98 protein-coding genes and 1 pseudogene (2 of these 99 cut by a window edge) are annotated in these 115,343 nt (G+C 49.6%); 47 read left to right on the forward strand and 52 right to left on the reverse strand.

All coding sequences use genetic code 11. From position 1 onward, the window contains the following. The 3 genes from ACXAGC_RS01985 to ACXAGC_RS01995 form a co-directional block, all read right to left on the reverse strand. Positions 1–654: the start of an FHA domain-containing protein gene (locus ACXAGC_RS01985; RefSeq protein ID WP_474841958.1), read on the reverse strand. The gene continues 1,629 nt to the left of window position 1, outside the view; 654 of the gene's 2,283 nt are visible here — the first part of the coding sequence; the start codon lies at positions 652–654; its stop codon lies beyond the left edge, outside the window. A gap of 153 nt (positions 655–807) precedes the next feature. After that, entirely contained in the window at positions 808–1,134 is a 327-nt protein-coding gene (locus tag ACXAGC_RS01990) for a hypothetical protein (RefSeq protein WP_474841960.1), read from the reverse strand. Then, complete coding sequence (locus tag ACXAGC_RS01995) at positions 1,128–2,570, reverse strand: S8 family peptidase (RefSeq protein ID WP_474841962.1); 1,443 nt, start codon at positions 2,568–2,570, stop codon at positions 1,128–1,130. The genes ACXAGC_RS01990 and ACXAGC_RS01995 overlap by 7 nt, the downstream gene beginning before the upstream one ends. 419 nt (positions 2,571–2,989) lie before the next feature. Between ACXAGC_RS01995 and ACXAGC_RS02000 the strand changes: the two genes are divergently transcribed. Next, complete coding sequence (locus ACXAGC_RS02000; protein ID WP_474841964.1) at positions 2,990–4,495, forward strand: DUF1593 domain-containing protein; 1,506 nt, start codon at positions 2,990–2,992, stop codon at positions 4,493–4,495. 22 nt (positions 4,496–4,517) lie between these two features. On the opposite strand, the gene ACXAGC_RS02005 is transcribed toward ACXAGC_RS02000, so the two are convergent. Next, the gene (locus tag ACXAGC_RS02005) at positions 4,518–5,678 is read right to left on the reverse strand and encodes an ROK family protein (protein ID WP_474841966.1); all 1,161 of its coding nucleotides are present in this window, start codon (positions 5,676–5,678) and stop codon (positions 4,518–4,520) included. Between the two features lie 245 nt (positions 5,679–5,923). On the opposite strand from ACXAGC_RS02005, the gene ACXAGC_RS02010 reads away from it, so the two are divergent. Continuing rightward, positions 5,924–6,844, forward strand: coding sequence for a carbon-nitrogen hydrolase family protein (locus ACXAGC_RS02010; protein ID WP_474841968.1), 921 nt, complete (start codon positions 5,924–5,926; stop codon positions 6,842–6,844). Between the two features lie 22 nt (positions 6,845–6,866). Here the strand turns inward: ACXAGC_RS02010 and ACXAGC_RS02015 are convergent, their stop codons facing one another. The 4 genes from ACXAGC_RS02015 to ACXAGC_RS02030 all read right to left on the reverse strand — a co-directional run bounded on the left by ACXAGC_RS02015 (position 6,867) and on the right by ACXAGC_RS02030 (position 12,638). Further along, the gene (locus tag ACXAGC_RS02015; protein ID WP_349590424.1) at positions 6,867–8,612 is read right to left on the reverse strand and encodes a P-loop ATPase, Sll1717 family; all 1,746 of its coding nucleotides are present in this window, start codon (positions 8,610–8,612) and stop codon (positions 6,867–6,869) included. A 292-nt stretch (positions 8,613–8,904) separates the two neighbouring features. Further along, positions 8,905–10,737, reverse strand: coding sequence for a glutamine--fructose-6-phosphate transaminase (isomerizing) (gene glmS / locus ACXAGC_RS02020; RefSeq protein WP_474841970.1), 1,833 nt, complete (start codon positions 10,735–10,737; stop codon positions 8,905–8,907). Between the two features lie 2 nt (positions 10,738–10,739). After that, positions 10,740–11,525 carry a DeoR/GlpR family DNA-binding transcription regulator gene (locus ACXAGC_RS02025; RefSeq protein WP_474841972.1) on the reverse strand — a complete coding sequence of 262 codons (786 nt, stop codon included), beginning with the start codon at positions 11,523–11,525 and terminating at the stop codon, positions 10,740–10,742. 66 nt (positions 11,526–11,591) lie between these two features. Beyond that, positions 11,592–12,638 (reverse strand): Gfo/Idh/MocA family oxidoreductase, encoded by a 1,047-nt coding sequence (locus tag ACXAGC_RS02030; RefSeq protein ID WP_474841974.1) that lies wholly within the window; start codon positions 12,636–12,638, stop codon positions 11,592–11,594. Positions 12,639–12,861: 223 nt separating this feature from the next. Here ACXAGC_RS02030 and ACXAGC_RS02035 point away from each other — a divergent pair, with 223 nt between their 5' ends. After that, complete coding sequence (locus tag ACXAGC_RS02035) at positions 12,862–13,344, forward strand: acyl-CoA thioesterase (protein WP_119503009.1); 483 nt, start codon at positions 12,862–12,864, stop codon at positions 13,342–13,344. 58 nt (positions 13,345–13,402) lie between these two features. On the opposite strand, the gene ACXAGC_RS02040 is transcribed toward ACXAGC_RS02035, so the two are convergent. Continuing rightward, positions 13,403–14,158 (reverse strand): hypothetical protein, encoded by a 756-nt coding sequence (locus ACXAGC_RS02040; protein WP_474841976.1) that lies wholly within the window; start codon positions 14,156–14,158, stop codon positions 13,403–13,405. 136 nt (positions 14,159–14,294) lie between these two features. On the opposite strand from ACXAGC_RS02040, the gene ACXAGC_RS02045 reads away from it, so the two are divergent. Continuing rightward, on the forward strand, positions 14,295–15,413 hold the full coding sequence (locus ACXAGC_RS02045) for a sensor histidine kinase (protein ID WP_474841978.1): 1,119 nt from the start codon (positions 14,295–14,297) through the stop codon (positions 15,411–15,413). Next, positions 15,410–16,054, forward strand: a complete 645-nt coding sequence (locus ACXAGC_RS02050) for a response regulator (RefSeq protein ID WP_474841980.1) — start codon at positions 15,410–15,412, stop codon at positions 16,052–16,054. The genes ACXAGC_RS02045 and ACXAGC_RS02050 overlap by 4 nt, the downstream gene beginning before the upstream one ends. Positions 16,055–16,090: 36 nt before the next feature. Here the strand turns inward: ACXAGC_RS02050 and glmU are convergent, their stop codons facing one another. After that, positions 16,091–17,449: a bifunctional UDP-N-acetylglucosamine diphosphorylase/glucosamine-1-phosphate N-acetyltransferase GlmU gene (glmU, locus tag ACXAGC_RS02055; RefSeq protein ID WP_474841982.1), complete on the reverse strand. Its 1,359-nt coding sequence runs from the start codon at positions 17,447–17,449 to the stop codon at positions 16,091–16,093. A 234-nt stretch (positions 17,450–17,683) separates the two neighbouring features. Between glmU and ACXAGC_RS02060 the strand changes: the two genes are divergently transcribed. Further along, positions 17,684–19,105: a sensor domain-containing diguanylate cyclase gene (locus tag ACXAGC_RS02060; RefSeq protein WP_474841984.1), complete on the forward strand. Its 1,422-nt coding sequence runs from the start codon at positions 17,684–17,686 to the stop codon at positions 19,103–19,105. Between the two features lie 16 nt (positions 19,106–19,121). On the opposite strand, the gene ACXAGC_RS02065 is transcribed toward ACXAGC_RS02060, so the two are convergent. The 7 genes from ACXAGC_RS02065 to ACXAGC_RS02095 form a co-directional block, all read right to left on the reverse strand. Next, complete coding sequence (locus tag ACXAGC_RS02065; protein WP_474841986.1) at positions 19,122–20,024, reverse strand: DMT family transporter; 903 nt, start codon at positions 20,022–20,024, stop codon at positions 19,122–19,124. Between the two features lie 3 nt (positions 20,025–20,027). Beyond that, entirely contained in the window at positions 20,028–20,498 is a 471-nt protein-coding gene (locus ACXAGC_RS02070; protein ID WP_474841988.1) for a methylated-DNA--[protein]-cysteine S-methyltransferase, read from the reverse strand. Continuing rightward, positions 20,491–21,918: an Ada metal-binding domain-containing protein gene (locus ACXAGC_RS02075; RefSeq protein ID WP_474841990.1), complete on the reverse strand. Its 1,428-nt coding sequence runs from the start codon at positions 21,916–21,918 to the stop codon at positions 20,491–20,493. The genes ACXAGC_RS02070 and ACXAGC_RS02075 overlap by 8 nt, the downstream gene beginning before the upstream one ends. A 112-nt stretch (positions 21,919–22,030) precedes the next feature. Then, entirely contained in the window at positions 22,031–22,447 is a 417-nt protein-coding gene (locus ACXAGC_RS02080; protein ID WP_474841992.1) for a group I truncated hemoglobin, read from the reverse strand. After that, positions 22,441–23,277, reverse strand: coding sequence for a DUF3034 family protein (locus ACXAGC_RS02085; RefSeq protein WP_474841994.1), 837 nt, complete (start codon positions 23,275–23,277; stop codon positions 22,441–22,443). The genes ACXAGC_RS02080 and ACXAGC_RS02085 overlap by 7 nt, the downstream gene beginning before the upstream one ends. Then, entirely contained in the window at positions 23,274–25,607 is a 2,334-nt protein-coding gene (locus ACXAGC_RS02090; protein WP_474841996.1) for a putative bifunctional diguanylate cyclase/phosphodiesterase, read from the reverse strand. The genes ACXAGC_RS02085 and ACXAGC_RS02090 overlap by 4 nt, the downstream gene beginning before the upstream one ends. Continuing rightward, complete coding sequence (locus tag ACXAGC_RS02095) at positions 25,607–26,245, reverse strand: methylamine utilization protein (protein WP_474841998.1); 639 nt, start codon at positions 26,243–26,245, stop codon at positions 25,607–25,609. The genes ACXAGC_RS02090 and ACXAGC_RS02095 overlap by 1 nt, the downstream gene beginning before the upstream one ends. 224 nt (positions 26,246–26,469) lie before the next feature. Between ACXAGC_RS02095 and ACXAGC_RS02100 the strand changes: the two genes are divergently transcribed. Next, the gene (locus ACXAGC_RS02100; RefSeq protein ID WP_474842389.1) at positions 26,470–27,618 is read left to right on the forward strand and encodes a serine hydrolase domain-containing protein; all 1,149 of its coding nucleotides are present in this window, start codon (positions 26,470–26,472) and stop codon (positions 27,616–27,618) included. Between the two features lie 83 nt (positions 27,619–27,701). Here the strand turns inward: ACXAGC_RS02100 and speA are convergent, their stop codons facing one another. Further along, entirely contained in the window at positions 27,702–29,618 is a 1,917-nt protein-coding gene (speA, locus tag ACXAGC_RS02105; protein ID WP_474842000.1) for a biosynthetic arginine decarboxylase, read from the reverse strand. A 342-nt stretch (positions 29,619–29,960) separates the two neighbouring features. On the opposite strand from speA, the gene glpK reads away from it, so the two are divergent. From glpK to ACXAGC_RS02120, 3 genes are all read left to right on the forward strand, one after another. Next, the gene (glpK, locus tag ACXAGC_RS02110; RefSeq protein WP_474842002.1) at positions 29,961–31,487 is read left to right on the forward strand and encodes a glycerol kinase GlpK; all 1,527 of its coding nucleotides are present in this window, start codon (positions 29,961–29,963) and stop codon (positions 31,485–31,487) included. Between the two features lie 108 nt (positions 31,488–31,595). After that, positions 31,596–33,194 (forward strand): M28 family metallopeptidase, encoded by a 1,599-nt coding sequence (locus tag ACXAGC_RS02115; RefSeq protein ID WP_474842004.1) that lies wholly within the window; start codon positions 31,596–31,598, stop codon positions 33,192–33,194. 373 nt (positions 33,195–33,567) lie between these two features. Continuing rightward, positions 33,568–35,967, forward strand: a complete 2,400-nt coding sequence (locus ACXAGC_RS02120; protein ID WP_474842006.1) for a TonB-dependent receptor domain-containing protein — start codon at positions 33,568–33,570, stop codon at positions 35,965–35,967. A gap of 61 nt (positions 35,968–36,028) precedes the next feature. On the opposite strand, the gene ACXAGC_RS02125 is transcribed toward ACXAGC_RS02120, so the two are convergent. Continuing rightward, the gene (locus ACXAGC_RS02125; protein ID WP_474842008.1) at positions 36,029–36,661 is read right to left on the reverse strand and encodes a nitroreductase family protein; all 633 of its coding nucleotides are present in this window, start codon (positions 36,659–36,661) and stop codon (positions 36,029–36,031) included. Positions 36,662–36,857: 196 nt separating this feature from the next. On the opposite strand from ACXAGC_RS02125, the gene ACXAGC_RS02130 reads away from it, so the two are divergent. From ACXAGC_RS02130 to ACXAGC_RS02140, 3 genes are read left to right on the forward strand one after another with little or no spacing between them, the layout of a single operon-like run. Beyond that, complete coding sequence (locus ACXAGC_RS02130) at positions 36,858–37,694, forward strand: arylamine N-acetyltransferase family protein (protein ID WP_474842010.1); 837 nt, start codon at positions 36,858–36,860, stop codon at positions 37,692–37,694. Then, on the forward strand, positions 37,694–38,617 hold the full coding sequence (locus tag ACXAGC_RS02135) for a DMT family transporter (protein WP_474842012.1): 924 nt from the start codon (positions 37,694–37,696) through the stop codon (positions 38,615–38,617). Before ACXAGC_RS02130 ends, ACXAGC_RS02135 begins: the two co-directional genes overlap by 1 nt. Continuing rightward, positions 38,586–39,194, forward strand: coding sequence for a Crp/Fnr family transcriptional regulator (locus ACXAGC_RS02140; protein ID WP_474842014.1), 609 nt, complete (start codon positions 38,586–38,588; stop codon positions 39,192–39,194). Before ACXAGC_RS02135 ends, ACXAGC_RS02140 begins: the two co-directional genes overlap by 32 nt. Positions 39,195–39,268: 74 nt before the next feature. On the opposite strand, the gene ACXAGC_RS02145 is transcribed toward ACXAGC_RS02140, so the two are convergent. From ACXAGC_RS02145 to ppiC, 6 genes are all read right to left on the reverse strand, one after another. Further along, a complete protein-coding gene (locus ACXAGC_RS02145) occupies positions 39,269–40,453 on the reverse strand; it encodes an FAD-dependent oxidoreductase (protein ID WP_474842016.1) in 1,185 nt (394 codons plus the stop codon). 232 nt (positions 40,454–40,685) lie between these two features. Beyond that, on the reverse strand, positions 40,686–41,372 hold the full coding sequence (locus ACXAGC_RS02150) for a hypothetical protein (protein ID WP_474842018.1): 687 nt from the start codon (positions 41,370–41,372) through the stop codon (positions 40,686–40,688). 499 nt (positions 41,373–41,871) lie between these two features. After that, positions 41,872–43,260, reverse strand: a complete 1,389-nt coding sequence (locus ACXAGC_RS02155; protein ID WP_119503052.1) for an NAD(P)(+) transhydrogenase (Re/Si-specific) subunit beta — start codon at positions 43,258–43,260, stop codon at positions 41,872–41,874. Between the two features lie 12 nt (positions 43,261–43,272). Next, positions 43,273–43,557: an NAD(P) transhydrogenase subunit alpha part 2 gene (locus ACXAGC_RS02160; RefSeq protein WP_119503053.1), complete on the reverse strand. Its 285-nt coding sequence runs from the start codon at positions 43,555–43,557 to the stop codon at positions 43,273–43,275. Between the two features lie 2 nt (positions 43,558–43,559). Then, positions 43,560–44,711, reverse strand: a complete 1,152-nt coding sequence (locus ACXAGC_RS02165) for an NAD(P) transhydrogenase subunit alpha (RefSeq protein ID WP_474842021.1) — start codon at positions 44,709–44,711, stop codon at positions 43,560–43,562. Positions 44,712–45,289: 578 nt separating this feature from the next. After that, positions 45,290–45,568: a peptidylprolyl isomerase PpiC gene (ppiC, locus tag ACXAGC_RS02170; protein WP_070123477.1), complete on the reverse strand. Its 279-nt coding sequence runs from the start codon at positions 45,566–45,568 to the stop codon at positions 45,290–45,292. Positions 45,569–45,732: 164 nt separating this feature from the next. Here ppiC and ACXAGC_RS02175 point away from each other — a divergent pair, with 164 nt between their 5' ends. Together ACXAGC_RS02175 and ACXAGC_RS02180 are read left to right on the forward strand one after the other, a co-directional pair. Beyond that, a complete protein-coding gene (locus ACXAGC_RS02175) occupies positions 45,733–46,557 on the forward strand; it encodes a phosphate/phosphite/phosphonate ABC transporter substrate-binding protein (protein ID WP_474842023.1) in 825 nt (274 codons plus the stop codon). Positions 46,558–46,562: 5 nt separating this feature from the next. Then, positions 46,563–48,209, forward strand: a complete 1,647-nt coding sequence (locus ACXAGC_RS02180) for a sensor histidine kinase (protein WP_474842025.1) — start codon at positions 46,563–46,565, stop codon at positions 48,207–48,209. Positions 48,210–48,323: 114 nt separating this feature from the next. On the opposite strand, the gene ACXAGC_RS02185 is transcribed toward ACXAGC_RS02180, so the two are convergent. The 4 genes from ACXAGC_RS02185 to ACXAGC_RS02200 form a co-directional block, all read right to left on the reverse strand. Next, entirely contained in the window at positions 48,324–51,896 is a 3,573-nt protein-coding gene (locus ACXAGC_RS02185) for an FG-GAP-like repeat-containing protein (protein ID WP_474842027.1), read from the reverse strand. A gap of 164 nt (positions 51,897–52,060) precedes the next feature. Continuing rightward, complete coding sequence (locus ACXAGC_RS02190; protein WP_474842029.1) at positions 52,061–52,741, reverse strand: HAD family hydrolase; 681 nt, start codon at positions 52,739–52,741, stop codon at positions 52,061–52,063. A 15-nt stretch (positions 52,742–52,756) separates the two neighbouring features. Then, entirely contained in the window at positions 52,757–54,784 is a 2,028-nt protein-coding gene (locus ACXAGC_RS02195; protein ID WP_474842031.1) for a phosphocholine-specific phospholipase C, read from the reverse strand. 92 nt (positions 54,785–54,876) lie between these two features. Continuing rightward, positions 54,877–57,213: a TonB-dependent receptor gene (locus ACXAGC_RS02200; RefSeq protein WP_474842033.1), complete on the reverse strand. Its 2,337-nt coding sequence runs from the start codon at positions 57,211–57,213 to the stop codon at positions 54,877–54,879. A gap of 200 nt (positions 57,214–57,413) precedes the next feature. Between ACXAGC_RS02200 and ACXAGC_RS02205 the strand changes: the two genes are divergently transcribed. Then, positions 57,414–58,169 (forward strand): DeoR/GlpR family DNA-binding transcription regulator, encoded by a 756-nt coding sequence (locus tag ACXAGC_RS02205; protein WP_474842035.1) that lies wholly within the window; start codon positions 57,414–57,416, stop codon positions 58,167–58,169. Between the two features lie 73 nt (positions 58,170–58,242). Continuing rightward, positions 58,243–59,553 carry a DUF5690 family protein gene (locus ACXAGC_RS02210; RefSeq protein ID WP_474842037.1) on the forward strand — a complete coding sequence of 437 codons (1,311 nt, stop codon included), beginning with the start codon at positions 58,243–58,245 and terminating at the stop codon, positions 59,551–59,553. Between the two features lie 21 nt (positions 59,554–59,574). On the opposite strand, the gene ACXAGC_RS02215 is transcribed toward ACXAGC_RS02210, so the two are convergent. Next, a complete protein-coding gene (locus ACXAGC_RS02215; protein ID WP_474842039.1) occupies positions 59,575–62,307 on the reverse strand; it encodes a TonB-dependent receptor domain-containing protein in 2,733 nt (910 codons plus the stop codon). Positions 62,308–62,589: 282 nt separating this feature from the next. On the opposite strand from ACXAGC_RS02215, the gene ACXAGC_RS02220 reads away from it, so the two are divergent. After that, complete coding sequence (locus ACXAGC_RS02220; RefSeq protein ID WP_474842041.1) at positions 62,590–63,078, forward strand: tyrosine-type recombinase/integrase; 489 nt, start codon at positions 62,590–62,592, stop codon at positions 63,076–63,078. Positions 63,079–63,115: 37 nt separating this feature from the next. Beyond that, positions 63,116–64,075: a hypothetical protein gene (locus ACXAGC_RS02225; protein WP_474842043.1), complete on the forward strand. Its 960-nt coding sequence runs from the start codon at positions 63,116–63,118 to the stop codon at positions 64,073–64,075. Between the two features lie 385 nt (positions 64,076–64,460). On the opposite strand, the gene ACXAGC_RS02230 is transcribed toward ACXAGC_RS02225, so the two are convergent. From ACXAGC_RS02230 to ACXAGC_RS02245, 4 genes are all read right to left on the reverse strand, one after another. Continuing rightward, positions 64,461–65,120, reverse strand: a complete 660-nt coding sequence (locus ACXAGC_RS02230; protein ID WP_474842045.1) for a hypothetical protein — start codon at positions 65,118–65,120, stop codon at positions 64,461–64,463. Between the two features lie 214 nt (positions 65,121–65,334). Next, positions 65,335–66,981 carry a chaperonin GroEL gene (gene groL / locus ACXAGC_RS02235; RefSeq protein WP_474842047.1) on the reverse strand — a complete coding sequence of 549 codons (1,647 nt, stop codon included), beginning with the start codon at positions 66,979–66,981 and terminating at the stop codon, positions 65,335–65,337. Positions 66,982–67,022: 41 nt separating this feature from the next. After that, complete coding sequence (locus ACXAGC_RS02240) at positions 67,023–67,313, reverse strand: co-chaperone GroES (protein ID WP_349590566.1); 291 nt, start codon at positions 67,311–67,313, stop codon at positions 67,023–67,025. A 262-nt stretch (positions 67,314–67,575) separates the two neighbouring features. Further along, on the reverse strand, positions 67,576–68,091 hold the full coding sequence (locus ACXAGC_RS02245) for an FxsA family protein (RefSeq protein WP_474842050.1): 516 nt from the start codon (positions 68,089–68,091) through the stop codon (positions 67,576–67,578). Between the two features lie 296 nt (positions 68,092–68,387). On the opposite strand from ACXAGC_RS02245, the gene ACXAGC_RS02250 reads away from it, so the two are divergent. Next, positions 68,388–70,205 carry a protein-disulfide reductase DsbD gene (locus ACXAGC_RS02250; protein WP_474842052.1) on the forward strand — a complete coding sequence of 606 codons (1,818 nt, stop codon included), beginning with the start codon at positions 68,388–68,390 and terminating at the stop codon, positions 70,203–70,205. Between the two features lie 77 nt (positions 70,206–70,282). Here ACXAGC_RS02250 and ACXAGC_RS02255 read toward each other — a convergent pair. Then, positions 70,283–70,621 (reverse strand): annotated as a pseudogene (locus tag ACXAGC_RS02255) (TonB-dependent receptor); the annotation flags it as partial. A gap of 411 nt (positions 70,622–71,032) precedes the next feature. Between ACXAGC_RS02255 and aroQ the strand changes: the two are divergent. The 6 genes from aroQ to ACXAGC_RS02285 all read left to right on the forward strand — a co-directional run bounded on the left by aroQ (position 71,033) and on the right by ACXAGC_RS02285 (position 75,862). Further along, complete coding sequence (aroQ, locus tag ACXAGC_RS02260) at positions 71,033–71,464, forward strand: type II 3-dehydroquinate dehydratase (protein WP_474842054.1); 432 nt, start codon at positions 71,033–71,035, stop codon at positions 71,462–71,464. Between the two features lie 20 nt (positions 71,465–71,484). Continuing rightward, the gene (accB, locus tag ACXAGC_RS02265; protein WP_119503064.1) at positions 71,485–71,946 is read left to right on the forward strand and encodes an acetyl-CoA carboxylase biotin carboxyl carrier protein; all 462 of its coding nucleotides are present in this window, start codon (positions 71,485–71,487) and stop codon (positions 71,944–71,946) included. Between the two features lie 13 nt (positions 71,947–71,959). Beyond that, entirely contained in the window at positions 71,960–73,303 is a 1,344-nt protein-coding gene (accC, locus tag ACXAGC_RS02270; protein ID WP_474842057.1) for an acetyl-CoA carboxylase biotin carboxylase subunit, read from the forward strand. Between the two features lie 126 nt (positions 73,304–73,429). Beyond that, the gene (locus ACXAGC_RS02275) at positions 73,430–73,927 is read left to right on the forward strand and encodes a DUF3750 domain-containing protein (protein ID WP_474842391.1); all 498 of its coding nucleotides are present in this window, start codon (positions 73,430–73,432) and stop codon (positions 73,925–73,927) included. A 129-nt stretch (positions 73,928–74,056) separates the two neighbouring features. Then, entirely contained in the window at positions 74,057–74,611 is a 555-nt protein-coding gene (locus ACXAGC_RS02280) for an outer membrane beta-barrel protein (RefSeq protein WP_474842059.1), read from the forward strand. 330 nt (positions 74,612–74,941) lie between these two features. Further along, positions 74,942–75,862 (forward strand): hypothetical protein, encoded by a 921-nt coding sequence (locus ACXAGC_RS02285; protein ID WP_474842061.1) that lies wholly within the window; start codon positions 74,942–74,944, stop codon positions 75,860–75,862. Positions 75,863–75,978: 116 nt separating this feature from the next. Here ACXAGC_RS02285 and ACXAGC_RS02290 read toward each other — a convergent pair whose 3' ends face one another. Continuing rightward, positions 75,979–78,102, reverse strand: a complete 2,124-nt coding sequence (locus ACXAGC_RS02290; RefSeq protein ID WP_474842063.1) for an exonuclease domain-containing protein — start codon at positions 78,100–78,102, stop codon at positions 75,979–75,981. Between the two features lie 151 nt (positions 78,103–78,253). Here ACXAGC_RS02290 and ACXAGC_RS02295 point away from each other — a divergent pair, with 151 nt between their 5' ends. The 3 genes from ACXAGC_RS02295 to ACXAGC_RS02305 all read left to right on the forward strand — a co-directional run bounded on the left by ACXAGC_RS02295 (position 78,254) and on the right by ACXAGC_RS02305 (position 79,580). Further along, positions 78,254–78,445, forward strand: a complete 192-nt coding sequence (locus ACXAGC_RS02295; RefSeq protein WP_119503069.1) for a zinc ribbon domain-containing protein — start codon at positions 78,254–78,256, stop codon at positions 78,443–78,445. A gap of 1 nt (position 78,446) precedes the next feature. Beyond that, positions 78,447–79,103, forward strand: a complete 657-nt coding sequence (locus tag ACXAGC_RS02300) for a flavin reductase family protein (protein ID WP_474842065.1) — start codon at positions 78,447–78,449, stop codon at positions 79,101–79,103. Between the two features lie 183 nt (positions 79,104–79,286). Next, positions 79,287–79,580, forward strand: coding sequence for a high-potential iron-sulfur protein (locus tag ACXAGC_RS02305; protein WP_119503070.1), 294 nt, complete (start codon positions 79,287–79,289; stop codon positions 79,578–79,580). A 21-nt stretch (positions 79,581–79,601) separates the two neighbouring features. On the opposite strand, the gene ACXAGC_RS02310 is transcribed toward ACXAGC_RS02305, so the two are convergent. The 11 genes from ACXAGC_RS02310 to ACXAGC_RS02360 all read right to left on the reverse strand — a co-directional run bounded on the left by ACXAGC_RS02310 (position 79,602) and on the right by ACXAGC_RS02360 (position 90,063). Then, on the reverse strand, positions 79,602–79,940 hold the full coding sequence (locus ACXAGC_RS02310; protein WP_303572383.1) for a DUF3325 domain-containing protein: 339 nt from the start codon (positions 79,938–79,940) through the stop codon (positions 79,602–79,604). Next, positions 79,937–81,559 carry a PepSY-associated TM helix domain-containing protein gene (locus ACXAGC_RS02315; protein ID WP_474842068.1) on the reverse strand — a complete coding sequence of 541 codons (1,623 nt, stop codon included), beginning with the start codon at positions 81,557–81,559 and terminating at the stop codon, positions 79,937–79,939. Before ACXAGC_RS02315 ends, ACXAGC_RS02310 begins: the two co-directional genes overlap by 4 nt. A 13-nt stretch (positions 81,560–81,572) precedes the next feature. Further along, on the reverse strand, positions 81,573–81,869 hold the full coding sequence (locus tag ACXAGC_RS02320) for a hypothetical protein (protein WP_474842070.1): 297 nt from the start codon (positions 81,867–81,869) through the stop codon (positions 81,573–81,575). Next, positions 81,869–83,239 (reverse strand): tetratricopeptide repeat protein, encoded by a 1,371-nt coding sequence (locus ACXAGC_RS02325; RefSeq protein ID WP_474842072.1) that lies wholly within the window; start codon positions 83,237–83,239, stop codon positions 81,869–81,871. The genes ACXAGC_RS02320 and ACXAGC_RS02325 overlap by 1 nt, the downstream gene beginning before the upstream one ends. Continuing rightward, positions 83,239–83,862 carry an energy transducer TonB gene (locus ACXAGC_RS02330; RefSeq protein WP_474842074.1) on the reverse strand — a complete coding sequence of 208 codons (624 nt, stop codon included), beginning with the start codon at positions 83,860–83,862 and terminating at the stop codon, positions 83,239–83,241. The genes ACXAGC_RS02325 and ACXAGC_RS02330 overlap by 1 nt, the downstream gene beginning before the upstream one ends. Positions 83,863–83,871: 9 nt before the next feature. Then, complete coding sequence (locus ACXAGC_RS02335) at positions 83,872–84,279, reverse strand: ExbD/TolR family protein (protein WP_119503075.1); 408 nt, start codon at positions 84,277–84,279, stop codon at positions 83,872–83,874. Then, a complete protein-coding gene (locus ACXAGC_RS02340) occupies positions 84,272–84,655 on the reverse strand; it encodes a MotA/TolQ/ExbB proton channel family protein (RefSeq protein WP_474842076.1) in 384 nt (127 codons plus the stop codon). Before ACXAGC_RS02340 ends, ACXAGC_RS02335 begins: the two co-directional genes overlap by 8 nt. Next, the gene (locus ACXAGC_RS02345; protein ID WP_474842078.1) at positions 84,655–85,983 is read right to left on the reverse strand and encodes a MotA/TolQ/ExbB proton channel family protein; all 1,329 of its coding nucleotides are present in this window, start codon (positions 85,981–85,983) and stop codon (positions 84,655–84,657) included. The genes ACXAGC_RS02340 and ACXAGC_RS02345 overlap by 1 nt, the downstream gene beginning before the upstream one ends. Before the next feature lies 1 nt (position 85,984). Next, a complete protein-coding gene (locus ACXAGC_RS02350) occupies positions 85,985–86,797 on the reverse strand; it encodes a DUF3450 family protein (RefSeq protein WP_474842080.1) in 813 nt (270 codons plus the stop codon). A 60-nt stretch (positions 86,798–86,857) separates the two neighbouring features. Beyond that, positions 86,858–89,074 carry a FepA family TonB-dependent siderophore receptor gene (locus ACXAGC_RS02355; RefSeq protein ID WP_474842082.1) on the reverse strand — a complete coding sequence of 739 codons (2,217 nt, stop codon included), beginning with the start codon at positions 89,072–89,074 and terminating at the stop codon, positions 86,858–86,860. Between the two features lie 194 nt (positions 89,075–89,268). Next, positions 89,269–90,063: a substrate-binding periplasmic protein gene (locus ACXAGC_RS02360; RefSeq protein ID WP_474842084.1), complete on the reverse strand. Its 795-nt coding sequence runs from the start codon at positions 90,061–90,063 to the stop codon at positions 89,269–89,271. 183 nt (positions 90,064–90,246) lie between these two features. Here ACXAGC_RS02360 and prmA point away from each other — a divergent pair, with 183 nt between their 5' ends. From prmA to envZ, 11 genes are all read left to right on the forward strand, one after another. Further along, entirely contained in the window at positions 90,247–91,128 is an 882-nt protein-coding gene (gene prmA / locus ACXAGC_RS02365) for a 50S ribosomal protein L11 methyltransferase (RefSeq protein ID WP_474842086.1), read from the forward strand. A gap of 224 nt (positions 91,129–91,352) precedes the next feature. After that, positions 91,353–92,351 carry a tRNA dihydrouridine synthase DusB gene (dusB, locus tag ACXAGC_RS02370; RefSeq protein WP_474842087.1) on the forward strand — a complete coding sequence of 333 codons (999 nt, stop codon included), beginning with the start codon at positions 91,353–91,355 and terminating at the stop codon, positions 92,349–92,351. A 31-nt stretch (positions 92,352–92,382) separates the two neighbouring features. Continuing rightward, positions 92,383–92,676, forward strand: coding sequence for a DNA-binding transcriptional regulator Fis (gene fis / locus ACXAGC_RS02375; protein ID WP_018982332.1), 294 nt, complete (start codon positions 92,383–92,385; stop codon positions 92,674–92,676). Positions 92,677–92,765: 89 nt separating this feature from the next. Further along, a complete protein-coding gene (purH, locus tag ACXAGC_RS02380; RefSeq protein ID WP_474842089.1) occupies positions 92,766–94,361 on the forward strand; it encodes a bifunctional phosphoribosylaminoimidazolecarboxamide formyltransferase/IMP cyclohydrolase in 1,596 nt (531 codons plus the stop codon). Positions 94,362–94,515: 154 nt separating this feature from the next. Further along, entirely contained in the window at positions 94,516–95,328 is an 813-nt protein-coding gene (locus ACXAGC_RS02385) for a class I SAM-dependent methyltransferase (RefSeq protein WP_474842393.1), read from the forward strand. Between the two features lie 19 nt (positions 95,329–95,347). Then, positions 95,348–96,643: a phosphoribosylamine--glycine ligase gene (gene purD / locus ACXAGC_RS02390; RefSeq protein ID WP_474842091.1), complete on the forward strand. Its 1,296-nt coding sequence runs from the start codon at positions 95,348–95,350 to the stop codon at positions 96,641–96,643. 194 nt (positions 96,644–96,837) lie between these two features. Beyond that, positions 96,838–97,230 carry a phosphate-starvation-inducible PsiE family protein gene (locus tag ACXAGC_RS02395; RefSeq protein ID WP_119503086.1) on the forward strand — a complete coding sequence of 131 codons (393 nt, stop codon included), beginning with the start codon at positions 96,838–96,840 and terminating at the stop codon, positions 97,228–97,230. A 148-nt stretch (positions 97,231–97,378) separates the two neighbouring features. Continuing rightward, positions 97,379–98,281: a phosphoribulokinase gene (locus ACXAGC_RS02400; protein ID WP_119503087.1), complete on the forward strand. Its 903-nt coding sequence runs from the start codon at positions 97,379–97,381 to the stop codon at positions 98,279–98,281. Positions 98,282–98,442: 161 nt separating this feature from the next. Then, positions 98,443–99,690, forward strand: coding sequence for an ArsB/NhaD family transporter (locus ACXAGC_RS02405; RefSeq protein WP_474842094.1), 1,248 nt, complete (start codon positions 98,443–98,445; stop codon positions 99,688–99,690). Positions 99,691–99,872: 182 nt separating this feature from the next. After that, positions 99,873–100,595 (forward strand): osmolarity response regulator transcription factor OmpR, encoded by a 723-nt coding sequence (ompR, locus tag ACXAGC_RS02410; protein WP_119503088.1) that lies wholly within the window; start codon positions 99,873–99,875, stop codon positions 100,593–100,595. A gap of 15 nt (positions 100,596–100,610) precedes the next feature. Further along, complete coding sequence (gene envZ, locus ACXAGC_RS02415) at positions 100,611–101,927, forward strand: two-component system sensor histidine kinase EnvZ (RefSeq protein ID WP_474842096.1); 1,317 nt, start codon at positions 100,611–100,613, stop codon at positions 101,925–101,927. A gap of 20 nt (positions 101,928–101,947) precedes the next feature. Here envZ and ACXAGC_RS02420 read toward each other — a convergent pair whose 3' ends face one another. Both ACXAGC_RS02420 and ACXAGC_RS02425 read right to left on the reverse strand, forming a co-directional pair. Next, a complete protein-coding gene (locus ACXAGC_RS02420) occupies positions 101,948–103,114 on the reverse strand; it encodes an MFS transporter (RefSeq protein ID WP_303572398.1) in 1,167 nt (388 codons plus the stop codon). Between the two features lie 15 nt (positions 103,115–103,129). Continuing rightward, complete coding sequence (locus tag ACXAGC_RS02425; protein ID WP_474842396.1) at positions 103,130–104,467, reverse strand: Na+/H+ antiporter NhaC family protein; 1,338 nt, start codon at positions 104,465–104,467, stop codon at positions 103,130–103,132. Between the two features lie 205 nt (positions 104,468–104,672). On the opposite strand from ACXAGC_RS02425, the gene ACXAGC_RS02430 reads away from it, so the two are divergent. Continuing rightward, the gene (locus ACXAGC_RS02430) at positions 104,673–105,110 is read left to right on the forward strand and encodes a hypothetical protein (RefSeq protein ID WP_474842099.1); all 438 of its coding nucleotides are present in this window, start codon (positions 104,673–104,675) and stop codon (positions 105,108–105,110) included. 82 nt (positions 105,111–105,192) lie between these two features. On the opposite strand, the gene ACXAGC_RS02435 is transcribed toward ACXAGC_RS02430, so the two are convergent. The 3 genes from ACXAGC_RS02435 to hslR form a co-directional block, all read right to left on the reverse strand. Next, entirely contained in the window at positions 105,193–106,755 is a 1,563-nt protein-coding gene (locus tag ACXAGC_RS02435) for a phosphoenolpyruvate carboxykinase (RefSeq protein WP_474842101.1), read from the reverse strand. Positions 106,756–107,171: 416 nt separating this feature from the next. After that, positions 107,172–108,071, reverse strand: coding sequence for an Hsp33 family molecular chaperone HslO (gene hslO, locus ACXAGC_RS02440; protein WP_303572402.1), 900 nt, complete (start codon positions 108,069–108,071; stop codon positions 107,172–107,174). A 23-nt stretch (positions 108,072–108,094) separates the two neighbouring features. After that, the gene (gene hslR / locus ACXAGC_RS02445; protein WP_474842103.1) at positions 108,095–108,499 is read right to left on the reverse strand and encodes a ribosome-associated heat shock protein Hsp15; all 405 of its coding nucleotides are present in this window, start codon (positions 108,497–108,499) and stop codon (positions 108,095–108,097) included. A gap of 113 nt (positions 108,500–108,612) precedes the next feature. Here hslR and gspC point away from each other — a divergent pair, with 113 nt between their 5' ends. The 6 genes in view from gspC to gspH are tightly spaced (at most 21 nt apart) and all read left to right on the forward strand, a layout consistent with a single transcriptional unit that may run on beyond the window. Beyond that, positions 108,613–109,560 (forward strand): type II secretion system protein GspC, encoded by a 948-nt coding sequence (gene gspC / locus ACXAGC_RS02450; RefSeq protein WP_474842105.1) that lies wholly within the window; start codon positions 108,613–108,615, stop codon positions 109,558–109,560. A 21-nt stretch (positions 109,561–109,581) separates the two neighbouring features. Beyond that, positions 109,582–111,618, forward strand: coding sequence for a type II secretion system secretin GspD (gene gspD / locus ACXAGC_RS02455; protein WP_474842107.1), 2,037 nt, complete (start codon positions 109,582–109,584; stop codon positions 111,616–111,618). A gap of 2 nt (positions 111,619–111,620) precedes the next feature. Then, on the forward strand, positions 111,621–113,183 hold the full coding sequence (gene gspE / locus ACXAGC_RS02460; protein ID WP_474842109.1) for a type II secretion system ATPase GspE: 1,563 nt from the start codon (positions 111,621–111,623) through the stop codon (positions 113,181–113,183). Between the two features lie 3 nt (positions 113,184–113,186). Further along, complete coding sequence (gene gspF, locus ACXAGC_RS02465; protein WP_474842111.1) at positions 113,187–114,407, forward strand: type II secretion system inner membrane protein GspF; 1,221 nt, start codon at positions 113,187–113,189, stop codon at positions 114,405–114,407. An 8-nt stretch (positions 114,408–114,415) separates the two neighbouring features. After that, the gene (gene gspG / locus ACXAGC_RS02470) at positions 114,416–114,841 is read left to right on the forward strand and encodes a type II secretion system major pseudopilin GspG (RefSeq protein ID WP_442858472.1); all 426 of its coding nucleotides are present in this window, start codon (positions 114,416–114,418) and stop codon (positions 114,839–114,841) included. Between the two features lie 11 nt (positions 114,842–114,852). Next, a protein-coding gene (gspH, locus tag ACXAGC_RS02475) for a type II secretion system minor pseudopilin GspH (RefSeq protein ID WP_474842113.1) crosses the window boundary here: on the forward strand, positions 114,853–115,343 show its 5' portion. It continues 148 nt past the right edge of the window; 491 of the gene's 639 nt are visible here — the first part of the coding sequence; its start codon is at positions 114,853–114,855; the stop codon falls past the right edge of the window.

Genomic DNA, 115,343 nt, shown 5'->3' on the forward strand with positions numbered 1-115,343 from the left:
TTTGAGGTAGGTATCGACTTGCACCACTTCTGCCGGGGTGAATTTGGCCATGTGCAGGTTATAGTGGAACCGACGAGGAATGGCCGCCAGCTTCTCAGTCATTACAGCACCCAGATCCTGTGCCAATAGGGCTGCATTTTCGGTTAGCCAGTTTGAAAAGCAGACACCGTCACAGTTTTTTTGTGCTTCAGTAAAACGCCCGTCAGTTTCAAAACCGTCCAGGTGGGTACCGGTTTCTAAATCGAGTAATCGCCCGCTCAGGTAAAACTGCCATTTGTTCACAGCGGCCCCTGGCTGCTCGTTGGCCCGGATCTGATAAAGCAAAGCCAGATTCACTTCTTTTCCCGAATCCCGGGCAATTTGCTGAATTCTCTTATCGGTGAGTGCAGAACAGTCATCCTGGATACAGTTGGGTAACCGCAGGCTCTCTTTGGTGATCACGTCGAAATCTGCAGAAGACAGCGCATTAACCAGCCGGCTACTTAAGGTATGGTGCACCGGCAGGAGTTCCGGTGAAGAGGCGTAATCGGGTTCGGGCAGAACAACAATTTGCCAGCGTTCTGCAGCAAATGAAGGAAATGCGCATGCAGCCACACAACAAAGCATTGCCAGACGCTGCCAGTTAAAGCGGAAAGGTTTACTACGAAAATTCATTATTTTTATTGCTGCCATGCACTTTGATTGTACTACTCTACCAATGAAGACAGCAGCTCCTGCCACTGCCTACAATTTCACCATTTTTTACCAGGAATAGATTAAGATCAATCTGATATTCCATCTTTATCCCTCAAGACCTTCAAATCGTACCTAACGCGGATAAAATTTATCTTTCTGTATTCGTTCGATATCGTCGCGACGACTCAATGCAACAAATTCCATATTATCAATTTTTAGCAACATCTGATCGGTGGCCTCGTATTCCAGTAAGACCTCAATATCGTTATCTTCCAGCCACTTTTTCAGTTTTACTTTATCAGACTGCAGCGTCATGGTGATGATGGCACTGATTTCGCTGTGTTTGCCCAGTTCGTCGCAGACATCCGGAAACCTTTCACAGGCTTCGCCCTCTGGATTACGGCACCCTGAGAGAAGAACACAAAGTATTAACAGCGGAGTAAAAAGTAATCTTACCATTGTATTTTTCCTTCCTCAGGTTTGCAGTCGCCACGAGTATCTTCAATAGTGATGCCATCAATAACCTTGCGACATGATTTTTCGGGTGCAGGTGACGGGCCCGGTTTTGGTTTTGCAGGTTTCGGTGTGGGTTGAGGATTGCTCCCACGTTGACTGGCCGCCAGGTATTCCAGAGCAGCGGGCAAATACAGTGACGACGTTTGCAGCTTGTTTCTCGGGTCAACAAAACGTTTGCCGTGGCTTAACGCTGCAGATAAATCAGCTACGCTGGCAGACGGGTATGTAGAACGTAATAAGGCCACTGCACCGGCGACCTGTGGGGCAGCCATGGACGTACCGGATGTAGTGGTATATTTACCATTAAGAGTTGAGGAGGTTATTTTACCGCCCGGTGCTACTAAATCGATGTCACGATAGCTGTTAGAAAAACCGGAGATCCGGCCATCAGGTTCGGTAGAGCCAACGGTCACGGCTGATGATATGCACCCGGGACTCGCTACCCCATCGGTACGGCCTTCGTTACCAGCGGCGATAACCGTAACAACGCCTTTTTGCGCCAGTAAATCAATGTATCGTTTAACCGGCTGATCATCACAGGTTGACGGAAAATAGCCGCCGCCCAGGCTCATATTCACTGCGGCTATGTGGTAGTCGTCAGCGTGTTCATACACCCACTCCAGTGCCTGCATAATATCGGAATCCAGTGCCCCCATGCGTTGCCCCACTACCGAAAACACATTTACCGAAAGAAGGTCTGCATTTTGTGCCACGCCATTAAACTGTGCATTTGCTCCGGCCACAATGCCCGCAACATGAGTACCGTGAAAACATCCTTCGTTACCCCGGCACGCTGCCCCCGCCTCAACACCCGAAGCTTTCTTTTTTCCTCCGGGACAGGAGCCATAATGAGAAAAGCATGCACCATCAATGACGCGGTTTTGCAAGAAGGGATGCGTGTACTCTACGCCTGAGTCAATGATAGCGACCGAGAAACCACTCCCCTGCCGACTTTGGTTACTGGCGGCATTCAGTCCGATGGTGCGGCTACTATTAATGAGTGTGGCGGGATTAAATTTATCCACGTATACGCCGGCGACGAGATTCGACTGTTGCAGGCGACTGAATTCTGCGGCATCCACTTCCTTGGCCATGGCAGCAACATGTTTGTACTTCACAATATCATTGAAATTAACCCAGCCCATGTCGTCGGCAAGTTCCTCTTGCACCTTTTCTATATGGTCGGCCAGATTCAGCCAGCCACCAGATGCAGCTGCCCCACCACGGCTACTTTGCTGACTTTTTAATACCACAATGACCGGCTGCTTTTGCTGATTCCCCTGCCAATGCTCTATTTTCACTTTATCCGCAGCCAGAGCAGGAAAGCTTAAGGCTCCTGCCACAGTCGCTGCGATGAAAGAATACAAATATTTCCACATAGTGTTTCCCTTCGGCTTCAACCCGATATTATAAATTCAATGAGTCTATATAAATATTAGAGTGGTTTTATTAGCTCTCAGGCACTAAGTCCTTACCAGAATTTAGACTGAAACTAATATTTTATTTTCAGCATATTTGCAAAGGCAGACTATGTGAATATATTGTTGTGTAAGAATATACATCGGATTAGCAATAATCCATTACGATAAAGGTAACAACCACATACAAAGTAAAAAAAATATCAATATCAACCGCTTATCGTTAAACATCATTGTTATATGAAAATTTTTTCTAATACAATTGTTACTGGTACTGAACAAATTCCCAGTCCACTTGTAGATATGCATTGAATTAATTCACTAAGTAAATTAACTTATTTATCACATTTCCAGTGTTGTGATGAATAAGGATCCTGTCGTTGAAACGGTTTACTTCTGTTGTATCGAAAAGCAGTCTGGCGCTGCTGGTTTTTGCGAGCTCTCATGCACTCAGTAACACACCACCGCCGGTGGATGAATTTACCGGCAAGCCCAGAGTGTTTGTTTTCACTGATATGGGCAACGAGCCGGACGATCAGATGTCCATGGTGCGCCTGCTGACCTATTCCAATGAACTGGACATTGAGGGCCTTATTGCAACTACGTCTACCTGGCAGAAAGAAAAGCGGGAAACAGACACCATAGCCGGTATTATTTCCGCTTACGGCAAAGTACGCAGCAACCTGATGAAACATGCTGACGGCTGGCCGGAAGCAGCGTATCTGCAAAGTCTGGTTAATGTGGGTCAGCCGGGCTACGGCATGGCCAGTACAGGCAAAGGGCAATCGTCCCCGGGTTCTGAAGCGCTGATTGCCGCCGTCGATAAAAGCGATCCCCGACCGGTTTGGGTAACAGTGTGGGGTGGCGCAAATACGCTGGCGCAGGCACTGATGGATGTGAAGGCAAACCGCTCAGAGGCTGAACTTAAAGCATTTGAGAAGAAGCTTCGCGTGTACTCTATTTCTGATCAGGATGATGCCGGCCCGTGGATACGCAAACACTTTCCTGATGTCAGCTATATCGTAAAGCCCTCGTCTCCCGACGGCGGTGAATATGCTTACGCTACCTGGACAGGCATCGCCGGTGATGAATACTATCAAAACGGCAAAGGTGCTGACTTCACCACCGTATCGAATGAGTGGCTGGAAGAAAACATCCGTAAAAAAGGCCCGCTGGGCAAGCATTACCTGAGATATGCATTCATTATGGAAGGTGACACCCCGGCCTTTCTGGGATTAACTGCTAACGGACTGAACAGTTTCCGCAGCCCGTCCTGGGGCGGCTGGGGAGGACGCTATGTCTACCGTCAACCCTACGGAGAAACACATTCAATCTGGACTCAGGGCGGTGACTGGTTCCCCCGTGTCACGTCTGCCGATACGGTCACAGGCAAAGACGGTGAAACTGTAGTCTCTGATCATGCGACCATCTGGCGCTGGCGTGAGCAGTTTCAGCATGACTTCGCAGCCCGCATGGACTGGACTATCAAGCCTTATGAGGAAGCAAACCACCATCCCGTCGTTTCGGTTAACGGGAACACAGGCACAGAGGTGATTTACGCTGATGTTAAACAGGGGGAGACGCTGGTTCTGGACGCTTCTGCCACAGAAGATCCTGACGGAAATAAACTGTCCTGGCACTGGTTCCATTACGAAGAAGCAGGCTACAGCGGCATGCCGGGCACTCCGGCGCTGGCGGCACTTTCACTGAAAAATACCGGCAGCAAAAGCGAAGTCACCGTGACTAAAGCATGCAGAGAGATGTGGCACGATACGCCGGTACCCTGTGATAACGGCGGTGAAGCTCACGTTATTCTCGCAGTAACAGATAACGGCACACCGGCACTGACCAGCTACCGGCGAGTCATCATCAAAACCAGAGAATAATAATTCTGCAACGTGGCCGCAGCTAAACGGAGAAGCTGCGGTTGGTTAATTCCAACAAGCCCCTCGTGGCAACGTCAGTATCCGGCTCGTAAGTAATTGAAAGGCGGGATGCAATGGCCTGGGTACTGCCATGACGCTCAAGCGCTTCTTTAATGGCGGTCCCCAGGTACTCGTGCAGAATGGCCGTTTCACCGTTTAAGTAGATGTGCCGCACATCCAGCATGGCCATTAGCTGCACGGCAATGTGCCCGAGGACATCTCCGACTTGATTAATGATGGCCTGCACTGCCGGATTGCCTACCTTGAGCAGTTCACTGATATGGTTCAGCTTTTCAACCGGTGTTGTGCCTTCCAGCGTAATACCGGCCTGTTCAGCCTGCCCGAAAATCGCGTTGTAGGTGACGTACTGCTCTGCGCAGCCGCGGGCGCCGCAATAGCACACAGGGCCATGCTTATCGTAAGTCAGATGGCTCACTTCCGGAGCAAGACCATCCGGTCCGGCAATTAGTCTGCCATCAATGCAAATACCGGTACCCAGACCATAACCCAGAAGCAATGCTATATAGCTGTCTTCAAACTGATTAAAGACGTTGAAACAGAATGTCGAGCACCAGGCAATGTTATACAAATGTACAGGCACACCCAGCGCATTTTTTAACATGGATGCCAGCGGCACGTTTTGTTCATCAAGCAATTGCGACTGATAAATAATGCCGGTGTGCTGCGCTATTTTACCCTGAGTAGCAATACATACCGATTTAAGTACATTTACTTCAATATCATGGCCGGCGCATAGTGAACTAACCAGCGCCTGCAGCTTTGCGGAGAATACGGACGGGGAAAACAGGTTTCCTTCTTTGAATGATACCTGCCATGGCTGATTCAAAGAACGGTGCACTTTTCCTGAAACATCTTGCAAGTAAGCACTTACGCCTTCAATCGAAACATACATTGCAGCACTGAAGTAATGTCCCTCATTCAGTGCCAACTCTGTTGCCGGCCTGCCTGTACGATCTGAGGAGTCAGTGTCAGCGCCCGGGTTCTCACGAATAAGACCCTCTTCAGCCAGCATTCTGGTTACTTTAGTCAACGCCGGTTTACCCAAACCGGTAGCCTGCGCCAGCGCTACCCGCGAGTATGGTTGTTGACGAAGTAGTGCGACGACTTTATTTTTTCCGTTCAAAAGCTGATATTTCGATAGTGTCTATAGTTAAAACAAGGCCGTTTTCACAAGCCACGCAACAGGCGAAAAACCTGCGTAGGCCTAGAATACCTTATCCGCCGCTTTTCAAAACCGGAAATTCACATTCAGTTCATCTGATCTACGATGGCGCTGAGCATCTGTGTATGTTTTCCCGATAAGCGGCGTACTATGATTCACATCACATAAACCGGCAATCTCTCTGTTCAACACCGTAAAGGAATTCCATGAAAAAGCGTATATCGGCTTTGCAAATTGGCACTAAACCACAAGGCACTCAGGCGACATTGGAGGCCATTCTCAGTTTTGAAAGCGCTATTAAAGAAGCACAATCCGATTTAGTGGTGATGCCCGAGGCTTTGCTGGGTGGCTATCCGAAAGGAGAAATCTTCGGAACCCGTCTTGGCTACCGTTTACCGGAAGGCAGAGAATCCTTTAAGCAGTATTTTGATGAAGCCATCGCCGTCCCGGGACCGGAAACCCGTGAACTGGCAGATTTGGCAGCTCGCCTGAATACGAACCTGGTCATTGGCGTTATCGAAAAGCAGGGTTCGACGCTTTACTGTTCCTCCCTGTATTTCACGCCGGAAGATGGCCTGGCAGCAAAGCACCGCAAACTCATGCCCACCGGCACTGAACGTCTGATTTGGGGACAGGGAGACGGCTCCACCCTGCCCGCCATCAATACCTCAGCCGGGCGGATATCCGGTGCTATCTGCTGGGAAAATCACATGCCCCTGCTTCGCATGGCACTTTATGGCAAAGGTGTCGATATCTGGTGTGCGCCCACCGTGGACGAGCGGGAGATATGGCAATGTTCCATGCGCCATATCGCTCACGAAGGCAGAATGTTTCTGGTCAGTGCCTGTCAGGTGCAACCGTCTCCGGTCGCATTAGGCATCAAGGTCGAAAACTGGGACGCACAACGCCCGTTAATTGCCGGCGGCAGTGTTATTGTGAACCCCATGGGCGATATTCTGGCTGGGCCACTTAAAAACGAAGAAGGCCTCATCACCGCAGACATTGACCTTGAAGATTTAAAACGCGCCCGCTACGACTTCGACATAAACGGCCATTACGCCAGACCAGACGTCTTCAGCCTGCAGGTTGATGAATCTGAAAAGCGGTCGGTGGTATACTCTGGGTAAGAAGCACTAATCAGGCAACCAGTTACACGAAAAAGCACCGCAATAATTCTCTATCAGCGGATAAATCAGGATCTGCATCGTGGGGATAAACGCCTATGATGTTTTTTCCGATAGCGTCCCATGCTGTTGCTTTCCTCTGCCCGGAAAATACCGGATGAATGACTAATTCATCATTCTCGCACAAATCCAGACTACCGGGCATGGAGTACTCAAACTCTGCGTTTATATAGCCGATATCATTTCCTGAAGGTTTACTTATAACTCTTCCTATAATTCCGGTCTCTAATAAACATCTCTCAAATCTGTCAGGAGATACTTCGACTTCTCCTTTCATACCCTGCAGAACTGACTTGCCGGTGTTTAGAAACTCCCTGCTGTCATAAAATTTTCGTAAATCCTTATACGTAAAAAGCAGGGGAATATTAGGCAATACCTTTTTCCTTATCGAGGAGGCTTCAGGAAACATTTTACTGTAGGCGACAATAATTTCTTCGGCCATCAGAGCTTCTTTACGTCTTACCGCTCCGAGAACAATCTGTGCATCCAGGTTAGTAATAGATTTATTGTTTCTTATCGACATAGCTAGAATTTCGTTAAATACGTCGACAATTTGTCTTGGCAGAACTTGAAAGTGTCTTAAGAAATAAGCTTTAGTACTTTCTTCAAGACCCCTGCCGTTCTTTATTTTAGTAGGTAAAATTTTGTCGAAAAATTCCAAAGCCCCCTTCCGGGTGTAAATTGGAAACTGTATTAACTCGTCGTATGGACCACCCAGAATTGGCTTCTCGTCTTTCCAAACATGCAAGTGAAGTAAAAATCGATGCGCAACTAAAGAAAGTAGTTCCCCTACAGTCCAATGTAATAGATGTAAGCGACCGAAATCTTTGACGGGGTTCTTTGCCAACTCCTTAAACGCGAAGAACTGTTCAGCAGGAATGCAGTATCTAAGCTGCACATTTATCGCGCCTTCATTTATCCTTCCAGCTAAATTTAGAAGACCCTTAATCGCGATTGCCTTAGCAATCTGCAGGTTTGGAGCGTTCTCAATATTAATGTCATCTAAGACATCTTCTTCATTATCAAAGAGAATAATAGCTGTCAGATTATGCTCTCCCAGAGTATTCGAGAGCTTCATTTCTAAATCATCAATTGCCTGTGTTTTATCTTCCAGTAACCATGCTACAGACGATAATTCAGCGTGTTCCGCGCCCAAATTATTCGTTACAAGCTTCGAAAGCTTATTCTTTGCAAAAGAAGTAACAGCAGAAATACCAATGTCTTTAAATTCTTTAACTGGGAGTAGTTGGTAGAAGTCTTTAAGAGTTTTATCGGAAAATAGGGTTTCACCACACTTTAGAATGACGGCGGAGAGAAAGATCCATTGCCAGATATATGATGCTCTTTCAGCCCTTATATCAATGCCGTTATCCAACAGGTTTGATATAATTTGCTGGACTTCGCCAATAGCTTGCCACTGTCTGATAGGTAGAGCTGTCACACCACTTTTAAAAGATAGATTATTCAAATAAGTTGTTTTTCCGGCTCCTTTTCGCCCTACAATGATTGAAGGACGCTCTCCCTTCTGTTCGTAAATAAATCTCGAATGGCCATCAAATAAGTATTGATAAAGCTCTTTATCCTGATTCCCGTGTAGCTCGAGCACCGAACCGCCAATCGGCTTTTCTGACGTAAGAACTTCATCTCTGAGCCTTACTTTTATATTATTTTCAATAGAAGTTGTCGCATATCTGAATCGTTCTTTGTTCATATCAACGTCCTTGTCATAAACAACTGTCATCAAATCAAAATAGATTAAATTTTAGACTACATCCTGTTAATGAAATGATCAAATATCAGCTCTTTGTATATACGTGGAAGGCAATGAAACACAGCTAAAACTAAACTCACGCCAGCAAAGTTCACAAGTATTAGAGGACAGCTAGCTATTTCAATTTGTTTTTTCGCAAAAAAAGCAGGTCTTCAATTCAAGACCTGCTTCCGGATATAAAACTATTTTCTATATTTGTCTAAATTAGAGATTTTTGCATTTTCCTGATCCTCTACTCCACCGTCACCGACTTCGCCAGGTTACGGGGCTGGTCCACGTCAGTGCCTTTGATCAGCGCTACATAGTAAGACAGCAGTTGCAGTGGCAGGGTGTAGACGATAGGTGCGATGGGGGCTTCGCAGTGCGGAACGTTGATTACCCGCATGGTTTCGTCGCTGGCAAAGTGTGCATCCTTATCAGCGAATACATACATGATGCCGCCGCGCGCGCGAACTTCTTCCACGTTGGATTTCAGTTTTTCCAGCAGCTCATTGTTAGGTGCTACCACGATGACAGGCATTTCCTCGTCAATCAGCGCCAGCGGGCCGTGTTTGAGTTCACCTGAGGCGTAAGCTTCTGCGTGAATGTAAGAAATCTCTTTCAGCTTCAACGCGCCTTCCATTGCGATTGGATACTGGTCGCCACGTCCCAGGAATAATGAATGGTTCTTGTCGGCAAACTCTTCCGCTAAATCTTCAATACCTTTGGTGATCGCCAGGGTTTCTTCCAGCTTGGCTGGCAAACTGTGAAGGGCACTTACGATGCTGCCATGATCTTTGCCTGACATGCCGTTGTGCTTACCCAGTGCCAGTGTGAGCATGAGAAAAGCAGTAAGCTGAGTCGTGAAAGCCTTGGTCGAGGCGACGCCAATTTCTGCGCCTGCGCGGGTCATAAAGGCAAGATCGGATTCCCGTACCAGCGATGAGCCGGGTACGTTACAAATGGTCAGGCTGGCCATATAGCCGAGATCTTTAGCCAGACGCAGAGCAGCCAGCGTGTCTGCTGTTTCACCGGACTGGGAAATAGTCACCAGCAGGCTGTTTTCATGTACTACCGATTTGCGGTAACGGAATTCAGAAGCGATTTCGATACCACAGGATACATTCGCGTACTGTTCCAGCCAGTAGCGGGCAGTCATACCGGCATGGTAACTGGTACCACAGGCGATGATCTGAACGTGTTTAACCTTTGAGAAAATCTCATCGGCACCGTTGCCGAAAATGTCCGGTAACAGTCCTTTTTCGTCCACCCGCTGTTGCAGCGTGTTACGCACAACCGTTGGCTGCTCATGGATCTCTTTGAGCATGTAATGACGGTAACCCGCTTTATCACCTGCATCGTGTTCTATATTAGATTCAATGACTTCACGCTCAACCGGATTGCCGTTAACGTCAAAAATGCTGACTTCCCGACGGGTAATTTCAGCGACATCACCTTCCTCAAGGAAGATAAAGCGGCGAGTCACCGGCAGCAAAGCCATCTGGTCTGAGGCAATGAAATTTTCCCCCAGGCCAAGACCAATCACCAGCGGGCTGCCGGAGCGAGCCACAACTACCCGTGACGGGTCTTCACTGTCCATAATTACCGTACCGTAAGCACCGTGGAACTGCTTCACACTGTTTTGTACTGCTTCAAGCAGGCTCACGCCTTTTTGCATTTCAGCATGTACCGTGTGTGCAATGGTTTCTGTGTCGGTGTCACTGGTGAAGGTATAACCTTGAGCTCTCAGTGATTCACGCAAGGCTTCGTAGTTTTCAATGATGCCGTTGTGTACAACGGAGATACGCTCACCGGAGCAATGGGGGTGCGCGTTACGTTCAGTTACGCCGCCATGGGTTGCCCAGCGGGTATGCGCGATACCGGTAGAACCCAACGCTTCACCGTTCGCCACAGCATCTGCCAGTTCCTGTACCTTACCGGTACGACGGATGCGGGTAAGTTCACCGCCTGATTGTAATAACGCCACACCGGCGGAATCATAACCACGGTACTCAAGGCGCTTTAAGCCTTCCAGTAAGATTTCGACTACATTACGCTCTGCTACAGCGCCGACTATTCCACACATGGTTATTCTCCGTTTGCCGGGGCAATCATTACGGTGACGCCCTGCTGTTCAATTTGTTGTTTAATTGGTTCGCTGATGTGCTCATCGGTTATGAGTACATCAATGTCTTCCCACGCCAGTTCAAGGTTAGGCATGCGGAAGGTAAATTTCTCTGACTCAGCCAGTACCACGACTTTTACCGCAACACCGGCCATGGCTTTGGAAAGCCCGGTCAGTTCGTTAAACGTGGTACTGCCTCTTTCGACATCCAGCCCGGACGCACCGATGAAGGCCAAATCAAAGCTGTAGGCACTGATCATTTTCTCCGCCATGTTGCCCTGAAACGCCTGCGAGTGTGCATCCCACGTTCCGCCGGTCATGAGTACGGTGGGTTCGTTATCTGCGATCGTTAATGCGTTGGCAGCACGCAAAGAATTGGTCATGACAACCAGCTTTTTGTGGTTAAGAAAAGGCACGACAGAAGCGGTGGTGTTACCGCTGTCGAGGATCACTTTCGCGCCGTCTGTCACGAGCGACGCAGCTTTAAGACCAATGGCTGTTTTCGCTGAAGCCGGCGTGGCTGAGGTTTCGCTGTCAGATCCTGAATCTACCCCGGAAGACGGAAAAGGCGCAGCACCGCCAAATTCACGCAGCACTCGCTTCCCGCCGGCAAGCACGGCAAGATCTTTACGGATAGTCACCTGAGAGGTATTGAATCTGGCGGCCATCTCATCCACATGGACATGGCCGGCCTGATTCACCCATTCAACGATTTCATCGCGTCGTTGGCGGGTATTTCGCTTTTGCATTTCGAAACTTTATAAATTACGACTTGAAACTAATAAAGCAGTTAAAGTTTCGGTTTGCAAGATATTTTAGTTATTTCCTTTCATATTTACGTATACAGGCATGACTTTGCCCGTTTCCGCACTTTCGATGGCCAGTTCAATAAGTTTGATCACCGGTATGACCGTTTCCCCGTCTGCAGGCAATTTGGCACCGTTACTGACAGCTTCACCCAACTGGCGGTAGAAAGTGACATATTCACCGGCGAGTGTAGGAACAATATTCGCTCCCTGCGCCGTAGCCAGTTCACCGAAGGCCTCTTCCGGCTCACGGGCCCATTGCGCGTTATCGAAAGTGAGCCCTTGCTTTAATTGATCTTCCTGAGGATCCAGCCCGAATTTCCGGAAACTTCCTTCCGTGCCCTGTAATTCAAAGCGCAAGGTACGGTTGGCCTGAAATGGCGAACTACCCAGTTGTACTGTCAGATTGTTGTAAAACAGAGTGAGGTCGAAGCTGTCGTCACTTTCTCCGCCTTCACGGGCAATCTGAACAACACCGTGGATCTGTTCCGGCACACCGAACAGTTGCAACGCCTGGTCGATAAGGTGCGGACCTAAGTCCCAGAAGATGCCGGCACCCGGGCCGGCGTTTTCCCGCCAGCGGTCCCGTGGTTGCGGGCGGAACCGGTCAAACCGGGAAACCAGACGCTTAACGTCGCCCACATTGCCCTCGCTGATCAGTTTTTTCAGCGTAAGAAAGTCTCCGTCAAAACGACGGTTATGAAATACGCAGAGTTTTCTCTGTTTCTGCGCTGCCAGTGCAACCAGTGCTTCTGCCTCATCACCGGACAAGGTAAAGGGCTTTTCCACCAGCACATGGCAGTCGTTCATCAGCGCCTGCCGGCTTTGCACTTCGTGATAGGTATTCGGAGTAGTGATAACAGCCAGGTCAAAGCGCTGATCAGCGAACGCCTTTCCCATTGAGGCATACACCGGTACGCCCGGTAACACGGCAGTAACGTCGTCAGGTCGGGATGACACTACGCCGCTTACGGTAAATTCAGATAACTGATTTAAAAAAGGGAGATGAAATGTAGTGGCGGAAAAACCGAAGCCCACCAGAAGAGTGCGGATCATGAAAAGTCCTGTGAATCTGTCAGTGGAAGCACCTTACCTTAATCAGCCCGAAGCCACAAAGCACAATGCCCGCTGGCGGTAACAGTAAACAGCGTTTCATCGATAAACACCGTAGTTACGTAACAAAAAATGATGACAAGCGTTGAAAAACAAGGCAATAGTAAAAAGCTAATAAATAGAAAAGAACAGGCAGACGGATTGATACCGTCCTGAGGAGAAGTAGATGGCAAGCAGCAGAGAAGTAACCTTACGTTTTCTGGCGGAACCGGGTGATCAGAATTTTGGCGGAAAAGTACATGGTGGCGCAGTTATGCGCTGGATCGACCTTGCGGCCTACGCCTGCGCGGCAGGCTGGAGTGGAAAATACTGTATTACGGCTTATGTCGGTGGGATCCGGTTTGTAAAACCTATCCTTGTCGGCAGCCTGGTAGAAGTGACAGCGAAGATTATCTATACCGGCACTACGTCAATGCATCTTTCCATTGATGTCAGTGCCAGAGATCCCAAAGAGCAGGATAACGCGAAGACGACACACTGTATTGTGATTATGGTGGCCGTTGATGAAAACGGAAAGCCGGCTCCCGTCCCGGAATGGAAACCGGAAACGGAACGGGATATCTACCTGCGGGATTACGCTATCCGTCTTGCCAAAATGCGTACTGACATTCACGAGGAAATGTCGAATACGTTGGCTACTTTGGAATAAGCTGAACCGCTTTACGGCTGGCTGCCGGTGCATGATGCGCCGGCTATTCAAGCGCCGGCTATTGTTGCACAGTCCGGCGGGCAGATTTCCCGGTGAACCGTCGCACGGCGTAAACTATACCGAAAGTTCCCACCACGGACGGTAATACCCAGAACACCACCTGCCATTTAGCCAGCACGTCCAGTAATGCCCGTCCACCAAAAGCCAGGAATGCAGTGTAAATGCCGATACCTGAACCCAGCATGTGACTGATATGCTGTTTCATCCAGTCACGGCGCTCAGCCTGGTGGGAAAGGCAATAAAATACGGTTCTGATCCCGCTGAACCCGCCGATGCAGGCAAAAATTTTAAACAGGATCATATCTGCAACCATACCACTGTAAAACAGCCAGAAGCTGGCCACTGTCAGTGTTACCGGCAGTATTACGTGCCCGTTGGTCAGTAACTTACGTGGCTCTTTACTTGCTTTCAGCACCATTACAGCGTGACGCACGTTAGTCAGTACCAGTAAGCACAAATAAATCAGAAACAACCAGAACCGTCTGACAGCCTCTGTCATCCCTGCTACATCGTCAGTACGGGCAAAGTGACCCAGTTTAAATAGTTGCGGATCAGCAATAACCATTAAGGATGAAATGAATCCTGTGGCGGTAAGAAAGTACAGGAACCATACATAGCCTTTTCCCGCCTGTATGTGCAGGCGGCTTCCTTTTTTACTCAACACTGGTACCCAGAACAATATTAGTGATACGGCACCGGCCGCAATATGGCAAATAATGATTGTCCGGTAGAGTGTTAGCATCAGCTCAGTCATGGTGTTCTCCTTCCCTTTATTGAAGACACAACCATTGTTCCTTCTCTCTGCTTTTGCCGGTAGTGCCGGAAGTCACGTTGTCAAAAGTGACTTCCGGCCTATTGAGCCGGAAGTGGAAAAAGGGAATAGTAATGTAATGAACCGAATATTTTCTTTTTCCACTTTACAGGCTTTCGCACTGGCAACCTGGGCACTGGTAACCTTGCTCAGCCATGTTCATGTGTTCACCGGCGATTCTGCCATTCAGTGGCCGTTGCTCACGCTGCAACTGCTTTTCGGTGCAATCCTTTACATGGCAACCGTTCCGGATGCAGCTGACGGCCGTCGTTTCGGTTTACTGCTCACTTGCCTGTACCTGCTTTATGTATGTATTTGTCTCGTTTCGCCGTTTGGTTTTTCAGGGATTTATCTGGTGCTGCTGTCTTCCCTGCTGGTATTGATACTCCCGCTCAGAACGGCACTGTATCTGTCCCCTTTCATGGCGGTACCGCAGGCACTGAGTCTGACCATCGTGTGGGAACAATCTCAGGGCTGGCTGACCGCTATTCTGTTCTGGTCATTTAATCTGTTTGCCATGCTGATGATGGATTCGAGAAAGCAGGCACTGCGTGCAAAAGAAGAAGCTGAGTCACTTAACCGCGAGCTGCAGGCAACTCAATCATTACTGGCCTTGTCGGTGAAGGAAGCAGAGCGTACCCGCATTGCCCGCGACTTACACGATGTGGCAGGGCATCACCTGACGGCACTGGCAATTCATTTACAGGTTGCAGAGCATAAATCTTCCCCTGAACTCAAACCGGTGATTGGCCAGTGCAGAACCATCGCCGCGGACTTATTGAGTGATGTACGCCAGGCGGTTTCAGATATCCGCTCAGACACCTTTCTGTCCCTCCATGCAGCTTTATCACTGCTGGCAACCTCTACAGAACGCTACACGGTAACAGTAAACACAGGCCATGCACCGGCGTTACCTGCACCTCTGATTGAACCGGTTTTCAGAATTGCGCAGGAGGCCGTTACCAACAGCCTCAGGCATGGCAGAGCCTCACATATCACGGTGACAGCTGACGCCGGAAAACAGGCAGGGCTGGAGCTGACCATATGTGACAATGGTACCGGCAGCAGCGCACCGGTTGCCGGAAACGGGATGAAAGGAATGAAAGAACGGGCAGTCTCTGTCGGCGGAAGCATCGCATTTAACAGTTCTGAACACGGCTTCGAGGTAAAACTGTCATTGCCGGGAGATGCAAAATGATTCGTGTCATGCTGGCAGATGATCAGATCCTGGTTCGTCAGGGAATAAACAGTCTTCTTAGCCTTACCGACCACATTAAGGTAATTGCAAACGCCGCCAACGGCGAAGAAGTACTTGAGCTCCTCAACCGGGGGGAAAAGCCGGATGTTATTTTAATGGACATCAGAATGCCAAAAATGGACGGCGTGAGTACCCTGGAAGCAATGGCCGGATTGCCGGACATGCCACCGGTTCTGATGCTGACCACATTCGATGACCATCAAACCGTGATCCGGGCGCTGAAAAATGGTGCTAAAGGCTATTTGCTGAAAGATGTGTCACTGGATGTGCTAGTAGATGCCATTGAACGGCTGGCTGCAGGCGGCAACCTCATTCAGCCCTCGTTATCTCACACTTTACTTACTCAACTACAGGCCGGCAAACAGGATTCAGAGCTTTCTCAGGATGCCGAACCGTTATCAGACAAAGAAACAGAAGTGCTGAGGCTGGTTGCTGCGGGATTGTCTAATCAGGAAATTGCTGAGGTGACATTTAAATCATTGGGCACGGTAAAGAATCAAATGTCGTCCATTTTGTCCAAGCTCAACGTGCCAGACCGTACCCGCGCTGTCCTGAAAGCCCTTGAGCAGGGCTGGATTTAGCCTGCCACAGAATAGGGCAGGCTAAAAAGTAAGCACTTACTTTTTGACCGGTCTGGGCCAGTTAGCAATCACACGTTGCTTGCTGCGTGCAATTGCCAGCGCCTTATCTTCTACGTTTGATGTGATGGTTGAACCGGCACCTACCGTTGCTCCCTCGCCAATCGTTACCGGTGCCACCAGCGCTGAATTAGACCCGATAAAAGCATTTTCACCGATGATCGTTTTAGATTTATTTACCCCGTCGTAGTTACAGGTAATCGTACCTGCACCGATATTCGCACCGGCCCCCACTTCAGCATCGCCAAGGTAAGTCAGGTGATTAGCTTTCGCACCTTCTCCTAACACGGTTTTCTTCATTTCCACAAAGTTACCTACTTTGGCGTTAGCTTTCATCACTGCGCCCGGGCGTAAACGGCCGAAAGGCCCTACAGTACAATGCTCGCCTACTTCCGCTTCTTCAATGATTGAATTGGCTTCAATTACCGCACCGTCAGCTACCGAACAATTCCGTAAAATACAATTCGCACCGATTTTTACGTTGCTGCCAAGCGTTACCTTGCCTTCGAAAATTACGTTAACGTCTACCGCCACATCATTGCCGGTAATCACTTCGCCGCGAATATCGACACGGGCAGGATCCGCCAGCGTCACACCATCCATCATCAGCGCATGTGCCTGACGGGCCTGTAAGGCTCTTTCAAGTGCTGCCAGTTGGGCGCGGTTATTCACGCCTTCCACTTCTTCAACAGCATCCGGTTGGGCAGACTGAATTTGTTTGCCTTCCGCTGCCGCCATGGCAATAACGTCTGTAAGATAATATTCGCCCTGAGCATTATTGTTGCTCAGATTACCCAGCCAGCGTTTTAAATCACTGCCCGCCATCATCATCATGCCGGTATTGATTTCTTTAATTTCACGCTGGGCATCAGTGGCATCTTTGTGCTCAACAATCGCAGTGATGTTGTTGTTCTCGCGAACAATACGCCCCATACCAGTAGGGTCGTCGAGTTCAACGGTCAGCAAGGCAAGATCGCATTCTGCTTTCACCGTAGCCAGCCGCTCCAGCGTCGCTTTCTGAATTAACGGCGCATCACCTACCAGCACCAGCACATCTTCGTCGTCTTTGATGTGAGGCACAGCCTGCTGAACCGCATGACCTGTACCCAGTTGTTCTGCCTGCAAACACCAGTTCAGATTTTTACCCGTTACCGCTGCCTGAAGCTGATCGCCGCCATGTCCGTAAACCAGATGCACAGCACTGGCATTAAGTGCCTCAACCGTATTGATTATACGCTGAACCATCGGGATCCCACCGACAGGATGGAGGACTTTAGGTAATGAGGACTTCATACGGGTGCCTTTACCGGCGGCGAGGACGACTACAGAAAAAGCCATGGATTATCCTTAAAACAATGCTGCACATAAAAATTGACGGTCTAGTGTAACCACATGCTGGTGACAAGTCAGCGACATCGTCAGTTATTTTCGCAGGGGAAGCGTTATTCTTTAGTATCGGGCAGCCCGGAATCGACGAATCCGGGTAGTAGTTTCATTGGTGAAAAGGTATACTACGCGCTCATATCTTAGTCATCTATCTATACAGAACAGGCCAGGGAGAGCAGGTAGTCTGTGAAAACGTTCAGGACACTTCACCGCAGTATTTTACTGTTATTTGCAGTGGTGGTGATAGCCATCGTGACGCTCGTTCACTTCAGTGTAAATAAAATTGTGGCGGAACAAAGCCGTGCGCAACAGCAATCGTTGTCGCCCGCAATTTCTCTTATCGTTAATCAGTTACTTAAACCCCTTCATGTGTCTGAGGCTCTGGGCCATTCACGTGAACTGGTAGAACTGATGGATAAAGATCAGGTGAACGAAGAAGACATTTTCACAGCGCTCTCCCGCCTGGAGGAAGAGTTCGGCCTGTACTTCTTTATCGCCAGCGAAAAAGCCCGCATGCAGTACAACTCTGACGGCTCCACCATTCCTCTGGTGAAAGGTGAAGTAAGCTGGTATTTCAAATACAAAGAGCGTCCGGAAGACCGTGTGGCAGATATCGGTAAGTGGGAAGACACCCATTTTTATATCGATATTAAAATTTACAACGAGAGGAAAGAGTTCCTCGGCTTCTTCGGTGTAGGGAAAAGCCTGAAAAGCTTTATCAGCATCTTCGATTCCTACAAACAGCAGTATGGCTACGACTTTCTGTTTGTAGATGAAAAAGGCGATATTATGTTGTCGTCAGATGCCAACCTGATGGCTGAATATTCCGATTTTACCAACCTGAATGAACTGACCTGGTACGCCAGTCTGCCTGTTGACGTAAAAGATCAGCGTGCATTGAATAACCGGCTGGTGACAATCAATCAGCAGGAGTATCTGATTGCAGAGGTTAAACTCAACCAGTTCAACTGGACCGTGTTCCTGCTGAGCCCGCTGAATAAACGCCAGGCGGATATTTCACAAGCATTTGTCATCAGCGTAGTGACCCTGCTGGTTGTGGTGTTCTCACTGTTTTTGATGATTTATCACCTGCTGTATTATTTCCGCAAAGACATGCAGCCGGATATGGTCATTCGTAATACCCAGCGCCTGCCGGATCGCCAGAAAATGGAGGCGGAGTACCGTACCCTCCTCGACAATCACTCATCTGTCAGTGTCATTATAGTGGGCGTGGATAACTTCCCGACAATCAACGATACCTACGGCCGCAATACCGGTGATGAGGTGCTGGACAAAGTGTCAGGCCATCTGCTGACCAGTATCCGCACAAAAGATATTCTGGGCCGCTGGAGCAGCGAAGAGTTTATTATACTGCTACCGGAAACCGGTCCCCACGAAGCCATGGATATTGCTGAATCCTTACGTTCGGGCATTGCCAGTATGGACACCAGCGACATGCAACCGCAAATCCAGCTGACCGGTTCATTTGGCGTGTCCTTCTCGGCATCCAGTAAGCCGCTGAACGAATTAACAGCCAACGCAGAAGATGCCTTGTATCAGGCCCGGCGCGACGGCAGTAACCGCGTGTGTAAGCAGTTAATCAGTTAAATAAGAAACGCCCCGTTCAGGGGCGTTCTGCCGCAGTCTGCTTTTTCCCGTTCCGGACCAACCGTCCTGCCACACCGGTAGTCAACGCAACCCCGAATAGTATAAGCACACCACCTGTCATCGTTTGCAGGGACAGGGTTTCGTTGAGGAATAATATTCCCCAGATGATGCCGAATAAGGGGACCAGATAGCCGACAGATATGGCTTTGGCCGGACCGGCACTGGCGATGAGATGGAAATACAGCAGGTACGCGATGCCGGTACCACCTGCTGCCAGCGCCAGCGCATTCACCCATGCAATGGCAGATGGCATGGCTTCGGGCAGAGTTGCCAGGGAAAACGGAAGCAGGAAGAGGGATGCCCATATCTGACTGCCGGTGGCAACGACCAGGGGACGCACACCGCTTAACCATTTTTTCATGGCGCAGGCTGCCACACCATAGCAGGCAGTAGCGGAACAGGCGGCCAGAATTGGCACAATACTTACGTCACCGCTACCGGTTTTATGTGCGCTCAATACCACCACGCCGATAAATCCGGTGAGCAGTCCGGCCAGAGAAGACAGGCGCAATTTATCTCCCAGCCACAGCAGTGCCACCAGAGCACCGAACATAGGCGCAGTGGCATTCAAAATGGCATTGATTCCGGCTTCCAGATACAGGCTGCTATAGTTGAACAGCACGAAGGGTATTGCCGTATTGGTTAAGCCGATAAAAGCAATTTTCCAGCCGTGAGCCCGGATATCCCGCCATCCTCCTGCAGCCAGCAAGAACGGTAACATGATCAGCGTTGCCATTGCAGTTCTGACTTCCACCAGTGCAAATACACCAAACTCAGGTGCAGCCACCCGCATAAAGATAAATGAACCACCCCAAATCGCCCCCAGTATTACCAGGGCGAACGTATCTCTGGCTGACATGCGTTACAGCGCTCCTTCTAAAGCTAATAGTTGTCGTTTTCTGTTCAGTCCGCCGGCATAGCCGGTGAGTTTACCGTTAGCACCTATCACACGATGGCAGGGCACAACGATGGCCAGCGGGTTTTTGCCATTGGCCAGTCCCACAGCTCTCACACCTTTGGGATTTCCGATTGCTCTGGCAATATCACCGTAGCTGCAGGTTTTGCCATAGGGAATGTTGAGTAATGCCTGCCAGACCTGTTGCTGAAAGGTGGTACCGGCTGCGGCCAAGGGTAAATCAAAGGTTGTCCGTTTACCGGCAAAGTATTCCTGTAACTGGGCACAAGCCTGCGATGTCAGTGCAGAGGGTGTTTCTGCGATGTCGTCAGACTCTGTGAAGCGGATAGCGGTTATCCCCTTTTCGCAGGCTGTAACCTCTACCACTCCGCAAGGGCTGTTTGTTGTTTCGTTATACATGCGGGTTTCATTATGCATCCGGTTTTTCCTGTTTTAGCTGATCGGCCATGTGCCAAAGTTGTAACGTCAGGTAACTGCGCCAGGGCGCTGCTTTTTGCGGTTCGGGATTGAGCTTGTCTGCCACCTTACGGACAATCAGATCACCGCTCAGGTACCGGTCGGGATCACTTACGCCCCGCATCATCAAATAGTCAATGGTCCAGGGACCAATCCCTTTCAATGCCAGTAAGGTACTTTCCTTATCACCCTGAGCGCCGGTTAAGCGGTCCTCCTGAGCATAAAAGCCGGCCAGATTACGCAGCGCCTGCTTTCGGGCACCGGGCATCCGCAAAAAAGCAAGATCACTACCGGCTACCGCTTGCGGTAAAGGAAATGCTCTGCCTTCTCCGGCAGCCTCTCCAAGCTCGTTCACCAGTAGTGCCACGTTGTTGACTGCTGCTTTAACTGATACCTGCTGCCCCAGAACTGCACGGCAACCGGCTTCGAACTCACTCCACACGCCGGGCAGCCGTAACCCCTGAACAATGTCGCCGGCCGGGATCCCGGCCGCTGTCAGCGTCTGATTAATCAGGTGAGGATCGGCATGTAAATCCAGTACACGGCTGAGGTTATCCAGAACGGCTCTGGCTCCCTGCAGAAAATCAGTGACCAGCGTAACTGCAAAGGCAGAGCGTTGCGGCTGATGCTCTGCCACCACGGTTCCTTTACCATCAGGGCCGCTGAATACCCGCCGGTAAGTGTTATCAGTCACCGATTCCGTACCGGCTATGGCTCGGCCGGAAAGAAAATGCTGAACATGCTCCCAGTTGTAAGGCGGACGATAATACAACATAACCTTGATTACCGGTGTGACATCCCGGCCTGACGCTTTGCTTCCCCGTATCTGGCCGGGTGACATAGACCAGGTTTGTTTCATAGCAGCCTGCAAGCGTCTGGCAGAACCAAAACCGGCGGCAGCGGCAACAGACTCCACAGACATATCAGACTGCTGTAACAGCCGTTTAGCGAACAGTAGTTGCTGATATTTCTGCCACTGTGCCGGTGGCATGCCAAGCCGTGAACTGATGAGTTTGCGCAGGTAACGTTCTGAAATACCCAGCCGTTCAGCAATTGTCGTTACCGGTTGCGGGGGAATGGCACTCAGCAGGGTTTCTGCGCGTTTTACGGTCGTATTCACACCATTCCATGCACCCGATAACGGCGCACTGTCGGGGCGGCAACGTAAACAGGGGCGGAATCCGGCGTGCATTGCCTGTGCGGCATGGTAATAGTAATCCACATTTTCTTCTTTAGGCAGCCGCGCGGGACATACCGGACGGCAGAAAATACCGGTGGATTTCACCGCAACGAAAAACTGACCGTCAAAGCGGCTGTCCCGTGACAGGCGGGCCTGACGGAAACGTTCAGTATCTTCGGGTTGTATCGGTGTGGCGGTCAAAGCCGGTGCTCCTGCCATTATCTTCAATAGCAGGCAGTGTATAGTATTTTCATCATCCGGGTGCGACGAAACCGGCACTCACTGATAAACAGTGTGGCGCCGGGTTTACAACTCAGCGGTACAGCATCTGACCACGCATCTTTGCCAGTTCAGCCAGCAGACGGTTTTGCAGGGGGTGAGGGACGCCGGATTTGTCCATAGCGTTAATCAGCAAATCAACGGTGTGATTGAAATGGGTTTCGGTAATGTTCATACCGGCATGAACCTGTTCCATGGTGTCACCGGTGTAACTGCAACCACCGCCGCTGACCATACAAATCTGCTCTTCCAGCTTGGCACGGAAGCGGTCTATATCACTGCCTTCGAAATAAGGAAGAATAACGGGGTCATACTCAATCTCAGTCACGAAGTTATTTACGATCTCCTCGACTTTCTGTCTCCCGCCAAGCTCTGAATACAGTGTCTGATTGTGACTGGCGCATCCGTTTAAAAGCAGCAGAAAAAAAATACCGGTTAGCAACTTCACCATAACTGGCCTCCGAGAGATAAGTAAATGCCATTCTGATCCGGTGCACCGGCGATACTGCCAAGTTCTGCCCACGCCAGGGTGACATTGAAAGATTTAGAAGGAATATAGGTAACAAATACGTCCCACCAGTCTTCTTCTCCCAATCCCAGGTTATCCGGCTTCTGCCGGTATTCGGCCCCCACAGCAACATGGCGGTTAAGCAGAACCCCTACCGAACCTTCCATCATCACTTCATAGTCGTCATCCGCGGTGTGACCGAAGCCCAGCAACCCCATCTGGTTCGCATTTGTCATTCTGGCGGTGAGATTCCACACCAGGTTATAACCTGCCACAGCGCCAAGGTGCACTTTAGTTGCCGACACATAAAAGTCAGTACCACTGTTGTCAGCACTGCCGAGGGCGTAGGCAATAGCATCATCCTGCAATTCTTTGAACTGAACACCGGCACTGATTTGCGGTAAATCAGAATACACCACATCACCCCACAGCCTGACTTTTGCGCCGTAGATGTTCTGCGAAATATCTCCGCCGATGGTGGTCAGGTCGAAGGTTTGTCTGGCAACAGATAACTCAACGCGGTCATACAGTGACACACTGGCGCCGGCAACCTGCAAACGGTAATCGTTCAGATTCACGCGGGTGAGAAAGGCATTGACTGACACTTCGCTATCGGTGTCGTAGCCGGACAAGGTGGCCCAGGGCACAATACCGCCTCCGCCGCTGCCCTCAACCTGATTCAGACCGGCAGTACCGGTGAGTTTGCCGGAACCGGCCAGCGCCGGCAGTGACACACTCAATAACAAAACACAAACCCGTTGCAGCAATGTCATGTTGTCTCCGTTCGTTGTATACCGTAGTGCGTGGAACCCAGCCATTCGTACATAGCGGGTACAGTCAGTGGCCGGCTGATGAAGTAGCCCTGTGCAATGTCACAGCCACCGTCTTTTAAAATTTGCAATGAGCGTTCATCCTCTACCCCTTCTGCCACCACACAAAGATGAAAAACCGCTGCCAGATTCAGCACGGTACGCACAATTTGCTGATCGCTGTCGTCGCTGGCCAGTTTGAGCACGAAGCTCTTATCAATTTTGATGGTCTGCACCGGTAAGGTTTTTAAATAAGCCAGTGACGAATATCCCGTGCCGAAATCATCAATAGCAAAATGAAAGCCCATGGCTTTAAGTGTATTCAGATTCCTGATTGCCAGCGCCGCATCTTCCACTAAATCACTTTCTGTAATTTCCAGTTCCACATCAGAAGGAGTAAGCCCTTTAGCGGCAATCTTTTCAGCCAGACTCTGCATCAACTCAGGGCGCTGAATATCCTGAGTGGATAAATTAATCGCCACAGAAAAAACATAGCCCTGCTGCCGGAATCCCGCAAGGTCGTCTAAAGTGCGGTCCAGTACCCAGGTGGTCACCTGCTCAATCAGACCAGCCTGTTCGGCAATGCCGATAAATTCATCCGGTGGCACAAATCCCAAACTTGCACTGTTCCAGCGGATGAGTGCTTCCACGCTGCACACCCGGTTAGTTTGTAAGTGGACTTTGGGTTGATAAACCATGGACAGCTCTGTCTGGTCGCCGGTAAGCACTTTTTTCAGTTCGGTGATAATAGTAAGCCGGCGCAGATACTTGGTTTGCATTTCTTCTTTGAATGCAATGAGCCAGTGATCATGTTGCTTGCTTTCATCCGACAGGATATTAATTTTCCTGAAGACCTCTTCGGTGGTATCTCCGTCTGACGGGCAACATAAATGAGCAAAGAAGACTTTCATGGGGATCACCAGACCGTCGAACTCCACCGGTGCTTCCAGTTGCTGACGAAAGGCATCGATAGCAGTTTCATCCAGCGGCACATCGGGGACTAACAGAAAATCACCGCCGGCGAGTCTGGCCGCCATGCCGGGCCATGACAGGGTTCTCTGCGCCATGGTTTTTATGCAGAAGTCTCCGGTGGTATAACCATACAAGTCGTTGATGGTACGGATCCCCATAATATTGATACCAAGGATTTGCAGCGTTTCGCCGGCATCCAGGCGCTGGTTGAGCTTTTCTTCAACAAAATGCCGGTTATAGAGCCCGGACAACATGTCGTGCTGAGCCTGAAACAGAATGTGATCTTCCCGTGAGCGGATACGGGCTTGCATGGTGTTAAATGCACGGGCCAGTTCGCCGATTTCTGACACTCTGTCGTCCGACTTGACCGACTCCTGATAATGGCCCTCTGCTATCTCATTAACAGCAGTCACCAGCTGGTTTACCGGCGTGCTGACCCGCTTTGCTAAAACCATCGAAATAGCCAGCGATAACACGATGATGCCCAGAGCAATCACAATCACCACCGTTTGCAGATCCAGCACACTCAGGTACTGTTCACTGACATCCAGCGCGATACGAATTTTGACCGGGATATGGTCAATTCCCGGCAATTCCAGTTCTCTGACTTCATACAGGCTTTCATCCTGCGCCATGATCCGGAACCAGTTGATTTCCCGATCGCTGCGCACAATAAGCCTTGCCGCAAAATCATGGGGAAGGCTGCTGTTCAGCACACGGGCACTGTTGTCATCGGACGTAATGATCACTTCGGCCTGCACCACTTCGCTTAACAGGGCGAGGAAGTTGTCGTCCAGTGCAAACGCCGCCCCCAGATATCCGATAACTCTCGGTGCCGCCACCGGCGCTACCACGGCGTGGTACAAGGTGTCATTCATAAACACATAATCACGGGTTATTTCACTAGGGTCTATATTGCGGTAGCGTTCGCCAAAGGAGCGGTCAGCTGACACCAGAATATCGTCCGGAAAGGAAGTAATCGTTTCATCCTGAAGATTCAGCATCACCAGAAAATCAAAGTCCTGTCTGGCATCCATAGTCTGCAGGGCACTGTTGATGGTGGGCGGATCGTAACTGGCAAATGCGGCTCTGAATTCATAGGCCGTGGATAACGCTTTGGTTGATGCGTAAAGGGCTTTGGTGCGTTCCTCAACAATGTGCTGCAAAATGTTAGTGTCGATGGCGAGTTCTTTTTCCAGATTCTGCTGAACCAGGTCGTCAGTGGCATTCCAGACGGATAGCAGAATTAACCCTGCGGTCAGCACGGTGCTGCCAAGCAGAATGCGAAACAGGCTGTGCCGCAGAGACAACGATCTCATCATCAGTTTCCGAACTTCTTACTACCGAAAGTGCGTGACTTTTTCACAGGCTCAGCCGGAATGGCAGCTTTAAGTGTCAGGGTAATGCTTTCACTTCCGGCAGACTCATCCAGACTGACTGTTTCCTGCCGGCTTTGCACAATATCCAGTTCCGGGTGCCATAACGTGACGGACTGAACGCCGTCGGGGATCACAACACTGCCATCGTTTCCAGTGATAAATACCCGGGCATTTTCATAAACATAGACGTACCCAATCATCTGGTCATGAATATTGCATCCCAGCGCGACGATACCGGGTTTATCAAATTCCACAGGATCCGCTGACAACCCGCTATACAGCTTAATTTCGAAAGGTTTCGCCTGTGAAAAGCTGTATACATGGTGGCGGATATTGTCGCTGTTTGGAAACGTAACAGACGTACCGGCAGGTACGGCCAGCACGTGAGGCACGAACTGTTTGTCGACCTGATCCATGACCGCTGTGCCTGCTGCAGGAGTGCTGTCAGAAGTCACACTGACCACGGCATTGACCACCGGCTTGCCAGCCGGGTCGACGATGGTCAGGTTTTTCGCCTGCACGCCGCTAGTAATCAACAGCAGATAAGCGGCTAAGGTAAGCGCGAAGGTTTTAAACTGCATAAACACGGCACCGGGCATCAGGGCATGGGTTATCTTTTAAACATAATCCATGGGGTCAAAGCGCGCAAACTGTGGCAGGGTATTTTGTCAAAGTTGATAAAATCTTTGCCCGTACGCATAATACAGCGCAAATAATAGCGCAGTTTCACGGAACGAAATTGTCATATAAAACGACGGAGTTTTACTTGTCTACAGGCCTGTCAAAATTGGTTATCCGCGCATGCATGGCATTGATGCTGGCGTGCTCATGTGTTGTCGCCGTGGCTGCAAATGAAGCCTGGCTGGACGACTACGCCCGCTATGTGAAACGGGAAGCCATTAAATACAACGTGCCGGGCTATGCCTTTGTGTATTATCAGCAAGGAGAAACACCCAAGGTATACGTGTTCGGCCGCACAAAGAAAAACGGTGAGATGATTGACGGCGATACGGTGTTCCGGCTCGCATCTGTATCGAAATCTTTTACCGCCCTGCTCACTGCAAAGCTGGTACAGCAGGGGAAAATGCGCTGGGACATGCCGGTGAGCGAACTGGTACCGGATATTCCGTTCACCGGTCAGGGCATGGATACGCTGCAACTGCAGCACATTGTCAGTCAGTCCAGCGGCTTTATGCCCAACGCCTATGATAATTTAATAGAAGCCGACTACTCACTGGAGCGGGTACTGCAACAGCTCGCCATTCTCGACCCGTTGTGTGCTCCGGGTGCCTGTTATACCTACCAGAACGCCATGTTCGGAGCGATTGCCTATTATCTCGGTATGCAAAATACGTCTTATCACCGCCAGTTGGATGAACAGGTGTTTATTCCCCTTGGAATGAAAACGGCCAGTGCCGGCAAAGCTGCACTCATGGCATCAGAAAGCTGGGCCAGACCGCACATTGCCATTGCACGCGATAAGTGGCGTGAAGGCATGGTTGAGAGCAATTACTACCGGTTCGCACCGGCAGCAGGTGTTAACGCCAGCATTAAAGACATGACCATCTATCTGCAGGCTATGCTGGGGGAATTCCCCACTGTTGTTCCGCCGGAGCTGATTGAAGAAATAACCACGCCGGTGGTGAAAACCACCCGCGAAGTTTACCGTCGCGGCTGGCGGGAGCATCTTAACAGCGCGTGGTATGGAAAAGGCTGGCGAATTTACGACTTTGACGGCAAACGCCTGAATTATCACAGTGGCTGGGTAAAAGGTTACCGCGCTGATGTGGCGTTCTCACCGGAATACAAAGCCGGCTATGTAATGCTGATGAACGCCGAATCCAACATGATTAACTCCACCACAGCGGAGTTCTGGGACCGGTACTTTGAGCAGGCTGATGAGAAGAGAGCGCTCGCACAGACAGAAGAAAACAGGCCGGCAGCCGGCCAGTAAGCCGCGAAAAAACAACACTCACAAAAAAGGCAATGTTCACCGGAACATTGCCTTTTCTTTATCTACTTAAAATGCCGCGCTGTTTACGAGCGGGTTTTCATATAAGTATAACCACTTAAACAATTTTCGTAGAAGTCAGTCCATTTCACCGCTTCACGGGGGTTTAAGTTGCCGCTTGAAATCTGACGGTCAATCATACGCTTCACATCAGACGCCATAGCGCGGGGGTTGTACTGCATGATTTCCAGTACATCCTGCACCGACGATCCTTTCACCACTTCCTCGATGTAGAAGTCTTGTGGATCATCGTCGTAGCTGAAGATGTGCACTTCGTTCAGACGACCGAACAGATTGTGCATGTCACCCATTACGTCCTGGTACGCTCCGGTCAAGAACAGACCAACGTAATAAGGCTCGTCTTTCTTCAGCTTGTGCATAGGCAGAATATCAGTGATTTCACGACCTGCCGTGAACTGGTCAATCTTACCGTCACTGTCACAGGTAATATCCACCAGCGAACAGTTAACCTCCGGCTTCTCGTCCATGCGCGTTACCGGCACGACAGGCAACAACTGGTCGATAGCCCACGTATCCGCTGCTGACTGGAATACCGAGAAGTTAGCCAGATACTGGGAAGACAAGCTGTAATCCAGACCCTGAATTTCTTCCGGCACATACTCCGCTGTGGAATAGTGAGCCTTCAGGCGCGTCATGATGCGCCAGTACAGGGTTTCGATTTTACCCAGTTCATCCAGAGTCAGTACGCGCAGTTTAAACGCATCCATTGCCTGCTCTTTCCACTGGGAAGCATCGTTAAACACTTCCTGCATATTCTTTTGTTCATCGAAGGTTTCTGACAGCTCACGGATATTGCTGACAAATACATGTTCACCTTCTACCGGAGTCACATCCACTTCTGCCATATCTGAACGGATTTCACCCACGATTTCAGTAATTACGCAGCTGTGGTGCGCAGTAATCGCCCGGCCACTTTCGCTTACCAGGTTCGGATGCGGCACGCCTTCCAGGTCGCACACTTCTTTCATGCCGTATACAACATCAGAAACATATTCCTGCATGTTGTAGTTACGGGATGATTCATTGGTCGAGGCACTGCCGTCGTAGTCGATACCTAAGCCACCACCCACATCAACATAATCCAGCGGGAATCCTAACTTGTGCAGCTCAGCGTAAATACGTGCGCCTTCGGTCATAGCTTCTTTTACAGAGCGGATGTCTGTTAACTGGCTGCCGATATGGAAATGCAGCAGCTTGAAGCAATGCTCCATACCTTCATCCCGCAGGAAACGGGCTGCTTTTAAGATTTCAGCGATGGTCAGGCCGAATTTGGCTCTTTCACCACCGGAGCTTTCCCACTTGCCCCGGCCTTTGACGGTCATTTTTGAGCGCATACCGATTATCGGGTCGATATTCAGCTCTTTGGCCGTTTTAACCAGCAAAGTGAGTTCTGAATACTTCTCAATCACCACAACAACGCGGCGACCCAGCTTGCGGCCAAGCAGTGCAAGCTTCATGAACTCTTCGTCTTTATAGCCGTTCAGTACGGTCAGTGAATCTTCGTTAGTATTCAGTGCCAGTACGGTGATCAACTCAGCTTTTGAGCCGGCTTCCAGGCCATAATTAAAAGGTTCGCCGGCATCAACGATTTCCTCTACCACTTCGCGCATCTGGTTTACTTTTACCGGATAAACGCCCTGGTATTCACCGTTATATTCCGCCTCAGCAATGGTATTGCGGAAGATAGTGTTTAAATTCGCAACCTGCGAACGCAGCACATCGTGGAATCGTACAACCACAGGAAACTGCACGCCTTCTTCGCGGATTTCGTCAATTACCGCTTTAAAATCAATTCGAATGCTGGGATCAGAGGGGACAGGAGTAACATGCACGTTACCGTTGTCACCAATGGTAAAGTAACCGCCGCCCCAACGTGAGACGCCGTACAATTTTTCCGCTTCTTCGATGCTCCACTCAGCCAATTGTTTTCACCTTAAAAAATCAAACGCCCTGTCTCAGATACTGGACAAGGCGAGTTGTGGATTATTCGTCATATTTTGGAGCGCCATTATAATCGTCTTGTAAGTCAGTGCTATGAAAATCGTCATAATTTTATGTCACAAAAAACGAATATCTATTCACTGGCATTATGATGCAACGCACGCTGGCTGCAGACCAAAAAACAAACTGCCAGTCTCTCACCATACCGACATTTCTCTGAAGCGCAAATGTTAAGAAAAATCGCTTTCCCGTTCTCATCCGTAAGCTATTGTTATAGAAAAGGCTCAGCGTAAGCCTGCCAGAGATAACACGAGGAAAGTAGCATGAGTGCCCCTGCAGATAATCCGCGACGCCCCGCCATTTTAACCATTGATCAGGGCACCACATCCACCCGCACAATCGTGTTTGACGGGCAATTTTCACCGGTCTTCACGGCGCAGGAAGAATACCCCCAGCATTATCCGAAACCGGGCTGGGTCGAGCACAATCCGGAAGATATCTGGCAAACCACGCTGAGTACTGTGAAAGAAGCACTGACGTTCAGTGACAAGGAAGGCTATCATGTTGCCGGTATTGGCCTGGTGAATCAGCGGGAAACCACCGTGGTTTGGGACAGACAGACCGGAGAAGCGATATATCCGGCCATTGTATGGCAGGACCGGCGTACAGCATCCCAATGTAATAAAATGAAAGATAAAGAAGAATGGCTGCATCAGCGCACGGGCCTTCGCTGTGACCCTTATTTTTCTGCCACCAAAATCCGCTGGATTCTGGATAACGTGGAGGGTGCACAGCAAAAAGCAGATAAGGGCGAACTGGCTTTTGGCACCATAGACAGCTTCCTTATCTGGCGTTTAACCGGCGGAAAACACCACCTTACCGATACTACCAACGCCAGTCGCACAAACCTTTTTAATATCAATACTCTGGCCTGGGATGACGAATTACTGGATTTATTCGGTGTGCCCGCTTCTATGCTTCCCGAAGTAAAAGATTGCGCCGGTGATTTTGGCTGTCTTGATGAAAGCGAGTTCGGCTGTGCAGTGCCGGCTTACGGCGTGGCAGGCGATCAGCAGGCTGCGCTGATTGGTCAGGGGTGTTTTCAGGCCGGAGAAGCAAAAACAACCTTCGGCACCGGATGTTTCGCGCTGGTGAATTCCGGCGACTCACCGGTATTTTCCGGCCAGAATTTACTGACTACCGTGGCTTATACCATTAACGGTAAAGCCTGTTATGCCATGGAAGGGTCAATCTTTGTGGCTGGCGCGGCGGTACAATGGCTTCGGGACAGTCTCTGTATTCTTAAGCATGCGGCAGACTCAGAAGCACTGGCCAGTCAGGTAGAAGATGACCATCAGGTTGTGGTGGTACCGGCGTTTACCGGCCTGGGCGCACCTTACTGGGAGCCGATGGCGCGGGGCGCGATTTACGGTTTAACCCGTGGTTCCACCGATGCTCATATTGTTCGCGCTACGCTGGAATCCGTGGCTTACCAGACACAGGATCTGGTTGACGCGATACACAGTGACGGCATATGCACGACGGCAATAAACGTGGATGGTGGCATGGTACAAAACAGCTGGTTCTGTCAGTTTCTTGCCGACACGCTGGACATTCCGGTGAACCGGCCCGAAATCATGGAGACCACTGCGCTGGGTGCTGCATTTCTGGCCGCCCTGCAAGCCGGATGGCAATCAGATTTACATGCATTTGCAGGTATGAACCCCTGCGATTCTGCATTTACGCCTGCGGCAAACAATGCCTTAAGAGTAAAACGTAAAGCCCGCTGGCAGGCAGCGGTGAAAGCCACGCTGATGATGGCAGAAGCAGAGAGTGTGCTATCGGAATAAATAAACATTTGTCTATACCATTGCTCCGTTAGCCTGTTCCGGCTTGTACAAAACAGGGGATTTGCGTAGTGTTGGTCTCCTCTTATAAAGACAATATTTCCGGGAATCATGTTAAAACAGCTCTTTTTCGGCAGTGCACTTCTCACTGCCACCGGCGCTTTTGCCGCCACACAGGTTTCACCTGTGGGTGAAGCGGTGAATCTGAATAAATATCGTGAAGATGTAAAAATTCTGGCCAGTGATGCCTTTGAAGGCCGCGCACCGCTTTCTGCCGGTGAGCAGAAAACCATCGACTATCTGGTCACACAGTTTAAGAATATCGGGCTGGCTCCGGCATTCGGCGACAGTTACATTCAGAAGGTTCCGCTGGCGAAAATCAGTGCTGACCAGGATATGACACTGACCATCGGCGATCAGTCTTTCGAAAACGGGGCTGAGTTCGTGGCCCGTACCGAGCGCATATCTGCTGATATCACGCTGAATGACGACGTTGTGTTTGTGGGATACGGTATTAACGCGCCAGAATACCACTGGAACGACTACGCGGACGTTGATGTAAAAGGCAAAACCGTTATCGTGCTGGTTAATGACCCCGGTTTCGCCTCACAACGCAAAGACTTCTTTAACGGTAATGCCATGACCTACTATGGCCGCTGGACATACAAGTACGAAGAGGCAGCCCGTCAGGGTGCTGAAGCCGTATTTATTGTGCATGAAACCATGCCGGCGGGTTATGGCTGGGGAGTAGTACAGGCTGGCGGCACCACCACCAAATACTCGTTAATTGATGACAACGATAACCAGTCAAAAGTCGGTGTGATGGGCTGGATGCATCTGCGCGCTGCACAAAAAGTATTTGAAGCAGCGGGACTTAACTACCGGGAAATGAAAGCAAAAGCCTCAACACCGGGTTTCAAAGCCGTTGATTTAAACGCTAAAGCCACGCTTAAACTGCACAGCACATTCGAAATGGCGGAGTCGCAGAATGTTGCCGGTATCCTGCCCGGACACACTACACCGGATGAGTGGGTTGCCCTGCACGCACACTGGGATGGTTTAGGAAAAGGCACTGAAAATGGCAAGGAAGTGATCTTAAACGGTGCCGTAGACAATGCTTCAGGTGTTGCCGGTGTACTAAGTCTGGCCCGCGTAATGAAAGGAATGAGCGAGAAACGCCCCAATGCCAGAACCATGATGTTCGGCGCGTTTACTGCCGAAGAAACCGGCCTGATTGGGGCTGAGCACTTTTCACTGAACCCGCCGGTGCCGGCTGAAAATATTGTGGCCTTTCTGAACATTGACGGCATGAACGTGAATAAAGCCACCGACTATATTCTTCAGTACGGCGAAGGGTTGTCGGAACTGGAAGATTATGTGGCGAAAGTAGCCAAATCACAGGGCCGTTTCGTGAAACCGGATCCCCGTCCGCAAAATGGTTTGTTCTTCCGTTCAGATCACTTTGCTGCGGCAAAACAGGGTATTCCGTCTTACCTGTTCATGAGCCTGGGAGACACTGACCCGTCGTTTATTGCACAGCGCTATCACAAAGCAGCCGACGATTACCTGCCGGAATGGGATTTAGGTGGCGTAGAGCAGGATTTGGATTTGATTGGTCAAATCATGGCGCAACTGGCGAATAACGGCGACTGGCCGGAATGGACCGGTGAGTCCGACTTTAAAGCAGCACGGGAAGCGTCTAAACAATAACCCGGCCTTATCACAGGCGCTTACGGTGATACCTGAGCGCCTGGCTATCTTCCCTAATCCACGCTTAACTACCTCCTGCCGGTAATCTTTGCCGGATAATGCCTTCACTAAAGATCTTTCGCCGCCAAAATTTCGCACTCTCCACACTTCACATTAGCCGTTTGATTTACATATATTTTTGATCGTATCAGCAAGCTTTTATCTGGTACGTTTTGTACGAAAAAGCTGGCCTTAGTGCAAAGAAACGCAAAGATACGTAAAAGCACTAGACTAAAGGCGAATAATAATGTTTCGCATTTAGATAATCACTTTGGTAGACTCCGTCCCGATTTTTATATTACGGATTATTTACCGCCAATCGGGATATGACTCAATGAAACCTGGAACTGTAAAAACACGTTACACCATGCTCGCCTCTGCCATCATTGCCTCTTTTTTTCATACCGCTTCTTTTGCACAAGATGAAGCGCCGGCTACACCGGACGGCAGCGATATCGAACATATTGTTATTTCAGCGACCGGCTTCGAACAAAAACTAACAGAAGCACCAGCCAGTATTTCCGTTATTTCTCAGGAAGACTTACAGTCACGCCAGTTCATTACGCTGCTGGATGCCGTGCAATTTCAGGAAGGTATCGACATTGGTACTACCCGCGACAAAACTGGCCAGGGCACAGTCAGTATGCGTGGTCTTACCGGCGAATATACGCTGCTGCTTATTGACGGCGTTCGTATGAACAACCACGGTGACATCTACCCGAATAACTTTGGCGGTAACGCGTTCGGTCACGTACCACCAATGGAAGCAATTGAGAGGATCGAAGTGATCCGTGGTCCGGCTTCTACTCTTTACGGTGCCGATGCACTGGGCGGCGTTATCAACGTCATCACTAAAAAGCGCTCTGAAGACTGGACCGGCTCTATCAACTTTGGCCGCAGCATTCAGACTGACGACCAGTTCGGTGACGACATCACCACTGACTTTTTTGCACAAGGCCCGCTGATCAAAGATTTGCTGACACTGGGTGTACGGGGCAGCATGTACGAGCGTCAGGCATCCAACCCTGAATTTACACCTGATGTGGACCCTAACGGCGATATCCATATCCGTGAACTGGGCTTCGGCAGCGGCGGTAAAACCGTAGACAGCGACAGCAAACAGTTTGGTTTTACACTTTTCTTCACACCGTTTGAAAACCAGAGCTTCAAGCTTGATTACGACAACTCGAATCAAACCTACGACAACACCCCGACTTACAACATCGATACCGGTGAAATTTCTTATCCTCTGGGTACCAAAGATAACATCGAGTCTATCTGGGCAGACCGCCGTGGTGTGGTTAATCCCCGCGCCGGTTACGCTGCGGATCAGGAGTTCAACCGTGAGTGGTGGTCGGTGACTCACCAGGGCCAGTTTGACGGCTTCTCATCAATGGTAGCCTTGTCTCACGTAGACACGACAAACGATGGCCGTACGTTACCGTTGAGCGTAGCAGAACGTTTATTACTGCAGGAAATGTATGACGGTACAGGTGCTTACGAAGGCATGACAGAAGAAGAACGTAAAGCACTGGCAGAAGATACTTTCCTGCCGCGTCCGGAGCGTCCGCTGGAAAGCAGCCAGTATACGCTTGATGTGCGCGTCGATATTCCTGTAACAGATGTTATGGGCGACCACAATATCGTGCTTGGCGGTCAGGTAATCGACGGGGAACTGCTGGACGGCGTATTCGGCCTGGAAGACAGCAATGCAGGTGGTGTTCAGGAACAAAAAATGTGGTCGTTGTTTGCAGAAGACAACTGGAGCCCGAATGACTATCTGACACTGACGGCCGGTGCCCGTTATGACGAGCATGACGTCTTTGGCAGTCAGGTTTCTCCGCGTATTTATGCGGTTTACACCTTCAATGATAACTGGACCGTTAAAGGTGGTGTGAGCACCGGTTATAAAACGCCGAACACCACAGATCTTTACGACGGTATCACCGGTTTCGGTGGCCAGGGTACCTCGCCGTTCGCAGGTAACCCTGACTTACAACCTGAAACCAGTGTAAACAGTGAAATTGCTGTTTACTGGAACAGCGATGCAGACCATAACTTCAACCTGACTTACTTCAATACACAGTTTGAAGACAAAATTGCCAGCGGTGATACGGTTTACAGCTGTGAAGTCACCGGCGGCGTGCGCCCTTGTGTTAACTTAGGTGATTACGACCAGCTGGGTTATCAGACTTACAGCCAGAAAATCAACATTGATAAAGTTGATTTGCAAGGTATTGAAATGGCCGGCCGCGTACAGATCAGCCCGGAGTGGTTCGTTACCGCTAACTACACCTGGACTGACAGCGAACAGAAAAGTGGTCCTGAAGCCGGTCAGCCACTGACCAACACTGCAGAGCACATGGCTAACATTACCGTAAACTGGGATATGACCGAAGACTTCAGTGTTTATCTGCAGTCGCAAATCCGTTCAGACCGCTACCGTGGCTGGGACAGCACACTGGATAAGCCGCTGTACTACAAAAACTATCAGCTGATGACGCTGGGTGCCCGTTACCGTATTACTGAATACGTGTCGGTTAATGCCCGTATCAACAACCTGCTGGACGAAGATTTCACGTCTTACACCACTGAATACAACGATTTGAATGGTGACGGCAGTTACGAGTATCTCACCGGTCGTGGTGTGGTAAGTGAAGTCGTATTCCTCGACGACTACAACATCAAAGACCGCGCCCGTAACCTGTGGGTAGGCGTTAACGTGAAGTTCTGATGTAAAACATCACTAACGTAAAACAACATAGCCGGTATCCTTCGATACCGGCTATTCTTTTTTAAACGGCTTCTAAACCGCGCAGCGTAAATTCATCTGCCGGCACCCGGACCTTCTCAGGCACCACAGCATCTTCAAGGCGGTAACCGGCCGCGCATATGACACAGGCATTCAGTCCGCGCTCAGTGAGCCCCAGTGCCTTGTTAATTCCGGCAGGACTAAATCCTGTCATCGGGCAGGTGTCCACTCCACGAAGCGCTCCTTCAGCAATCAGCGAACCCAGTGCGATGAAAGCTTGCTGCTGCGCTACCTGCACCTTTTGCTCAGGTGTCTGACCCGCATAATAAGACTTAATGTAATCGGCATAGCCTGCCTGACTACCTGCTTCCGCGCTGGTCTGAGAATAGATGCGGTCAAAGTATGCATCCACCGTTCTGTCTGTAATCTCAGTTTCATTGGCAAAAATAAACAAATGAGAACAGCTTGGCAGCTGTGTCTGACCAAAGGTGTGCGCCGCCAGTGCATTCAGCGTGTCTCTGTCGTCAATCACGATAAGACGGTAAGGTTGCAGGCCAAAAGCAGACACCGACAGACGGGCCGCTTCAGTCATACCGTTGATGTCCTCATCACTGACTTTTTGTGACGAAAATTGTTTTAACGAAAAGCGTTGGGAAAGTGCAGGAATTAAGCTCACAGATATGTCTCCGTAAAGTAGATGATGGGGCTACTTTAACCGGTTAGCGACAAGATGAAATTAACATTAGTTAAAAACACAGAAATTTGTTTTGAATGGCAGCCATGTTTATTTCGTTACACTTAACACCGGTTAATTTCATCATCTGAACGACACCTTAGAGTACTGCTTACTCTCTTTAAACAGGTACTTCACAATGTTCGATGTCTATCTTTCACAACTCAGTTTAATCCCGCCGGAAACGCCGGATGTTGATTTCCTCAATAAACTGGTTGAACGTCACGTCGCCACTTATTCGTTTAACAATACCGGTGTTTTGCTCCGCGAGACTTTGTCACTGGAGCTCAGCGCCATTCTCCACAAACTGGTGACACGTAAAGCCGGCGGCTTCTGCTTTGAGCACAATAAACTGGTTATGCATTGTCTGGATTCGCTGGGTTACGGCACCCGGCTGGTGATGGGACGCGTCTTCAATAATCATATCCGCGATGTACCCCGTACTCACCGGGTAACACTGGTAACCCTCGACGGTGAAGAATATCTGATTGACTGCGGATTCGGAGCGTCCGTTCCTCAGGCGCCACTTAAATTGAGTGAACAGGGTATTCAGCAGGCCGGAAACAGACAATACACGATTAAACCACTCCCCAACGGAGAATACGACGTGGTGTTGATTAAAGACGGCAGCCCCTTCGTGCTCTACCGTATTGACTCCGCCGTCTATTCGGAAGCGGATTGCACCGCTGGCCACTTATATTCCATCGCCCATCCGCAGGCTGTTTTTGTCAATAATTTAGTGGTCAGTATCAATAAACCTGATCAAACTCATGCGCTGATTAATTACACCCTGACCAGCACATTTCAGGGGAGACAAGAAGAAACCCGGGTGACATCAGCAGAGCAGCTCACCCATATTCTGCAGCGTGTTTTCACGCTGCCGGTGGATACCGCAATATGCCACTTTTTGTTTGAGCGCTATGTGCAACCGCATTTACATCAGGACGGGCAACCCGCTGCACCGGAGCAATCCTGATGAAGTCTCCGTTGCTTCCGGCTATTCTCTGGTCGTGGTTGATGGCATCCTCTTTTGTTGTCTCTGCACAGGTGACCACTTATGCCTCACCACTACCGGTGACATTTCTGCGGTTTCTGCTGGCCTTACTCATAATGACCCCGTTTTATATTGCCGGTCGCAGAAGTCATCCCGCCCCGTTAATTTCGTCAATGAAAGCGGGTGCGCAACTAGCCCTGGTCAGCGGGAGTCTGACCGGATTCTTTGTTTGCCTGTTTACCGCTTTGAAGACCACAACATCCTTGAACACATCGGTGATGTACACCTTCGTTCCGTTTCTCGGCGCACTTACCGGACTCTTTTTTTCCATCCGTACCACCTCCCGTCAGTGGTTCGGCTACCTTTGCGGCGCAGCCGGCGCTATTATCGTATTGCTGTCTACACGCAACGGCGGACTGGTATGGCATTCAGGGGATGCGATTTATCTGGCAGGATGTATTCTGCTCGCAATACATGTTGTCTCTGTACAGCGTTGGTTTGGTCAGTACACCGCATTTGGCGGCGCATACCGTATCATGTTCGCCGGCACCTTATGGTTGTTACCCTTCACACTGCTTGCCGGAGGCTTATCTCAGGTGCAATGGCAAGCCGTCACCTTCTGGCAGATGATTAGTTACCTTACTATCGCTACCACGCTCTTAACGTTTGTACTGCAACAGCGTATTGTGGCGCAGGGCGGTGCGCGGTGTCTGCTCGGGATCAGTTATACCATTCCGGTCTGGGTGGCCTGCTATGAAAATATCAACGCACCGGCAGCGTTATTTTTATCACCGGGATTTGTTGCTGGCAGTAGCCTGGTTGTCATTGCGTTAGTGCTGATCGACAACGGTTTTAATCATAAGGGAGCCGTAAATGGACAAAGCATGCCTGAAAAAACAGCTTGAGGATTTCTTTGGACGTTATCAGTCCGGCATAGACTGGTCGGGTTTAAACTTAACGCCGGAAGTACATGTACTTCCCAAAGGTGAAACCTTATTCAGACAAGGTGACTGTTCAACCAGAGTTTATTTTCTTAACACCGGCCTGGTGCGTTATTACAGTGTGTCAGAGGAGGGAAAGGAGTATACCCAGACGCTGGCTAAAGCTCCCAGAATCGTTGGTTCGACCCGCGCAATGACAATGGGTTTACCGGCTCAATTTTCCATAGAAGCACTGCAGGACTCTGTGGCCATTTCGTTTCACTGGCCATCTTTCTTTGAAAGTATGAAGAATAACCTGGCGTTTATGCAGGCTTATGCGCTGTTCCTTACCGATATTTTTATCAGTAAGGAAGAAAAAGAAAGCATGATGGTGAAGCACTCAGCAACACACCGCTACGTGACTTTTTGCAGCGATTTTCCCGAGCTGAACACCGTACTCACCAAACAACAAATTGCGTCTTATCTGGGAATAACGGCGGTAGCATTAAGCCGCATCCGCGCCAGATTGAATGACAGTGAATCCCCTGAGAAAACCTTCTGACAACGGTGAAGTTGCCACCTGCTGCCCTTCACCGTTACGCTCTCTTTGCACTCTCTCCGGACAACGGGAGAAGATTACACCGTCTTCATGGCGGCGATGAAATCTGCAAGGCGCGCCACTGCGCGCAGCGACTCTTCATGATGGATATTGGCTGCCGGATTACCAAAGTCGTGATCACCACCCGCCTGCACCAGTAAGCCGTCGCGCCGCGGATAAACAGATACATGCTTATTGAAATACTGAATGCCGTACTTCACTTCCGGCTGCGGGATGAGCTTACAGGTTTGCCCCCGGACCGGCGTAATACTGTCATCACCCAACAGGGCTCTGGCACCGTAACCAGTGCAATTTACCAGTGTATTCTCATCGAAGTTGGCAAAGTCAGACGGGCTGGTCAGTTCCCGCGTCACAATTTCACCCCCATTTTGAATAAACTCGCCCATCAGTACCCGTGAATACTCGCTGATATTAAACATCAGTAACGGGTAACGGCGTACGTAAGGTACCGGGAACGGATTCATATGAGCCGGGATATCCCATGAGCGGGGCGTAATATCACCAATGAGATCCCGTTCAAAAGTCGGATACGCAGGCTCACCTTTCGCCTCGTAGTGCCCCGTTTCTGAAAATGGCGTATCTGATGCACGGAATATAGTCGTCCATTCCACCGGCGTACCTGTGAGCCCTAATAAGGTCTGGTACCGGCGAAAGGAAATTCTTGCCATCATTTCCCATTTTTGTGCAAACAAATCCGCATGAGCTAAATCAACAATGCGGGAGTCCGGCGACCAGATCCCCGTTGCAAATGACGAGCGCACATAAGGGGGACGTTCTTTAGCGTAGATTTTAACCTTGTAGCCCGCACGCTGACATTGGATTGCGGTGGTTAAGCCAATCGCACCACAGCCGATAACCGCAATTTCTTTGTTCATTGCCTCAGCGACCAGGGATTCCGCCAGTACAGCAGTCCCCCAGGACAGTGACCAGCCACTGCCGCCGTGCCCGTAGTTATGAACAATGGACTTTGCACCCGCCTTTTCAAGTTCAATTCTCGGTCCCTGAGCGCGGAATGGCCGGGTACACACATTCATAGTGATAATGCGGTCAGGACGAGCTTCAATGCGCTTAAGTGGTGGCATTTGTACCGGTAAGCCGGTGTGTAATTTACCTGATGAAGATTGGGAGGACGAAACACATGCGCCAAGCGCAACACTTGATGCTAAACCCGCAGATCCCTGTAGAAAACGTCTTCTTTGCATAGCTGCTCCAAATTAACGTGTCCCGAGGATAGATTGATAATGAATTGAAATATATCTGAATTTCAGAGCATGCTGTTCTTTGCCAGCTTAAATGCCAGCATATCTCTTTGATTAAATAACATGCAATACTTTTGCCCTGAATGTCCGGTAAATGACGATAATCAGAGCATTAAACCGCGTCTCCACCAGACGCAATGACTGCGCACCTTAAGCTTATTGCCGGCAGTGGAAATCAAAACCGGTAACCGTTCAATACGATTTCCCGCGAAAATACACGCTCAATCAAGGCCTTCTGTTTGTCCGTATATACCTCCCGGTAATCCGGTTTGCTCTGCCGGACTATCCTGCCGGCGTTAGTAATCACGCCCCTTCTGAAAGGCACACCCAGAGCGGCAAACAGATCCGCCAGTTCATCTTCCAGGTTTTCATAATGCAACACCCTGTCGACCAGCACATTCCCGGAACGGTCACAGTAGCTGGGGTAGTTAAAACAATATTCTTCCCGTGACAGGTAATCTTCAAAATCGCCCGGCGGATTGCGGTAATGCCTGCAGGTATTGTAGTGCGAAACCGTTTTCTCCCAGGGATTTCTGTCTACACAGAACGTCGTGTATTCCCGCCAGATTTCCGGATTAACCCTGGCTTTAATCTCCGCTGCCGTAGAGTGATTCCGGAAAGGACGCTTCCCAAGCCAGTCCAGCACAGCCTGCACTTTACCGGCGTACCCGGCAGCACCCAGCTCAGACCGGATATCCCAGCGACGTTTATAATTACGCGGCCGGTGGCCCGGTTCAGGCGGGAAAACCGGCGTAAACACATCACGGCAATCACACAAAGAGGATAAATAAGTTTCAATACTTCTCCCCGCCGTCTTACGGGTTTTGATAAAGATAAAGCGGTACTTGTGAGAAATAATCATCTCGCCCCCTGCCAGTTATGAACAATGTCACGGTGTTATTTCATTGACCGCTATTCAGCGCAGGAATCTCAGGACTTACGCGTTTCTTACAATATTCACGGGAAGTTGATGAGGAGAAGTGAGCCCGTGGTGGGTTTACAGCGTGTTTGGTGGCTGCAAGACGAAAGTGTGCGCCGACAGCGGTTAGGTCTCTTCCGTTTCCAAACCGTCTGCCGCAGGATATTAAGTTGAGAGTCAGGAAGCGTGAGCCCGCGATGGGAAAAGGAGCTGTGTTTTCAAACCGTCAGCCGCAGGGACGCGGCTGTGCTATTTATAACTGCTTTGCCCGGGGATGGGTTTACAGCGTGTTTCTGATGGCTGTAAGACAAAGTGTGCCCCGACAGCGGTTAGGTCTCTTCCGTTTCCAAACCGTCTGCCGCAGGGATGCGGCAGCCGAGCCCACATGGATGTGTTCACGGCGTGTTTGGGAACGGAAGAGACGACCGCACCGGGGCTCACTTTAGTCGTCGCCGAATTCGCGGATGATGGTGTTGATGGTGTCTTTGGCGTCACCCAGTACCATTCTTGTGTTGTCTTTGAAGAACAGCGGGTTGTCGACGCCGGCAAAGCCAGCGTTGGCTGAACGTTTCAGTACAAACACAGTTTTTGCGCGATAAGCTTCGATTACCGGCATGCCGTAAATCGGGCTGCCTTTCATCTCTTTCGCTGCCGGGTTTACTACGTCATTAGCACCAATAACAATCGCTACGTCGTAGTTTTCCATACGCGGATTCACATCATCCATTTCATACAGCTGATCGTAAGGCACATCCGCTTCTGCCAGCAGTACGTTCATGTGACCAGGCATCCGGCCCGCCACAGGGTGAATAGCGTATTCCACCGTACAGCCGTTTTCTTCCAGCAAGGTTTGCAGTTCACGCACCGCGTGTTGCGCCTGAGCAACCGCCATACCATAACCCGGAATCACCAGCACAGCCTGAGCCGCTTCTAATACATAGAATGCATCCTGTGCTGCCATAATTTTCACTTCGCCTTCGATTTTCTCTGCCGCTTCCACAGGCTTAGAGAAGCCTGACAGCAGTACATTCATCAGCGAGCGGTTCATCGCCTTACACATGATGTTAGTGAGGATCAGACCCGATGCACCAACCAGCAGACCGGTAACAATCAGAATCGTGTTGCCCACGGCCAGACCAGCCGCAGATGCTGCCACACCCGAGTAGCTGTTTAACAATGCAATCACCACCGGCATGTCGGCACCACCAATTGAAATGGTCGCCAGTACACCAAAGCTTAGCGCCAGTGCGATAGTCACGTACAACCACATCAGATTTGTCGGATCGGTAACGAACAAATAACCTACCACCACAAAGCCAATCAGATGAGCAATACTGAGTTCACGCAAACCGGTGAAAATAACCGCTTTGGCCCCCATACGGCCAGACAGCTTGCCCCAGGCAATCACCGAGCCGGAGAACGTAACACCACCGATCAGAATCGTGAGGATCACCGTAATCAGCACAAAGTGCGTGGCCCCCATGAAGCCAAACGTGGCCAGCTGGCTGATGGTCGCCCAGCCCAGCAACAGCGATGCCAGACCACCGAAGCCGTTAAATAACGACACCATTTCCGGCATTTGCGTCATTTCTACCGACTTTGCTTTCCAGGCACCATAAGCGCCGCCAATCACAAAGCCCAGTAATATCCAGTGGTACGAAATGATTTGGTGATCAAGCAGTGTCACCACCACCGCCACCAGCATACCCACCGCAGACACCAGGTTACCTTTTCTGGCAGTAGAAGGATGACTCAGTAATTTAAGTCCGGTAATAAACAGTCCGGCAGCCAGTACGTAAGCCAGATTGATAATCAATGCTACAGATTCCATCTTCCTGACCCCTTACTTCTTGTCTTTCTTTTTAAACATGCCAAGCATGCGGTCGGTTACCAGGTAACCCCCCACCACGTTAATGCTTGCCAGTGCCACCGCAGCGGTACCCAGCACAGTGGTAAGCACGTCGTTATCTGCACCGGAAGCCACCAGCGCGCCAACCAGGGTAATACCTGAAATTGCGTTAGAGCCCGACATCAGCGGCGTATGCAACGTAGCCGGTACTTTACGGATAAGCTCGAAGCCTAAAAATGCCGCCAGCAGCACAATAAAAATCAAATAGATATTTTCCATGATCAGGCCCCCTGATAAGCGTTTTTAAGCATGTCGTTGGTGATTTGCCCGTCGTGGGTGATCACGCAGCCTGCCAGGATCTCATCCTCAAGATTAAGGTTGAATTGCTTCGATTCATCATCAAAAAATTCATCCAGCAGGTTGTACACATTGTTGGCATACATGTCGGTGGCATCTTTCGCCACAGCCTGACTCCAGTTGCCGGTACCAATAACAGTGACACCGTTCACGGTCACCACTTTACCGGCTTCAGAGCCTTCCACGTTGCCACCGGATGTGGCAGCCATATCGACAACCACGCTACCCGGACGCATCAGCGCAAGGGTATCTTTGCTGATCAACAGCGGCGGACGGCGTCCGAACAACTGCGCTGTGGTAATCACAATGTCAGAATCAGCAATGGCATCGCGCTGGGCATCCTGCTGCTTCTGCTTTTGTTCTTCAGTGAGCTCTTTGGCATAGCCGTCTTTCGTCTGGCCGGTTTCACCCAAATCAATTTTCAGGAACTTACCGCCCAGCGACTCAACCTGCTCGGCTACCACCGGGCGCGTATCGTATGCCAGTACGTTGGCACCTAAGCGCTTTGCAGTTGCAATGGCCTGCAGACCGGCAACGCCGGCACCGATAATGTAAACTTTCGCCGGCTTGATGGTGCCCGAAGGCGTCATCATCATTGGCAGAATGCCCGGCAGATGCGTAGCAGCCTGCATCACCATGACATAGCCAGCCAGACTCGCCTGCGAACTCAGCGCATCCATTTTCTGGGCGCGGGAAGAACGCGGGATCATTTCTACCGACAAAGTGGTCAGTTTTTTCGCCGCCAGTGATTCCACTAATTCCTGCTGGAAAAAGGGGTCAATGTGTCCAATCACCAGGGCAGACGGTTTCAGTCGGGCGTATACCGCTTCGACAGGACGATTCACGCACAATAACGCATCCGTTTCCTCAAGCGCAGCGCCGGCATCTTCAACCACCATAGCACCAGCTTCAGTAAACTCTGTGTCCGCATAACCTGACAGAACACCAGCGCCCTGTTGCATGACCACGGTCATACCTCGCTTCACCATTCGCTTCACACTGGATGGCGAAACCGCACATCGCTTCTCTGTGTAACCTTGTTGTTCGAGTCCTTCATTTAATATCAGTACTTTCAATGTGTTCTCCTCAGGCACGGGATACTGAGACTCATGATCCGAACACATGCGTGCTCGCATTGTTAATTTATAATTTTTATTGTTAACCAAATCTAATATCTATTGCCACCGGTGGCAATATGCATATTTATATCAAAAAGGAATATGCAAGGGGTCAGTTAGCGCTGAATGTTTAGCCAAACTTCCCTGTATATTTAGAAATTTTAAACACACTATCGAATGAAAAATTTGAGCTTAAAGAACGGAAAATTATTAAATACAACAAGTTATGCTATATAAAAATTTGACTATATCTAAGTCTATGATGTGAACAGACTATTTATGATCCTGCCAATAAGTGAAATGATTGACGAGATAATGCTCATTCACAGAATCAATAAAAGCATTCAATTGTGGAACTTTTAAACAGTGAATATGACACGAAACAGATCAGAGGAGAATGAAAAACAACCAACTGTCAAACAAGATGCACACCTGTGGTTCAGCATTTTGCTCATGAATGGTGCGTCTGCACTTATTATGTGATAGCGACTAAGGGAATGGATAGTCTTCCCGTTCGGGAAGACCTTGAATTGAAATCAGCTGCGGTACAAGGTTTTGATCAGGTGATAGCCGAACTTTGTTTTTACCGGTCCGTGCACTTTAAGCACTTCTTTTTTAAACACTACGTCATCAAATTGTTTCACCATCTGTCCGCGGCGAAATTCACCCAAATCTCCGCCCCGCTTTCCCGACGGACACGTTGAGTGTTTCTTTGCCAGTGTGGCGAAATCTTTGCCTTTCTTCAGTTGTTCAAGAATGGAAAGGGCTTCTTTTTCGGTCTTAACCAGAATATGAAGAGCAGATGCGGTAGCCATAACAGATGTTCTTATAAAAAGTGATGCAGAGAATTATAACGAAAGCGGGGCGAAAAAGGCATTTCTGCACACAATGCCCTATCATCATATTTTGTTATAGAATTACAGAAAGACGATGGTGATGACGGCACGAGTGGACGTTACGGGGCGGGAGAAGAAAAAATATGTCTGAATTGTTGGTCAGGCGGGTCGTTGCAATACTATTAATGCTCATATCACATTCCGCTGCTGCTGAGTCCTTTTCTGTGGGCATTGTTCCGCAGCACTCGCCGAAAAAGCTCGCTGAGGCGTGGCAACCTTTGCTCAGCTATATCGGATCTGAGACCGGACACACTTTTCACTTTGAAACCGCGAAAGATATTCCGACATTTGAAAAAGCACTGTCAGAAGGCAAATACGACATTGCTTACATGAACCCTTATCACTTTGTCGTTTTTCAGAAAAATCCCGGTTACCGCGCGCTGGTCCGCCAGAAAGATCAAACCATTCAGGGCATCATCGTTGTGCCGCGTGACAGTCCTTTTACACAATTGTCTGATCTTAATGGCACCAAAATCGCCTTTCCGGCCCCTGCCGCTTTTGCCGCCAGTATTATTCCCCGTGCGACCATGCAAAAAGAAGGTATCAACTTTACACCCGTTTATGTGCATTCCCATGATTCCGTCTATCTGAATGTAAAGAGGGGATTTTTTAAGGCCGGAGGGGGTATTTACCGGTCTCTGCAAGCCACAGATGACGACGTAAAAGAGAACCTGAAAGTGCTCTGGTCGAGCCCGGCTTATACGCCACATGCCGTAGCGACGCATCCCCGGCTATCAGAGGAAGTTCGCGGACAACTACTGAATGTTCTCACAACCATGACGCCAGGCGGAAAAGGCAATGACGCATTAAACAGTCTCAAAATGAAAGGATTCTCGGAAGCATTTTCTGCAGACTGGGATGACGTCCGGGCGCTGAACATAGACTTACTGCAGCAAGAGAACCCGTAGTTCCTATGCGAATATCATTAAAATTAAAAACAATACTGGGTGTGGCCTTAATAGAGGCAACATTGCTCGCACTGTTGCTGACGACAACCTTTAACCTGCTGACCAACCTGGTTAACGATGCGGTGGTAAAGCGCGCGAGTACAACGGCTAACCTGTTTTATTCAACAACTAAAAACGCATTTTTGTCATTCGATCTGGCCGGCATTGAGGCTGATGTCAACGAACTGCTTACTGATTCCGACATTCATTACGTCAAAATAGCTGATACCTCCGGCAGAGTCTTCGCATCAGGTGGCAACGAACAATCACTGAACGCAGACTTTCAGGCCGATACGTCTGTCAGCCTGGCCAGTGACGGGATTTACGATATCCGCCGCCCGATCATGGTTGATGATACCTTGTACGGTTATATTGATCTTGGAATTGATATTGCGGCGGTGAAAGCGTCGCTGAGCGACATTCAGCAGTGGGCTTATACCATCGCAGTCATTGAAATGGTTCTTGTTGCGCTGTTTTCCTATTTTCTCGGAAGTTATCTGACTAAGCAGATCAACATTCTTCAACAGGGTGCCCGCAGACTCATTCAGGCTTCAAAAGAAAACAAATATGAAGATATTAAAGTAAATGTGCGTACCAACGATGAGCTCGAAGAATTGGCAACAGTATTCAATCATTTAATCTCGCATCTTGAAGAAGAGCACATCCGCAGAGCCGAAGCGGAAAATGCTATACATAACCTGAATCAGTCTCTGGAATACAGAGTCCGCGAACGCACCACAGAATTAAACAGAAAAAATGAAGAGCTGTCGCAGTCAAACAAATCGCTGAAAGAAACCCAGCAGCAATTACTTCAGGCAGAAAAGATGTCGTCAGTGGGTCAGCTTGCTGCCGGTGTAGCTCACGAAATCAATAACCCTGTGGGATTTGTCAGCAGTAATCTCGACACGCTGAAAGAGTATTTAGCCAGTTTTGAAATACTCTACAGAGATCTGATGGAAGTCACACAAGCACCTGCCAATGAAGTTGCACTGGAAAAGTTAGCTGCATTGAAGAATTCTCAGGCTTACCAGTCACTGGATTTCATAAGTAATGACGTTTCCCATCTCATCAAAGAATCTGAACACGGTTTACAGAGAGTGGAAGAAATTGTCAGCAGCCTTAAACAATTTTCCAGAATCGACACGGATCAGAAGCAACTTTTTGATTTGAATAACTGTGTGAAAACCACATTAGCGCTGGTGAACAATAAGCTCAAATATGCCTGCGATGTAGACATTAATTACGACGAATTGCCCCGCGTTATGATGAACGTTGGCAAAATTTCTCAGGTTATTACCAACCTGCTGATTAACGCCGCGCAGGCAATTGAAGAAACCGGGCGGCGAGGTAAGCTGGAAGTGCGCACCAGAGCAAACAGCAACGGCACCGTAGAACTTATCGTCCGTGACAATGGCTGCGGGATTTCAGACGAAAACTTGCAGAAGATATTCAATCCTTTCTTCACCACCAAAGACGAAGATACGGGTACTGGCCTGGGCCTTTCTATTTCGTATGAAATTGCGAGAGAGCACGAAGGAATGCTCAGCGTTGAAAGCGAGCTCTATACCGGTACTGAATTTACGCTGACCTTACCTGTTTACGGCGCAGCATAAAGCAGGAGCGCTCCGGCAGGGTTCACGGAATAACCGTGGCAACTTCCTCACAGCCGGGATGATCTGAACTCAGGTGAAAACAGGTATCTGAATTCACCTGAACGCCCTCATCAATCAGTGGATCAAGTACATCCCTGCTGACGTACCAAGCATAACTTCTAAATCGCCGGATTCAGAGCGTCGGGCACGCAGCGCACCTTTGCCTGCTCTGCCGTTCAATTTCGGACCGGACCAGACAATATTGCCATTAGTTGCGATGCTGCGCAGAACAGAATGAGAGCTGTACCAACTGCTGTCATCGCCGGTTACCACCAGCATGTTAGACGGGGTAACAGGGTCCACAATCATACCGGTGATCTCAAACGGGAAGTTGTATTCCCCCACCAGTTCCACACCACTGTCTGAAAATGCCAGCATGTTCATTTCCTCGTCGTTACCACCGGAACAAACAAACTGACGGCTGTTTTCACCGCCGGTAAACAGTACCTGCGGACATTCAATGTCATACGAGCTGCCGGTGATAAATGCATTGCTTCCCAGCGACAGCAACTGTACCTGTTGGTAACCGCTGGTCACGACCAGATTCAGTACATCATCAATAAATACCGCATCAAAGTCACTGACTCCCTGAGGGCTGGTATACGATGCCACCAGCAGCTGATTCTGAATGTCGACAACCTTAATCGCCGACCCGTCCTGATAGACCGCATCCTCGTAGCCGTCGCCGTTGACGTCTATGGCCATTATCTTGCCGATAGTGCTGTCGTAGTCACCGTCAATGGAATACTGAACTGACATATCGCTTAACTGCACCGCACCGAATGCGCCGTCATACAGGGAAGTCAGAGGCAGGAAAATATCCCCCGCGCCATCGTTATTGAAATCAGTTGTCACCGCCTGAGTACTGTGGTCCCAGTTAGTAGACAGCTCTTCACCCACAGTTATGGTGCCATCGCCGGTGAGCGTAACGATAACGGAGCCGTCATAACCGCTTTCAGTACTGGGCACAAAGAACACGGCGCGCTCATCACCGGAAGTGATTTCAGACCAGCCCGCAGCATAGAAATGGTCAAGCTGAACACCGGTGGTATTTTCTTTTACCGTTGCGCCACCGGCAGTGTAGTCCGCAGTGATCAGGCGGTCTGCACCGGAACTGCTGGTGCCCGAACCCCATAAGATTTCCGCACTGCCGTCGTTGTCGATATCACCCATGGTAAGCGATGAGGAACCATGGTCCTGCAGCCCGACTTGCCATACAGTATCCAGCTGATTACTGCCGTTAAGAGTGTACGCAGTTACATTGCCCCACTGACAATCACTCACCACGATCTCATCTGTCGCATCATCGTAGAGATTGTATGCATGCATATCGCAGGTATCGTCAAGCGACAATGACGCCAGCTGAGATTTATCAACAGCGGAATACACGTAAAGCGCATCCCAGGCACCGGCACCAATGATCTCATCGATACCATTCCCGTTGAGGTCGCCGACTGTAACAAATGAACTACCAAATCCGGAGCCGAAAAACCATTCATTCGCACCAGTGGTCAGGTCGTACACCAGACCGGTGTTCATAATCAGCTCTACATTACTGTCGGCATCCACGTTACCGGCAGCGATTGTCTGAAAGTTGTTCGTGCTGAAGCTGAGTGTTGTGACCAGCTCACTTCCCAACTCACTCACAAAAATGGTTGTTTCACTGGCGTCGTAATCAGCATTTTTAACAGAATAAATCAGTTCATTGACGCCATCGTTATCGGTATCAGCCAGTAACGCTTCACTGAAATAATCGTCGGTTTCCAGTAAAACCCGTGCATCTTTAGTTAAATCATCAATCAGCCAGAAGGTTTTTTCAGTGATAACTAAAATTTCAGGTGTACCGTCCTGGTCCATATCTGCGGGCAATACCTGCTGAATATTTTGTTCATCAGACAGCGCGTAGGGATATGCCCATTTCTGTTGATATTTACCATCAACCAGCGTCAGTAAAAATACCCGTGAGCCATTGTCTGTTCCCAACAATTCATTGCTACCGTCGCCATCAAAATCAGCCACCCACTGGGAATTATTCCGGTGAGGCACTTCTACGCCGGAACGGAACAACGGCTGCGCTTCATCAGCGTTCACCGTCACATCAAAGTATTCCTCAATGGTGTCATTCGGGTTCTGACTGTTGCTCACACCGAAGGTGTACACCATCTGACTGAAAAGTTGATTGTCCGGTACAACCCAGGTCACAGTACCATCCGAAGCTAACGTTGCTCCCTCCGGTGCGCTCGCCAGTGCCGCCAGGTTTTCATTACCAGGTACATCTGCATCGGTCAGTGATAATGAGAAAGTAATGGTATCGCCGGCACGGACATTTTCCGGCACATTGCTTACCGTAACAACGGCTGGTGTATCTTCCACAAAGATACTGATGGGATAGGACTCCACCGTGTTGATTGAGTCAGATACCACCATGGACACTTCAATCCACTGGTCAACAGTCACTGAGTATGCAGGCAGCGTGTTGCCGTGAACGCCTTCAAGCAACCTGCCGTTCAGATACCAGTTGTAACTGACCGTCAGATCTTCATCCGGGGTATCGAGGTCGTAATAATTACCTGGCAGCACAACAATGTCCTGTGCCACAGACAGCCCTTCAGAATTTTGCAGATAAGGCGACTCTACATAGGGTGTTAAAGAGATTTCAGCGAGATTATATAAATCAGTATCACTCACCGGTGTTGTAACGAAGCCGTATACACTTTCAAAGTACTTACCGGCATCCGCCTCGCCGTCATTGTCGAGATCCTGCGTGTACATCACCATACCCTGCAAGAACTTCAGCTGTGCTTCACCGTCGTTGAACACAACGGTACTGCCGTAAAAGTACGGCATATCCAGCTCGTCAGTATCCAGCGACACATCTACATAACCTTCAGACCCCACACTGACACGGCCTTCAATCCTGAGTTCTGGCGACTCCCAGTCATCTTTGGTGGTCATGCTGGCATCAATCAGATAGCTTTCATCGCCAACCGTAGCACTCACGTATTGCTCACTGACCGACGTCGTCACACCGGTTTGCATTGAAAATGAATCACTGAAGGTGATCAGGCCTGACATAGACACCGGGACGTCGTCTTCCCAGTTAAGATTGGAGAAATACAGGGTGTATTCCATTTTGCTGTCGGTGACGACATCAATAGAAACCGCCGCCACTCCGGACAACGCAAAGCTGTTGTAGTAAGACTGACAGTCACTGAAATCCATGGACAACTTACCGGTACCGTTATCATTAAACTTGCCGGTGTATTTTACTGTACCGCTTTCATCACACTGAAGAGTACTGTTAACTGAACCGTCACTGCTGAGTTCATTTTCAATATCGTGTTCACCGATATCGGGCACGGTGAGAATATTGTCGTCAAACAGTACATTGTACACGTGCTGGGCCAGGGCAATATCTATCTCTGCCTTGCCGGACTCACCACTATAACGGGTATCAGCCTGCGTTTTTGCAGCTGTGGTTAACTGTGATTTGGAATGAGATTGTGCGTCAGAAATGATCTGTACAGGCGTTTTTGAAGGCGTTTGTGTGCCGCCGCCGGAAGCACTGTCAGAGCCACCGCCGCCACCGCATGCAGATACAGCCAGCGCTAACGCAGAAAGAGAAAAGACACGTACAACGTTATTCATGTTTTCATCCTTGAACTTTAGATACCACAACTACAAAGTTCGGCTAATTTAGCGACTTTTTCATTTCAGGTCGAGTTAAATGTAAAGGATGTGTCAAGACTTAATCTTTCGACTAGTAAGCCGCTATCTCTCGCTAAGTAGCTCGTATTTCTCTATAAATGTTGCTAATCCAATGCTGGGACCTGCCAATGAACTTGGCGCCATGCATTCTGCTCAGCGAGGCCAGCGATATGCCTATCACCATTTACTACAATCGGCGTATGCGCAAATTCAAGTAGCGCTCTGTCGTTAATAGAATCGCTGTAGGCATAAGTCAGCGACGAGCCCGTCAGGCCATATTGAGAGAGCCATTTTTGTAAGCATGTGAGTTTACCCGCTCTGTAACTAAGCGGTTTAATCAACGTACTTTGAATTTGTTGGTGTTGAATGTGTACGTTTAAACCGATGACATGTTCTATGCCAAGCATTGCAGCAATGGGGTGAACAATAAGTGAAGGACTTGCAGAAATAAGTAAAACCGTATCCCCCGCCTTCCGGTGACGTGACACCCGTGCGACGCCTTCAGGAAAAAGTCGTTGTCGAATGGAGGTTTCAGCAAATTCTATGGCGAGGTCATTAATGTCTGACACCGACATCCCTTTGATGGGCATCACCCAATGACGCATGTATTCATGCATGTCCATGCGACCTGAGTCGTAGTTTTTCATAATTGCAGCGCAATTTAACTCGGCTTCAACTGCTCCTGGAAATGTCTTTTCCCGCAAAAATATCAACCATTCCTGCGCACAATCAGCGTCGATGAGCGTGCCATCTAAATCAAATACGACTATTTCAGACTGGGGCATATTGGATCCGAACTATCAGGCGGGAAGCCGTCCCGCCATTTGTATATAACTAGTTTTATTGCCACCTAAAAATACAGTGACATCGTACCGCCCGTTGCTATCAACCGGCACAGTCACTTTCATGTCCCGGGGAAGCGACTGGGCTGACGGTTGAGTATGATTCAGCGTTAATGTCATACCGTCAACCTTCGCTGTAACTGCACAATCTTCAGCCGTCACATCAAATACGAGTTGACTAAATAGCGCCCAATGCTGCTTCTTCATCTTAATTCTACGATGAAAGCCTTCTGGTCCCATTACCTGAACATCAATACGTTCATCCGATGCCGCTATGGTGTCAGTAAACTGCTGATGCTGATCAATGGTATACCGCTTGGGCACGGCATCTAAGTTGTAGCGATCGTAAAGATGAAAAACAATCGCTTTACTTCCCTCATTCATAAAAGTTAGGCGGAGATTACTGTCCTGCTCACCGAGTGATACTGCAGGCCGGTACTGATTAGGCCGCTGTGGACGGAAGCCTTTTTCTTGTACTGGTATTGTAAATTCTTTCGGCATGATGGGCACCGTACGCTCGGGAAGTGCGGCAGCCAAGCGGGCTTCGCTTCTGGGATCTGGCATTGTCGGAAGTGTCGATTTATTGGGCGTTTCAAAATCGAAAGCACTGGTGAAATCACCGCAAACTGCTCGTCGCCACGTCGAAATATTTGGTTCTCTAACACCAAATCGTTGTTCAAGAAAACGAATGACAGAAGTGTGATCCATGACCTCAGAACATACAAAGCCACCCCGACTCCAGGGCGATATAACATATGCAGGTACACGAGGGCCTAATCCGTATGGGTTACCCATTAAATCCTCACGCTCAAGATCTTTGTCAGCTTGAGAAAAGTGCAAATGGTACTCACCTTCAGTGGAAACCTGAGAATGGCCGGCATAAGTACCATCGCGCTCTTTTGAAGGGGGTGCCGGCGGAGGCATATGATCGAAAAAACCATCGTTTTCATCAAACATGATAAATAACGCAGTTTTTGCCCAGACCTCTGGGTTTGCGGTTAATGCATCCAGCACATCTGCAATATAGGCAGCGCCCTGCGCCGGGCTTGACGGACCCGGATGCTCAGACCCTTGTGCTGTAGCGATAATATACGAGACCTCAGGCAAACTATCGTTAGAGGCATCTTTGCGTAGTTGGTCCAACGCTCTTGTGGTGAGTGCGCGCTGTGCTAGCGCCGGTTCACTGTCGTCAGCGCCCGAATATGAGGCCTGAAACGCGTGAAATCCTACCAACGGATTATCAGTAAAGTTATCCGCCATGTCTTGATAAATGGTCCAGCTAATACCAGTTTCTTGCAGTCGTTCGACGTAAGTTGTCCAGGTATAGGCTTCTGGATACCCACCATTTTCGGGCAAATTATCGTGGGAATTACCAATAGCGGGCCCACCCTGATCACCATCACCATTGTTCGTTCCCGACCACAGAAATAGCCGGTTTGTGTTAGTACCCGTCTGCGATGAACAGTGGTACGCATCACATAATGTGAATGCCTCAGCCAGCGCAAATTGAAACGGCATGTCGTCGCGCTCATAATAGCCCATAGCATGTAAGTACTTGGCATCGGGCCAATGACTCATGCGCCCATGGTCCCAGGCATCTTGTGCATCAGGCCAGGAGTGCGGCGTACCTTGTACCCGCATGTGAGCAAAATGCTGGCGGGTATTTAGAGGAAAAGGTGTAACCCATTCAGGCCCTTCTTTTGTTGTGTTCCGTTGTAGAAAAACATTCCTGTTCTGCTGTTTTTCCCAGTTTTTGGCTGGGGCAGGATACGGATCAGAAAAACCTCGAACACCAGATAATGTGCCAAAGTAATGATCGAATGACCGGTTTTCCTGCATCAGTATGACAACGTGCTCTACGTCCATAATGGTACCGGTTTTTACCTTGGCAGGAATAGACAACGCCCGTGCGATTGATGGAAAAGCAGCGAACAAGCTGGTGGCGCCAGCGGCGGCAATAAACTGACGGCGAGTAAAGTCGGCCATGAAATTACCTTGATAATTAGTGAAGAAATATGCCCCCGCGGGGTAAACAGGGGCATAGTGGTCATGCTTTATGACAGCATTGATGCTAAAAATTAGAAGTCTGCACCAACTGTCAAGGACACTGTGCGCGGAGATCCAGGATAAACGCTGTTCGTGCCTACGCCTATGATGTACTCGCGATCGAGTAAGTTATTAACGTTCAAGCGAACATGCACTTCTTTAAGTTGTGGCGTTACATTCACAAAATCTGCGCCAATGTATGCATCTACAACATCGTAAGCTGGCGCGGACGCACTATTTTCAAAATTAATAAACCGGTCACCGATATGTCTTAATGACAAACCCGAACTCATCGCATCGCCCATATAATCAAGTGCTAACGAGTAGAAGGTTTCAGGGCCACCGTACACCTGATTGCCCGCCACAATGCCCGAGTCAGCATCCAGACCTGCATCCCCTGTCCCCAGGTATTCGGAATCGTCATATGTGTAAGATCCAGACAACCGCAGTGCTCCGGTTAGCTGATAAGAAGCCAATAGTTCCATACCTCTGCTTTTCTGACCACCTGCATTTATGTACGAGCCATCCACTTCTTCCTTGTAGTCTATGCCATCAAGCACACTGGTATCCAGTTGTACGATGCGGTTATCAAACTTGATGTCGTATAAGGTCACAGCAGCATTAAAGTCGCGGTTGTTATAGCGAAAACCCACTTCAATATTGTCGGAGGTTTCAGGGTCGATAGTCCCCAATTCATTGTTCGATAATCCCGAGTCAATGATCCCCGGCGTGATTGATTTGTAGTTTTCTGAATAACCGGCAAAAACTTCCAGACCATCAAGGGGCGTAGTGTATGTCGCGCCAACGTACAGCAGAGGGTCTGACGTGTTATCCAAATTCGCGGTGCGATCATCGTTGTAGAAATGGTCGACTTGAGTATCAACCTGATATTGCTTCACACCGACACTGGCAGCCAAAGGCCCGACTTCCAGGTTTTCCTGAATGTAATACATGAGCTCTTTGGTGTTAGATTCTGTTTTGTATTGCACCCAGTAAGGAGTCTGACTAAATTCAACACTGGTTTCAGGATTATTAATAAGGTGCCATTGTCGTGTAACGTCGGCATCGTAATATTCATACCAAATACCCGCACGCACGGTATGCGCCACCGAACCCGTTACGAAATCGTAAGATATATCCCCATTTAAACCGAAGCGACGGTTACTATAGTTTGAAGTACGATACGAACTCACCGGCTCTACATTGCCTTCATAACAGTTGGGATCTTGTGCTGCACTTAATCCATAACGTCCTTCACAACTATCAATCAAAGTGCCTGGTGTAGTGGTACCAGCATTGACATAATAGATATCATCGCCTTCGTAATCACCGTAAATGGTATTTCCTGATAATTCGGCTTCTAATGTACCATCGCCATCCACATCAGTGACGTAAGGCGGGATCCAATCACCACGACCATCCATGCGATGAAAATAAGCAGATGTAGTAAAAGCGAAATCGCCAAAGTCTTTGTCTAACTTCAGGCTGTAAAATTTATTTTCTCGTAGTGCTCGCCAGCCATTTCTGTTGTTTTCATCCAGGCCAGGAATGCCCGTCCAGTTAGCATGAAGTGCATCATGACGCGGGTTTTCATAATAATCTTCCAGCGATACGTACTCATATTCGTTTTCGTTAGAGTCGTTAAAAGTGGCGAAGGCAGTAAGGTTATAGCCGTTGATATCGCTAGTAAGTTTTCCTGTTAGATAATCTTTTTCAGTCGTCGCTTCATTGTCCCATACATCTTTGTTTTCTGCGGATGAACCGCTGATAAAGAAATAGGTATTCTCAAACACTTCTCCTGAATCATAACGGAAGCGATATTTGCGAGCATCCTGGTCTCCGGCCATGTAGTAAACACTAACATTTTCATCCATTAGTGGATCAGTTGTGATGAAGTTTAGCGTACCGCCTAGCGCCTCATTTGAGCGCGAACTGATATCAGCAGTTCCCTGACTTACCTCAACGGTTTCTAAATCGAACACGTCGATGAATTTATTCGCTTTGCTACCACCACCGTAGCCGGAGCCGCCATTTGGTAAACCATCTAAAGTGGTACCAATTTGTCCATTGCTGGTATTAAAGCCACGCATGCGAATGTTGGTCATCCAGTCAGATGACCCAAATGTGTCCGCTTCCTGAACGATCACGCCCGGTAACTCCTGCACAACAGTATTCACTGAAGCGTTGGCTGGACGGCGGGAAATCATGTCCATCGAGACGGTATTAGATGCAAAGGTTTGCTTCTGACCAATGACAACGATCTCTTCGGTTTGCTGTTTTTCTTTTTCTGGTGCTTCTTCTGCAAATACTGAAGGACCTGCCATTGCGAGCATTAATGGTGAAAGGGCAAAGCAGTTAAGCTTTTTCATTTCGTTTCCTTGTGTGTGGTTTTATGTGAAAAGCGAACGTCGGGCAAGACAAGCCCGATAGGTCGATGAGGCTGAGAGTAAGGAAATAATGTGACAATTTGTGTTAATTGATGTGACATTTTGTGGATTCATGTGGTTTTCACTTGAGTACGTCAAGGAAGTGCATATACTTATCTTCGATAAAAACTCGAGACAACACCATGACAGACCGGCAAACAGCAATTCTAGAATTAGTAGAACTTCACCGTTCTCTTACCGTTACTGCGCTATCACGTCAGTTTGATGTATCAGAAGAAACCATTCGCCGCGACATACGCCAATTAGAATCGGCTGGCAGGGTTGAGAAAATTCATGGCGGAGTAAGATTACCTGCGTCTCAGTTGGAACCGCCCTATTACCAACGTGTAAATCGCAATGCCGAGAGTAAAAAGCGAATTGGCGAGAGGGCGGCAATGTGCATCACTGACGGAATGACAATATTTATAGACAGCGGCACCACCAGCTTTTGGCTGGCAAAATCACTCGCAAAACAAAAGAACCTCACTGTTATTACCAATTCTTTAGAAGTCGCTGGAGAAATTGCCGGTAAGCCCGACTTCAACCTGGTAATTATTGGCGGTGTGGTGAATATGGATTATCGAGCCGCATTTGGTATCGATGCAATTTGTCAGGCTCAACGCCACTTTCCAGACATTCTTTTTTTATCAACGGGCGGAGTGAGTGCAGAAGGTGGATGGCTGGACTTCAGTACGGAAGAAGCTGAATTTAAGCGTGCCTTACTCACGCTTGCCAGAAAAAAGATCGTACTGACAGATTCCTCAAAGTTTGACGCTGCGGGCACCGTTCAATTTGCGCAGCTTGAACAAGTCGACACGCTCATTTGTGAGCAACAGCCATCAAACATATTAATTAAAGCACTAGCGTCTTCACAAGTAGAGGTAATTTGCACAGGATAATTACTGGCTCAATAAATTGTTCACACTTTACCGTTACCCTGTCGTCAGAAATGTAAGAAGGGGGTCGCTTTTTATGTGTGAGCGCATTTTTCCTCGTTGGAAAAAGGAACAGATCGTCTTTATTTTAAGTACTGCTGTTGCCGCCTTCAGTACCTATTTTTGTATGTATGCCTTTCGTAAACCCTTTACGGTGGCGAATTACGCACAAGCAGAAGAATTATTCGGTCTAGACTTTAAAAGCGTGCTTATTATTGCTCAGGTGGTGGGGTATGCAGTATCAAAATTTATTGGTATTCGCGTTATTGCAGAAATGAGCACAGCCCACCGGGGCAAAGCTATTCTCTTGCTAGTCATGGCATCGCAAGTCGCGCTCATTACATTCGCCCTTCTCCCGGATGACGTAAAATGGGTGGCGCTGTTCTTCAACGGACTACCACTAGGAATGATTTGGGGACTCGTTTTTAGTTACCTGGAAGGTCGACGCACCACAGAGATCCTTGCGGCCATTTTATCGGTAAGCTTCATCGTGTCGACGGGAGTAGTTAAATCGGCTGGACTGTTTATTATGCTCCACCTTGGCGTAAACGAATACTGGATGCCCGCAGCAACCGGTCTGTTATTTACTGTGCCACTTTTTTTGTCCGTTCGATGGCTGGCCAGCACCCCAGCGCCGTCAACACGAGATATTGGTGAACGACGCAAACGCCAGCCCATGTCCCACCATGATCGCTTAACATTAATCAGTTACTACTTCACCGGCCTTGCCTGCTTAACTCTGGCCTACATGTTACTTTCTGCTATTCGCGACTTCAGTGACAATTTTGCCACTGAGTTATGGCAAGAATTGGGATACGGAGATGCACCGGGCATATTCGCAGTTTCCTCAATCTACGCCTCTTTGGTTGTGCTTACACTCCTTGGTTGTGTAATGTGGATAAACAATCACTTTCGAGCGTTAATGGTGAACCACATCATGGTTGTTGCAGGCTTTGTTGGCATGGGGGTCAGTTCGTTGCTTTTCCAGCAAGGTATACTTTCAGGGCTTAGCTGGATGATAAGCCTGACCGTCAGTATTTATTTGGCCTATGTGCCTTTCAACTGCATTGTTTTTGAGCGACTGGTTTGTTTGGTCAATGTGAGAGCCAATGCTGGATTCCTCATTTACATTGCCGATGCAGCAGGCTATGCAGGAGGCGTGGCGATATTACTATTTAAAAGTGGGTTCGAAGGCGATGTGAGCTGGGTACATTTTCTAATCGACAGCGCCTATTTTGTATCAATTATCGGCATGGTGCTGATGCTATCGGCTGCGACCTTTTTCAGGCGAAGGCTTGCGGGAGGAACGCACAACACGTTAAAAGACGCACCCGGGCGCGCCTTTTAACGGTTGAGACAACCTATTGACTTACAGCGACGGACGATATCGCAACGATACCCCAATGGAACGACCCACCACATCATAACCGCTGACAGTATTGAAGCGGGTTGCGCCTGCAGACGGAACTGGTGGCTCTTTGTCGAACAGGTTGTCCACACCGGCGCTCAGCTCCAGTTCACCGGTTGCCTGCCAGGAGGCCGCCACATCGATGTAATTCTGTGCGGAAATCCCGATACTGCGGTCGCTGGCATAGTCCACATCACCAATCCGGCGCCAGCTGACCTGCACATTCCAGGCATCCAGCCCCCAGCCGAGTGACAGACGATGCTTATAGTCCGCCTGCAATGAGCTGGCGTAGTCACCGGTACAGGCCGTACCGTAGGTGCCTTTACAGTCTTCAAATGGCAGGGTCGGATCAAGCTTTTTCTTAGCTTCAGTAACCAGGTTAGCTGAGTAGTTTAGGGTAAAATCACCACCCATCGCTTCCGGCGCTGCAAACTGATACTGAGCAGAGATATCCAGACCTTCCTGAATAAAGGTACTGACGTTGAAGTCATTGACCAGAGCCGTAGTGATAAAACCAGTTTCCTCATCACGCAGCACTGCGCCACACAACGGGTTGCCCGCAACAGGGTTATCGATATAACAGTTCTGCAGCGCCGCTGCTGGCTGAATAACCCAGATAGCATCATTAATCTCTATGCTGTACCAGTCAATGGTCACGTCCAGGCCGTCAACGTATTCCGGTGTATAAACCACACCGATGGTAGTGGAATCCGCTTTCTCCGGTTTGATATCCGGGTTACCACCGTAGGTATACAGCGCGGTAGAGGAATCCCACTCAGTGCCCACTGCCGGTGCGCCGTAGCGGGCACACTGGTCGGCATCGCCGGTACCTAACAAGCAGGGATCACCCTCAAAGCGTCCCGCCAGACGGCTGATAAACTGGTCACTGTACGGGTCAAACAAGGCCAGAGACAAACCGGAAACCGGCCCTGCGAATTCGCCAAGGTTAGGCGCACGGAAGGCGGACTGACGAGTCCAGCGCAGACGCCAGTCATCATTCACCGTCCAGTTCAGACCCAGCTTGTGAGTGTTGTCAGCATCGGTGTTGGAATAGCTGGAGATGCGGTATGCGCCTTCAAAATCAAGCTGCTGCACGAAGGGCATGTCGGCGAGCAGGGGTACCAGCACCTCAGCAAAGGTTTCTCTGCTGTAGAAGCTGGCGTCTATTTCTGCTGAACTGCTGGATGAAAAAGTGGTGCCTAGGCGGAACGCGTCGCCCGGCATCTGCACGCCGGCTTCGCGGCGATATTCATAGCCGATAGCGTAGCTTACCGGCCCTGCCGGCAATTCAAACAGCGGCGTTGATTCACCGGAGAAGGTGATAGCAGCAACGTTCTGCGTGCGCTCGCGATCATGGTAGATCAAAGTGGTCTCTAGACTGCTGAGCGCTACTGACGGATCGAATAAATCTACAGTGTTGGCGATGGCGGCAAAAGTACTGCTGCCCGAGGCACTGGTGTCATAACCGCTACCGTAAACCTTATCGGTTTCTTCAGTTTTGCCATGCTGGGCATAAACGTCGTAACGCAGATAATCGGTGATATCACCCTTAAAGCCCGCCTGGAACTGCACCGTGTCACGCATGGTCCGGGTGCGTTGAAGGCCAAGACCCAAATTACGGTTCACCGTCACCTGAGCCTCACCATTGTCATCAAAGGTCAGGCGGCTGGCGATATCGTCAGTAATGTAAGGGTTGTCCGTGGTCAGGGTAACCGTCTCATTCACAGAAACCGGCGTCTGACCCACACTGCCTGCTGACATTACCTCAACCTGAGAGTACATAGCGCGGCCGTAGAAAGTCACATTGTCATGCAGATCAACGTCCCAGAATAAGCCGGTTGATTTACGGGTCATCGGCGATACCAGATACGACGCTGCGGTCACATCGTTGGTGTTCATCTCTCCGGTGATGTTGCCGTCATCAGCGATGCCGAAACTGTTGCCGCTGGCCACATCGGTGTAATAACCGCCCGTGTTAACCACACTGGTGCTGTTGAGCATGGCAAAATCACGCTCGCCGGCCAGCAGGGCATCCCGGTCGGAGTAGCTGACAAAGCCAGTCAGGTGACCTTTACCGTCGAGTATATCGCCACCAAATACCGCTTCAGCATTGAACTGCTCAGCGCCGCCATCGGGAAATTCGTAGCTGGTAGAGAACTCCATCCCGGAAAAGTCATCATCGAGAATAAAGTTAACCACACCAGACACGGCATCTGCGCCATATACGGCTGCCGCGCCGCCGGTCAGCACGTCTACCCGCTTAATAAGTCCGGCCGGAATAGCATTCACGTCAACAGCATTACGGAAGCCGAAAGGCACTGCCCGGGTACCATCCAGCAGAACAAGCGTCCGGTTCTGGCCCAATGCACGTAAGTCGATGGTGGTGGCTGAACTGCCACTGGCACCGTCACCCGGCGCCTGGGGCAGTTTGAAAATAATGTCTTCAACGTTTACTGCACGGTCGAGCTGAAGCTGGAATTCATCAATGGAGGTCACAGGGCTCGTAGCCACTATCTCTGCTCTGGGGATTCGCGTACCTGTGATGCTGACAACTTCAACATTTGCTGCATCATCACTGGCAGCTTCCTGCGCATATACGCCGGCAGAGCCCAGAGTCGCGAATAACGAAAGATTGATTGTGAGCGCCAGCTTACTCAAGCGGCGATTCGGCCTTACATCCGTGTTCATAGTCATAAAAACTCCGGGTTGTGTGTTCGGAAAATCGGTTTGGCCCGTCGACGCTACAGCCGGGTATCAGCGCAGAGAGCAGAAAGTTGAGATGCGGAAGTTTTGTCTGAGGCAATACCACCACCACATAACAATTTTTTATCTCATATGAATTACAAATTCAAGAATATTTTATTATGAAGTCCAATTTTTCAGCTTTCTAACGTTCGATAAAACATCAAATCAAACAGGTAGCAATTTTCTATAAAAATGGCCGGTTTACGGCTCTGTAAACTCACTTAGTGCGGGATGAAAAGCAGCTGTCGCATCAGCGAACTATGCAACTTAAAGAAGAAGCACGTTGTTGTCGATGACGGAATCATTGCGATAAACATCGAGAAAGGCAAGACGAAAGCAGCAACGCGAACTGTACTGCTACCCGATGAAATAGGTGAAAGGCTTTTAGCCTATATCGAGAACAAGGAAAATGACGACTTTGTTATTGGTATTGGAAGCAAGACAGCTAGCCGAACGTTTTCGAACTTCAAGGTGAAACACGTGACTGACAATAAGCTCAAAGGCTTCCACTCGTTCAGGCATATGTACATAACTGCGATGGAACGAGCAGGCATTGAGGAGAACATCACTGCTCAAATAGTTGGTCACGAGCGTGGTAAAACGATGTCTTATAGGTACTACTCGAAGGGTCACGAGTTGAAGAAGTTAAAAGACGCGGTGGATAAATCGACAATTATTTTGCATCGAATGAATTCAAATGATTCATCTGGGATAAATTGATATATTTAAAACTCAGAATTCAAAAGGAAGCAGCCACATGGAAGTCGTTAAACCCATTACCAATTTCTTTGGTTCCGCGTTGGACGAACTAAAAAGGCGGGTTAACAGCCCTTTAGCAGGTACGTTTTTGCTTGCTTGGCTAGTTGTTAACTGGGACTTTGTTTATTACTTTTTGCTCAGTGAAGCAAAGGTTGAGACTAAAATATCCCACATTAACAATTACTTCTTGTCACTGCATGACACGTTTTTTATGCCCGTTTACCTAACGATTGCTTACATAGTGGTATACCCGCTGATTACCTCTCTTTCGGACGCCGTTTGGATTTTCATGGATAGACTTGGGAAGAAAATAGCCTCTTTTTTCTTAGAGAGGTATTCCGTAATAACTAAAGAAGAACAGACTATTTTGTACCGTCAAATGAGACAAAAAGAAAAAGAGTACGCCGAAAAGATAGCCGAGTTAGAGAAAGCTAACGATGCGTTATACTCTTCTGTTAATGCACTTTCAATTGAGACGGATGAAGAAAACAGCCAGCCTCAAGGTACTGAGAGCCTCTCAGGTGAGAAAATACAGAATGGTAACGTAGTCTCAAACAAGCTAAACAAAAGCAAAGATTATTTTAAGAAAAGAGCTATAGAGCGTAAACGTTTCTTTGATACTACAGATGGTGATTATTTTCTGACAGATTTGATTTCGAAGGAAATGCACTTTGACAAAGACGACAAATATGACAGTAACGAGTTATTGCTAATAAAGCTTATTTTCATGAATACTTTAGAATCTAATCCAGAACCTTGGTACGTTAAAGGCTTGGAAGGCCGGAGAGACGGCAGGGCAATTACGTTTGCGGGCGACCATGTAAAAGCTATAACTAACCGATTAATACGGAAGCAGTTGCTTGAGGAAGGTAACACAGAGCGATTATCTGTTCTTCCTAGCTTGGCTTTTTTAGAAAAATTAGATATGCACTTAAACCTATTTAACACGACTAAGTGATAAAATAAGACGTATACTTGAAAGTGGTTTCAGTACAAAAATCTGAGAGGCCAATTCGACAATGATGAATCCTCAACTCCCCCCATAGGGTGCTTCTACGCTCCACAAGAACACCGCTAAGACAATCTTCAAGCCAACCGCAACGTTCATCTTGACCAAACACGAAGACAATGCACAGGCTCTGCTGGTGGCTGTCAGAGTCAAAATGCAAATATGCATCTGGGTAGACCCCCTTAAAAGACAATATTATTTCCCGCTATTTTTTTGATTACTAGGGCTAGGGGCTGGTGGTGGAGCCGTTGGGCGCATTGATGGTTTATTCTGTGGATTAACATTCTGCCCCTTTACGAGCCCACGAATATTCCCTTCATTTAACGGTCGCTTTTCAGACATTTTCTTCTCCTAGTAACTCTCTTGGGACAGCTTCGATAGCAAATTGTCCAACTTGTTTAGATAAATATATTGTCGGTAAGGAATAAAGTTCAGCAGAATCACTGTAACGAAAGACCGTTACATCAGACAATACAACTTCTTGCATTTGCTCATTCTCGGAATAAGACACTACTCTACCTTGATAAGTTAACTGATTTTCGAAATCTCGGACATAAATCCAATCGATCTCTTTAGCATTAAGATAGTAAGAAAATAAGTTTTCATCGCCGTATTTAGAAGTGACCTTAAACCATGCTCCGATTATGAAAAAGACTTTCCTATTGATTAGAAGTGCTGCAAAAAACGAAACAGGTAACGATAATATAGATGCAAAAACAACTTCTAAGGCCGGTATCTTTGTCTTTCCATTAGTTGATACATCCCACACCTTCAAATGCGTCCACTCAATACCTTTCGTCGTCCCAGCACAGCAGATATCTATCGCATAAAATATTGTTTGAAGAAGCGCATAAGAAAAAACACCCAACACTAAAGCATATAGGCTAAATTTAAATGCAGTCCATTTACTATGCACAACTATCTTATCGCAAATGACATTAGCAATAATTCCTGGTAGCAAAATTACGATAAGAGTTACGACTAGTTGATTCATTACTTTCCTTAGTCCCTTTGAAGTAAAACTCTCAGAGACTCATATTACGCCATTCACATAGCCCCTTGGCAACAAAAAAGGCGCTGAGTCTAAACCCAACGCCTTTCTTAAAGCTTCTTTTCGTCCTACATCATTGTCTACATTTGCGTATACTTAACTGCATAAACTAAACGTAAGCAATTGATTTTAAAGGACCATAAGAGACAGCAATTGATTACATCATTCCACCCATGCCGCCCATTCCGCCCATGCCACCCATATCAGGTGCACCAGCAGCTTCTTCTTTAGGCAGCTCAGCTACCATCGCTTCTGTGGTGATCATCAGAGAGGCGATAGAAGAGGCGAATTGCAGCGCAGAACGGGTCACTTTAGTCGGGTCAAGGATACCCATTTCCAGCATATCGCCGTAAGTGTCGTTACCTGCGTTGTAGCCGTAGTTACCTTCGCCGTTCTTGATTTCGTTAACAACAACCGATGCTTCTGCACCAGAGTTGATAGAGATCTGACGCAGAGGCGCTTCCATCGCGCGCAGAGCCAGCTTGATACCGTGAGTCTGGTCTTCGTTTTCGCCAGTCAGGTCTACCAGTTTAGCGGCTGCACGAACCAGAGCAACACCACCACCAGGGACTACGCCTTCCTGAACCGCAGCGCGGGTAGCGTGCAGTGCATCTTCAACGCGGTCTTTCTTCTCTTTCATTTCAACTTCAGTAGCAGCACCTACTTTGATCACCGCAACACCGCCAGACAGTTTAGCCAGACGTTCCTGCAGCTTCTCTTTGTCGTAGTCAGAAGTAGAATCTTCGATTTGACCACGGATTTGAGCGCAACGACCTTCGATAGCGGCTTCGTCACCTGCACCGTCAACAACCGTAGTGTTGTCTTTATTTATAACTACACGCTTCGCAGTACCTAAGTCTTCCAGCTGAACTTTTTCAAGCTCCAGACCAATCTCTTCAGAGATAACAGTACCGCCAGTCAGGATTGCGATGTCCTGCAGCATAGCTTTACGACGGTCACCGAAACCAGGTGCTTTAACAGCAGCGACTTTCACGATACCGCGCATGTTGTTAACAACCAGAGTTGCCAGCGCTTCGCCTTCCAGATCTTCAGCGATGATCAGCAGAGGCTTACCGGCTTTAGCAACGCCTTCCAGTGTAGGCAACAGTTCGCGAATGTTTGATACTTTCTTGTCAACCAGCAGGATGAACGGGTTGTCTAATTCAACAGTGCCGTTTTCCTGGTTGTTGATGAAGTAAGGAGACAGGTAACCACGGTCAAACTGCATACCTTCTACTACGTCCAGCTCGTTTTGCAGAGCCTGACCTTCTTCAACAGTGATAACGCCTTCTTTGCCTACTTTTTCCATTGCTTCAGCAATGATTTGACCCACTTCTGAGTCAGAGTTAGCAGAGATAGTACCTACCTGAGCGATAGACTTGCTGTCCGCACAATCAGTAGACAGTGCTTTTAACTCTTCAACAGCTGCAGCAACGGCTTTATCGATACCGCGCTTCAGATCCATCGGGTTCATGCCCGCAGCAACAGATTTCAGACCTTCAGTTACGATAGCCTGTGCCAGAACAGTTGCAGTAGTAGTACCGTCACCGGCTTCGTCGTTTGCTTTAGACGCTACTTCTTTAACCATCTGCGCGCCCATGTTCTCGAACTTGTCTTCCAGCTCGATTTCTTTGGCTACAGATACACCATCTTTAGTGATGGTAGGGGCACCGAATGACTTATCCAGTACTACGTTACGGCCTTTAGGACCCAATGTTACTTTTACTGCGTTTGCAAGGATGTTAACGCCTTTCAGCATCTTCGTGCGGGCGTCATCACCAAAACGTACTTCTTTAGCTGCCATGTTTAAATTCCTCTAAATACGGTTAAAACGTTAAACGTCTATTACTCAACGATTGCCAGAATGTCGCTTTCGCTAACGATAAGCACTTCTTCACCTTCCAGCTTCTCGGTTTTTACACCGTAACCGTCGTTGAAAATAACGGTGTCGCCAACTTTTACGTCAAGAGCTTTAACTTCACCGTTCTCAAGGATACGGCCGTTACCCACAGCGATAACTTTCGCACGGGTAGATTTTTCTGCAGCAGAACCGGTAAGCACGATGCCGCCGGCAGATTTGGTTTCTTGCTCAGCGCGCTTAAGGATTACGCGGTCGTGTAAAGGACGAATTGCCATTTTCAAGTCTCCTGAAAATTCCAACTATCTAAATGTTAGTTAACAAGGACGTACGGTCTTGTGTACGCCATTTACTGTATAAAGAAAGCAGTCTCCTGCCTTCAAATCGTGTTCTGCGTGGATAGATGGGGGAGTCACCCTACAACTTCAAGGGGATTTGGTGAAAAAAATGCAAATTTTTTTACTTTTCTCAGGGGAGCGGGATAAATAATTAAAGAATAAAGTAATCAGGCCACACGACGGAGCGTGCGGCCGCAGAAGCTTATTTAAGGCGGGGCTTATCTTCACCGGCTGATTTGTCGGTGTACTGACCTTCAAATACATCGCCGTCAGCATTGTACTGGCCACCCTGAGGATGCTGACCGAATGGATCGGCGCCACCGGCAAAAGGCCCCTGTTGCTGAAACGAACCGGCCGTGACCACACGCATCTTCATATGCTTGCTGACAAATCCGGCGATAAGGTGACGGGTACCGGGCAACACCAGCAAAATACCGAAAATATCCGTGATAAAGCCCGGCGTTACCATTAACACACCGGCCACGGCCAGCATCAGGCCCTCCACCATTTCTTTGCCCGGCATTTCACCGCGCTGCATTTTTTCCTGCGCTATCTGTAAGGTGTGAATGCCTTCCCGCTTCACAAAGTAAGCGCCGATGAAGGCGGTTAATAACACAATTCCAATGGTGTTCCATCCGCCGATGATGCCGCCAACTTTTACCAGTAAGGCAATTTCGATGATGGGCATAATGGCGAACAGCAAAAATAAAAGTCGCAAAACTAAACCTCGTTGCTTAAGTTTAATGCCGGCTGCAGCACAAATTTACGTAGACTGTTACCAGCAAACTGAAAGAGTAAAGTGGGGTTGCTCACTTTAAACACAAGTTATTTGTTATGAGTACGACAGTTTTCACGGTAAGGGATTCGTTCTGAACAGAAAAATCTGAAAGAATACCGCTACTGCCACGGTCAGTTATGGGAAATGTCCGTTGCACCCTGATAATGCAGTATCCGGATCGGGACGGCTGAGCCACCATCCGCGATATTGCGCTTTTTCTGAAGGATAAGCTTGTTATGAAGTATTTTTCGTCCCTGCTGTTTATTTGCCTGTGTTTATTGCTGCCCGCACAGACCTCAGCACAAATTCCGGATTTCAATCAGGGAGACGCCTTCCCGCAACAGGAAGAGCCTGACTTTCTGCCTGTTGATGACGCTTTCGTGTTTGATTTTCAGCAAAACGACGATGAACTCACCCTTAACTTTACTATTGCAGATGATTACTACCTTTATAAGCACCAGTTCAAACTGGTGGGGAAAGACGTCGAATTAGGTGAGCCGGTATTTCCTGAGGGCAAAGAAAAAGAAGATGAGTTTTTTGGTCTCACCGAAGTGTACTACCACAATGTTTCCTTTACCGTACCGGTAAACCAGGCCAAAGAGGATGGCGTGGTGAAGGTCCGTTTCCAGGGGTGTGCTGACGCCGGCCTGTGTTATCCCCCGACCGTAAAAGTGATTTATCTGTCTGCTGTGGGTAATGCAGAACCCGCTGAGCAGGACAGCTCGTCTTCAGAAGCCAGCGGCGAAGCGGTAAAATCTGAGCAGTTCGGGCTGGCTGAAAGGCTGGCTGACAAAGACAATCTGCCTGTGACTCTATTACTGTTTCTGGCACTGGGCATTGGCCTTGCCTTCACTCCATGCGTATTCCCCATGTACCCCATTTTATCCGGCATCGTGCTGGGTCAGGGTAAAGGCATGAGCTTAAGCCGCGCCTTCACCTTAAGCTTTGTGTACGTGCAGGGCATGGCGATCACCTACTCCATTTTAGGTCTTGTGGTTGCTTCGGCGGGCGTACAGTTCCAGGCAGCCCTTCAGCACCCGGCCATTCTGGGCGTGTTTATTGTGCTGTTTATTGCGCTGGCTATGGCCATGTTCGGCGTGTATGAAATTCAGTTGCCGTCGTCCTGGCAGAGTAAACTTAACGATGTAAGCAATAATCAGAAACGCGGCAATTTTGCCGGCGTGTTTGTGATGGGTGTGCTGTCCGGTCTGGTGGCTTCTCCCTGCACCACCGCACCACTTACCGGTATTTTATTGTTTATCGCACAAACCGGCGACATGACATTGGGCTTCATTTCACTGTACGTACTTAGCCTGGGAATGGGTATTCCTCTTATTCTGTTTGGTATGACTGGCGGAAAACTGCTTCCGAAGGCCGGTAACTGGATGAACGTGGTGAAGGTGAGCTTCGGCTTTATGATGCTGGCCGTAGCGATTCTGTTTATCGAGCGCCTGTGGTCTTCGTCCTGGACTAATCTGCTATGGGCATTAACGGGTCTTGCTACCTTCTCTTACTATAGCGTAGTCAATCAGCCCACACAGCCGTCTTTCATGAAGGGTGTACGCACCTTGCTTGTTTCACTGGGCTTATTCGCCAGCGCCATGACCGGTTATGTCACGCTGTTTGGCGGCACGTCATCGCCGGTTGCGCAACAAAGTGGTCAGCACGGGAATGATGCGGGTCATCCGGAATTTATGGTCGTTAAAAACCTGGATGACTTTGAGCAGAAGCTGGCTGCTGCAAATGCCGAAGGCAAAACGGTGATGGTCGACCTGTACGCCGACTGGTGTGTGGCCTGTAAAGAATTTGAGAAGTACACCTTTCCCGATGAGGCGGTCATCTCTGCGCTTTCAAACACGGTATGGATGCAAATCGATCTCACAGAGAACACGCCGGTGAACCTGGCTTTCCAGGACGAGTTTGATGTACTGGGATTACCTACTATTTTGTTTTTCAATACTGCCGGTGAAGAAATCAATCAGTCCAGGGTAACGGGGTTTATGAGAGCAGACGCATTTGCTGACCACGTGAACCGGGCACTGGGCAATCAATAGCGGACCGGCCCGCTAAACCGCAGGCATAAAAAAAGCCCCTTGGGAGAAGGGGCTTCTGGTCCGGGTGAGACGTTATTTTAGTAACGCGCCTCGAACGTTAATCTTACTGAGCGCGGAGCCTGCCAGCTGTAAGCTGCTGACAAGTCAACCTTGAAGGTCCACGGTGTACGACCTGCACTGCCACGTGGTGCATAGCGGTACAGCTTGTCTTCCTGTGCACAGGTATCACCCTCTACAGCACAGCCCTGATAGATGTAGAACGTATCGCCGCAGCTGCCGTATACATTCGGATCTGTATCCGGGTAGCCCTGACCAAACGCAGACAGCGGACGACCGCTTGAAAGCGTAGAGTTAAAGCCCACAGTGAAGTCTTCAGTGACGTCATATGAACCATACATCTTGAACACGTGACGACGGCTTTGATCTACTATGCAGATATGATCTAACATCGGGGACTTAATCGCATCTTCCCTAACAAAATTAACCGTACCGGCAAGATGCGCAGAAACAAATAACCAGGTAGGTACACGTGGCTGCCGGGAATAAAGTGCCGGTGACGACATTAAGTGCAAACAAATGTTCGCGGAAGAATGGAAAAGCGTCTAGCTGGTATAGAGAGTGTTAAAAAACCATAGATTATCATCTAATCTTGCGTCTATTTCCCCTGATTAGACCAGTATTTTGCTGCGAAAACTATCTCATCCTCTATAATCTGCCGTTAACCTGGTGGAAATCCACAATTCGTGGTCCAAAATTCGTGCAAGCAGAGTTATTTTCTGTTGAAATGCGTTGTAAGCAATCATTTTAAGAAAGATAGCAGCAAGTTTATGGAAATTTTGTTACTTAATGGCCCCAACCTGAATATGTTGGGCAAGCGTGAACCGGAAACCTACGGTTACCAGACGCTTCAGGACATTGTCGATAATCTGGCTGAAAAAGCCAGCGCGGCAGGTGCGTCACTGAGCCATTTCCAGTCTAACGCAGAACACGAATTGATCAACCGCATTCATGATGCCATGGGAAAGGTGGATGCTATCATCATCAATCCTGCGGCATTTACACATACCAGTGTCGCCCTTCGTGATGCACTGTTAAGTGTAAACATCCCTTTCATTGAAGTGCATTTGTCAAATGTGCATGCAAGGGAACCTTTCCGCCATCATTCATATCTATCTGACGTTGCTGCAGGTGTCATCCTTGGCTTAGGTGCCATTGGTTATGAACTCGCATTGACGGCAGCCCTGAACCTGAAAAACTGAATTAAAAACGAGAAATGACAATGGATATCAGAAAAATTAAAAAACTCATCGAACTGGTTGAAGAATCCGGTATTGCCGAACTGGAAATCACTGAAGGTGAGGAATCTGTACGCATCCACCGTGGACCTACTGGTGCCGCTGCACCAATGGCTTACAATTATGCTGCACCAGCGCCTGCTCCTGTAGCAGCACCTGTTGCTGCCGCTGCGCCTGTTGCTGAAGCACCGGCTGCCGAGCAAGGTCCTACTGGCCATCAGGTTAAATCTCCGATGGTTGGTACGTTCTACCGCGCTTCTTCTCCTACTGCCAAGTCATTCGTTGAAGTCGGTCAGTCTGTAAACGTTGGCGATACCCTTTGTATCATCGAAGCAATGAAGATGATGAACCAGATTGAAGCTGACAAAGCGGGTGTTGTTAAAGCTATTCTGGTTGAAAACCAGGAACCGGTAGAGTTCGATCAGCCTCTGTTCATCATCGAATAATCAGGCGGCCGATATGTTAGATAAAGTACTCATAGCTAACCGCGGAGAAATCGCGTTACGTATTTTGCGTGCCTGTAAAGAACTGGGCATCAAAACCGTAGCCGTGCACTCTACCGCGGACAGAAACTTAAAACACGTACTGCTGGCAGATGAATCCATCTGTATCGGTGGTGCTTCTGCAACTGAAAGTTACCTGAACATTCCGCGCATTATTGCTGCGGCGGAGGTAACCAATTCAATTGCCATTCACCCCGGCTACGGCTTCCTGGCGGAAAACGCAGCGTTTGCTGAAGCGGTCGAGAAAAGCGGTTTTATCTTCGTTGGTCCGAAAGCGGACACCATTAACCTGATGGGCGACAAAGTGTCAGCGATTAACGCCATGAAAAAAGCCGGTGTACCTTGTGTACCGGGTTCCGATGGCCCGCTGACCGACGATGAAGAACGCAACAAAGCCATTGCTAAACGCATTGGTTACCCAATCATCGTTAAAGCTGCCGGTGGTGGTGGTGGTCGTGGTATGCGTGTTGTACGCAGCGAAAGCGAACTGATCCAATCTATCGCAACCACACAGGCAGAAGCCGGTGCCGCGTTCGGTAACCCGGTTGTGTACATGGAAAAGTTCCTTGAGAATCCCCGTCACGTTGAGATACAGGTACTGTCAGACGGTCAGGGCAATGCGATTCACTTAGGTGAACGTGACTGTTCAATGCAACGTCGTCACCAGAAAGTTGTGGAAGAAGCGCCGGCGCCTGGTATCTCAGAGCAAATGCGCAACAAAATTGGCGAGCGCTGCTGTAAAGCTTGTGTAGAAATTGGTTACCGCGGTGCAGGTACTTTCGAATTCCTGTACGAAAACGGCGAATTCTATTTCATCGAAATGAACACCCGTATTCAGGTAGAACACCCTGTTTCTGAAATGATCACCGGCGTTGATCTGATTAAAGAACAGCTTCGCATTGCTGGCGGTCAGCCACTGTCTGTTGACCAGTCACAGGTACAAATTCGTGGTCACGCCATTGAATGCCGTATCAATGCGGAAGACCCGGACACGTTCATTCCAAGCCCTGGCACAATCAACACTTTCCACTCACCGGGTGGTCTGGGTGTACGCTGGGAATCGCATATTTACAGCGGCTACAGCGTACCGCCGTATTATGATTCCATGATTGGTAAACTCATCACTTACGGTGAAAGCCGTGATGAAGCCATTGCCCGTATGCGCCACGCGCTGGACGAACTGGTAGTAGACGGCATTAAAACCAACATCCCGTTACAGCGCCGTATCATGGCCGATGAAAACTTCTTTGCCGGTGGTACTAACATCCACTATCTCGAGAAGAAACTCGGTATGGCGTAAACGTCAAAAATCGATAAAACACCCGCTTTTGCGGGTGTTTTTGTTTGTGCTGTTTTCACCGTCCTGAGAGTATGAAACGAAGAAAAGGAGAAAACTGTGCGAAAATTTTTGTTACTCACGCTCATTATGATCACCGCTGGATGTTCCAGTCAGGACTGGCGCAGTGCGTCCAGAGAGCCTGCGGGCATTGCTTATGCGCCGGATAACTTTTCTGACGCGGTTATCGAAGTCTATGCGGCTGATGCCTACAGCTGGCGTGGCTGGTTTGCCGTGCATACCTGGATTGCGGTAAAGCCGCAGGATGCACCGGAGTACACAGTGTATGAAGTCACTGGCTGGCGGGTAAAAAGTGGCCTGCCTGCGCTGAGGGAGTACACTACGCCGACGCCGGATCGCTACTGGTATGGAGCAAAGCCGGAGAAAGTCCTTTCGGTTACCGGTGAAAAAGCCAGAGCTTTGTTACCTAAGGTGCAGGAAGCCGTTGCCCGCTATCCCTGGGCAAATGAATATACCCTTTTTCCGGGACCGAACAGCAATACCTTTCCGGCCTGGGTAGGCCTTCAGGTTCCTGAGCTTGAACTGGATATGCCTCTTACCGCGATTGGTTCAGGTTACGCCAGGTAATGTTTGGTTACACTTCGCGGGTGGCTTAACACTTCATCAGCATCTACCTTATGAGTGCACCGGACGGACTGGTGCATCAGATACCTGCTCTTTACAGGTGTGTCTGACGATTCATTAAGGAGTTGTTTTATGTCGTCTTTTTTCAAAGCAGCCCCGCTGTTAGCTTCTGCAGTTGCCGCCGGTTTGTTTGCTCCCACTGCTTTGGCTGATGAAGACAGTGGTCTTTACGCCGGAGCCGGTTTTTTCACAACAACGTCCGAAGATTGCAGTAGTTGCGGCTACTCCGGTCAGTATGTGGAAGCCGGATACGATTTCAATGAAATTACCTCTGTAGAATTCAAATATGGCCGTGAAAAGGGGATGATTACCATTGCCTACGCCGGGTTAAATTTGGGTCACGATTTCAATACAGACTGGTTCCGTTTCTATGGAAAGCTGGGGGTATCGCGGATAGATGAAGACAACGCAGTGATAGACTCCGTTATCTGTAATGAATTTGAATGCATTCCCGGCTCTTACACGAGTACCTATCGCAGAAATGAGTTTACTGCCGGAATAGGCGCGAGATTCACCTTTTCAGGTAAGGCGCAGGGCTTTTATGCCAAGCTCGAATCAACAGCAGTATCAGACTCTGGCGATGACGTTTCTGCGGCATTGATGGCGGGTATTGGTTACCGCTTTTGATTTTGCATGCAGGGAGGCGGTGCTTCCGCCTCTCTCCTGTGCCTCGTTTAATCACTCGCAAGATCATTCGTAAAATACGATTTCACTCATCGCTTTTTCCCGATATCCGGACCAGCTGGTCAGCGCTATTATAATCTCAACTTCAAACGGGAAGACCTCTTCCTGAACATCTCTCCCGATGTGTTTGAGTTCCCAATCTCATTACGTTCCACTTCTATGCCAGCCCCGTGCTGGCTTTTTTTTGCCCGAACATTTGTCGCCTGAGCTAATGTAATAAATTCATCGTATTGTGTTTGGTTTATTTGTGTCCGGTATATGGAAAGCAGTGTTATGTGGCGGTATTTTTCAGGTTTGTGTGTTGCTCTTTTTATCGGCACCAGTGCTTCGGGTCAGAGTGAATGGTCTTTTAACGACAAGCTGGATTTACAGGTTCGTTCAGATGCCCGCTCAGACAGAGATCACCGCACTCAATACCGGATCCGCTATTATCCTCAACTCGCTATGGGGGAAAGCTGGAGCCTGAACAGTTTTATTGTCACCGGTAATGACTTCTCTTCAAGCCACAACACCTTGTTTGACGGTAGCAGCCAGCAGCTTCATGTCCGTCGTTTATATGTCAGACATACGTCATCTGCAGGCAAGACGGAGATTGGTATTATTCCCACCTACAAAGGGCGGGTATCTTCCACCGGCTTGTCGAAGGACGGCTGGATTGAAGGTATTCGCCATGTGGTTAATCTGAACAGTCATCACGCCGTAGAACTGGTTGCCGGGCAACTGGATAATCAGGATCCCTCAGATGCTCTGCAACTACCGGCGAAACTGGATTATGCAGAGCTGGAATATTCGGGCCGTTTTTCAGATAAAGCCGGCTTTGAGATCAGTCTGGAGCGCATGACAGGCGGTAATTTTGTCCGCAGTGAATACCGCTATGCCTGGCACCCGCAGCACGAAGTATTTATTGAGTGGATCCAGCGTCTTGACCAGTCACGCAATAAAGCCATTATTGGCGTTGCCGGGGAAGGTGCCATTAAAAACTATCCGCTGTCCTACTTTGTCTACGCTTCCCGGGTTGATGAAGGGCTGGGTTCCCGTGCGGAACTCACCGAGGACTTTCTCGGATACGGTCATGGCTTTTCCGGCGAAATAGGCGGCAGTGCGCTGTTCGCAGAAGATGCAGAATGGTTTATCCGGCTGGACGTGGTGGACAACGTTGAGCGTATTCTCACCGGTTTAAAAATGAAGTTATAAAAAAAGGCCTTCCCGGAGAGAAGGCCAAACAGCAAGAACGCGTACACACTTCAACAGTGCATAATAAAATACGCAGGAGAAAACCCGCGGGTTCAGCAACGATGCATTAAGCATTTTTAATCCTGTTGCTGCGTCATCACCAGCAGTTCGCCTGACGCCCTTGCATCAGATAATGCCCGGTGATGCTGTTCCATATCAATGCCGAAGTGTTTTGTCAGCGCCGCCAGTGAATATGAGGCAAGTCCGGGAAAGGCTTTTCTGGACTCTCTGACAGTACACAACTTGGGCCGCCGGAAAGGCTGCTCAAGACGGGCAAATTCCTGCTTGATAAATCCATAGTCGAAATTAACGTTATGGGCGACAAACACACAGTCGCGGGTAAACGCTTCGATGGATTCAGCTACGTCGGCAAACACCGGTGCACCGGCGACCATGTCATTACTGATCCCGGTCAGCCGGGTAATAGACGAAGGAATGTGTCGCTGCGGATTGATTAGAGACTGCCACTCATCCACCACTACCCCGTTGATAATTTTCACAATGCCGACTTCGGTGATCCGGTGATACTGGCTGTTGCCGCCCGTGGTTTCGATATCAACGACAGCATAGGGCTGCTCCGGGTCACGGTACCAGCTTACCTGCGTTATTTGCACATCAAATCCGGCCTGCTGCAGCTTCTGAATACTGACAAGCTGGTTGCGGCGAAGCTGATCGCCGGGCGCCTTAATTTCTTCAAACCGCAGCGCCCCGTTTTCCACCACCATAATATCGGGAAAACCGTCACGCAGACTGGCAAAGTCCTGCGCCATCATTTTCAGCATGGCTGTTACTTGTGTAACCGGCGCATGCGTCAGCAACCCTTTGACCGGATCCAGCAATTTTGTTCCCCACAGGAACAGGCTGTTCGATTCACCATAATGGGCAGCGGCCATGGCCGTTACGTGCTTCATCAGTGCGTCTGCAGTAGTAAAACTTGCCAGCAGCTCATCAATTTTTACCGCAAATGACTCGTAGAAAGCATTATTCTTCAGGCTTTGGGGACGCCGGTCGAAGGCAGTTACCGGCGCATCCTCTTCAAACAATAATGTCCAGAACGTGAGGGCAAACAGACTCCGCCACAAGCGATTCTCGGTTCGCCAGGCTTCAGCGCCGTGACGCTGATACCAGGCAATGACGCCCCGTTCAACAGACTGATTCTGACTCTCGTCAAGTTGCAGTGTACGGAATGCGTTGCGCAACATATCCGTCACTATACTGGTGCGCTTCTTATGATATTTACGCTGATAAAAATCTTCTGCGAAAGCCAGCAATGTATCAGAGGGCGGGGAGTCGATAATGCTTTCCAGGCTTTGCTTCACCTCGTCTTTCAACCCTTCTTTGTAAGCTTCCCGAATCCATTTTTCTTTTGCTGTGTCGCCGGGAGACTGCTCAAGAAAAGTCAGTGCAGCCTGCCGGTCGACAGAAAGCAGCTTTGACCCCAGTTTTGCGTGGTATTTTTCCGCCAGCACTGCTGAAATGGTGGAGAAGGTTTCCGGCACGGGGGCTTTTGCTGCTGCCAGACAGGCCTCATCATCAAGAAAATCCAGTTCGCCGGTGCGTGAAGCATAGTAAAAAGCAGCGCCGGCATCCTCCGGCAATTCGAAGCGTGCCTGATCAGACACAGCCTGGCCCCGCGTACGCATAATACCGAGATCACGCATGGAAAACTGATTCAGCCGCCCTTTGATGTTGCCGAAGAACAGAAACAGCAAATAACGCATAGTGGCATCGAAGCGGCAAAACAGTAAATGCTCCACCGACAATGACGCCGGCCAGCCATGACGTTTTATGCCATCGAATAAGCCTGACATCAGTACACTTTTTTTAGCTGAAGCAGGCTGACCGCTGATCCCGAGATCATGCAGATATTGAAGAATATCAGCCTTGGTCAGCATACCGGCCAGTTCCTGCAGCGGCGCTTCTGTTACACACCCGAACCAGCCGGAGGCGGAAAGCGCATCTATTTGCTGCTGCGGATGCGGTATTTCTTCGTAGTAGAAATGCTCACGGTTGATGATGGCGTATTTGCGATTTGCTGCACGGGCGATGATGCATTGCTGCGGTTCCGGCAGTGCATTGAAATCCTCAATAAAACGCCGGGCGCTGTCGTCCAGCAATGCGCCACTGGCACCGTCGAAAAAGGACAAAAACTCTCGGAAGTGATCAAGATAATATTTTTCAGGCAACGTTTTACGCATCATCTGCACCGGACACTGTACACCTGACCAAGTGTATATTTATACAGCCACTTTAATCAACCCGCCGGATGCAGTTTCCTTACAATCCGGTTATCTGTTTTCTTCGTATATCAAAGGTTAGCAACATCATTTTAATCAGTTATCCGGAGTGGTTATGAGTCTGACGACCCCTAAGTTATTTCACTGCCCCTATTGCATGGAGCCGAATGAAGTAGAAATTGATGAGCAGAACGATATCAATGTTATGCAGGTACTGGATTGCCAGGTCTGCTGTCAGCCTATTGAAATGACAGTGTACAGTGACGGCGACAACTTAACTGTGCAGGTTGAGCAGGAGAATGCCTGATATGACTGACCCGTCCATGCGGCATTTTTCCTCTGCTGCTATTAATGAGCTGGAAAAACAGACCCGAACGAACCTGATCAACTGCTTGTCAGGCTACAAAGGGGCCAACCTTGTAGGCACCACTGACGGTAAACGGGATAACCTGGCCATTATCAGCTCTGTATTTCACGTGGGGGCGCATCCTCCTCTTCAGGGCATGTTGTTACGTCCGCACACTGTGCCACGGCAAACGCTGGAAAATATTCGTGAAACCGGTGTGTACACCATTAATGCAGTCAGCGCCGGCTGGACAGATAAAGCTCACCAGACTTCTGCCCGCTATGATGAACACACCAGTGAGTTTGATGCCACGGGCTTAACACCGCTGAAAGAAGACGGATTCGCCGCGCCTTTCGTCGCTCAAAGTCCTTTGCGTATGGCCATGGCGGCAGAAGAAATAACCACGCTGCAATGTAATAAGACAGTACTGGTCATTGGCAGGGTGCTTGATATTTACGTGATGGAGGGGGCCACCGGTGAGGACGGACAACTGGATTTGGAGAAAATGAATCTTGCCTGTATCAGCGGGCTGGATACTTACCACCGTGCGGAACCCATCGCCCGTTATGCCTATGCGAAACCGGACAAACCCGTCACGCTGGCAGGTAAAAACGCGTAAATGCACAGGTCCTGCGGTGAAGAAAAGTTAATCTACATCAAATATGTGACGGAACGATTTGGCAGTCCCGTAAATGTGTCGTATAACTATTGTCATGGTAAACCTGTCATCGCGGCAGGTTTTTTACGTTATAAGACCAAATAAAAACAAATCATTCTCGTTTAAGCTTTATGGGAGCAAATTATGAGTAATGTGAACCGTCGTGATTTCCTAAAACTGTCAGGCACCACACTGATCGGTTTGACGTTAGGTGGCACTGCACTTCGCGCACAGGCACAGGAGCAACTGCAGACCGACGACCCCACAGCACAGGCATTGAAATATACCCCGAAATCAACGGTGGAAGGGTCTCAGTGCGGTAATTGCATGTACATTCAGGGTGAGGACGGACAAGCTCACCGTCCCTGCGCCATTTTCCCGGGTAAACTGGTTAACACCAACGGCTGGTGCAGTGCCTGGGTAAAACGTCCGGGCTAAGTTTGAACCCGGACAGTTGGATCAGCGGGGTAATACCCGCTGAAGCCAGCCTCCCGGCACACACCAGCGCCATACAAATGCCAGCGCATCCTGCTGATAAGTAAACAGCAAAGACACCAGTACCGCTGCCACATGCAGCAATCCGCACCACACAACCAGTCCGATTTCAGTTTGCCAGCCGGCTATCGCCGGAAACGTCGCTACAGTCAGAAAACACACTGCCAGCGTCTGAAATATCAGCCTGCCCCCGGGCACATTTTCAATCTCATCACCGGTGACCGCACGGAAATGTTTCGGATTAGCCATAGAAAAGTGCAGGAAACCGGCAATGCACAGCAGTAAACACAGAAATGTCATCATGCTGTCTGCTCCCCGGTGCTGCCCGCTTCCGGTGCAGGCCGTCTCCGGCGGGCAAGGCTGTCTTTGCGGCCTGACGGCGCGCGTTTTGACTTAGGTTCTGCCTTAAGCTTACTCACCGCATACCAGGCCAGCGCGGCCAGGATAAGACAGGCTGCATCGAATATGATCCTTAACGTATCAGGCACCGGGACAGGTGATGTAGCGACATCCAGCAACGGAATAAAGGTGAAGAGCACTGCAGCCGCCAGCGTTTGCCAGAGCCAGCCTTTCCGGTCGCGTCTGAACAGTCCGGCTACCACACAAAGCCCCCACACAATGAAAAAGCTACGTATTTCCCAGTCACTGCGTGTCGCCAATTCTACAGGCAACAGGCGGTTCGCCCAGAAATAAGCACCGGTAGCCACCATCAGCCCGGCGATAGCGCCAATGTTCGTGCCTCTCACCAGTTCGAAGCCTCTGCGTCCCATTTGCTTTTTGGCGCGCTTCTCTACCCAAAGGATAGAACCGGTCCCCACCATTAACGTGCCCAGGATACCGGCAAAAAAGAGCAGCCAGCGGGTAACACTGTCGGCAAAACGGGCCTGATGCAGCATATCCATATAGTTATAAATTGCCTGGCTGGTATTCGGTGCAGAAGACGCCTCTTCTACTTTAAGAATTTCACCTTCAGAGTTAAAAACCAGCCCGCTGTTCCCGCCACGACCGGCGGATAACTCAACACGGTTGGGACCGGATACAGAAAATGTCGCTTTATCTGTGCCCGGATTTTTAATGGTGATGCGGTCAGCAGGTACGCCCCATTCAGCAGAAGCACTGGCCATAACCTGTGCCAGCAGGGCGCTATTGTCCACAACCGGCGCTGCCGGCTTATGTTGTATTGCCCGCGCTTGCGGTGCGCCCCGTTGCGGCCCGCCCTGTCCCTGCGGACCTCCGCCACCGGGAGGTCCACCATGACCACCACCACTGCCGTTCCACGGAAGCAAAGTGCCTCCTAACAGTAACAAGCCGGAGAATGTGATCATCAGATGAAATGGCAGCGCCAGCACGGATGCCAGAACGTGCCCGTCTATCCAGGAAAGCAGCTTCTTCTTTGGCCTGAACATGAAAAAATCTGCAAAGATTTTACGGTGCATGATCACGCCGCTGACAATACCAATGAGCATCATCATGCTGACAATGCCGACGAAGGTCTCACCTGCAGCACGCGGTACGCCGTATAGTTCAAAGTGGAAGCGGTACAGAAAATTGCCACCGGCGGTTTCTCTCGGTGTCAGCTCCTCACCGGTAGACGCATCCAGGACGGCACGTTGCGAACGCATTTGCTGGCGATTTTCCCCGCCATTGCGCCAGCTTGCACTGACCGTTTCTTCTCTGGGTCCCGGTAAAGAAATTTGCCATTCCTGAGCCCCCGTGGCCTTGCCCTGCAAATAGCGGTAAGCCACTTCAGCGCTGTTCTCAGCCGGCACAGACACATGTAATTCAGGCTGCATCCAGTGAGTAATTTCACTTCTGAAAAATGCCAGCGTACCGGTAAAAAATATCGCGAACAGGATCCAGCCCGCGGTGATGCTGCTCCATGTATGCAGCCAGGTCATCGACTGTCTGAGTGAACCTTTCATTGCCGTCTCCCCTTCATGACGCTACACCGGACCACACCAGTCCCCACGCCATGGCGTTAATTGCCAGCGCGGTGATGAAGGCTTTTACATGGTTATTGATGGCGAATATCCAGATAATATAAACCGTCCATGCAAGGAAAAACACCATACGGATAAAGGCAATTTCCTGGCGGCCGGACACCTCTGACCCGGCCGCCAGCAACAAACTGATTGCGGTAGCCGCCGCATAACCACCCGCCACCGCCAGAATGACTCTGACAGTTACCGTAAAGGCAGGTGCTGAATAGAAAGGGAGATGTTGTGTTGTCATTATGATGCGTTCTTCACAATATTTTCCAGAGACTGAATATTGCTCAGCAAATCACTGCGTCCCGAATTCGATTTGTACACCTGACGAAGCAACGTCAGTGCATCAGCGTAAGCGTTCTGATTAATGGCGACCTGTGCCCGTCCCAGCATGGCCCGTTCTTTATATTCGGGGAGTGCTTCGGCACGCAGGTAATACATTTTTGCACGTTCGTCTTTCTTCTCTTTACGCAGAAGTGCTGCCAGCGTCATCAGCGCATCACCGTTCGCCGGCGCGGCTTTAATAGCAGTCAGCAGGTAGTCCTGCGCTTTACTGTTCTGATCCTTCGCAATGGCGAGGTTCGCCTTCATAACGTTCAGCATTGCTGTGTTACTGCTATCAAGGCGTTTAGCGTTTTTATCCAATGTACTGACCAGAGCACCCAGGTTTTGCCAGTCCTGACTGGCCGCCAGCCAGTTGGCAATACTTAACATGGTCTCTGCGCCATCACTGTTGCCGGCCAGCAACGTACTGACGTTATCGTTAAGCAGCGCAACCGCACGATGCGGACTGCCGGACTTCACATGAAGTTTTGCCAGAGTCGTGAGATTTTCCGCACGCTTTTCCCCCAGAGACAGCGCCGTTTCCAGGCTGCTGATAGCAGTGAGATCATCCTGACTTTTCATCGCAATCTGACTGCGTTGCAGCCATAACCTTGCGCTGTCTGGCTTTTCACTGAGCATTTCTCCCACCAGTGAAGACGCCTGGGGAAGTGCGTCACTGGCAATCAGCGCAAACAGCAGCCCCTGCGCCCACTGGGCATTACCGGGTTCCAGCATCATGGCATTCTGGTAGGCTGCGGTAGCACTGCGGGGTTTTTCCAGTTGCAGGTTAAGGTATCCGAGCTGGCCATACACCTGACTGTCAGACACCCCGAGTGCCAGCGAAGCCACCACATGTTCACGGGCCTTTTCGTAAGACTCATCAAGCATATAAATCATGCTCAGGCCACGGTGTGAAGTTGACGATGAAGGATCTTCCTTTAACGCCAGTTCGAAGTGTTTTTTCGCTTCACTGTTTTTCTTTAAGCTTAAAAACACCTGGCCCATCATTTCATGCAGCATGGCACTGACTTTTTCGTGTTCCTGACGGTAGGTGTTCCAGGCTTGCTCTACGCCGTTGAAATCCTGCTTTTGCAGCAACGGCTGTACGTTATGAAAGAACTCACCTTCGTCACGGTTTACTCTGTTCCTGTGGGCATCGCTTTTACCGGCGCGGTAACTGAATTCCCAGACCGGCTCTTCCAGCGATACTTTAACCTCTGCCTGCGCGCCCGCTGTGAAAGCAAGTAGTAACGCACAGCACCCTAATCGTTTAAACGTGAATTTTTTCATTATGCTTCAATCTCCACAGGCCAGATAAATCTTGCTCTGACAGCGTGATCGGCTTTGTGCGGAGCAGTGAATTTACTGCCTTTCACAAAGCGCTGAATTTCCTTATTAAGTTCATGATGCGGGTTGTCGACGATATCAATCAGGGTGACGTCACCCTTCTCATCAATCATTACATCCAGCTTCACCACAACCCGTTCAATACCGCGATGTTTCAGTTTTTTCGGGAACCGGATTTTTACCGGAGTCAGCAAGGTAGGCTTGCCGTCCAGTTCACTGAGAGCGTAAGCCTCCCAGTCTATTTCCGGTGCAGCCCAGTCCGGTTGCGCCATTGCCACGTCCGGCCGCTCCGGTTTATCAATTTCAATTTCCGGATCCACCTGAATATCCGCCATCGATACAGGCGCACCAGCACCTTCCACCTGCATATTCACATCTGCCTGCTCAGTCACCTGCTGACTTTGCGGGGGCGGCGGCGGGGGCGGCTGTGCAATGGCAATATCAAGCTGTCTGACTTCAAGCTCAGGGCCGTCTTCACTGTTGAGGTAATAACCCAGAGTCAGTATTCCCAGCGACACCATCATGACACCGCCGCTGAGTAAAAATGCTGAAAGTTGCTTTTTCATTCTGCATCCTCACAATTTTGCTGTGGCAATGTTGACGTCAACAGCACCGGCCATTTTGGCGGCATCAATCACTTCCACCAGCAGATCTGTCGACACGGTTTTATCTACCTGCAGTACCACCGGACGCACTTCCTGCACCATCAGTTGCTCTACCGTTCCCCGTACCCCGGCAACACCGATGTTGGTGCTGTCGTACATCACCTCACCATTAGCAGTGATGGCAATAAGAATGGACATCTGGTCAAGCTTTTGTGCCGAGATGGCCTGGGGCTTATCTACTTCGACCCCGGTTTCTTTAACGAACACCGTGGAAACGATGAAGAAAATCAACAGGATAAACACCACATCCAGCAGTGGTGACATATCAATAGACTGAATGGGTTGTGCTTCCAGCCGGCGTTGTAATCGACTAGCCATGTTTCACCTCACCTTCCTGCGTATCGTGCAGATGTCCTTTCACATATGACAAACATAACCAGCCCGGGATAGCCATCACCAGCCCCAGCTGAGTTGTAAATAACGCATCGGCAATACCTGCAGACACGATTTGACTGTCAGCCCCGTCGGTCATCATGCCGGTAAAGCTGCCCTGTAATCCCATGATGGTGCCAAGCAGCCCCATCAGCGGCAACGCCCCTACCAGCACGGACGGCGTCATTAACGGGTCGCTGTCTTTATTGCGAACGTCCTTGTCGAACCGGTTCAGGTACAGCATCCAGATTTGCTGAAAGGCAAACCAGCCGGTAAGTACCATGACCCAGCACAAGGGGTTGCCGGTGAATAATTCAATCATCAGCCTGCTCCGGATGGATGTCCGGCCCCTGACAATTCAGTGTCAGTATCCCGCGCCTGCGCATCAAGCTCTTCCTGATGACTGTTGCCCTCGTCGCCACTTAAAATAAGTGCAAAGTTCTCCAGTTCTGTGTAGTACTGGCGCGCTTTGCGGCTAAGGAGAGCATTCAGGATCAGTGCAGGAATAGCGACGATCAAACCCAGCTCCGTTGTCACCAGTGCTTTGGCGATACCGCCGGAAATCACTTCAGGGTCGCTTGAGCCGAATGATGTCATCATGCGGAAGGTTTCGATCATTCCGCTTACCGTTCCCAGTAGTCCCAGCAGCGGAGCCACAGCGGCAGTAACAGCCACAGCATTGATCCACTTATCCAGGGTCTGACGGTCTTGTTGCAGTTGTACGAACAGCTGATCGTCACGGTCACGGAACGTTACCGCCTGCTCAGCAATTTTAAGTAAATCTTCCTGCATGCCTTTAAATTGGGCACGCGCCGCGCCACCTGACTGCAGAATCTTATCCAGCATCGCCTGGGACCGCACCGGAATCACTTTAGGCAGACGGAGCAGTTGCACCACTTTAAGCAGACCAATAACAGTGGCAATCAACGCGAACAGTAAAATAGGGACTACCCAGATACCGCCTTTCACCACATGTTCAATCACACCTTCGTTTGCAGACTCACGGGTAAGTGCACGGCCAAGGGTCGGGTCCAGGACAACGGTGCCCGCCTGCTCCTGCATGGTTGCCGCCAGTCCTGAAGGCAACATCCCTTTGGTTTGCAGTCTGCCGGATACGGTTTCAGCCAGTCCTACCGCATCATTGTGTTTAAACCAGGTAACCGGTCCTACCGAGAGGGACGGTACACTGGCCAGTTCACCGTTTTCCAGCACCAGCGTACGGGGCTGCCAGCCGGGAAGAGAGGCGGTTTTCACTGCAGCGTCAGACACAGCCGCCATTTTCGCGGCGGTATCCATGGCGTTGACTTCATTAAACGGTAAGCCCTGCTGTTGCAGGAAACGGTTGAGCAGGTTCTGTTGGTAGGTTTGCTGCTCTTTCCATTCAGATAAGCGTTCTTCCAGCTTGCTCAGACTCAGTGTTTTTTCATCTGCGAGACGGCGGGCGACCGCAGTCTTGTCCCGTAAAGACATCACGTCTTTTTCTAACTGACTGAGGGTGGAGGACAACGAAACCCGCTCTTTTACGATGCGTGATTCCGCGCTGTTCAGACTGCGCTTCGCGCTTTCAATTTTGTTCAGCATGTCCTGTTGCTGTGCACCGGCACCAGCAGAGGCCCACGCCAGCATAATAAGTAGTAAAGTTCTTTTCATCTTAACGACCTCCGCCACTTACCGGATTTTGCGCAGTAAAAGGCAAAGGCAGTGCAATAAATTCAGGTTGCTGACGGCGCTCGAAAACCGCCAGTGCGCGGCTGATGGCTTCACCATCAACACTGTCATCGAAGTGCCATGTCCATTGTCCGTTCTCCGGGTAGCCGGAACCGGCCACACTACCGTCGTTGTTTGCAAACCAGGCCAGCTGTGACCCCAGATATAACTGTTTCACCACCACTTCTTTACCGTCAGGCGCCGTGAGCACGTCTTCGTTTACTGTGAGCTTGCTGTCGAATTGTTCCAGCCGGGATAATTTAGCCAGTGCGACCTGCAAAATTTGCGAAGGGTTGTCGCCACCGTCACCGGCCAGCGCAGCATCTTCCTTGTCCCAGTTAAACTTCAGAGGCGGTGGCAGACTTTCATATAAACTATTGATGCGGGTAACCAGAGAAGATAATGCACCTGTTACATCAGCCTGCTGACTTTCAAGGGTGTTTTGTTCGGCCAGCAGAGCATTCCGGCGGGCATCCACGTCATCCTGTGAATCATTACTGGTCGCAAGAATCTTCTGCAACTGCGATTTTTCAGCTTTCAGCAGGTCGATCCGCTGACGGACCACCGGTTCCTGTTCCTGCCAGTCCATGACCAGCTTGCGCTCCTGCGCCTCAATGTGCAGCCACTGGCGGGTCAGTCCGTCCATATCATCTGTCACGGCAGCCATGGCGTTACCGGTCAATAGTGATGCAGTAAGCAAAATACCGGCACTGCATGTAGCCGGTATTCTCAGATGCCCCATTTGCATTGTCTTCATTCCCGTTCCCTTCATTACTAAAAACCGGTAACACAAACACTGTGTTACCGGCTGGTATCATCAAAAGTGGTAAGTTGCCGACAGCAGCCAGTTACGGCCCGGCTCGTTATAGGTATTCGCCCCTGCGTTAGTTTGCGTACCTTCACGTAAAATCGTTTTATCAAACAGGTTCTTCACTGAGATGGTAAAATCGATGTTTTTGTAGGTATACACACTGTTCAGGTTAACGATGGTGTAAGGGTCACGCGGTTCAGGATTTTCAATATCTGCACCACTGGTCGTGCTGGTTGTCGGGCTTTCTGTTTCGCCGTAATGCTGGGCGCTGGCAACCAGTTCCCAGTTTTCTGTGACAGTCCATGCTACCTGCGTATTAATCGTGTAATCAGGCACGATAGACAGCGGCTGACCGGTTTCTTTGTCTTCCGATTCAATCATCACTGTGGCATTCACAGACCATTCGATGTCGTCAGTAAACGGCACAAGCAGGTTACCTTCCAGACCTTCAATAACGGCTTCCGGCGTGTTGTACCACTGGAAAACCTGAACAGTACCGCCACGGCTACCTTCCAGCACATAAATCGGTGCGGTATTTCCGGTCACGATTTTGTTTTTATAATCGTTGTGGAAATACGTTAACCCGGCATTGATGCCATCATCATTACCAGCGTAGTTAATACCGATTTCTTTGTTTACCGACGTTTCATGTTCCAGATCCGGGTTACCCAGAATTGAACAGCCGCTTCCCTGGCTGGGGTAATCCACCGGACAACCGTTACCCCGGGTGGTATAAACATAATTCGGGTTAGTCTGATACAGGTTTGGTGCCTTGAACGCACGGCTGATACCAGCCTGGAAAGAAATTTCAGACGTTGACTGCCAGCTCATGTTCAGGCTGGGAGACGCGTTGTTGCCCGCTACGCTGTGGTGATCTAAACGTACGCCCGGCGTCAGCATAATGTCATCGGTCAGAACGATGTTGTCCTCGACGTACAGGCCGAACAATTCTGAGCTCATGTGAGGGTCGCGGTCGGCTGCGTCAATGTCAGTACCATCAATAACAACGCCGTCAGCTACATTAATACCGGCCTGATTAGACGACGCATCATCCTGACGTTCACCACGGAATTCGGCACCCACTGTCATAGTCTGGGCTTTTCCGAACAGATCCAGCGGAATGTTCCACTCAGATTTTGCAGTCAGATTGCGCAGCATGATTGTCACGGTTTCACCGGTCTCGGTGTTGAAGCGACCTTCCGTACCACCGGCCAGCCCCTCGCTCAAACGGGTGTTATCTGTTTCTTCAAACTGGATGTAAGAGAAAGAGTCGCCAAAATCGAACGTTCCACGATGGGTACCGGAAAGTGTTTTACGTCTTACAACATTGGTTTCCTGGCCAATGTATAACTGACTTTGCGCGTTATCTACGCCCTGGAATGCGTTGTCGCCGGCGTATTCATTACCCTGACGGCTGTAAGCCGCTTCTACTTCCCAGGTACTGGTTTCGTCCTGGTCAAAGCGAACCAGCGTACGGAAGTCAATATTCTCAACACCTTCAGAGCCGGCTGCAACGTTACTGTCTTCAACGGTGGCATCGCGGTTGATGTCTGGAGAATCACCTTCCTGTTTGTTGTAGTTCAGCACGGTACGGTGAGAGAAGCGCTCAGATAACGGGCCGCTGACCACAACATCTGCGCGTTTATTGCCACCTTCCAGCGAATTTTCAGGAATTTCGGTTTGTACTGTAATGCTGCCTGCTGCTACATCCGGTTTTTTAGTAATGATGTTAATGACACCACCGGAAGCACCTGAGCCGTAACGGGCCGCCGCAGGACCACGGATAACTTCGATGCTTTCAATGGCTTCAGGTGGTACCCAGTTACTGTCACCACGGGTATTACGTTCGCCCGAGCGACCCATTTTGACAGCGTTGCGGGAAAGCACAGGCTTACCGTCGATAAGAATCAGGGTATTTTCCGGGCCCATGCCGCGGATATCAATTTGACGGTTATTACCATACTGTCCGGTGCTGGAGTTACCGGTCAGGTTGATACCCGGCATAGTTTTAACCAGCTCGGAGATGTCATTGGTAACCGGACGACGTTTGAAATCTTCTGCTGTAATAACCGACACACCCTGGGCTTGTTTAAGCTCTTCTGAAGCGGCTTGAACAACAGTGGTGTCGAGGGTTTCTAATTCTTCATTTTCTTGCGCGAAAACAGCGGCTGATAAGCCGGGAAATAATGACGTGAGCAGTACTATCTTACCTAATTTAGGCATTACTTTTTCCTTGAAACTCAGAGTGTTTTTATGTGGATGAAAAATAACTTACGAGAACACGGGAATACCGGCGGGTGAAAACGCTCTTCTAATCTTTTAACTATACTTCCGTTCAAAGCGTATTAAAACATATATACCAATGAGAATCATTATCATTGGTCATTAAAATAAGTAAAGATAATTTTTAAACAATTTTAATAGTCGGAGGGGTGTTCGAGATGTGTCAGGAAGGGGTATTGGACATAGCTGTCGAGCAAATTGATCAGCGAGAACTCGTTGGCGAGGGCCTGGTAGTCACCGCTTTCACGGAATTTCGTTAACTCAAGATTGAATTTGTCCCGGAGCTGTTTATTCGGAATGACGGCATGATAAGGGCTGACGTCAAAGAGTTCGTGCACGGTCACTTCCACATCCTGCCCTTTAGGATGTTTACTGCGTATTGCTTCAAAAATATTCCGGTCCAGTACAATAGCATCCACACTACCAAGCAGCAGCATGCTGACCTGACGGTGCTGATCAGCCATTTCAAGATAGCCCTTGTGCTTTGCTACTGCTTGTGAAAATTGGGGACCGAGAGCTTCTGACGCAGTCTGAAATGCCACAACGGTGTGGTTTTTCAGATCTTCCACCCGCTCGATAGACAAATTACGGTTCTTCAGTGTCACCACAACATTCTGGTATACAACATACACGTCACTGAACCAGGCTTCGGGAATGTCGTTTCGACGGCTCACTGAAAGGGCCACATCCACATCACGCTCTCTGACAAGTCTTACTGAGCGGCCCATAGGTACATACATCATGTTAGGTTCGTAACCGGCATTTTGAAGGACAGATTTAACCAGCTCGATCTCAAATCCAGTATCACCCTGAGCGATCACATAGGGTGGCTTGTCCCAGCCGGAAACCACATCCACACTGCGCACCACGGCGCCGTATGCCGGAGCAGCCAGAAAAGCTATCATTACCAGTTTGGCCAGCAGTCTCATTGGTTTTCCTGTCTCAATACCTCTTATAAAAGTAGCACCTGCCAGTGAGAAACGAAATCAGACATAAGGATACTTCTTCCGGGGGGATTCAAAATTCGGGTTAAATGGCGCTGTGGGGTGCGTTTTGCAGGCAGTAGCTGATAAAATATCTGCTGATTAACGTTTTCCCTTGAAAGAGTACCCATGTCCTGGATCCAGTTACGAATCGATTCTGACTCTGAACACGCAGAGCAAATTGGCAATATGTTAAGTGCCAATGGCGCGCAGGCTGTTACATTTGTTGATGCCAAAGACACGCCTATGTACGAACCCAAGCCCGGTGAGACCATGCTGTGGCCGGATACGCAGGTAGTCGGGTTATTCAGTGCAGCCGACGACATGAAAGCGGTGATTCAAAGACTTGAACAATCGAAGGTGCTGGGAAAAGGCTTTAAACATAAACTTGATCAGTTAGAAGATAAAGACTGGGAACGGGAGTGGATGGATAACTTTCATCCCATGCAGTTCGGTAAGCGTTTGTGGATTTGTCCCAGCTGGCGTGATGTGCCGGACCCTGATGCGGTAAACGTTATGCTCGATCCGGGTCTGGCTTTCGGTACCGGTACGCACCCTACCACAGCACTCTGTCTGCGCTGGCTCGACAGCCTGGACCTGGAAGGCAAAACCGTGGTCGATTTCGGTTGCGGTTCAGGTATTCTCGCGCTGGCGGCACTGAAACTGGGAGCAAAAGAAGTGATCGGTATTGATATCGACCCTCAGGCCCTGCAGGCATCCATGGAAAATGCCCGCCGCAACGGTGTGGAAGACCGCTTAAGTGTGTATCTGCCTGAAGATCAGCCCGAACTGGAAGCCGATGTGGTCATGGCCAATATTCTCAGCGGGCCACTCATAGAACTGCAATCCGTTATCACTGCCTACTGCAAAACCAGTGGAAAGCTCGTTTTATCAGGCATTCTGGAAGAGCAGGTGGAAAAAATTGAAGCAGCTTACCAGACCAGTTTTTCCCTGGAACCCAGTGCTGTAGAAGGCGATTGGGCAAGAGTCAGCGGCATAAGAACCCACTGAATCTATTCATAAAACTGTCAGAAATCTGTCAAATACAGGGGCTGTGGCCTTTTTCGGCGAAAGGCTGACGGGTTATTTCACACGCAAAACTCGCCAGCACTGTCAATAGCCCGGCTTGAAATTTTGTGTGATTTTTAGCCTTTTCAAGGCTTGCGAAAACACGTAAACTTAGCGCCCCGTTTTGGCCTGGTGTATAAATTCTGCGCAACAGTTGGCTGTAAAGTATGCGAATCGGACCTCACACACTCCAGAACAATTTGATGCTCGCGCCTATGGCTGGCGTGACAGACAGGCCCTTCCGGCAGATGTGCAGGAGAATGGGGGCAGGGTTAGTTGTATCTGAAATGTTGTCCAGCAACCCCAAGGTCTGGAAAACCGCAAAATCCATGCATCGTATGGATCATACCGGTGAAGACGGGATCCGCTCGGTACAGATTGCCGGCGCAGATCCTGACCTGATGGCGCAGGCGGCACAATTTAACGTTGAGAACGGTGCGCAAATCATCGATATCAACATGGGTTGTCCGGCCAAAAAGGTGAATAAGAAATTAGCTGGTTCAGCGCTCTTGCAGTACCCGGAGCTTGTAGAAAGCATTGTCCGGGCAGTGGTAGACGCTGTTGACGTACCAGTCACTCTGAAAATCCGTACAGGGTGGGACACAGATAACCGCAACGGGGCAGACATTGCCCGGATTGCGGAGCAGAACGGCATACAATCGCTGGCAGTTCACGGCAGAACGCGGGCTTGTATGTACCGGGGAAATGCAGAATACGACACCATTCGTGCCATTAAACAGGCGGTGTCTATTCCTGTAATCGCAAATGGCGATATTACTTCTCCGGAAAAAGCACGTTTCGTACTTGAGTATACCGGTGCTGACGGCGTAATGATTGGGCGCGGTGCGCAAGGTAATCCGTGGATTTTTAAACAAATCCAACATTACCTGCATACAGGTGAAAACTTGCCGCCTCCTTCGTTGTCAGAACAGCAAGCGGTATTGCATGAGCACGTTGTAAATGTACACGACTTCTACGGCGGCATTATGGGTGTGAGAATAGCCCGGAAGCACGTAGGGTGGTATCTCGCGGAGCACGACACGGAAAATCAGTTTCGCCGGACATTCAATGGTCTTGAGGAAGCTTACGCTCAACTCAACGCCCTTGATGCGTATTTTCAATCGCTGCAAACGAGAGATAAGCGACAGATCTCTCCTGCGGCATAGTAATGACTAACTAATAGAGCAAGAAAGTATTATGTTCGATCAAAATGTGACTTCACCTTTTACTACAACAGTAACGACTCCTTCACAAACTCAGGCACAGAAGCCTTTGCGTGACTCAGTAAAGCAAGCGGTAAACAAATACCTGAAGCAACTGGACAACGCTAACATCGATAATCTGTACGAACTTGTTCTGGCTGAAGTTGAAGCGCCGTTACTGGAAGAAGTAATGACTTACACCCGCGGCAACCAGACACGCGCCGCCATCATGATGGGCATCAACCGTGGCACACTGCGCAAAAAGCTGAAGCAGTACGGCATGAACTAAGATTAAAGGGCTTAGCCCGACTTTAAGAGCACCAAACGGTGCTCTTTTTTGTTCCACTCGTTAACTTACGCAAAGAGCTCAACACCACTATGCAAACACCTAAACCTATCAAGCGCGCCCTGTTAAGTGTTTCTGACAAAACCGGCATCGTTGAATTTGCCACGTCATTACACAACAAAGGCGTTGAACTGCTATCTACCGGCGGTACGGCAAAATTACTGGCGGAAGCCGGTTTGCCGGTTAAAGAGGTTTCAGAACACACTGGTCACCCTGAAATCATGGACGGTCGTGTGAAAACTCTGCACCCGAAAATCCACGGCGGCATTCTGGGTCGTCGCGGTCAGGACGAAGGTGTAATGGCTGAGAACAATATCGCGCCAATCGATCTGGTTGTAGTGAACCTTTACCCGTTCGCTGCCACTGTCGCAAAAGACGATTGCACGCTGGAAGACGCGATTGAGAACATCGATATCGGTGGCCCTACGATGGTTCGCGCTGCAGCGAAAAACCACAAAGATGTGACGATTGTGGTTAAAGCAGCGGATTACAGCCGCGTGCTTGCTGAAATGGAAGAAAATGCAGGTTCACTGATGTACCAGACACGTTTCGACCTGGCCATCAAAGCCTTCGAACATACCGCAGAATATGACGGCATGATTGCCAACTATTTCGGTACGCGCATTGATACTGTTGCGTGTGAAACAGGTTGCTGTGAAGCTGAAGAATTCCCCCGTACGTTCAACGTACAGATGAGCAAAAAGCAGGATCTGCGTTACGGCGAGAACAGCCACCAGTCTGCGGCTTTCTATGTTGAGAACAACATTCAGGAAGCGTCTGTCGCTACTGCTGAGCAACTTCAGGGTAAAGAACTGTCTTTCAATAACATTGCAGATACCGACGCAGCGCTGGAATGCGTGAAAGAATTCGACGTACCGGCTTGTGTCATTGTTAAGCACGCAAACCCTTGTGGTGTGGCGCTGGGTGACAACATCCTTGAAGCCTATGACCGCGCTTTCAAAACTGACCCGACGTCTGCTTTCGGCGGTATCATCGCGTTTAACCGTGAACTGGATGCCGACACAGCGAAAGCCATTGTTGACCGTCAATTCGTTGAAGTCATCATTGCCCCTACTGTCAGCGAAGAAGCGAAAGCCATCGTTGCTGAAAAGAAAAACGTACGTCTGCTGGCGTGTGGTGACTGGCAGGGTCAGCTTACCGACGGTTTCGACTTCAAACGTGTTAACGGCGGCCTGTTAATTCAGGAACGTGATTTTGGCATGGTGGATATGGAAGATCTGAAAGTCGTATCTAAAGTACAACCTTCAGAAGAGCAATTACGCGACCTGATGTTCTGCTGGAAAGTAGCAAAATACGTGAAATCTAACGCTATCGTTTATGCTAAAGACAGCATGACCATCGGTGTGGGTGCAGGCCAGATGAGCCGTGTGTATTCTGCGAAAATCGCCGGTATTAAAGCGGCCGATGAGAACCTGGAGGTAGCGGGTTCAGTAATGGCATCTGATGCGTTCTTCCCCTTCCGCGACGGTATTGATGCAGCCGCGGCTGCCGGTATCAAAGCGGTAATCCAGCCGGGCGGTTCAATGCGTGACGATGAAGTTATCGCAGCAGCTGATGAACATGGCATTGCTATGGTATTCACCGGCATGCGTCACTTCCGCCATTAATTGAAAAAGTTGTTTACGGTAAAGGTTGTGGCTTTCGCCACAACCCTTTTGCGTTTTTACTGTCCTGCGTTAACCTAGCTGCTGCAGTACAAGGTATTACTTTAAAAATGCTATGCACCGTTAAAACAATTAAGGATCAATTATGAAGACCACGATGCGTGTAATTGCCGCTTCTTTGCTTGCTGTATCTGCTTCACTCACATCAACACTGGCCAGCGCAGACGCTATTACCGATGCGGTAAAAAACGATAACCGCTCAGCGGATGCCAAAGCCCGTGACGAGTACCGTCATCCTCAACAAACTCTGCGCTTTTTCGGTATTGAACCGGACATGACCGTTGTTGAGATCTGGCCCGGCGGTGGCTGGTATGCCGATATTCTCGCACCTTTATTAAAAGACGACGGCAACTATATTGCAGCGCACTTCTTTATGTTCGACGGTGCACCGGGTTATTACGCCGGTTCACTCAACGGCTTCAAAGAAAAAGCCAAAGCGGGCGGCCCTTATGAGGGTGCCACGATTACGGCTTTCCATCCTTCAAAGAGCCCTGACATTGCCCCTGACGGCAGTGCAGACGCAGTGCTGACCTTCCGTAATGTCCATAACTGGTACATGGGCGGCGATAAAGAAGGCGTGACCAGCTCGTTTAAGTCGTTCTACAAAGCCCTGAAGCCCGGCGGCATCCTGGGCGTAGTTGATCATGAATTACCGGAATCCGCTGCTGACGAAGCAATGAAAAGCAGCGGTTATATGAAAAAGTCTTTTGTCATCGATGCTGCTGAAGCTGCCGGTTTCAAACTGGTTGCAGAAAGTGACGTAAATGCTAACCCTGGAGACAATGCCGATCACGCTAAAGGCGTGTGGACCTTGCCACCTTCACTGCGCTTAGGCAAAGAAGATCAGGCAAAGTATCTGTCTATTGGTGAAAGCAACCGGATGACACTTAAATTTATTAAACCTGAATAAGAGATAACGGAACGCTTTGATGAACGTACTAGTTATTGGCAGCGGTGGCCGTGAACACGCATTAGCGTGGAAAGCCGCACAATCTGACTCTGTCTCCACTGTTTATGTTGCGCCGGGTAATGCAGGCACAGCCACTGAACCTAAGCTGAAAAACGTGAACATTGGTGTAACAGACATCGAAGGTTTGCTGGCGTTTGCCAAAGACACCGCGATTGACTTAACCATTGTCGGCCCTGAAGCGCCGCTGGTTGAAGGTGTTGTTGACGCGTTTCAGGCTGCCGGTCAGATGATTTTCGGACCGACACAAGCTGCGGCCCAACTGGAAGGTTCCAAAGCGTTTACTAAAGATTTCTTAGCCCGCCATGCCATTCCTACAGCGGAATACCAGAACTTCACTGAAATCGACCCCGCTATCGCCTATGTGCGTGAAAAAGGTGCACCGATTGTCGTGAAGGCTGACGGTCTGGCCGCCGGTAAAGGTGTTATCGTTGCGATGACGTTACAGGAAGCTGAAGATGCCATCCGTGACATGCTTGCAGGTAACGCATTTGGTGACGCCGGCAGCCGCGTGGTAATCGAAGAGTTTCTTGATGGTGAAGAAGCCTCTTTCATCGTGATGGTAGACGGTAAAAATGTTGTGCCTTTCGCCACCAGCCAGGATCACAAGCGCGCAGGTAACGGTGACTCTGGTCTGAACACCGGCGGTATGGGTGCATACTCACCGGCTCCGGTTGTGACGCAGGAAATCCATGACCGCGTAATGAAGGAAGTCATCATGCCTACCGTTGAAGGTATGGCAAGTGAAGGGAATCCTTATACAGGCTTCCTGTATGCAGGCCTGATGATCATGGCAGACGGTACGCCAAAGGTTATCGAATACAACTGCCGTTTCGGGGATCCTGAAACCCAGCCTATCATGATGCGTTTGCAGTCTGATTTAGTGGCAATGTGCCAACTGGCCTGTAAAGGTGAACTGGCCGGCAAAACCATTGATTTTGATGAGCGCGCTGCGGTTGGTGTTGTACTGGCTGCAGGGGGTTACCCGGGCAGTTACGACAAAGGTGATGTCATTGAAGGGCTGGATAAAGCTGCTGCTCACGAAGGCAAAGTTTTCCATGCCGGCACTGCCATGAAAGACGGTAAGGTAGTGACTGCAGGCGGTCGTGTACTATGCGCTACTGCATTGGGCAACAATGTTACCGAAGCTCAGCAGAAAGCCTATGAATTACTGAATACCATCAGCTGGAAAGATGTGTATTTCAGAACAGATATCGCATACCGCGCTATCGCCCGCGAAGCAAGCGGTCAGGCATAATCCGGTAAGGGCGCTGCGGCGCCCTTTCTTTTTGCCTTTTCTTCCCGTTCCCCCAAAGAAAGACCTTATTCTCTGGTCGTAACCCGACAGTCCCGGAAAATTCCCCGCTATATACGACCAAAGCACGGTGTGCCCGCCGGCACTTTCCAATTAGTCTTACAGGTCTGTACAAAAATGCTTCAAGATAGTCAGATATGGCAAAATTTATCGAGCAAATTGAAAAACTGTTGCTAATCCTCATTATGCTGGCGACGCTGGTTGCTGTGGGCGATGAAATCATGCATATGTTTCATCAGCGTAAGGTTGAACTTTCAGATCTGCTGCTATTGTTCATTTACGCCGAAGTCATCGGCATGCTGGCCGCGTACTATAACAGCAGCCGGATTCCGGTTACGTTGCCGCTGATCATCGCCATGACGGCGCTCAGCCGCATGATTATTTTGCAAAGCAAAGAGCTGGATAAAATTGTGCTTCTTTATGAGTCCAGCAGTATCTTGTTGCTCAGTATTGCCGCAGTGATCATGAGTCTGAAAGATAAAATCAGTTTGGAGAAACTGAAAAACCGGCATCTGAATCCTCCCGGTTAACGGCGTACAAAGCACGCCCGGCAATGGCCGGGCACTATTAATCAGGTGAATTTCGAACCCGTTGCGGACTTATTCTGCAACATAGTTCCCCTTGATTCTTCCGTGCTGCCAGCTTATAACAGAAGTCCGGTATTCCTATTCTGTGATTATGTCAGCCAAACATCCGATTATTGCCATCACCGGTTCTTCCGGCGCAGGCACCACAACAACGACAAATGCGATCACGCACATCTTCCGTAACCTGAATGTCAATGCGGCAGTGGTTGGCGGTGACAGCTTCCACCGTTTTACCCGTCCGGAAATGGAGGTGGAAATCCGCAAAGCGCAGGAACAGGGCCGCCATATCAGTTACTTCGGCCCCCGCGCCAACGATTTTGAATTACTCGAAACCCTGTTTAAAGAATACGGACAAACCGGCACCGGACAATTCCGGCAGTATCTGCATACCTTTGATGAAGCCGTCCCGTTTAACCAGATGCCGGGCACATTCACGCCCTGGCAGGCGCTGCCGGAAAACACTGACTTACTGTTCTATGAAGGTCTGCACGGTGGCGTTGCCACAGAAGAAAATGACGTGGCGAGCCATGTAGATTTGCTGGTAGGCATGGTACCGATTGTAAACTTGGAGTGGATCCAGAAAATTGTCCGCGATACCACTGACCGGGGACACTCCCGTGAAGCGGTGATGAGCAGTATCGTGCGCGGACTGGACGATTATTTTCAGTACATCACACCGCAGTTTTCCCGCACTCACGTTAATTTCCAGCGTGTTCCCACTGTCGATACATCTAACCCGTTCAGTGCCCGGGAGATCCCTACCCAGGACGAAAGTTTTGTCGTCGTGCGATTCCGCCGTGAAATGAAAAATGTTGATTATCCGTACCTGCTGCAAATGATCGACGGCGCCTTTATGTCCCGCATTAACACCCTGGTGGTACCGGGTGGAAAAATGGGTCTGGCGATGGAATTAATCCTCACACCGCTGATTGAAGATATTCTTGATCAGAAGCGCCGGGCAGGCAGTCAGATGGACTGGGTGAGCGAGCAGTAAGCAAATCGTACATAGCCGTTAACAGCCCGTTTTCATTGTGTTTTCATCATTCAAATGCATAACGGATATAACTGATTTTCCGCGGTTTACAACGCACCGGGCGTTCAGCCGCGGGCCCTGAAAACGTATAATTTACCCCTTACAATTTGGGGGTAAAAACCATGCTGGATTATGTACTCGTCGGCATAGCTGTACTGGCGTTACTTGGCGTCGTTTTCGAAGAAGTCATTCACGTAAACAAAGCCAAAACGACGCTTTTTCTCGGAACACTTGCCTGGATCCTTCTCTTTATAAACGCTAACCGCGGGCCCGGTTTAGAAGAGCTCAACGAACACCTTACTGAAAACATCAGCGAAATTTCCACCCTGTGGCTGTTCCTCGTCGCCGCCATGACATTTGTTGCTTACCTTAACCGTAAAGGCATGATTGAGAATATGCTCAATATCATCATGCCGGCCAAAATTACGCTGCGAAAGCTTATCTTCTTCACCGCCATCTTCAGTTTCTGTTTCTCTTCTCTGGCAGACAACATCACCGCCACTCTGGTGTCCATAGCCATGGTACTGTCACTGGGATTACCGTTTAACCAGACCATGCGGTTTGCGGTACTGGTGGTATTTGCGGTGAACTCCGGCGGCGTGTCACTCATCACCGGCGATGTAACCACTCTGATGATTTTCCTCGACGGCAAGGTTACTATCACGCAGTTGCTGCTGCTCATCATTCCGTCGCTTTCCGCCGTACTATTCCTGGCAATGATGCTGAGTATAGGTATGAACGGCACCGTGAAGATAAAGAAAACCCGTCATGATATGCGTACCGTTGACTATGTCATTGCCGGTATATTCTTATCCACCATCATACTGACTCTGGTTGCCAACGTTCTGTTTGCCATCCCACCGATGCTGTGTTTCCTGGCTGGTATGGCTGTCATGTTCCTGGTCGCGACCTTCATGGGCGAAGAGAAGTATCAAGACCCGATCCTGGACTACATCCGCCTCATTGAGTTCGACACCCTGCTGTTTTTCCTCGGTGTACTGTTGCTGGTTGGTATGCTAGACCATATTCACGCACTGGGTGCATTGCTTGAGGTGTACAACATCTTCCCGTCAACCGGCGCAAACTTCATCATGGGCGTGCTGTCTTCAATGATTGATAACGTGCCACTGACAGCCGCACTGCTGAAAGCTGATATATCCATGTCTACCGCGGAGTGGATGGCGTTTACCTATGCCGTTGGCGTAGGGGGTTCACTGCTGATCATCGGTTCTTCGGCGGGGATTGTTACCATGAGTAAAGTGAAAGGGCTGACCTTCGCTAAGTACGGCAAATTCGCCTTGCTGCTACTGGTGGCTTACTCTTTCGGTTTTGCCATGGTTCTGCTGATGGCGGACCTGGTACTCGGCTGACGGCAGACCTGATGCCGGCTGACATCATTTGTAACATTCCACGGACATTCGCAACATCTCTGTGCTTTTGTCCGTGACCTGAAGTGGTTATAGTTAAGGTAACTTAAGACAGTACCCGCTGTTTTGCGCGGCGTACTGCTTTTTATTACTGGTTACACAGCCACTGTTCAGGAATAACAATCATGGGTCAGGAAACGTCCAAAATACTTGTTGTCGATGATGATATGCGCCTTCGCAGCCTGCTGGAGCGTTATCTTGTTGAACAGGGCTTCCAGGTACGCAGCGCAGCCAATGCAGAGCAAATGGACCGCCTGCTTGAGCGCGAGAACTTCCATCTGATGGTTCTGGACCTGATGCTGCCGGGTGAAGATGGTTTATCTATCTGCCGGCGCATGCGACAGGCAGAAAACGACATGCCCATCATCATGCTCACAGCTAAGGGTGACGAAGTCGACCGCATTATCGGCCTGGAAATGGGTGCCGATGATTACCTGCCCAAGCCGTTTAATCCCCGCGAACTGCTGGCCCGTGCCAAAGCCGTATTAAGACGCAAAACCACAGAAGCGCCCGGCGCACCGTCCAGAGACGAGCAAATTGTTGAGTTCGGTGATTACAGCCTGAACCTCGCTACCCGCGAAATGACAGCCGCAGGTAAGCCGCTGTCGTTAACCAGCGGCGAATTTGCTGTGCTTAAATCACTGGTCACCCACCCCAGAGAACCGCTTTCAAGGGACAAACTGATGAATCTGGCCCGTGGCCGTGATTACAGCGCGCTGGAACGGAGTATCGACGTGCAGGTTTCCCGTCTGCGCCGCATGCTGGAGAAAGACCCGGCAAGCCCGCGCTATATTCAGACGGTATGGGGCCTTGGCTACGTATTTGTCCCGGACGGTGGCGCAGCATAAGATGTTGTTTCTTGCGTGAGGCTGCTTCCTAAAAGTGCATTCGGACAAACTGTACTGCTGATCGGTGTACTGCTGCTCATCAATCAGGTGGTGTCTTATTTGTCAGTCACTTACTATTTTGTGCGTCCTACTACCCAGCAGATCAGCAGTTTGCTGGCAACGCAGGTACAGAGTGTGCAATCGCAGGGGTTGATGGGCGCGCCTCTTGAGCAACGGCTGGCCTACGCAAAACAAACCAAAGTCGAAATCATGACTACGGAGCAGGCGCTGCAGCAGGGTCTGCGTGATGCCACACACTATAATTTCATGTCTTCGCAGGTATCTTCCCAAATTGGTGTCAAAGCAGATGTGCGGATCAGTACGGCTGAAACCGCAGTTGGCAGCGAGCCTTACCGGGTGTGGATATCTCTCAGCACGCGACCGAATATCTGGGTCAGTATTCCGCTGATAGGCGGCAACGACGCCCATATTTCACCGCCCCCCACCATGTATCTGATGGTAATCGGTATTTTGAGTGTGACCGGCGGCTGGTGGTTTGTACGCCATCTTAACCGGCCGCTGCAGGCGCTGCAGCAGGCCGCATTGCAGGTTGGCAGAGGACAGTTTCCGCCCCCGCTGAAAGAACAGGGCAGCAGCGAAATGCGGGAAGTGACCCGCGCATTCAACCGGATGAATCAGGGTATAAAGCAACTGGAGGATGAGCGGACATTAATGACCGCCGGTATCTCTCATGATTTACGTACCCCGCTTACCCGAATCAGGCTGGCTTCGGAAATGCTGCCGGAAGAAAGTGAGTGGGTGCGTGACGGCATCAATGAAGACATCGAAGATATGAATGCAATCATCGATCAGTTTATTGAATACGCCCGCTTTGACCGTACCGGCGAATGGGAAAATGCCAATCTGAATACGCTTATCGGTGATATGGTAAGGGTGCATGAGCGTTACGAAAGCCATCATATCACCCTGAAACTGACTTCTTTGCCGGATACGCCGGTACGCACGGTAGCCATCAAGCGGGTACTGGATAACCTGATAGAAAATGCCTTCCGCTACGGCGGTGACAAAATTTCGATAAGTACCTTCTTTGACCGCGCGAAACAACGGGTTTATTGCCGCATCCGCGACTTCGGCCCCGGCATCCCTGACAACGAGCTGGATAACGCTTTTATGCCGTTCAAACAGGGAGATAAAGCAAGGGGCAGTCTGGGCTCAGGGCTGGGTCTGGCTATCACCCGTAAAATTATCAATATGCACTTCGGCAACATCACACTCAGGAATCACCCCGAAGGTGGCCTGGTCGCGGAATTCTGGCTACCCGGCGCTCACTAGCCGCCATTCAGTCATTACTGCTATACCTGCTGCTTAATCTGGCGACTGTAATACCAGGTGGTGCTCCACAGCCATATGCTGGCAAGCGGGATGATCCAGAAGGCGATATGAAGCCCCTGAAAACTGGCCCAGAATCCGGTAGCAAAAGAGGCTACCTGCACCCCGATAGCATTCCCAATCAACGAAATCCCGGACAAAACCGGACCTTTTGACGGATCCACATTCATTGCCGCCGAAAGTACCAGAGGAAAGAGACCCCCTAATCCCAACCCGAGCAGGAAATTGAAGCTGCCAATAGCCACACTGCCTGCGGCAAGCTTAATACCGAAAGCACCGGCAAGGGTCATGGTGGCCAGAATTATCATTAACCGGTAAACACTGTAATAGCGCAGGAACCAGGAAAAAATCAGCCGGCTTAATGTCATTCCGGCGGTGAAACACGCCAGCAGATTGCGGGCCTGTTCACCATCGTAACCATCGTTTTTTGCGTAACTGACAAACCAGTTCGCATTACCGAACTCCACCGCCCCGTAGCCGAAACTCACCAGACACAGCAGCAGAAACACAGGCTGCCTGAGCATATCCATGTATTTGAGTGATGATTTCTTTTCTGCCGGTTTACCTTTGCTCAGTTTTCTGTGCTGTCCGGCAATCAAAAATGTGTAGGCAGACACGCAAAGCAGAAGGAAAGTCAGAAATTGCAGCGGCTTCTGCCACTCGTGAGAAAAGGTGTAGATCAGGGTCACGTAGAAAGACGCAGCGAAAGTACCGAGGCTGAACATAAAGTCCATCACCCCCATCATGGCAAACCGCTTCTCTGCGTACAATTGGGCTATGAGTGTATGTCCGATGGTGATCACCGCAGAGCTCACCACACCGGTGAGAAACACCATCAGCAGCATCCCCTGCCAGGCGGTCATCAGGGAGACCCCGAACACCAGCACCGCATCCACAGCACACAACCAGGCCAGCAGATAAAGAAAGTCGAATTTACTGACGTATTTGCCGCCAAACAGAGCCCCCAGCATCATGCCCAGCGAGAACAGCAGGAACAATGCTCCGCTGACGGTTTCACTCATTTCAAGATCGGCAGCAATCTCCGGCAGCAAAACACCCCAGAGAATAAAAAGCATCCCGAACAGAAAAAATCCGCCAAATATGATCGCGGTAACCGGCCGGCGGCTCACAAGCACGCCTTACTGTCAGACGTCAGGACTACCGTTTTCTGTAACGAACTTAGGAATATTAAACGCAATGGCCAGTACACCAAACACAAACAATAACATGGGGTACCAACAATACATGGAAACGGACAGCGGAGATAGCCCGCCCACAGCGGCGATTGTGAGGATTTGCGCACCGTAAGGCACCAGCCCCTGAAAACTGCACGAGAACACGTCCAGAATGCTGGCTGTACGACGGGGGTCAACGCCATATTGTTTATTCAGATCGCTGGCTATCGGACCGGCTGCCACGATAGAAATCGTGTTATTCGCCGTGGATAAATCCAGCAAACTGACCAGAGCCGCAATACTGTACTCTGCACCCTGGCGACTTTGCACACGCCGGGTTAGCACCTGAATCAGCCAGGTAATACCGCCGTAAGCATGCATCAGACTGACAATACCACCGATTGTCAGAGCGATAACCGACAGATTCTGCATCCATCCCAGGCCGGTTTGTATACTTTGCCACATCCCCATAGGTGCGAAACTACCGGTGATAAGGCCGATACCCCCTGCGGACCCGATACCGATAGCGAGCACCAGTACCACATTCAAACCTGCCAGTGCACAGGCAATAATAAGCATGTAGGGCAGAATGCGGATGAGTTCGTAATCACCCTGCTGTAACGAACTGGTATCCGCCACGCTGACAAATGCCAGAATGATAATGGTGATCACAGATGCCGGCAGGGTGATAAGCAGGTTAGCCTTAAATTTGTCAGTCAGCCTGACGCCCTGACTGCGGGTCGCCGCGATGGTGGTGTCTGACACAAAGGATAAGTTGTCACCAAACATGGCTCCGCCAACGACCACACCGGCCAGCAATGCCGGTGACACACCCAGCCCATCAGCCAGTCCAAGCCCGATAGGAGCCAGCGCCGTGATAGTGCCGGTAGAAGTCCCCATGGAAAAAGAAATAAAACAACAGATGATAAACAGACCCGGCAATATCATGGGCGTTGGTATTACGCTTAACGCCAGGTTGACGGTGGCATCCCGCGCGCCGATATCGATGGTCAGCGAATAGAATGCGCCGGCGAGTAGAAATATCAGCACCAGCAAAATAATGTTCTTGTTACCCGCCCCCTCGCAGAATTGCGCTATCTTCTCATTCAGAGTGAGCTTCTGACCCTTCGGGTTCAGCAGCAGGGCATATCCGGCGGCCAGGAAAAGGGCTACCAGAACTGGCATAGCGGTAATGTTGTCGCTGATAATGCCGGCAATCAGCATAGTGACAACAAAAAACAATATAGGCGTTAGCCCCAGAAATTGGGCAGGTGCTGACTTTTGCACGGGACCTCGTTGATTGTGCAGATGAATCCGGAAAGGATTTTAGCGTAAACACGCTGTCCGGGTGAACGTTAAACAGCGGTAAAACAGATACTTTAGCCTATATTATTTCACGCTATCTTATGTAATCCTTCTGCATGACGATTTTCATCCGTCATACAGGCGAGCGGTAACCGGCATGGAGATACCCGGCTGGCACTGCACACAAGGAACAGAAGAAAGGTGTAATATGAAGAAGTTAATCGGTGCTTTAATTATCAGCGCGTCGGCCCTGAGTGCCGCACCCGCGATGTCGAACGAATTAGGCAGTTGTCTGATCGATTCCTTAAACGGCAAAGAAAGAAAATCGCTGGCAAAATGGATTTTCTTTTCCATGGCCGCTCATCCTGAAATAAAAAACTATGCCGAAGTATCGGAAAAAGACCGCCTTGAGTCTGATAAGGACATCGGCGACCTGGTTACCCGCCTGCTCGCAAGCGACTGCCCGGCGCAGTTTAAAGTTGCCTCTGAATCTGATCCCATGGCACTCCAGCGTGCCTTCGAACTGGTTGGTCAGGTCGCAATGGGCGAGTTAATGCAGGATCCGGTGGTTACTGACGCTATCGGTAATTATTCCCACTTCATGGATCCGCAAGCCATTCAAAGCGCACTGGCCGGCGGGCAGTAACCGCCAGCCAGCAACTACATTGCAAAAAAAGCCCGCAGACACACTGCGGGCAATAAGTCGACTAACGTCGGATAGAAAGCTGTCAGAAGCCGGGGCCGGCTTTCACGATGGCATCACTGACATCGTATTTTTCGAAATTGGCTTTGAATTCCTGCACCAGATTTTCAACATAGGTTTGATAAGCCTGCTGGTCGGCCCAGGTTTCTGCCGGCACCAGCAATTTACTGTCGACACCCGGTACCGCTACCGGCACGTCCAGATTCAGACCATCAATATGCCGGGTTTCCACATTGGCAAGTTCTCCGGAAACGATGGCGTCGATGACTGCTCGGGTAACAGGTATATCGAAGCGCTTGCCGGTGCCGTAGGGACCACCTGTCCAGCCGGTATTCACCAGGAACACTTTAGCGCCGAAACTCTTTACCCGCTTAATCAGTAGTTCCGCATACACGCCGGCAGGACGTGGGAAAAACGGTGCGCCAAAGCAGGTTGAAAAAGTCGATTCAATATCAGCTGTGGACCCTATTTCTGTAGAGCCGACTTTTGCTGTGTAACCACTTAAGAAGTGATAGGCCGCTGCTTCTTCACTGAGCACAGAAACCGGCGGCAATACGCCACTCACATCACAGGTGAGGAACACAACGGAGCGGGGCTCACCGCCCTTATTCTCAGCCACACGCTTTCCAATATGATCCAGCGGATAGGCGGCACGGGAGTTCTGTGTCAGGCTGACGTCGGCATAATCCGGGGTGCGTTTTTCATCCAGTACCACATTTTCCAAAATCGTACCGAAACGGATGGCATCCCAGATGACAGGTTCATTTTTCTGCGATAAATCGATGCACTTTGCATAACAACCACCTTCCAGGTTGAACACGCTTCCGGGCGCCCAGCCATGCTCATCATCACCAATCAGAAAGCGCTTGGGATCGGCAGACAGCGTGGTTTTGCCGGTGCCGGACAATCCGAAGAATAAGGTGACATCACCTTGCTCTCCCACGTTGGCTGAGCAGTGCATAGGTAACACTTCTTCTGCCGGTAACAGGAAATTCTGTACGCTGAACATGGCTTTTTTCATTTCACCGGCATAACGCATACCGGCGATAAGCACCTTTTTCTCAGCAAAATTCAGAATAACCACACCGTCACTGTTGGTGCCGTCACGCTCAGGATCACAGGTAAAACCGGGCACATTGAGGATCTGCCATGCCTCTTTGTTATCCGGATTCCACGTTGCGGGCTGAATAAACAGGTTGCGGGCAAAGATATGCTGCCATGCCGTTTGTGTTCGTACTTTTATTGGCAAAGCATGTGTAGGGTCAGAGCCAACCTGTAAATGAGAAAGGAAATGTTCCTGTGTATTTAAAAAAGCGTCTACGCGGTCCCACAATGCATCAAATTTATCTGCATCAAAGGGCTTGTTCACCTTACCCCAGTCAATGTCTGATTCCGTAGAGGGCTCTTTGACAATAAAGCGATCCGCAGGGGAACGACCTGTCCGGTGTCCGGTTTCGACTACCAGCGCACCATTGTCTGCAAGGCAGCCTTCGCCACGTTTAAGTGCAATTTCTATTAACTCAGCTGACGTGAGATCAGTGAGCACGTTTACTGCTGTATCTGAATTTAAAAGTGGTACCGCGGTCATTTTGGTAAGCCCCTTGGTAAGTTTACATTTTAACTTTCAAAAATCCTTTTCGATTCGATTGTATATAAAACAAGGGCACAGGCAACATCATAAATACAAATAGCGATTATTTTTTGATCTGAATGACTTTTTAAAGAAATAAACTTTCAGAATGAGTAAAGCATGAAAAAGTTGGAATGAAAAATAATAATTAATTTTCAATAAATTATGAAAAAACGGAAGGGTTGTAACTTGATTGTAAAATCAAAATACAGGGAACAGAATTTGGTTTACACACAATTAAACGTTGGTCGCCCTTTCCGGAAGCAGGGCTTTGCAGCTGCAGCATGAAAGCAGGACCTGCCGGGGCTTAACCGGCAGGCGCTGTTGTATTTCCGCTTTTTGCGAAGCGCTTACGGAGGCACTTCGCAGGGCTTTTACTGATCTTTACGGGTTTCCACAAACTGGCCATTGTGAATGGCTTCCACATCGACGCTGTCGAACAGATATTCAGAATGACAATACTGGCAGTGCATTTTAATGGCACCATCCTCTTCAATGATCTGCAGCAATTCTTGTTTGTCCACGTTTCTCAGTGCGTCAGCACTGCGCTGTTTGGAGCAGGAACAGGAGAATGAAACCGGGTGAGCCGGATACACTTCAACTTCTTCCTGGTGGTAAAGACGATACAGAATATCATTCACCGGCAGACCAAACATTTCATCTTCTTTCAGGGTTTCTGTCAGCTTGCAAACATGCTCAAAGTCAGTATCCTGCGCCACATTTGTTGCGGCAGCCTGACTGGGCAGAACCTGCAATAGCATACCCGCAGCACGGGCGCGGGTAGGTTCCTGCAAATCAGTCATCAGAATGATTTTCGTCGCCAGTTGTTCAGACTGCGTGAAATAGGCTTCCAGACATTCAGCAAGTGTAGGCTTGTCCAGCCCTACAACTCCCTGATACCGTTCACCTTCTTCCGGCGTGATGGTAATCACCAGTACAGCATCTTTTACCAGTTCACCAAAGCTCTCAGGCAAAACCGTCAGCGTTTCATCCCAGCGGGCTACGCCACGAAGTTTGTATTCGTGGGTGGCGTTGATTACCGCGTAGCTCACCGGCCCTTTACTCTGAATTTGCAAACCGATTTCGCCTTTGAATTTTAAAATTGCCGTCAGCAAACAGGTTGCCGCTGCCATTTCACTCAACAGGTGCTGGATTTGCACCGGGTATTCCGTGCTGTGCACAATGGATTGCAGACTTTCTTCCAGCCTGACCAGCTCGCCGCGTACGTTTGCTGCATTCAACAAATAGCGATGTAATTCATCATAGTTGCTCATGAAATTTATCCTGTCTTAGCAGCTTACTGCTGCTTAAATTTAATAATCTGTCTGCGTTGTTTTTTGTCCGGTCTGTTGTCAGGACGCGGACTGTGAAACGCACTTAATTTACGGGCCTGCTGATTGGATTCCCGCTGGGCAATACTTTCCGGTGTTTCCTCATAAAGCGCTTCAGCGAGCGGTGCGCTCAGGCGTTTATCACTCAGTCCCAGCACTTTTATTTCTTTAATGTCCCATCCGGCCGGAACTTTTATCATGGCACCGGGCTCTACGTTTCTGCCCGGCTTCGCACGCTGGCCGTTGTAATGCACTTTACCGGCCTGCACCATCTCCCGCGCCAGACCGCGGGTTTTGAACAGACGAACAGCCCAGAGCCACTTGTCCAGGCGGACATTTACGTCAGTATCGCTTTGATTACGATTGCTCATGTAATATTTTTGTCACTCTTTCGTTTTACTGTTGTGACCCCCGCCTCGACCGGGCTATGATGGGTCGGCTAGCTCTAAATCTATTATTAAAAAAGCAGTACCTTCGACAACGCATGACACTCGACAAATTGAATTCTCAGTCACTGGCACTTTTCTTCAGCCGGCATCAGAAACAAGTGCATCTCGCAATTGTTGTTTTGCTGAGCCTGTACCTGTTAGCGTTTGCTGCAAAACTCATCTGGCGAATTATACCCGAACCAGCCGGGCCTGCCACACCAGCCGGACTCACTTCACAGCCTGAACGCATTACATCTGCGCAAGGTGGGGTCGATGTTGCCGGATTACAACAGTTGAACCTGTTCGGAACCGTCAACCGGTCTGAACAGGCCGCAGACGAACAGCCGGTGACAGACGCGCCGGAAACAAAACTAAATTTAACGCTGACAGGCGTGGTAGTCAGTTCGCTTAAAGAAGAAGCCACGGCGATCATTGAAAACCGGGGTACCCAAAACGTATACGGTCTGGGCGAAAAAATAGAAGGAACTAACGCGACACTCGATCAGGTCATGAACGACCGCGTTATTATTAAAAACGGTATTCGCCGTGAAACCCTGATGCTTGACGGTGTGGATTACGACGAAGCAAACCGCCAGCGCACAGCGCGCGCTGATGACAACCCCCGTGCCGCAGCCCCCGCGCCTAAACGCCGCATTCCGCCTCCTCCGCAAAATCAGGTGGAGCTGGATGAAGACGTCGCCTCATCATTACGGGAAAGCCCGGCAGATTTCATGGATTTCATCGCTATTACGCCCAAAATCGGTGATGGCCAGTTGGTCGGCTACGAAATCAAACCGGGTAAAAAACCAGATCTGTTTCAATCAGCCGGCCTGCAGGCGGGCGATGTTGTCATCCAAATCAACGGATTGGATTTGACCGATACCCAGCAATCAAAGGAAGCCATGAGTGAACTTCGTCAGGCCGATACCATAGAGCTGACGCTGACACGTGATGGTGAGTACATTACCTTGTACCTGGAAATCCCGGAGGCGGGTAATGACTAATAAAAACAGGAAGACAGACTCATGAGGCAAGAGAGCCGGACTTTATTCTCCCGGATTACTGCAGCTATCTGTGCTGCCGCGCTGTGCGTCTCTGCCACAGCCGCAGAGTACATGCCGAATTTCAAAGATACCGACATCAATGAATTCATTTCCATTGTTGGTAAAAACCTCAAGAAAACCATTATTGTCGAGCCCAATGTCAGGGGCAAAATCAGTGTGCGTTCATACGACATGCTCACTGAAGAACAATACTACCAGTTCTTTTTAAACGTACTGCAAGTCTACGATTTCGCTGTGGTAGAAATGCCCAGCGGTGTGCTGAAAGTCGTGCGCTCAAAGGAGGCGAAGACCTCCAATATTCCGGTTGTTGAAGGTTCGGCAGTGGACGGTGACGAAATGATCACCCGCGTTGTACCCGTTTACAACGTCCCTGTGCGTGAATTAGCCCCAATCCTTCGCCAACTTAATGATCAGGCCGGTGGCGGCAACGTGGTTGCTCACGATCCGTCCAACGTAATGATGCTCACAGGCCGTGCGGCTGTGGTAAACCGCCTGGTGGAAATTATCGAACGCGTTGACCGCGCCGGTGATGAAGAAGTGGAAATTGTTAAGCTGCGTTACGCATCGGCATCAGAAATGGTGCGTATTGTCGACAGCATCAATAAGTCTCAGGGCAAAGCCGCTAACACCGGCAAGTCAGAGCCCCGCGCTGTGGCAGATGACCGTACAAACTCAGTGATTGTCAGCGGTGATGCTAAAGCCCGTGCCCGCATTGTTAACCTGATCCAGCGTATGGACCAGGAGCTGGAATCTAGCGGCAATACCCGCGTTGTCTTCCTGAACTATGCCAAAGCAGAAGATCTGGTAAAAGTACTGCAGGGTGTATCTGCCAGCATTCAGGCTGAAGCACAGGGCGGCAACACACAAAGCCGTGGCAGTGCCAAACGCGATATCAGCATTGATGCCCATGAAGACTCCAATGCCGTGGTTATCACAGCTGAGCCGGACATGATGCGTTCTTTAGAAGAAGTTATCCGCCAGTTAGATGTTCGCCGTGCACAGGTACAGGTTGAAGCCATTATTGTTGAAGTATTTGAAGGCGACGGCGCAACCCTGGGTGTGCAATGGGTTACTGAAGAAGGCGGCGGCACCCAGTTTAACAATGGTGTTGTACCGGTTGGTTCACTGGCTGTGGCGCTGAAACAGGCAGAAGATACCACCACCACAGAAGCCTACATCACCGATGAAGGCAACGTGGTACAAATCGATTCCACCGAAGAGGGTGATTACACCGCCCTTGCTAGCCTGCTGAGCGGCGCCAATGGCCTGCTTGCCGGTATCATTAAAGACGGCTGGGGAGCCGTCGTTCAGGCAGTCAGTAACGATACCAACTCAAACGTACTGGCAACGCCTCACCTGACTACCATGGATAACGAAGAAGCCTTCTTTATCGTGGGCCAGGAAGTACCTATCATTACCGGCACGACCACCGGCGATAATAATTCAAACCCTTTCCAGACCGTTGATCGTCAGGAAGTGGGTATCAAGCTGAAAGTCACCCCGCAAATTAACGAAGGTGATGCCGTTCAGCTGACCATCGAGCAGGAAGTATCCAGCGTAAGTGGCGCGACATCTGTAGACATTTCTATCAACAAACGCCAAATCAAAACCACGGTTATTGTTGATGACGGCGGCACCATTGTACTGGGCGGCCTGATTGATGAAGATGTTCAGGAAAGTGTGTCTAAAGTACCGCTGCTGGGTGATATCCCTATTTTAGGTCACCTGTTTAAGTCTACCTCTACCAGCAAGCGTAAACGTAATCTGATGGTGTTCTTAAAGCCTACCATCGTGCGCGACGGTGTCCGTATGAATGAAATCAGTCACCGTAAGTACAACTATATCCGTGCCCAGCAACTTAAGCGCCACTCTGAAGGTGTGTCGCTGATGCCATCACAGGAACAGCCTTCCATGCCGGAATGGGATGATGCGCTGGCGCTGCCTCCCTCTTTTGAAGATTACATTCTGGAAAAAGAGAAGAACAAGGATAACGATTGATCATGGCTGCGAATGAAGACCCGCTAGAGCAGGCTATCGCAGCACAGGAAGAAGCTATGGATAGCCTGCCGGATGATGAACTGGCAGAAGCAGCAGGCCCGCGCCAGCTGAGTTTCAGCTTTGCCAAACGGCATCATGTGTTGCTGGAAACGAATACGGATCCGGCCACCCTGTATTTCACCGAAGCCACGCCATTTGCGGTATTTGCTGAAGTGCGCCGCTTTTTCGGTGAGCCGTTTACCTTAACGGAAATTCAGCAGGATAAATTCGAAGGCTTGCTGACACAGGCATTCCAGCGTGACTCTTCGGCTGCCAAACAATTGATGGAAGATTTAGGTAATGAGAGCGATTTGTTCTCATTAGCCGAAGAATTACCGGATACCGAAGATCTTCTCGACAGTGAAGACGATGCGCCAATCATTAAACTGATCAACGCTATGCTCGGTGAAGCCATTAAAGAAGGCGCCTCAGATATTCACATCGAAACCTTCGAGAACCAGCTCATAGTGCGTTTTCGCGTTGACGGGGTATTGCGGGAAATTTTACGCCCTAACCGCAAGCTGTCTTCCATGCTGGTTTCCCGTATTAAAGTTATGGCCAAACTGGATATCGCCGAAAAGCGCGTCCCTCAGGATGGCCGTATTACCCTGCGTATAGCCGGCCGTGCGGTTGACGTGCGTGTATCGACCATGCCGTCCAATCACGGTGAACGGGTCGTACTGCGTTTATTAGATAAGAACAATGCCCGTCTGAATCTTGAAGATTTGGGCATGACCAAACGCAACCGCGATATCTTTTCATCGTTAATCCGCAAGCCTCACGGCATTATCCTGGTTACCGGTCCTACCGGTTCCGGTAAAAGTACCACCTTGTATGCGGGCTTAACGGAAATTAACTCGAAAGACCGCAACATCCTCACCGTTGAAGATCCTATCGAATTTGATTTACCCGGCATCGGCCAGACCCAGGTAAATCCCCGTGTAGATATGACTTTCGCCCGCGGCCTGCGTGCGATCCTGCGTCAGGATCCGGATGTGGTAATGGTTGGTGAAATCCGTGATATCGAAACCGCGCAAATTGCGGTTCAGGCCAGTTTAACCGGTCACTTAGTGCTTTCAACACTGCACACCAATACCGCTGCCGGTGCCATTACCCGTCTTGAAGACATGGGCATCGAACCATTTCTGATGTCTTCCAGTTTGCTTGCCGTGCTTTCCCAGCGCCTGGTCAGAACATTGTGTCCTGAATGCCGTATTCCGGTGAAACCAAACGAACAGCAGGCGGAATTACTGAATCTGCCCGCCGGTGAGCCACTGCCGACCATTTATCAGCCCAAAGGCTGTGCCGCCTGTAATCAAACTGGTTATCGCGGCCGGACAGGTATTCACGAACTGCTGCTGGTTGATGAACCTATCCGCGGCATGATGCACGATGGTAAAGGTGAGCAGGCTATCGAAAAATACATTCGCCAGACCACCCCCAGTATTCGCGAAGACGGCTGCCATAAAGTGCTGGCCGGTAAAACGTCGCTGGAAGAAGTGTTGCGCGTGACCCGCGAGGATTAATCCATGGCAGCGTTTTCATACAAAGCGGTAAACGCCAGTGGTCGCAATAAACAGGGCGTACTTGAAGGCGATAATGCCAGACAGGTACGTCAGCAATTGCGTGAAAAAGGGCTTATCCCCTTAGAAGTTGAACTGGTAGCGGAAAAATCCGGCGGTAAATCACAGGGCTTTTCTCTGTTCCGCCCGCGTATTTCGGCCGCGGATCTGTCGCTGATCACCCGTCAGCTCTCTACCCTCATTGAATCTGCACTACCTATCGAAGAGGCGTTACTGGCGGTGGCGGAACAAAGTGAAAAACCCCGTCATAAAAATATGATGATGGCAGTTCGCAGTAAAGTTGTGGAAGGTCACGGCCTTGCGGATGCCATGAACCAGTTCCCCGGGGTATTCGACGAACTCTACCGCGCTATGGTGGCAGCCGGTGAAAAATCCGGTCACCTGGACGTAGTATTAAACCGTCTTGCCGATTACACGGAACGAAGACAGCAAACCCGCAGTCAGATAACTCAGGCGCTGGTGTACCCGTCCATTATGCTGGTGTTTGCCATTGGTGTTATTTCACTGCTGCTGACCATAGTCGTGCCTAAAATCGTGGGTAATTTTACCAACATGGGGCAGGAGCTGCCGGCCATCACTCAGTTTCTTATCGATTTGAGTGAATGGATGCAGAGTTACGGTCTGGTTGTTTTACTGCTGATTTTCATTCTGGTTGCCGTGGGTAACCGGCTTGTGCAACAGCCTGCCATGAAGTTGAAATATCATCAGTTAATATTACGCTTACCCGTGGTCGGAAAAGTCAGTAAAAGCCTGAATACCGCGAGGTTTGCCCGCACATTGAGTATTTTGACATCCAGTGCGGTTCCGCTGCTTGAAGCCATGCGCATTTCAGCGGATGTGCTGCAAAATCAGCATATCAAGAATCAAATAAACGAAGCGGCGGTCAATGTAAAAGAAGGCAGCAGCTTACGGGCAGCGCTGGATAACACCAGGATGTTTCCTCCGATGATGATGCACATGATTGCATCCGGCGAGAAATCCGGTGAATTACAACAAATGCTGGGCCGCGCTGCGGATAACCAGGAACGGGAATTTGAGACACAGGTCAGTATTTCCCTGAAAATTTTTGAACCTATGTTGATTGTGGTGATGGCCCTTGTGGTGCTGTTCATTGTAATGGCCATCCTGCAACCGATTTTAGCTATGAACAAAATGGTGAATATCTAATGAGAAAAATGAGAAGACATGCCGGTTTTACCCTGATTGAAGTCATGATCGTACTGGTGATCATCGGCATCATCGCTTCAATGGTATTACCCAACGTTATCGGCAACCAGGAAATCGCTCAGAAGAAAAAAGCAGCGGTAGACATTCAGCAGCTTGAAGGTGCTATTGCCATGTATAAAATGCAGGCAAACCGGTTCCCGACCACGGAACAGGGCCTTGAAGCACTGGTTCAGGCTCCGACTATCGAACCCATTCCGAAAAACTATCCCAAAGGCGGCATCATTCAGCGCCTGCCGGAAGATCCGTGGGGCAATCCTTACCAGTTCATGAGCCCGGGCGAAATGGGCGACTACGACATTTACTCTAACGGTCCTGACGGCGAACCGGGTACAGATGATGACATCGGTACATGGAACGTGAACGAATACCTGTAACGACTACGTACATGAAACAGCCCCGGCATACATTACAGCGGCATTTGCAGTGCGGGTTTACGTTACTCGAACTGATGCTGGTAATGGCATTAATGGGGCTCGCTGCCACTTATGTGGTATTCAATGTTTTTACTGTCAGTCAGTCTGATCAATTAAAAAAAGAAGCTCAGCGCCTGCAAGTGCTGGTTGATATGGCCAGCGACTATGCCGTACTGAACCAGCGCCAGTTGGGATTACGCATCGAGCAGACGGATCATGAATACTATTTTGTATTTCTGAACGACGAAGACGAATGGCAAAAAATCGATGATGAGAAGCTGTATGCGCCTCATACCCTCGCGGAACCTTTCACCTTTGCACTGAACCTGGACGATCTTCCCTGGGATACAGAAGATCAGTTATTCGACCGTGAAGTATTCGATGAAAATTTCTCTCTGGATGACGCCGGTGTGGAAATCGGAAACGAGGAAGATAAAAAGTTGCCGCCTCCGCAGGTTCTCAT

It is taken from the genome of Alteromonas sp. AWJ4_197 (genome assembly GCF_056160285.1).

Coding starts and splice junctions, on each gene's coding strand:
- ACXAGC_RS02155 (WP_119503052.1), bottom strand. CDS start 43,260: ATGGAATCTGTAGCATTGATTATCAATCTGGCTTACGTACTGGCTGCC.
- ACXAGC_RS02160 (WP_119503053.1), bottom strand. CDS start 43,557: ATGGAAAATATCTATTTGATTTTTATTGTGCTGCTGGCGGCATTTTTA.
- ACXAGC_RS02195 (WP_474842031.1), bottom strand. CDS start 54,784: ATGGCCGACTTTACTCGCCGTCAGTTTATTGCCGCCGCTGGCGCCACC.
- ACXAGC_RS02070 (WP_474841988.1), bottom strand. CDS start 20,498: ATGCATAATGAAACCCGCATGTATAACGAAACAACAAACAGCCCTTGC.
- gspE (WP_474842109.1), top strand. CDS start 111,621: ATGGCTGCGAATGAAGACCCGCTAGAGCAGGCTATCGCAGCACAGGAA.
- ACXAGC_RS02315 (WP_474842068.1), bottom strand. CDS start 81,559: ATGAAAGGTTCACTCAGACAGTCGATGACCTGGCTGCATACATGGAGC.
- ACXAGC_RS02205 (WP_474842035.1), top strand. CDS start 57,414: ATGACAGACCGGCAAACAGCAATTCTAGAATTAGTAGAACTTCACCGT.
- ACXAGC_RS02085 (WP_474841994.1), bottom strand. CDS start 23,277: ATGACATTGCTGCAACGGGTTTGTGTTTTGTTATTGAGTGTGTCACTG.
- ACXAGC_RS02395 (WP_119503086.1), top strand. CDS start 96,838: ATGGCAAAATTTATCGAGCAAATTGAAAAACTGTTGCTAATCCTCATT.
- ACXAGC_RS02360 (WP_474842084.1), bottom strand. CDS start 90,063: ATGAGACTGCTGGCCAAACTGGTAATGATAGCTTTTCTGGCTGCTCCG.
- ACXAGC_RS02320 (WP_474842070.1), bottom strand. CDS start 81,869: ATGACAACACAACATCTCCCTTTCTATTCAGCACCTGCCTTTACGGTA.
- ACXAGC_RS02040 (WP_474841976.1), bottom strand. CDS start 14,158: ATGACTGAGCTGATGCTAACACTCTACCGGACAATCATTATTTGCCAT.
- ACXAGC_RS02290 (WP_474842063.1), bottom strand. CDS start 78,102: ATGATGCGTAAAACGTTGCCTGAAAAATATTATCTTGATCACTTCCGA.
- hslR (WP_474842103.1), bottom strand. CDS start 108,499: ATGAGCAATCGTAATCAAAGCGATACTGACGTAAATGTCCGCCTGGAC.
- ACXAGC_RS02250 (WP_474842052.1), top strand. CDS start 68,388: ATGAAGTATTTTTCGTCCCTGCTGTTTATTTGCCTGTGTTTATTGCTG.
- ACXAGC_RS02230 (WP_474842045.1), bottom strand. CDS start 65,120: ATGAATCAACTAGTCGTAACTCTTATCGTAATTTTGCTACCAGGAATT.
- ACXAGC_RS02355 (WP_474842082.1), bottom strand. CDS start 89,074: ATGCCTAAATTAGGTAAGATAGTACTGCTCACGTCATTATTTCCCGGC.
- ACXAGC_RS02305 (WP_119503070.1), top strand. CDS start 79,287: ATGAGTAATGTGAACCGTCGTGATTTCCTAAAACTGTCAGGCACCACA.
- ACXAGC_RS02115 (WP_474842004.1), top strand. CDS start 31,596: ATGTTAAAACAGCTCTTTTTCGGCAGTGCACTTCTCACTGCCACCGGC.
- glpK (WP_474842002.1), top strand. CDS start 29,961: ATGAGTGCCCCTGCAGATAATCCGCGACGCCCCGCCATTTTAACCATT.
- gspF (WP_474842111.1), top strand. CDS start 113,187: ATGGCAGCGTTTTCATACAAAGCGGTAAACGCCAGTGGTCGCAATAAA.
- ompR (WP_119503088.1), top strand. CDS start 99,873: ATGGGTCAGGAAACGTCCAAAATACTTGTTGTCGATGATGATATGCGC.
- prmA (WP_474842086.1), top strand. CDS start 90,247: ATGTCCTGGATCCAGTTACGAATCGATTCTGACTCTGAACACGCAGAG.
- ACXAGC_RS02405 (WP_474842094.1), top strand. CDS start 98,443: ATGCTGGATTATGTACTCGTCGGCATAGCTGTACTGGCGTTACTTGGC.
- ACXAGC_RS02135 (WP_474842012.1), top strand. CDS start 37,694: ATGAAGTCTCCGTTGCTTCCGGCTATTCTCTGGTCGTGGTTGATGGCA.
- glmS (WP_474841970.1), bottom strand. CDS start 10,737: ATGTGTGGAATAGTCGGCGCTGTAGCAGAGCGTAATGTAGTCGAAATC.
- ACXAGC_RS02140 (WP_474842014.1), top strand. CDS start 38,586: ATGGACAAAGCATGCCTGAAAAAACAGCTTGAGGATTTCTTTGGACGT.
- gspD (WP_474842107.1), top strand. CDS start 109,582: ATGAGGCAAGAGAGCCGGACTTTATTCTCCCGGATTACTGCAGCTATC.
- ACXAGC_RS02175 (WP_474842023.1), top strand. CDS start 45,733: ATGTCTGAATTGTTGGTCAGGCGGGTCGTTGCAATACTATTAATGCTC.
- ACXAGC_RS02025 (WP_474841972.1), bottom strand. CDS start 11,525: ATGCAAAAGCGAAATACCCGCCAACGACGCGATGAAATCGTTGAATGG.
- ACXAGC_RS02180 (WP_474842025.1), top strand. CDS start 46,563: ATGCGAATATCATTAAAATTAAAAACAATACTGGGTGTGGCCTTAATA.
- ACXAGC_RS02220 (WP_474842041.1), top strand. CDS start 62,590: ATGAAAAGCAGCTGTCGCATCAGCGAACTATGCAACTTAAAGAAGAAG.
- ACXAGC_RS02225 (WP_474842043.1), top strand. CDS start 63,116: ATGGAAGTCGTTAAACCCATTACCAATTTCTTTGGTTCCGCGTTGGAC.
- ACXAGC_RS02435 (WP_474842101.1), bottom strand. CDS start 106,755: ATGACCGCGGTACCACTTTTAAATTCAGATACAGCAGTAAACGTGCTC.
- ACXAGC_RS02340 (WP_474842076.1), bottom strand. CDS start 84,655: ATGATTGAATTATTCACCGGCAACCCCTTGTGCTGGGTCATGGTACTT.
- ACXAGC_RS02240 (WP_349590566.1), bottom strand. CDS start 67,313: ATGGCAATTCGTCCTTTACACGACCGCGTAATCCTTAAGCGCGCTGAG.
- ACXAGC_RS02280 (WP_474842059.1), top strand. CDS start 74,057: ATGTCGTCTTTTTTCAAAGCAGCCCCGCTGTTAGCTTCTGCAGTTGCC.
- fis (WP_018982332.1), top strand. CDS start 92,383: ATGTTCGATCAAAATGTGACTTCACCTTTTACTACAACAGTAACGACT.
- ACXAGC_RS02145 (WP_474842016.1), bottom strand. CDS start 40,453: ATGCAAAGAAGACGTTTTCTACAGGGATCTGCGGGTTTAGCATCAAGT.
- ACXAGC_RS02285 (WP_474842061.1), top strand. CDS start 74,942: ATGTGGCGGTATTTTTCAGGTTTGTGTGTTGCTCTTTTTATCGGCACC.
- accC (WP_474842057.1), top strand. CDS start 71,960: ATGTTAGATAAAGTACTCATAGCTAACCGCGGAGAAATCGCGTTACGT.
- accB (WP_119503064.1), top strand. CDS start 71,485: ATGGATATCAGAAAAATTAAAAAACTCATCGAACTGGTTGAAGAATCC.
- hslO (WP_303572402.1), bottom strand. CDS start 108,071: ATGAGCAACTATGATGAATTACATCGCTATTTGTTGAATGCAGCAAAC.
- ACXAGC_RS02300 (WP_474842065.1), top strand. CDS start 78,447: ATGACTGACCCGTCCATGCGGCATTTTTCCTCTGCTGCTATTAATGAG.
- ACXAGC_RS02295 (WP_119503069.1), top strand. CDS start 78,254: ATGAGTCTGACGACCCCTAAGTTATTTCACTGCCCCTATTGCATGGAG.
- ACXAGC_RS02350 (WP_474842080.1), bottom strand. CDS start 86,797: ATGAAGACAATGCAAATGGGGCATCTGAGAATACCGGCTACATGCAGT.
- dusB (WP_474842087.1), top strand. CDS start 91,353: ATGCGAATCGGACCTCACACACTCCAGAACAATTTGATGCTCGCGCCT.
- ACXAGC_RS02400 (WP_119503087.1), top strand. CDS start 97,379: ATGTCAGCCAAACATCCGATTATTGCCATCACCGGTTCTTCCGGCGCA.
- ACXAGC_RS01990 (WP_474841960.1), bottom strand. CDS start 1,134: ATGGTAAGATTACTTTTTACTCCGCTGTTAATACTTTGTGTTCTTCTC.
- gspC (WP_474842105.1), top strand. CDS start 108,613: ATGACACTCGACAAATTGAATTCTCAGTCACTGGCACTTTTCTTCAGC.
- ACXAGC_RS02080 (WP_474841992.1), bottom strand. CDS start 22,447: ATGGTGAAGTTGCTAACCGGTATTTTTTTTCTGCTGCTTTTAAACGGA.
- ppiC (WP_070123477.1), bottom strand. CDS start 45,568: ATGGCTACCGCATCTGCTCTTCATATTCTGGTTAAGACCGAAAAAGAA.
- ACXAGC_RS02120 (WP_474842006.1), top strand. CDS start 33,568: ATGAAACCTGGAACTGTAAAAACACGTTACACCATGCTCGCCTCTGCC.
- ACXAGC_RS02095 (WP_474841998.1), bottom strand. CDS start 26,245: ATGCAGTTTAAAACCTTCGCGCTTACCTTAGCCGCTTATCTGCTGTTG.
- ACXAGC_RS02100 (WP_474842389.1), top strand. CDS start 26,470: ATGGCATTGATGCTGGCGTGCTCATGTGTTGTCGCCGTGGCTGCAAAT.
- ACXAGC_RS02065 (WP_474841986.1), bottom strand. CDS start 20,024: ATGTCAGCCAGAGATACGTTCGCCCTGGTAATACTGGGGGCGATTTGG.
- ACXAGC_RS02310 (WP_303572383.1), bottom strand. CDS start 79,940: ATGATGACATTTCTGTGTTTACTGCTGTGCATTGCCGGTTTCCTGCAC.
- ACXAGC_RS02385 (WP_474842393.1), top strand. CDS start 94,516: ATGCGTGTAATTGCCGCTTCTTTGCTTGCTGTATCTGCTTCACTCACA.
- ACXAGC_RS02430 (WP_474842099.1), top strand. CDS start 104,673: ATGAAGAAGTTAATCGGTGCTTTAATTATCAGCGCGTCGGCCCTGAGT.
- ACXAGC_RS02210 (WP_474842037.1), top strand. CDS start 58,243: ATGTGTGAGCGCATTTTTCCTCGTTGGAAAAAGGAACAGATCGTCTTT.
- ACXAGC_RS02345 (WP_474842078.1), bottom strand. CDS start 85,983: ATGAAAAGAACTTTACTACTTATTATGCTGGCGTGGGCCTCTGCTGGT.
- ACXAGC_RS02010 (WP_474841968.1), top strand. CDS start 5,924: ATGAAAAAGCGTATATCGGCTTTGCAAATTGGCACTAAACCACAAGGC.
- ACXAGC_RS02045 (WP_474841978.1), top strand. CDS start 14,295: ATGAACCGAATATTTTCTTTTTCCACTTTACAGGCTTTCGCACTGGCA.
- ACXAGC_RS02130 (WP_474842010.1), top strand. CDS start 36,858: ATGTTCGATGTCTATCTTTCACAACTCAGTTTAATCCCGCCGGAAACG.
- aroQ (WP_474842054.1), top strand. CDS start 71,033: ATGGAAATTTTGTTACTTAATGGCCCCAACCTGAATATGTTGGGCAAG.
- ACXAGC_RS02330 (WP_474842074.1), bottom strand. CDS start 83,862: ATGAAAAAGCAACTTTCAGCATTTTTACTCAGCGGCGGTGTCATGATG.
- ACXAGC_RS02050 (WP_474841980.1), top strand. CDS start 15,410: ATGATTCGTGTCATGCTGGCAGATGATCAGATCCTGGTTCGTCAGGGA.
- purH (WP_474842089.1), top strand. CDS start 92,766: ATGCAAACACCTAAACCTATCAAGCGCGCCCTGTTAAGTGTTTCTGAC.
- ACXAGC_RS02030 (WP_474841974.1), bottom strand. CDS start 12,638: ATGATCCGCACTCTTCTGGTGGGCTTCGGTTTTTCCGCCACTACATTT.
- ACXAGC_RS02335 (WP_119503075.1), bottom strand. CDS start 84,279: ATGGCTAGTCGATTACAACGCCGGCTGGAAGCACAACCCATTCAGTCT.
- ACXAGC_RS02200 (WP_474842033.1), bottom strand. CDS start 57,213: ATGAAAAAGCTTAACTGCTTTGCCCTTTCACCATTAATGCTCGCAATG.
- ACXAGC_RS02215 (WP_474842039.1), bottom strand. CDS start 62,307: ATGACTATGAACACGGATGTAAGGCCGAATCGCCGCTTGAGTAAGCTG.
- ACXAGC_RS02325 (WP_474842072.1), bottom strand. CDS start 83,239: ATGAAAAAATTCACGTTTAAACGATTAGGGTGCTGTGCGTTACTACTT.
- ACXAGC_RS02150 (WP_474842018.1), bottom strand. CDS start 41,372: ATGATTATTTCTCACAAGTACCGCTTTATCTTTATCAAAACCCGTAAG.
- gspG (WP_442858472.1), top strand. CDS start 114,416: ATGAGAAGACATGCCGGTTTTACCCTGATTGAAGTCATGATCGTACTG.
- glmU (WP_474841982.1), bottom strand. CDS start 17,449: ATGGCTTTTTCTGTAGTCGTCCTCGCCGCCGGTAAAGGCACCCGTATG.
- ACXAGC_RS02090 (WP_474841996.1), bottom strand. CDS start 25,607: ATGATGAGATCGTTGTCTCTGCGGCACAGCCTGTTTCGCATTCTGCTT.
- ACXAGC_RS01995 (WP_474841962.1), bottom strand. CDS start 2,570: ATGTGGAAATATTTGTATTCTTTCATCGCAGCGACTGTGGCAGGAGCC.
- ACXAGC_RS02185 (WP_474842027.1), bottom strand. CDS start 51,896: ATGAATAACGTTGTACGTGTCTTTTCTCTTTCTGCGTTAGCGCTGGCT.
- groL (WP_474842047.1), bottom strand. CDS start 66,981: ATGGCAGCTAAAGAAGTACGTTTTGGTGATGACGCCCGCACGAAGATG.
- ACXAGC_RS02190 (WP_474842029.1), bottom strand. CDS start 52,741: ATGCCCCAGTCTGAAATAGTCGTATTTGATTTAGATGGCACGCTCATC.
- ACXAGC_RS02035 (WP_119503009.1), top strand. CDS start 12,862: ATGGCAAGCAGCAGAGAAGTAACCTTACGTTTTCTGGCGGAACCGGGT.
- ACXAGC_RS02015 (WP_349590424.1), bottom strand. CDS start 8,612: ATGAACAAAGAACGATTCAGATATGCGACAACTTCTATTGAAAATAAT.
- purD (WP_474842091.1), top strand. CDS start 95,348: ATGAACGTACTAGTTATTGGCAGCGGTGGCCGTGAACACGCATTAGCG.
- ACXAGC_RS02275 (WP_474842391.1), top strand. CDS start 73,430: ATGATCACCGCTGGATGTTCCAGTCAGGACTGGCGCAGTGCGTCCAGA.